General features: G+C 36.4%; 115 protein-coding genes, 1 pseudogene and 1 riboswitch (1 of these 117 running past the window's edge). Of the genes and pseudogenes, 40 read left to right on the plus strand and 76 right to left on the minus strand.

The window, feature by feature from the left end; genetic code table 11:
• Positions 1 to 307 precede the first annotated feature (307 nt).
• Positions 308 to 1639, minus strand: coding sequence for a dihydroorotase (locus N0B16_RS06590; protein WP_262989987.1), 1332 nt, complete (start codon positions 1637 to 1639; stop codon positions 308 to 310).
• A 150-nt stretch (positions 1640 to 1789) separates the two neighbouring features.
• Between N0B16_RS06590 and N0B16_RS06595 the strand changes: the two genes are divergently transcribed.
• The 8 genes from N0B16_RS06595 to ribA all read left to right on the plus strand — a co-directional run bounded on the left by N0B16_RS06595 (position 1790) and on the right by ribA (position 8754).
• Positions 1790 to 3208, plus strand: coding sequence for a lipopolysaccharide biosynthesis protein (locus N0B16_RS06595; RefSeq protein ID WP_262989988.1), 1419 nt, complete (start codon positions 1790 to 1792; stop codon positions 3206 to 3208).
• 116 nt (positions 3209 to 3324) lie between these two features.
• Positions 3325 to 4341, plus strand: a complete 1017-nt coding sequence (locus N0B16_RS06600; RefSeq protein ID WP_262989989.1) for a sugar phosphate nucleotidyltransferase — start codon at positions 3325 to 3327, stop codon at positions 4339 to 4341.
• A gap of 87 nt (positions 4342 to 4428) precedes the next feature.
• Positions 4429 to 5271 (plus strand): lipoprotein insertase outer membrane protein LolB1, encoded by an 843-nt coding sequence (gene lolB1 / locus N0B16_RS06605; RefSeq protein WP_262989990.1) that lies wholly within the window; start codon positions 4429 to 4431, stop codon positions 5269 to 5271.
• Entirely contained in the window at positions 5268 to 6821 is a 1554-nt protein-coding gene (locus tag N0B16_RS06610) for a murein hydrolase activator EnvC family protein (protein ID WP_262989991.1), read from the plus strand. Before lolB1 ends, N0B16_RS06610 begins: the two co-directional genes overlap by 4 nt.
• Before the next feature lie 30 nt (positions 6822 to 6851).
• Positions 6852 to 7064 carry a twin-arginine translocase TatA/TatE family subunit gene (locus tag N0B16_RS06615; protein ID WP_262989992.1) on the plus strand — a complete coding sequence of 71 codons (213 nt, stop codon included), beginning with the start codon at positions 6852 to 6854 and terminating at the stop codon, positions 7062 to 7064.
• A gap of 15 nt (positions 7065 to 7079) precedes the next feature.
• Entirely contained in the window at positions 7080 to 7691 is a 612-nt protein-coding gene (locus tag N0B16_RS06620; RefSeq protein ID WP_262989993.1) for a DUF4254 domain-containing protein, read from the plus strand.
• On the plus strand, positions 7688 to 8146 hold the full coding sequence (locus N0B16_RS06625) for a hypothetical protein (RefSeq protein WP_262989994.1): 459 nt from the start codon (positions 7688 to 7690) through the stop codon (positions 8144 to 8146). The genes N0B16_RS06620 and N0B16_RS06625 overlap by 4 nt, the downstream gene beginning before the upstream one ends.
• A 14-nt stretch (positions 8147 to 8160) precedes the next feature.
• Positions 8161 to 8754 carry a GTP cyclohydrolase II gene (gene ribA, locus N0B16_RS06630; RefSeq protein ID WP_262989995.1) on the plus strand — a complete coding sequence of 198 codons (594 nt, stop codon included), beginning with the start codon at positions 8161 to 8163 and terminating at the stop codon, positions 8752 to 8754.
• A 79-nt stretch (positions 8755 to 8833) separates the two neighbouring features.
• On the opposite strand, the gene N0B16_RS06635 is transcribed toward ribA, so the two are convergent.
• Entirely contained in the window at positions 8834 to 9379 is a 546-nt protein-coding gene (locus N0B16_RS06635; RefSeq protein ID WP_262989996.1) for a hypothetical protein, read from the minus strand.
• Positions 9380 to 9496: 117 nt separating this feature from the next.
• Here N0B16_RS06635 and N0B16_RS06640 point away from each other — a divergent pair, with 117 nt between their 5' ends.
• The 3 genes from N0B16_RS06640 (at position 9497) to N0B16_RS06650 (ending at position 12965) form a co-directional block, all read left to right on the plus strand.
• A complete protein-coding gene (locus tag N0B16_RS06640; RefSeq protein WP_262989997.1) occupies positions 9497 to 11230 on the plus strand; it encodes a glycoside hydrolase family 3 protein in 1734 nt (577 codons plus the stop codon).
• A gap of 61 nt (positions 11231 to 11291) precedes the next feature.
• The gene (gene bshA, locus N0B16_RS06645) at positions 11292 to 12440 is read left to right on the plus strand and encodes an N-acetyl-alpha-D-glucosaminyl L-malate synthase BshA (protein WP_262989998.1); all 1149 of its coding nucleotides are present in this window, start codon (positions 11292 to 11294) and stop codon (positions 12438 to 12440) included.
• 42 nt (positions 12441 to 12482) lie between these two features.
• Positions 12483 to 12965: a hypothetical protein gene (locus N0B16_RS06650; protein ID WP_262989999.1), complete on the plus strand. Its 483-nt coding sequence runs from the start codon at positions 12483 to 12485 to the stop codon at positions 12963 to 12965.
• 201 nt (positions 12966 to 13166) lie between these two features.
• Here the strand turns inward: N0B16_RS06650 and N0B16_RS06655 are convergent, their stop codons facing one another.
• Together N0B16_RS06655 and N0B16_RS14155 are read right to left on the minus strand one after the other, a co-directional pair.
• Complete coding sequence (locus tag N0B16_RS06655; protein WP_262990000.1) at positions 13167 to 13334, minus strand: hypothetical protein; 168 nt, start codon at positions 13332 to 13334, stop codon at positions 13167 to 13169.
• 54 nt (positions 13335 to 13388) lie between these two features.
• On the minus strand, positions 13389 to 13562 hold the full coding sequence (locus tag N0B16_RS14155; RefSeq protein ID WP_368407549.1) for a helix-turn-helix transcriptional regulator: 174 nt from the start codon (positions 13560 to 13562) through the stop codon (positions 13389 to 13391).
• 147 nt (positions 13563 to 13709) lie between these two features.
• Here N0B16_RS14155 and N0B16_RS06665 point away from each other — a divergent pair, with 147 nt between their 5' ends.
• The 5 genes from N0B16_RS06665 (at position 13710) to N0B16_RS06685 (ending at position 18788) form a co-directional block, all read left to right on the plus strand.
• Positions 13710 to 15209 (plus strand): hypothetical protein, encoded by a 1500-nt coding sequence (locus tag N0B16_RS06665; protein WP_262990002.1) that lies wholly within the window; start codon positions 13710 to 13712, stop codon positions 15207 to 15209.
• 197 nt (positions 15210 to 15406) lie between these two features.
• The gene (locus N0B16_RS06670) at positions 15407 to 15844 is read left to right on the plus strand and encodes a hypothetical protein (RefSeq protein WP_262990003.1); all 438 of its coding nucleotides are present in this window, start codon (positions 15407 to 15409) and stop codon (positions 15842 to 15844) included.
• A 935-nt stretch (positions 15845 to 16779) separates the two neighbouring features.
• Entirely contained in the window at positions 16780 to 18045 is a 1266-nt protein-coding gene (locus N0B16_RS06675; RefSeq protein ID WP_262990005.1) for a DUF2851 family protein, read from the plus strand.
• Between the two features lie 2 nt (positions 18046 to 18047).
• Complete coding sequence (locus tag N0B16_RS06680; protein WP_262990771.1) at positions 18048 to 18269, plus strand: PspC family transcriptional regulator; 222 nt, start codon at positions 18048 to 18050, stop codon at positions 18267 to 18269.
• Positions 18270 to 18275: 6 nt separating this feature from the next.
• On the plus strand, positions 18276 to 18788 hold the full coding sequence (locus N0B16_RS06685) for a GNAT family N-acetyltransferase (protein WP_262990006.1): 513 nt from the start codon (positions 18276 to 18278) through the stop codon (positions 18786 to 18788).
• Positions 18789 to 18804: 16 nt separating this feature from the next.
• Here N0B16_RS06685 and N0B16_RS06690 read toward each other — a convergent pair whose 3' ends face one another.
• Entirely contained in the window at positions 18805 to 19551 is a 747-nt protein-coding gene (locus N0B16_RS06690; RefSeq protein WP_262990008.1) for a hypothetical protein, read from the minus strand.
• A 183-nt stretch (positions 19552 to 19734) separates the two neighbouring features.
• Here N0B16_RS06690 and N0B16_RS06695 point away from each other — a divergent pair, with 183 nt between their 5' ends.
• Positions 19735 to 22875, plus strand: a complete 3141-nt coding sequence (locus N0B16_RS06695; protein ID WP_262990009.1) for a UvrD-helicase domain-containing protein — start codon at positions 19735 to 19737, stop codon at positions 22873 to 22875.
• Between the two features lie 52 nt (positions 22876 to 22927).
• Here N0B16_RS06695 and N0B16_RS06700 read toward each other — a convergent pair whose 3' ends face one another.
• From N0B16_RS06700 to cysS, 6 genes are all read right to left on the minus strand, one after another.
• Positions 22928 to 23437: a ferritin gene (locus N0B16_RS06700; protein ID WP_262990010.1), complete on the minus strand. Its 510-nt coding sequence runs from the start codon at positions 23435 to 23437 to the stop codon at positions 22928 to 22930.
• Between the two features lie 126 nt (positions 23438 to 23563).
• Entirely contained in the window at positions 23564 to 24019 is a 456-nt protein-coding gene (locus tag N0B16_RS06705; RefSeq protein WP_262990012.1) for a DUF4890 domain-containing protein, read from the minus strand.
• A 181-nt stretch (positions 24020 to 24200) separates the two neighbouring features.
• A complete protein-coding gene (locus N0B16_RS06710) occupies positions 24201 to 25181 on the minus strand; it encodes a hypothetical protein (RefSeq protein ID WP_262990013.1) in 981 nt (326 codons plus the stop codon).
• Positions 25182 to 25321: 140 nt separating this feature from the next.
• Positions 25322 to 27970: a 4-alpha-glucanotransferase gene (locus N0B16_RS06715; protein WP_262990014.1), complete on the minus strand. Its 2649-nt coding sequence runs from the start codon at positions 27968 to 27970 to the stop codon at positions 25322 to 25324.
• 128 nt (positions 27971 to 28098) lie between these two features.
• Positions 28099 to 29262, minus strand: a complete 1164-nt coding sequence (locus N0B16_RS06720) for a T9SS type A sorting domain-containing protein (RefSeq protein ID WP_262990016.1) — start codon at positions 29260 to 29262, stop codon at positions 28099 to 28101.
• 234 nt (positions 29263 to 29496) lie between these two features.
• Entirely contained in the window at positions 29497 to 30975 is a 1479-nt protein-coding gene (cysS, locus tag N0B16_RS06725) for a cysteine--tRNA ligase (RefSeq protein ID WP_262990017.1), read from the minus strand.
• A gap of 540 nt (positions 30976 to 31515) precedes the next feature.
• On the opposite strand from cysS, the gene N0B16_RS06730 reads away from it, so the two are divergent.
• The 4 genes and pseudogenes from N0B16_RS06730 to N0B16_RS06740 all read left to right on the plus strand — a co-directional run.
• Positions 31516 to 33114, plus strand: a complete 1599-nt coding sequence (locus N0B16_RS06730) for a hypothetical protein (protein WP_262990018.1) — start codon at positions 31516 to 31518, stop codon at positions 33112 to 33114.
• A 190-nt stretch (positions 33115 to 33304) separates the two neighbouring features.
• Positions 33305 to 35503, plus strand: coding sequence for a tail fiber domain-containing protein (locus N0B16_RS06735; protein WP_262990019.1), 2199 nt, complete (start codon positions 33305 to 33307; stop codon positions 35501 to 35503).
• Positions 35504 to 35626: 123 nt separating this feature from the next.
• Positions 35627 to 35713, plus strand: coding sequence for a TMEM175 family protein (locus N0B16_RS14160; protein WP_368407550.1), 87 nt, complete (start codon positions 35627 to 35629; stop codon positions 35711 to 35713).
• A 10-nt stretch (positions 35714 to 35723) separates the two neighbouring features.
• Positions 35724 to 36212, plus strand: a pseudogene (locus tag N0B16_RS06740) (TMEM175 family protein); the annotation flags it as partial.
• Between the two features lie 129 nt (positions 36213 to 36341).
• On the opposite strand, the gene folE reads toward N0B16_RS06740, so the two are convergent.
• Positions 36342 to 37007, minus strand: a complete 666-nt coding sequence (gene folE, locus N0B16_RS06745; protein ID WP_262990020.1) for a GTP cyclohydrolase I FolE — start codon at positions 37005 to 37007, stop codon at positions 36342 to 36344.
• A gap of 93 nt (positions 37008 to 37100) precedes the next feature.
• Here folE and N0B16_RS06750 point away from each other — a divergent pair, with 93 nt between their 5' ends.
• Together N0B16_RS06750 and N0B16_RS06755 are read left to right on the plus strand one after the other, a co-directional pair.
• Positions 37101 to 38255, plus strand: coding sequence for a hypothetical protein (locus N0B16_RS06750; protein WP_262990021.1), 1155 nt, complete (start codon positions 37101 to 37103; stop codon positions 38253 to 38255).
• A 16-nt stretch (positions 38256 to 38271) separates the two neighbouring features.
• Positions 38272 to 38757, plus strand: coding sequence for a hypothetical protein (locus N0B16_RS06755; protein WP_262990022.1), 486 nt, complete (start codon positions 38272 to 38274; stop codon positions 38755 to 38757).
• A 39-nt stretch (positions 38758 to 38796) separates the two neighbouring features.
• Here N0B16_RS06755 and metF read toward each other — a convergent pair whose 3' ends face one another.
• From metF to N0B16_RS06790, 7 genes are all read right to left on the minus strand, one after another.
• Positions 38797 to 39756, minus strand: coding sequence for a methylenetetrahydrofolate reductase [NAD(P)H] (metF, locus tag N0B16_RS06760; RefSeq protein ID WP_262990023.1), 960 nt, complete (start codon positions 39754 to 39756; stop codon positions 38797 to 38799).
• Positions 39757 to 39835: 79 nt separating this feature from the next.
• Entirely contained in the window at positions 39836 to 42496 is a 2661-nt protein-coding gene (metH, locus tag N0B16_RS06765) for a methionine synthase (protein ID WP_262990024.1), read from the minus strand.
• Positions 42497 to 42502: 6 nt separating this feature from the next.
• Positions 42503 to 43594: a fatty acid desaturase family protein gene (locus tag N0B16_RS06770; protein WP_262990025.1), complete on the minus strand. Its 1092-nt coding sequence runs from the start codon at positions 43592 to 43594 to the stop codon at positions 42503 to 42505.
• 64 nt (positions 43595 to 43658) lie between these two features.
• Positions 43659 to 44669 (minus strand): homocysteine S-methyltransferase family protein, encoded by a 1011-nt coding sequence (locus N0B16_RS06775; protein ID WP_262990027.1) that lies wholly within the window; start codon positions 44667 to 44669, stop codon positions 43659 to 43661.
• 180 nt (positions 44670 to 44849) lie between these two features.
• A complete protein-coding gene (locus tag N0B16_RS06780; protein WP_262990029.1) occupies positions 44850 to 46016 on the minus strand; it encodes an O-succinylhomoserine sulfhydrylase in 1167 nt (388 codons plus the stop codon).
• A 73-nt stretch (positions 46017 to 46089) separates the two neighbouring features.
• Positions 46090 to 47631, minus strand: coding sequence for an ACT domain-containing protein (locus tag N0B16_RS06785; protein WP_262990031.1), 1542 nt, complete (start codon positions 47629 to 47631; stop codon positions 46090 to 46092).
• Positions 47621 to 48628 carry an alpha/beta fold hydrolase gene (locus N0B16_RS06790; protein ID WP_262990033.1) on the minus strand — a complete coding sequence of 336 codons (1008 nt, stop codon included), beginning with the start codon at positions 48626 to 48628 and terminating at the stop codon, positions 47621 to 47623. The genes N0B16_RS06785 and N0B16_RS06790 overlap by 11 nt, the downstream gene beginning before the upstream one ends.
• Positions 48629 to 48692: 64 nt before the next feature.
• Positions 48693 to 48799: riboswitch (SAM riboswitch) on the minus strand.
• 177 nt (positions 48800 to 48976) lie between these two features.
• Between N0B16_RS06790 and N0B16_RS06795 the strand changes: the two genes are divergently transcribed.
• The gene (locus tag N0B16_RS06795) at positions 48977 to 51592 is read left to right on the plus strand and encodes an MGH1-like glycoside hydrolase domain-containing protein (RefSeq protein ID WP_262990034.1); all 2616 of its coding nucleotides are present in this window, start codon (positions 48977 to 48979) and stop codon (positions 51590 to 51592) included.
• 211 nt (positions 51593 to 51803) lie between these two features.
• Positions 51804 to 53483, plus strand: coding sequence for a T9SS type A sorting domain-containing protein (locus N0B16_RS06800; protein ID WP_262990035.1), 1680 nt, complete (start codon positions 51804 to 51806; stop codon positions 53481 to 53483).
• A gap of 64 nt (positions 53484 to 53547) precedes the next feature.
• Here the strand turns inward: N0B16_RS06800 and N0B16_RS06805 are convergent, their stop codons facing one another.
• The 7 genes from N0B16_RS06805 to N0B16_RS06835 all read right to left on the minus strand — a co-directional run bounded on the left by N0B16_RS06805 (position 53548) and on the right by N0B16_RS06835 (position 60463).
• The gene (locus N0B16_RS06805) at positions 53548 to 53967 is read right to left on the minus strand and encodes an OsmC family protein (RefSeq protein ID WP_262990036.1); all 420 of its coding nucleotides are present in this window, start codon (positions 53965 to 53967) and stop codon (positions 53548 to 53550) included.
• 13 nt (positions 53968 to 53980) lie between these two features.
• The gene (locus tag N0B16_RS06810; RefSeq protein ID WP_262990037.1) at positions 53981 to 55303 is read right to left on the minus strand and encodes a DUF58 domain-containing protein; all 1323 of its coding nucleotides are present in this window, start codon (positions 55301 to 55303) and stop codon (positions 53981 to 53983) included.
• A 148-nt stretch (positions 55304 to 55451) separates the two neighbouring features.
• On the minus strand, positions 55452 to 56483 hold the full coding sequence (locus N0B16_RS06815; RefSeq protein WP_262990038.1) for an AAA family ATPase: 1032 nt from the start codon (positions 56481 to 56483) through the stop codon (positions 55452 to 55454).
• 87 nt (positions 56484 to 56570) lie between these two features.
• Positions 56571 to 57728 carry a DUF4350 family protein gene (locus tag N0B16_RS06820; RefSeq protein WP_262990039.1) on the minus strand — a complete coding sequence of 386 codons (1158 nt, stop codon included), beginning with the start codon at positions 57726 to 57728 and terminating at the stop codon, positions 56571 to 56573.
• Between the two features lie 15 nt (positions 57729 to 57743).
• Positions 57744 to 58541: a DUF4129 domain-containing protein gene (locus tag N0B16_RS06825; RefSeq protein ID WP_262990040.1), complete on the minus strand. Its 798-nt coding sequence runs from the start codon at positions 58539 to 58541 to the stop codon at positions 57744 to 57746.
• Positions 58534 to 59496 (minus strand): DUF4013 domain-containing protein, encoded by a 963-nt coding sequence (locus N0B16_RS06830; protein WP_262990041.1) that lies wholly within the window; start codon positions 59494 to 59496, stop codon positions 58534 to 58536. The genes N0B16_RS06825 and N0B16_RS06830 overlap by 8 nt, the downstream gene beginning before the upstream one ends.
• The gene (locus tag N0B16_RS06835; RefSeq protein ID WP_262990042.1) at positions 59480 to 60463 is read right to left on the minus strand and encodes a stage II sporulation protein M; all 984 of its coding nucleotides are present in this window, start codon (positions 60461 to 60463) and stop codon (positions 59480 to 59482) included. The genes N0B16_RS06830 and N0B16_RS06835 overlap by 17 nt, the downstream gene beginning before the upstream one ends.
• A 27-nt stretch (positions 60464 to 60490) precedes the next feature.
• Here N0B16_RS06835 and N0B16_RS06840 point away from each other — a divergent pair, with 27 nt between their 5' ends.
• Both N0B16_RS06840 and N0B16_RS06845 read left to right on the plus strand, forming a co-directional pair.
• Positions 60491 to 61234, plus strand: coding sequence for an RDD family protein (locus N0B16_RS06840; RefSeq protein ID WP_262990043.1), 744 nt, complete (start codon positions 60491 to 60493; stop codon positions 61232 to 61234).
• 53 nt (positions 61235 to 61287) lie between these two features.
• A complete protein-coding gene (locus N0B16_RS06845) occupies positions 61288 to 61578 on the plus strand; it encodes a GNAT family N-acetyltransferase (protein WP_262990044.1) in 291 nt (96 codons plus the stop codon).
• Here N0B16_RS06845 and N0B16_RS06850 read toward each other — a convergent pair.
• From N0B16_RS06850 to smpB, 5 genes are all read right to left on the minus strand, one after another.
• On the minus strand, positions 61567 to 62538 hold the full coding sequence (locus N0B16_RS06850) for a glycosyltransferase family protein (RefSeq protein WP_262990045.1): 972 nt from the start codon (positions 62536 to 62538) through the stop codon (positions 61567 to 61569). The genes N0B16_RS06845 and N0B16_RS06850 overlap by 12 nt on opposite strands.
• Before the next feature lies 1 nt (position 62539).
• Positions 62540 to 63364 (minus strand): UDP-2,3-diacylglucosamine diphosphatase, encoded by an 825-nt coding sequence (locus N0B16_RS06855; protein WP_262990046.1) that lies wholly within the window; start codon positions 63362 to 63364, stop codon positions 62540 to 62542.
• Between the two features lie 73 nt (positions 63365 to 63437).
• Positions 63438 to 64178, minus strand: a complete 741-nt coding sequence (locus tag N0B16_RS06860) for a YebC/PmpR family DNA-binding transcriptional regulator (RefSeq protein WP_262990047.1) — start codon at positions 64176 to 64178, stop codon at positions 63438 to 63440.
• Between the two features lie 93 nt (positions 64179 to 64271).
• On the minus strand, positions 64272 to 65768 hold the full coding sequence (locus tag N0B16_RS06865) for an OmpA family protein (RefSeq protein WP_262990048.1): 1497 nt from the start codon (positions 65766 to 65768) through the stop codon (positions 64272 to 64274).
• A gap of 77 nt (positions 65769 to 65845) precedes the next feature.
• Positions 65846 to 66304, minus strand: coding sequence for an SsrA-binding protein SmpB (gene smpB, locus N0B16_RS06870; protein WP_262990050.1), 459 nt, complete (start codon positions 66302 to 66304; stop codon positions 65846 to 65848).
• A 116-nt stretch (positions 66305 to 66420) separates the two neighbouring features.
• On the opposite strand from smpB, the gene N0B16_RS06875 reads away from it, so the two are divergent.
• Entirely contained in the window at positions 66421 to 68043 is a 1623-nt protein-coding gene (locus N0B16_RS06875; RefSeq protein ID WP_262990051.1) for an ABC-F family ATP-binding cassette domain-containing protein, read from the plus strand.
• Between the two features lie 118 nt (positions 68044 to 68161).
• Here N0B16_RS06875 and N0B16_RS06880 read toward each other — a convergent pair whose 3' ends face one another.
• The 3 genes from N0B16_RS06880 to N0B16_RS06890 all read right to left on the minus strand — a co-directional run bounded on the left by N0B16_RS06880 (position 68162) and on the right by N0B16_RS06890 (position 70629).
• Positions 68162 to 68977, minus strand: a complete 816-nt coding sequence (locus N0B16_RS06880; RefSeq protein ID WP_262990052.1) for a M48 family metalloprotease — start codon at positions 68975 to 68977, stop codon at positions 68162 to 68164.
• 98 nt (positions 68978 to 69075) lie between these two features.
• Positions 69076 to 69891, minus strand: a complete 816-nt coding sequence (locus N0B16_RS06885; RefSeq protein ID WP_262990054.1) for a ferritin-like domain-containing protein — start codon at positions 69889 to 69891, stop codon at positions 69076 to 69078.
• A 33-nt stretch (positions 69892 to 69924) separates the two neighbouring features.
• Positions 69925 to 70629 carry a ferritin-like domain-containing protein gene (locus N0B16_RS06890; RefSeq protein WP_262990055.1) on the minus strand — a complete coding sequence of 235 codons (705 nt, stop codon included), beginning with the start codon at positions 70627 to 70629 and terminating at the stop codon, positions 69925 to 69927.
• Positions 70630 to 70852: 223 nt separating this feature from the next.
• Between N0B16_RS06890 and recJ the strand changes: the two genes are divergently transcribed.
• From recJ to N0B16_RS06910, 4 genes are all read left to right on the plus strand, one after another.
• Positions 70853 to 72565 (plus strand): single-stranded-DNA-specific exonuclease RecJ, encoded by a 1713-nt coding sequence (gene recJ / locus N0B16_RS06895; RefSeq protein WP_262990056.1) that lies wholly within the window; start codon positions 70853 to 70855, stop codon positions 72563 to 72565.
• A gap of 13 nt (positions 72566 to 72578) precedes the next feature.
• On the plus strand, positions 72579 to 73163 hold the full coding sequence (gene nadD, locus N0B16_RS06900; protein ID WP_262990057.1) for a nicotinate (nicotinamide) nucleotide adenylyltransferase: 585 nt from the start codon (positions 72579 to 72581) through the stop codon (positions 73161 to 73163).
• A 34-nt stretch (positions 73164 to 73197) separates the two neighbouring features.
• Positions 73198 to 73536 (plus strand): DUF3817 domain-containing protein, encoded by a 339-nt coding sequence (locus N0B16_RS06905; protein WP_262990058.1) that lies wholly within the window; start codon positions 73198 to 73200, stop codon positions 73534 to 73536.
• Between the two features lie 228 nt (positions 73537 to 73764).
• The gene (locus N0B16_RS06910; protein WP_262990060.1) at positions 73765 to 76008 is read left to right on the plus strand and encodes a TonB-dependent receptor domain-containing protein; all 2244 of its coding nucleotides are present in this window, start codon (positions 73765 to 73767) and stop codon (positions 76006 to 76008) included.
• Positions 76009 to 76124: 116 nt separating this feature from the next.
• Here N0B16_RS06910 and N0B16_RS06915 read toward each other — a convergent pair whose 3' ends face one another.
• The 5 genes from N0B16_RS06915 to eno form a co-directional block, all read right to left on the minus strand.
• Positions 76125 to 77882: a discoidin domain-containing protein gene (locus N0B16_RS06915; RefSeq protein ID WP_262990061.1), complete on the minus strand. Its 1758-nt coding sequence runs from the start codon at positions 77880 to 77882 to the stop codon at positions 76125 to 76127.
• A gap of 111 nt (positions 77883 to 77993) precedes the next feature.
• Entirely contained in the window at positions 77994 to 78917 is a 924-nt protein-coding gene (ctlX, locus tag N0B16_RS06920; protein ID WP_262990062.1) for a citrulline utilization hydrolase CtlX, read from the minus strand.
• A 39-nt stretch (positions 78918 to 78956) separates the two neighbouring features.
• Positions 78957 to 79871, minus strand: coding sequence for a dimethylarginine dimethylaminohydrolase family protein (locus tag N0B16_RS06925; protein ID WP_262990063.1), 915 nt, complete (start codon positions 79869 to 79871; stop codon positions 78957 to 78959).
• Between the two features lie 243 nt (positions 79872 to 80114).
• Positions 80115 to 81401, minus strand: a complete 1287-nt coding sequence (locus N0B16_RS06930; RefSeq protein WP_262990064.1) for a citrate synthase — start codon at positions 81399 to 81401, stop codon at positions 80115 to 80117.
• An 83-nt stretch (positions 81402 to 81484) separates the two neighbouring features.
• Positions 81485 to 82777 carry a phosphopyruvate hydratase gene (gene eno, locus N0B16_RS06935; RefSeq protein ID WP_262990067.1) on the minus strand — a complete coding sequence of 431 codons (1293 nt, stop codon included), beginning with the start codon at positions 82775 to 82777 and terminating at the stop codon, positions 81485 to 81487.
• Positions 82778 to 82920: 143 nt separating this feature from the next.
• On the opposite strand from eno, the gene N0B16_RS06940 reads away from it, so the two are divergent.
• A complete protein-coding gene (locus N0B16_RS06940; protein WP_262990068.1) occupies positions 82921 to 83340 on the plus strand; it encodes a hypothetical protein in 420 nt (139 codons plus the stop codon).
• Between the two features lie 53 nt (positions 83341 to 83393).
• Here the strand turns inward: N0B16_RS06940 and rplQ are convergent, their stop codons facing one another.
• The 28 genes from rplQ to rplC all read right to left on the minus strand — a co-directional run bounded on the left by rplQ (position 83394) and on the right by rplC (position 97224).
• Positions 83394 to 83915 carry a 50S ribosomal protein L17 gene (gene rplQ, locus N0B16_RS06945; RefSeq protein WP_262990069.1) on the minus strand — a complete coding sequence of 174 codons (522 nt, stop codon included), beginning with the start codon at positions 83913 to 83915 and terminating at the stop codon, positions 83394 to 83396.
• Positions 83916 to 83921: 6 nt separating this feature from the next.
• Positions 83922 to 84917: a DNA-directed RNA polymerase subunit alpha gene (locus N0B16_RS06950; protein WP_262990071.1), complete on the minus strand. Its 996-nt coding sequence runs from the start codon at positions 84915 to 84917 to the stop codon at positions 83922 to 83924.
• Between the two features lie 33 nt (positions 84918 to 84950).
• Positions 84951 to 85559 (minus strand): 30S ribosomal protein S4, encoded by a 609-nt coding sequence (rpsD, locus tag N0B16_RS06955; protein WP_262990072.1) that lies wholly within the window; start codon positions 85557 to 85559, stop codon positions 84951 to 84953.
• A 19-nt stretch (positions 85560 to 85578) separates the two neighbouring features.
• Positions 85579 to 85968: a 30S ribosomal protein S11 gene (gene rpsK / locus N0B16_RS06960; RefSeq protein WP_027387198.1), complete on the minus strand. Its 390-nt coding sequence runs from the start codon at positions 85966 to 85968 to the stop codon at positions 85579 to 85581.
• A gap of 12 nt (positions 85969 to 85980) precedes the next feature.
• Entirely contained in the window at positions 85981 to 86358 is a 378-nt protein-coding gene (rpsM, locus tag N0B16_RS06965) for a 30S ribosomal protein S13 (RefSeq protein WP_219971507.1), read from the minus strand.
• Between the two features lie 9 nt (positions 86359 to 86367).
• Complete coding sequence (gene rpmJ / locus N0B16_RS06970; protein ID WP_007839480.1) at positions 86368 to 86484, minus strand: 50S ribosomal protein L36; 117 nt, start codon at positions 86482 to 86484, stop codon at positions 86368 to 86370.
• A 114-nt stretch (positions 86485 to 86598) separates the two neighbouring features.
• Positions 86599 to 86814: a translation initiation factor IF-1 gene (infA, locus tag N0B16_RS06975; RefSeq protein WP_034684855.1), complete on the minus strand. Its 216-nt coding sequence runs from the start codon at positions 86812 to 86814 to the stop codon at positions 86599 to 86601.
• A 3-nt stretch (positions 86815 to 86817) separates the two neighbouring features.
• Positions 86818 to 88197 (minus strand): preprotein translocase subunit SecY, encoded by a 1380-nt coding sequence (secY, locus tag N0B16_RS06980; RefSeq protein WP_262990073.1) that lies wholly within the window; start codon positions 88195 to 88197, stop codon positions 86818 to 86820.
• A gap of 9 nt (positions 88198 to 88206) precedes the next feature.
• Positions 88207 to 88656 (minus strand): 50S ribosomal protein L15, encoded by a 450-nt coding sequence (rplO, locus tag N0B16_RS06985; RefSeq protein WP_262990074.1) that lies wholly within the window; start codon positions 88654 to 88656, stop codon positions 88207 to 88209.
• A gap of 19 nt (positions 88657 to 88675) precedes the next feature.
• On the minus strand, positions 88676 to 88852 hold the full coding sequence (gene rpmD / locus N0B16_RS06990) for a 50S ribosomal protein L30 (RefSeq protein WP_007839493.1): 177 nt from the start codon (positions 88850 to 88852) through the stop codon (positions 88676 to 88678).
• A 10-nt stretch (positions 88853 to 88862) separates the two neighbouring features.
• Complete coding sequence (rpsE, locus tag N0B16_RS06995) at positions 88863 to 89384, minus strand: 30S ribosomal protein S5 (protein ID WP_262990075.1); 522 nt, start codon at positions 89382 to 89384, stop codon at positions 88863 to 88865.
• Between the two features lie 18 nt (positions 89385 to 89402).
• Positions 89403 to 89756, minus strand: a complete 354-nt coding sequence (gene rplR, locus N0B16_RS07000) for a 50S ribosomal protein L18 (protein WP_262990076.1) — start codon at positions 89754 to 89756, stop codon at positions 89403 to 89405.
• Positions 89757 to 89770: 14 nt separating this feature from the next.
• Complete coding sequence (gene rplF / locus N0B16_RS07005; protein WP_262990077.1) at positions 89771 to 90316, minus strand: 50S ribosomal protein L6; 546 nt, start codon at positions 90314 to 90316, stop codon at positions 89771 to 89773.
• A gap of 17 nt (positions 90317 to 90333) precedes the next feature.
• On the minus strand, positions 90334 to 90732 hold the full coding sequence (rpsH, locus tag N0B16_RS07010; protein ID WP_262990078.1) for a 30S ribosomal protein S8: 399 nt from the start codon (positions 90730 to 90732) through the stop codon (positions 90334 to 90336).
• Between the two features lie 143 nt (positions 90733 to 90875).
• Positions 90876 to 91145, minus strand: coding sequence for a 30S ribosomal protein S14 (gene rpsN / locus N0B16_RS07015; protein WP_034712998.1), 270 nt, complete (start codon positions 91143 to 91145; stop codon positions 90876 to 90878).
• Between the two features lie 3 nt (positions 91146 to 91148).
• Entirely contained in the window at positions 91149 to 91700 is a 552-nt protein-coding gene (gene rplE / locus N0B16_RS07020; RefSeq protein WP_129535107.1) for a 50S ribosomal protein L5, read from the minus strand.
• Positions 91701 to 91713: 13 nt separating this feature from the next.
• Complete coding sequence (rplX, locus tag N0B16_RS07025) at positions 91714 to 92040, minus strand: 50S ribosomal protein L24 (protein WP_262990079.1); 327 nt, start codon at positions 92038 to 92040, stop codon at positions 91714 to 91716.
• A 22-nt stretch (positions 92041 to 92062) separates the two neighbouring features.
• Positions 92063 to 92431: a 50S ribosomal protein L14 gene (gene rplN, locus N0B16_RS07030; protein WP_034684837.1), complete on the minus strand. Its 369-nt coding sequence runs from the start codon at positions 92429 to 92431 to the stop codon at positions 92063 to 92065.
• The gene (gene rpsQ / locus N0B16_RS07035; RefSeq protein ID WP_053073319.1) at positions 92431 to 92688 is read right to left on the minus strand and encodes a 30S ribosomal protein S17; all 258 of its coding nucleotides are present in this window, start codon (positions 92686 to 92688) and stop codon (positions 92431 to 92433) included. The genes rplN and rpsQ overlap by 1 nt, the downstream gene beginning before the upstream one ends.
• Positions 92689 to 92699: 11 nt before the next feature.
• A complete protein-coding gene (rpmC, locus tag N0B16_RS07040) occupies positions 92700 to 92888 on the minus strand; it encodes a 50S ribosomal protein L29 (protein WP_262990080.1) in 189 nt (62 codons plus the stop codon).
• Between the two features lie 11 nt (positions 92889 to 92899).
• Positions 92900 to 93325, minus strand: a complete 426-nt coding sequence (rplP, locus tag N0B16_RS07045) for a 50S ribosomal protein L16 (protein WP_050378488.1) — start codon at positions 93323 to 93325, stop codon at positions 92900 to 92902.
• Positions 93326 to 93403: 78 nt separating this feature from the next.
• A complete protein-coding gene (rpsC, locus tag N0B16_RS07050; protein WP_262990081.1) occupies positions 93404 to 94150 on the minus strand; it encodes a 30S ribosomal protein S3 in 747 nt (248 codons plus the stop codon).
• Between the two features lie 7 nt (positions 94151 to 94157).
• Positions 94158 to 94556, minus strand: coding sequence for a 50S ribosomal protein L22 (gene rplV, locus N0B16_RS07055; protein WP_050378486.1), 399 nt, complete (start codon positions 94554 to 94556; stop codon positions 94158 to 94160).
• Positions 94557 to 94558: 2 nt separating this feature from the next.
• Positions 94559 to 94837 carry a 30S ribosomal protein S19 gene (gene rpsS / locus N0B16_RS07060; protein WP_034702850.1) on the minus strand — a complete coding sequence of 93 codons (279 nt, stop codon included), beginning with the start codon at positions 94835 to 94837 and terminating at the stop codon, positions 94559 to 94561.
• Positions 94838 to 94839: 2 nt separating this feature from the next.
• On the minus strand, positions 94840 to 95661 hold the full coding sequence (rplB, locus tag N0B16_RS07065; RefSeq protein ID WP_262990084.1) for a 50S ribosomal protein L2: 822 nt from the start codon (positions 95659 to 95661) through the stop codon (positions 94840 to 94842).
• Between the two features lie 22 nt (positions 95662 to 95683).
• Positions 95684 to 95974: a 50S ribosomal protein L23 gene (gene rplW / locus N0B16_RS07070; protein ID WP_047442263.1), complete on the minus strand. Its 291-nt coding sequence runs from the start codon at positions 95972 to 95974 to the stop codon at positions 95684 to 95686.
• Positions 95975 to 95977: 3 nt separating this feature from the next.
• Entirely contained in the window at positions 95978 to 96607 is a 630-nt protein-coding gene (gene rplD / locus N0B16_RS07075; protein ID WP_262990086.1) for a 50S ribosomal protein L4, read from the minus strand.
• On the minus strand, positions 96598 to 97224 hold the full coding sequence (gene rplC, locus N0B16_RS07080) for a 50S ribosomal protein L3 (RefSeq protein ID WP_262990088.1): 627 nt from the start codon (positions 97222 to 97224) through the stop codon (positions 96598 to 96600). The genes rplD and rplC overlap by 10 nt, the downstream gene beginning before the upstream one ends.
• 298 nt (positions 97225 to 97522) lie before the next feature.
• On the opposite strand from rplC, the gene N0B16_RS07085 reads away from it, so the two are divergent.
• Together N0B16_RS07085 and N0B16_RS07090 are read left to right on the plus strand one after the other, a co-directional pair.
• Positions 97523 to 98533 (plus strand): hypothetical protein, encoded by a 1011-nt coding sequence (locus N0B16_RS07085; protein WP_438265269.1) that lies wholly within the window; start codon positions 97523 to 97525, stop codon positions 98531 to 98533.
• A 38-nt stretch (positions 98534 to 98571) separates the two neighbouring features.
• Entirely contained in the window at positions 98572 to 101274 is a 2703-nt protein-coding gene (locus N0B16_RS07090) for a hypothetical protein (protein WP_262990090.1), read from the plus strand.
• A 65-nt stretch (positions 101275 to 101339) separates the two neighbouring features.
• On the opposite strand, the gene N0B16_RS07095 is transcribed toward N0B16_RS07090, so the two are convergent.
• From N0B16_RS07095 to N0B16_RS07130, 8 genes are all read right to left on the minus strand, one after another.
• Positions 101340 to 103571 (minus strand): zinc-dependent metalloprotease, encoded by a 2232-nt coding sequence (locus tag N0B16_RS07095; protein WP_262990092.1) that lies wholly within the window; start codon positions 103569 to 103571, stop codon positions 101340 to 101342.
• 192 nt (positions 103572 to 103763) lie between these two features.
• Positions 103764 to 104261: a low affinity iron permease family protein gene (locus N0B16_RS07100; RefSeq protein WP_262990093.1), complete on the minus strand. Its 498-nt coding sequence runs from the start codon at positions 104259 to 104261 to the stop codon at positions 103764 to 103766.
• 52 nt (positions 104262 to 104313) lie between these two features.
• Complete coding sequence (locus tag N0B16_RS07105; RefSeq protein WP_262990094.1) at positions 104314 to 105144, minus strand: GLPGLI family protein; 831 nt, start codon at positions 105142 to 105144, stop codon at positions 104314 to 104316.
• Between the two features lie 134 nt (positions 105145 to 105278).
• Complete coding sequence (gene rpsJ / locus N0B16_RS07110) at positions 105279 to 105584, minus strand: 30S ribosomal protein S10 (protein ID WP_002661363.1); 306 nt, start codon at positions 105582 to 105584, stop codon at positions 105279 to 105281.
• 16 nt (positions 105585 to 105600) lie between these two features.
• Positions 105601 to 107718 carry an elongation factor G gene (fusA, locus tag N0B16_RS07115; RefSeq protein ID WP_262990095.1) on the minus strand — a complete coding sequence of 706 codons (2118 nt, stop codon included), beginning with the start codon at positions 107716 to 107718 and terminating at the stop codon, positions 105601 to 105603.
• Between the two features lie 6 nt (positions 107719 to 107724).
• Positions 107725 to 108201: a 30S ribosomal protein S7 gene (rpsG, locus tag N0B16_RS07120; RefSeq protein ID WP_034738844.1), complete on the minus strand. Its 477-nt coding sequence runs from the start codon at positions 108199 to 108201 to the stop codon at positions 107725 to 107727.
• A 23-nt stretch (positions 108202 to 108224) separates the two neighbouring features.
• Positions 108225 to 108638 carry a 30S ribosomal protein S12 gene (gene rpsL, locus N0B16_RS07125; RefSeq protein ID WP_027383325.1) on the minus strand — a complete coding sequence of 138 codons (414 nt, stop codon included), beginning with the start codon at positions 108636 to 108638 and terminating at the stop codon, positions 108225 to 108227.
• Between the two features lie 105 nt (positions 108639 to 108743).
• Positions 108744 to 110339 carry a DUF8728 domain-containing protein gene (locus N0B16_RS07130; protein ID WP_262990096.1) on the minus strand — a complete coding sequence of 532 codons (1596 nt, stop codon included), beginning with the start codon at positions 110337 to 110339 and terminating at the stop codon, positions 108744 to 108746.
• Positions 110340 to 110443: 104 nt separating this feature from the next.
• On the opposite strand from N0B16_RS07130, the gene N0B16_RS07135 reads away from it, so the two are divergent.
• From N0B16_RS07135 to N0B16_RS07150, 4 genes are all read left to right on the plus strand, one after another.
• Positions 110444 to 110920: a Dps family protein gene (locus tag N0B16_RS07135; RefSeq protein WP_262990097.1), complete on the plus strand. Its 477-nt coding sequence runs from the start codon at positions 110444 to 110446 to the stop codon at positions 110918 to 110920.
• 80 nt (positions 110921 to 111000) lie between these two features.
• The gene (gene pncB, locus N0B16_RS07140; RefSeq protein ID WP_262990098.1) at positions 111001 to 112179 is read left to right on the plus strand and encodes a nicotinate phosphoribosyltransferase; all 1179 of its coding nucleotides are present in this window, start codon (positions 111001 to 111003) and stop codon (positions 112177 to 112179) included.
• Positions 112180 to 112426: 247 nt separating this feature from the next.
• Complete coding sequence (locus N0B16_RS07145) at positions 112427 to 113932, plus strand: DNA recombination protein RmuC (RefSeq protein WP_262990099.1); 1506 nt, start codon at positions 112427 to 112429, stop codon at positions 113930 to 113932.
• Between the two features lie 33 nt (positions 113933 to 113965).
• Complete coding sequence (locus N0B16_RS07150) at positions 113966 to 114730, plus strand: TrmH family RNA methyltransferase (RefSeq protein WP_262990100.1); 765 nt, start codon at positions 113966 to 113968, stop codon at positions 114728 to 114730.
• A gap of 69 nt (positions 114731 to 114799) precedes the next feature.
• Here the strand turns inward: N0B16_RS07150 and N0B16_RS07155 are convergent, their stop codons facing one another.
• Positions 114800 to 115039, minus strand: coding sequence for a hypothetical protein (locus tag N0B16_RS07155; protein ID WP_262990101.1), 240 nt, complete (start codon positions 115037 to 115039; stop codon positions 114800 to 114802).
• A gap of 180 nt (positions 115040 to 115219) precedes the next feature.
• On the opposite strand from N0B16_RS07155, the gene N0B16_RS07160 reads away from it, so the two are divergent.
• On the plus strand, positions 115220 to 115343 hold the beginning of the coding sequence (locus N0B16_RS07160) for a hypothetical protein (RefSeq protein WP_262990102.1). It continues 1043 nt past the right edge of the window; the window shows 124 of its 1167 coding nt (coding positions 1-124); its start codon is at positions 115220 to 115222; its stop codon lies beyond the right edge, outside the window.

The following is a 115343-nucleotide window of genomic DNA, read 5'->3' on the forward strand; positions in this document are numbered from 1 at the left end:
TAATCCTTACCACCCCGAAAGGCCTCTCCTTCGCTACTCTAAACTTATCAGTTTTTCAGTGCGGCAAAAGTAGCACCTTATCCCTTTACAATCCAAATTTATGTAACATTAAATTCATCTTTAGTTCATTCAAAACCATAAGTCCCTGAATAACTGATACAAAATTTAAACTGACGTTTGATTTTTTAACTCAATATACCCTAAAATAAGAGTCCAAACAATGATGATAGAATAATAACAAGAAAAGATACCTATTAAAACGACCGGCTTCATACATTATATATATGTCAAAGTCACATTGTTATTCCTAAACTTCGAAAAGCAAACGCTCTCCTGCTTTTTTATCAGATACTTTCCCATTTTCGTATACTAAATTTCCATTGACGAAAGTATGGGTGACTTTCGTATGAAAATTCATTCCTTCTAAAGGGCTCCAACCGCATTTGTACAGAATATTTTCTTTAGAAACTGTCCAACTTTCATTAAGATCTATCAAAACCAAGTCTGCTTTATATCCTACTCTAACAAAACCTCTTTTTTCAACTCTGAAAAGAATTGCAGGATTATGTGCCATTTTTTCGACGATTTTTTCCAGAGAAATTTTTTCATTGATGAAGTTTTCAAGCATTACGGTTAAAGAATGCTGAACCAATGGCGCACCAGAAGGGCACTTCGTATAAACATTTTGTTTTTCTTCCCATGTATGAGGTGCGTGATCTGTGGCAATCACATCAATTCTATCATCTAAAAGCGCTTTCCAAAGCCCATCTTTATCTGTTTGTGTTTTTACGGCTGGGTTCCATTTGATCAATCCGCCTTTGGTATCATAATCTTCATTGGTAAAGGTTAAATGATGAACGCAAACTTCTGCTGTTATTTTTTTATCTTTTAAAGGGATATCATTTCTGAAAAGCTCCATTTCTTTAGCCGTCGAAAGGTGGAACACATGCAGTCTTGCCCCTGTTTTTTCGGCCAATTCAATGGCTTTTGATGAAGATTTATAACAAGCTTCTTCACTTCTTATTAAATGATGAAATTTTACAGGGATATCTTCGCCATATTCATCCATGTATTTCTGAGTATTGGCTTTGATAGTTGCTTCATCTTCACAATGAACGGCAATGAGCATTTTTGTACTGCTGAAAATATTTTCCAGCGTTTCAGGGTTGTCGACAAGCATATTTCCCGTAGAAGAACCTAAAAATAGTTTAATTCCGGGAACATTTCTCGGGTTGGTTTTTAATATTTCTTCCAGATTATCATTGGTGCCTCCCATCATGAAACCATAATTTGCATATGCTTTTTGTGATGCGATTTTATATTTATCTGCTAACAATTCCTGGGTTACAGCATTCGGAACTGTATTCGGCTGATCGATAAAACTGGTAATTCCTCCTGCAATTGCAGCACGTGACTCACTTTCAATATCTCCTTTATGGGTTAATCCCGGATCGCGGAAATGTACCTGGTCATCAATAATACCGGGCAAAAGATATTTTCCGGAACCTTCAATAATTTGATCTGCTTCCTCAGAGATGGGAAAACCTATTTTGGAAATCAGGTCATTTTCAATTAAGATATCGCTTTCAAAAATTCGTCCTTCGTTGACGATTTTCACGTTTTTGATTAAGGTTTTCATTTACTTTAGATATTAGATTCAGGTACCAGATTCAGCGTGAGCGTTCTGATATTTTTCATTTAAGCAAAATTAAGGTTTATGTATGAATTTTTACCCTGCCGATAAAAAATCAATTTCTAAATATTTACATTTGCATAAAAATTTCACATTTTGAAGAAGCTTCTCAACGAGACTATTATTTACGGGATTGGTGCTATCATGCCCAGAATCATTGTGGTATTGCTTAATTATCTTTTCATCAAAAATATCAGTAATAACGATTTTGCTATTTTCACCAATTTATATGCTTTAATATCATTTGTAAACATCGTCCTTTCATTTGGTTTTGAGACTGCTTATTTCAGGTTTTCTTCTGATAAAAATAATGAACAGAAGGTTTTTAACACTTCATTTTGGTTTTTGACAGGGTTATCCACTGCTTTTTTACTTGTCGTTTTATTATTTAATCAACCTATTGCTGATGTTTTCGGGTATGAAAAGACACCGGAATTTATCAAATGGTTTGCGTGGATCGCTTTTTTTGACAATCTTCTTGTCATTCCTTTAGCATGGTTAAGATTTAATAATAAGCCCATTAAATATACTGCTGTTCGGGTAGTACAGGCCGTTTTTCAGAGTGTCTTTGCCATTGCACTATTTCTTTACATTCCGCACGAATTTTCACTTCAGCTGGGATTGAAAGAAAAAGTATCTTATCCTTTTTACAGTAATTTAGCCGCCAGTTTTTTAGGGATACTTTTAGTGTCGCCTATCATTTTGAAGGTAAGGTTTCAGTTTTCAAAAGAACTTTTTCTGCAGATGATCAAATATTCATGGCCGATTATGATTGCTGGTTTGGCGTTTATGGTAAATGAAAATTTTGACAAGTTCATCCAAAAATTCATCATTAATGACGGAGATGCGGGTGCATATGGAGGATGTTATAAAATGGCTGTTTTGATGACGCTTTTCGTAACCGCTTACAGAATGGGAATTGAGCCTTTTTTCTTCAAACAGATGCAAAACGAGAATGCAAAGCTTACATATGCTAAAGTAACGGAGTATTTTTCTTTTTTCGCATCCATCGTAGCATTAGGAATCATCGCCAATGTTTCCTGGCTAAAGCATTTATTGATTCCTAACAGTTCGTACTGGATCGCATTAAATATTATTCCCATTATTGTGATCGCCAATTTATTTTTCGGAATCTACTACAATCTTTCAACATGGTATAAAGTGACCGACAGAACGAGAGTAGGAACCTATATTTCGTGGGCGGGAGCCATCATTACCATCGCTTTAAATCTTCTGTTTCTAAGAACCTATGGTTTTATGATTTCTGCCTGGGTAACTTTAGCGGCTTATTTTATCATGATGGTGCTTTCATATTTCTTAGGTCAGAAATATTACCCTATCCCATACAGAATGAAAAAAATTGTGTTTTTTGTTGTTCTATTATCAGTATTGAGTTTTATAATTGTTGATCTGTTTGATTATAATTTCTGGATCGGGAATCTTCTTTTTGCTTTATATACAATTATTTTGCTGTACAGCGAGAAAAAAACACTCCTTTCCAGAATTAAAAAATAATTCATACGCTGTTATATTATCTGATAAAATATTCCTTAAATAAGTAAATGCATTTCAAAGGTTTTAATTATTATCTTTGAATCCAAATAAAAATTATAAAAAATACTCTATAATTTATGAAAATTATTGTTCCAATGGCCGGTAAAGGCTCACGATTGAGACCTCACACTTTAACGGTTCCAAAACCACTGATTCCGATTGCCGGAAAACCTATCGTTCAGAGACTGGTAGAAGATATCGCTAAAGTTGCGGGTGAAGAAATCGATGAAATAGCCTTCATTATCGGTGATTTTGGAGCAGTAGTAGAAGAATCCCTCATTAAAATAGCAGATAAGCTGGGTGCTAAAGCAAGTATTTATGTACAGGATGAAGCTTTAGGAACCGCTCATGCCATCAAATGTGCGGAAGCGTCTATGCAGGGCAATGTGGTTGTAGCGTTTGCCGATACGCTGTTCAGGGCAGATTTTACACTAGATACTAATTCTGATGGTGTAATATGGGTAAAAAAAGTAGAAGATCCGTCTGCTTTCGGAGTGGTAAAACTTGATGATTATGGCTTTATTACCGATTTTGTAGAAAAACCTCAGACTTTTGTATCAGATCTTGCGATTATAGGTATTTATTATTTCAATTCTGCTGAAAAGCTGATGGATGAGATTAACTATATTATGGATCATGATATTAAAGTAGGAAATGAATATCAATTAACCACCGCATTAGAAAACCTTCGACAGAAAGGAGCCAAATTTTCTTTAGGAAAGGTAGACGACTGGATGGATTGCGGAAATAAAAACGCAACCGTGGAAACCAACGGAAAAATCCTAGATTACGAAAAGGATGAATTTGAAGGATATCCAGAGTCGGCAAACATTCAGAATTCATTGATTATACCACCATGTTATATCGGAGAAAACGTAGAAATACTAAACTCTAAAATTGGGCCTTATGTGTCATTGGGAAGGGGAACAAAAATAATCAATTCTAATATTGATAATTCTTTAATTCAGGAGCAAACCCTTATTGATCATGGAAACCTTTCCAATTCAATGATCGGAAGTTCTGCTCATTATTTTGGAGTTGCACGAGAAATTTCGTTGGGAGATTTCTCTGTTTTAGACTTTTTATCGAAGTAATTTTACAAAAAATACTGACTGCAGGCCACACAAAATGTTTTGTGTGGTTTGGCGTTAATATTGTAAAGTATTAATTTAAAAGAGAATATGAAAAAATGGATCCCGATATTGTTGGTTTTTATCACTGTACTTTCATGCAAAACAAGAAAACCTGCTGATCAGAATACTGCTCAAAATGACAGCATTACAGTACAGACTTCTGACAGTATACAATCGGAAACCGGAAAAAATATTTCCGACAGACTCTCCTTTTATGAACATATTTATATTCATCCTAAATTTGAATCTGTTAAAATCAACAGTAAAATCACTGCAGATAATATAAAAGTAAGTCCGCTCGACGCAACCATCTATATAGAAACCGATAAGAAAATCTGGTCAAATATCAGCTTTCTTTTTTACAACGCCGCAAGAGCAATCATCACTCCGGAAGGAATCAAGGCATTTGACCGATACAATAAAAACTATATTGATTCTGATTTTGAATATTTGAATAATTTACTGAATATCAATTTTATAGACTATAAAACACTCGAAAAAATTTTATTGGGAAGGACGTTTTTACAGGTAAGTGACCGGAATTCGAGTATTACCAAAAATGCAGACGGATATCAATTGGCATCTATAGTCAATCAGAAAATCATTACCAATGAGCAGGTGAGAGAATATAAAGTGAATATGCAGTATTCTAATGATTATGATTTAACTTTGGTAAAATTACAGGATGTGAAATCCAATGATGCTATAGAAATCGTATATTCAGATTGGGTAACCTTTGATGATAATATCAGAATGCCACAAAATGTTAAAATAATTATAAAAGGCTCAAAAATAAGTCAGATTGTATTAGAAAATACGAAATTTGGCTTCACTAAAATGGAAACTCCCTATTCAGTTCCAGCCAATTATAAGAAAATTGAGATTAAATGATTAAAAAACTTAGCTTTTTAATAGGAATTTTACTTTTTTCATTGCATTTTGGGCAAAAAAAAGAGCAGTTACAAAAACAAAACGCCGAACTTAAAAAACAAATTGCACAGATCAATTCTGAGCTGGCTAAAACCAGAAACGAATCAAAACTTTCAATCTCTTATCTCACAAGTGTAAACCAAAAGCTGGCTTTGAGAGAAAAAGTGTATAACAATACTCAGAAAGAAAAAAGATTTATTGAAGACGAAATTTATCTGCGTCAATTAGAAATCAACAGGCAAAATAGTGAACTTGCCGTATTAAGAAAAAATTATGCAAAAGTTCTGATCAATGCTTATAAAAATAAAGGGGTACAAAACAAGGTAACTTTTATACTGTCTTCTAAAAATCTGGGAGAAGGATTGAGAAGAATACAATATTTAAGACAATATGCACAGTATCAGGACAAAAAGGCTGCAGAAATTACCAATGCAGCCGTAGAGCTCAAAAAATCGGTAGACCAGAAAAAAAGATCTGCCGCCGAAAAAGAAAATCTTTTGGCAAACCAACAGAAAGATCTTACCACTATGAATGCTGAACGCTCCCAAAAAGAACAGTTGGTATCAGAATTCAAAAAAAATGAATCTAAGCTCACAGCAGAATTAAGACAAAAACAAACTCAATCTAAGGCACTTGAAGGACAAATAAGATCTATCATTTCAGAAGAAATAAGAATTGCAAAGGCAGAAGAAGAATCTCGAAAAAAAGCGGAAGCAGAAAAAATCCGTTTGGCAAAAATTGCCGCAGATAGAGAAAAAGCCAGAATAGAAGCAGAGTCTAAAGCACGAGCGGAAGCTTTGGAAAGAGAGAGAAAATTAGCAGAGGCAGAAGCTAAAAAAGCTGCCGATTTTGCTGCCAAGCGAGCGGAAGAAGAAAGAAAACGCACCGAAGACGCTGCAAAAAGCGAAGCCAGTGCAAAAGATGAAGCAAGAAAAGTTGCTGCCAAAAAAGCTTCCGATGATGCCGCCTTAAAATCAAAAGAAGCTGCCAATAAACTTGCTGCCGCAAAAGCGGCGGAAGCGGCACTGGAAAAGAAAACCAATGATGATAAAAAAGCAGCAGAAACGAAAGCAATGACCAATTACGGGGTTACCGTAGCAGCTGGAAGTAATTTTTCAGCGAATAGAGGAAAACTGGCGATGCCTGCTTACGGAACAATTACCCACCGGTTTGGAAGACAGCCACACCCTGTTTTTAAAAATATAATGGAAGAGAATAACGGAATTAAAATCGCTGTGGCTAAAGGAACAAATGCAAAAGCCGTTTTTCCTGGAACAGTATCATCCGTAATCCCTTCTTCGGACGGTACAAAAACAGTAATGATCAAACATGGAGATTACTTTACCATTTATTCCAACCTGAGTAATAACTCCGTGTCTAAGAATCAGCAGGTTTCAGCAGGAACGTCTGTAGGAACCGTAGCACAGGATTTTGACGGATCTTATACGCTTGATTTTCAGATCTGGAACGGCGCGACACCAGTAGATCCTTCGGGATGGCTTTCGTATTAAAAAAAGATTAACTTTGTAAAAATTATAGTAATGCAAACAATAACAATATTATCATTATCATGGCAGCACATCCTGATCGTAGCGATCATACTTTTATTACTTTTCGGAGGTAAAAAAATCCCGGAATTGATGAGAGGAATGGGATCAGGAATCAAAGAATTTAAAGATGCTATAAAAGAAGAAGACAAAAAACCGGAACCGGAAACAAAAAACCCCTCTTCTACAAACAATACAGGCAACTAAAAATTTTCTGAATTCATGAATTTTACTGAAACCGCATGGCAAATCTTCAATCAATCAATTGAAGATTACCACGTTTTTGACCACCCAGATACGCTGATTAACAACCCCTATCCAAAAGACAGTTTGGAACGGATTTTGTATGCAAAGAACTGGATTGATACCGTTCAATGGCATTTGGAAGATATTATTAGAGATGAGAATATAAACCCGGCCGATGCACTTCAGCTAAAAAGGAGAATAGATGTTTCCAATCAGCAGAGAACTGATTTAGTAGAATTTATAGACAGCTGGTTTTTAGATAAATATAAAAATATAACTCCTAAATCTAACGCAAGAATAAACTCTGAAACAATAGCCTGGGCTGTTGACAGATTTTCAATACTCGCTTTAAAGATATATCATATGTCTCTGGAAGCGCATCGTGATTCTGCTTCTGAAGAACATCGTTTAAACTGCCAGCAAAAACTAAATGTACTTCTTGATCAGAAAGAAGATCTGTCGACTTCAATTAGTCAATTGCTTACTGATATTGAAAACGGTGATGTTAAGATGAAAGTGTACAAACAGATGAAAATGTACAATGATGAAAGTCTTAACCCAATCCTTTATCAAAAGGAGCAAAAATGAAAAAAATATTTTTTACCGGGATACTACTTATAACAATCGCCTCATCCTGTGCCAGTGAAAAGCCAAACGTATCGCCTTTATCAAATATATTTTCAGGGGATAAAAAAGCAGACGATTCTGATTCTAAAAAAAATGCTACCATTAATATTACCGAAAACGTTAATGCTTCGGAAATCACCAATTTAATAGCGAGCTTTCCAAAATTTAAAAATTCGGCGGTGAACGATGAGGTTACGGTACTGAAATATTCTCTTCAGAATTACTTATATGCAATTGATTCCGGAAATATTCCCGGTAAAGATAAAACCATCAAAGACATGGAGAAGTCTTATAAAAATATCCAGAAACTTAGAAAATACCTCACTAAAGATGATGATGAAGTTCTCAACCGGTATTTGGTAAGATTAAAAACCAATATTACCGTTATTGAAGATTCTATCAACGGAAAAAAATAAACACATACAAATTAATGATCAAAATTCAGGCGGAAGCCAATGTTCCTACAGAACACGGTAATTTCCGGATGATCGCATTCTCAGAAAACATCAATGACTGGATGCCTCACATGGCAATAATTGCTGAAAATACAGATTTTTCAAAGCCCATCAATGTGCGTTTTCATTCTGAATGCATTACCGGAGAAGTTTTTCACTCAAAAAAATGCGAATGCGGACAGCAACTGGATGCTGCGATGAAATACATTCACGAAAACGGAGGTATTATTATTTATCTTCGTCAGGAAGGAAGAAATATAGGAATTATCAATAAACTAAAAGCATATTCACTTCAGGAAAAAGGCTTTGATACTGTTGCAGCCAATCTTGAACTGGGGCTTCCTGCAGATGACCGGAACTTCGGGGTTGCAATCGACATTCTAAATATTCTAAACGTAAAAAGTGTCAATTTGCTTACCAACAATCCTGAGAAAGTAAAGTTTGTGGAGCAGAGCAATATCAAGCTGAATTCAAGAATACCATTACAGATTGCAGCCAACGAGATGAGTAAAGGATATCTGCAGACCAAGAAAGATTATTTCGGGCATTTGCTGGATGATCAGGTTTAATAGTACTAATATTTACAGACAAAAAATAAAAGCTCCGGAAAATTTCCGGAGCTTTTTAATTATAAAAATTGAAAGGATTTTAATTTACAGTTGTCTTAATGACCTTAGACTCATCAATATTGTAATATTTGATAACGGCATTATAATCATTGTAATTCAACGTAGAATTTTTGTTCGGATCAGCGGGTAAAATTATAATTCTGAAAGTCTGATTGGTAAGATACTGAGCGATTTCACCGGTAGTAATCTGGCTGCTTTGATTAAAATTAGCCTCTGTTCTGATCTGGACATCCTGCGAAGTAAAATCAAAGTTATAGTCTAATTCTCTTCCTACAGGAAGATTATTAACATCATCTAAATAATACGTCTTAGGAATAAGCTGCCATACTGCACCATTGGAAGTATTAGAGTTTGTATTTCTGTATACTAATATTGCATCTGTATTGGCAATGGCCAATCCCTGAGAAATTTTAAAACCATTATTAGCTGTAAAAGTTCCTGTAACGTCTCTCATCTGAAGTACAATATCATTTGCAGGTACTTCTACCACATCATCGCTGTTATCACAACTATATATAAACATGCTTGCAAAGGCCAGCATAAAAAAAGGAATAATTCTTTTCATTATAAAAAATTTAATATTATTAATAGATTAGGCTTATTCAAAAGATATACCAAAAAACTCAGAAACTTTATTAATCCTGATTTTTTTAATTGTATTTTTGTTCTTATTCAAAAAAATATGAACAGAATAGTTTTTAGTGTCTTGTGTATATTGATTCTGATAAGCTCAAAAATTTCAGCACAATATCAGCCGAAAGACATTTCACGTTCAGACCTTAAAAAAGCCCAGGAATGGGTTGATAAAACATACGGCTCACTTACTCAGGACGAAAAGCTGGGCCAGCTTTTTATCGTTGCTTTATATACGAATAAAGACGAAAATCACATCAATCAGGTAAGAAATATTGTGATCAACGATAAGATCGGAGGATTGATTCTGATGCAGGACGATGCAGCGAGAGAAATTACTCTTGTGAATGAATTTCAGCAAAAATCTAAAGTTCCGCTCATGATCGGAATGGATGCAGAATGGGGGCTTTATCAGAGAATTGCCGCCGCACATAAATTTCCCTGGGCTATGACTTTAGGCGCGATTCAGGATAAAAATCTCATTTACCAGATGGCTTCAAAAATTGCGGAAGACAGCAAAATAATGGGAATCAACTGGGATTTTGCGCCCGTTGTAGATGTGAATACCAATCCGAATAACCCGATAATCGGAAACAGAAGCTTTGGTTCAGAAGTAAGCAACGTTACTGAATCTGCCCTCTCCTATTCCAATGGTTTACAGGACAATAATATTCTAGCCGCCATCAAACATTTTCCGGGACATGGAGATACAAGCACAGATTCTCATCTGGATCTTCCGGTGGTTTCTCATAATCTGGAAAGATTAAACACGATAGAACTCGCTCCTTTTAAAGCTTTAATGAATAAAGGAATCGGCGGCGTGATGGTTGCCCATTTATACGTTCCCAGCTTAGAACCGGAAAAAGGAATCCCGGCTTCGGTTTCTAAAAAAATTATCACCGGCCTCTTAAAAGAAAAATTAGGATTTAAAGGCCTGATTATTACAGACGCACTCAATATGGGAGCCGTAGCCAATAAATACAAACCGGGTGAACTGGATGCCATGGCTTTCAAAGCAGGAAACGACATCATGCTTTTCTCTCAGGGAGTGTCCGAAGGGAAAAAACTGATTCAGAAAGCCATTGATAACGGAGAGATTTCTCAGGCCAGAGTAGATGAAAGCGTGAAGAAAATTCTCTTAACAAAATATTATTTAGGCTTAAAAGAATACACACCCAAGAATCCTGAAAATATTAAGGAAGACCTTAATAATGATTCCCATAAAAAACTCGTTCAGAACCTTTATTCGAATGCTTTAACATTGATAAAGGACGAAAAAAAACTGCTTCCTTTGAACTGTAAAACCACTTGCTATTATGTTCCCTTGGAAGAAGCGCCTTATCAGACTTTTGCAGATCAGCTTAATTTAAATGCAACAGTCATTATCAAAAAAGCTTCGGAAATCAATAAAATTCCCGCCCATTCTACGGTAATTGTAGGTATTCATAAAGATAATTCTACCGCATACAAACCCTATAAAATTTCTGAAGAATCAAAAAAAATACTTACAGATTTAGCTAAAAACCAAAATGTGATTTTAAATATTTTCGGAAGCGCATATGCTTTAAAAGATATTGATGTATCTAAAATTTCAACCGTTTTGGTTTCTTACGAAAACAATGATGACGCAATGACTGCAACCGCAAATGCCATCAATGGCAAAACTAAAATCTGGGGCAGGCTTCCGGTTTTAGTAAATGACCAACTAAAAGCTGGAATGGGAATGACTTTAGAAGCTACTCAATTTTCAGCCTCTAAAAAATTCACTACTGCAAATAATTGAAACAATAAAAATGAAACGCTTTAACGGGCGTTTTATCTATTTTAACAATAAAATGAAACACATGAAAATAGGCATACTTTGCTATCCAACCTACGGAGGAAGCGGAATCGTGGCAACAGAACTCGGGATGTCACTCGCCAATAAAGGCTATGAAGTGCACTTTATTAGTTCTGCACTTCCGGCAAGACTGGATATTACCAATCCTAATATTTTCTTTCATAAAGTGAATGTTCAGACCTACCCGCTTTTTCAGTACCAACCGTATGATATTGCACTAAGCTCCATGATTTACCGGGTCGTGAACCTCTACAAGCTGGATCTGCTTCATGCCCATTATGCGATTCCTTATGCCTATGCGGCTTTTACCGCAAAACAGATGCTGAAGGAAGACAACAACGATATTCCTTTGGTAACGACCCTTCACGGAACCGATATTACTTTGGTAGGACAACATCCGAGTTATAAACATGCGGTAGAATTTTCCATCAATCAGTCAGATGCGATTACTTCCGTTTCCGAAAGCTTAAAAAAAGATACCCTTCAGTTTTTCAATATCAAAAAAGAAATCCAGGTTATTACCAATTTTATTGACAATTCAGAATTTAATGACCTCAACGAATGCCAGAGAACGCAGTTTGCCAATGCTGATGAAAAAATCCTGATTCATGTCTCCAACTTACGCCCGGTAAAACGGGTGGATGAAGTGCTTCAGATTTTCAAGAGTGTTCAGAAAAAAGTAAAATCAAAACTGATCATCATCGGAGAAGGCCCCGATATGGAAAAAGTAAACCAGTTTCTGGAAGAAAACCCCGAACTGATCTCAAAAATACGTCTTCTGGGTAAAGTAAATGACCTGTACAGGATTTTACGGCTTTCAGACGTGTTTTTGCTGCCTTCCGAACAGGAAAGCTTCGGTCTTGCCGCATTGGAAGCAATGGCTGCCAATACTCCGGTAATCAGCTCCAATGCGGGCGGGATTCCTGAAGTAAACATTCAGGGTGAAACCGGTTTTCTGGCCGAAATCGGAAATGTGGAAGCCATGAGCAATTATACCATCAAGCTGCTTAGCAATGAAGAACTTCTGACCCAGATGAAAATCAACGCCAAACAGCAGGCGATTAAATTTGACCTACAAAATGTGCTTCCGATCTACGAAGAAATGTATAAAACGACGATCGAGAATTTTAAAGGCGTACCTGCTAAGATTTAAAATATTTTATTATTTTTGAATTTTAACAAATTAAATTCATAAATGATGAGTACAAACAATCAGATCAGTGTAGAAATCCCCCAAACCGTATTAGACGAGGTCAGCCAGAAATTACAGGACTGTAAAACCTTACTTGCCCCTTACCTGAAAGCCCTTACTGCAGACCAGCGAAAATCGCTGTTCAAGATGGGTGACAAAACAGTCGCTACGGTGCAGAAAGTAAAAAGTTACCTGGAAACCAATCCGGAATTTGCACCTGCGTATATGGATAAAGCCGAGTTTCTAAAAGATGAAGCTGTGGTGACGGGACTAAGCCCGCTTTCTAATCTTACCGAACAATTGTCTTCTGATATAGATGATACCGTTATGCTTGCAGGCAGTGAAGCATTAATGGCATCCATGCTGTACTACGGAACGGCGAAAGAAGCCGCTTCCAAAGGGGTTGCCACCGCAAAACCTGTGTATGAAGATCTCAGCCAAAGATTCAGCAAGAAGGGAAATAAAAACTTTCCTGCCAAAGACTAAATAATTAACCATCAGATTCTTCTGTGTATTGTATAATAGCTGGAAGAATCTTTTTTATTTACAATAGTTTTGATGGAATGATTAAAAGCATCTTGCAAGACTCTTTTTGCATCTCCGGAGAGCTTAAAAGAATCTATTTTAATTCTTTTTTGCATTACCGCACACAAAAAAAGCATCTCGTGAGATGCTTTTTTTATATTGTTAGTTATTCTGAGACTTTAGCGCCTTATTTTCTTCCCGCAACCGCTGGTTTTCTTCTTTCAGGAGTGCAATATGCTCCTGAAGGCTTTCTATAAGTTTATCTGAGGTGTGATAGTTGATCGTCTGGTTTTGAATTACCCCCACTTCCATTATCGTTAGTCGATTCATTATTATTATTCACTTGTACATACCCTTCTTCCGGTTTAAGAATATCGTCAATTTTCACCTCAAGCGAATCGCAGATTTTTTCGATATGGTTGATCCACGAGTTGGTTTCACCGTTTTCGATCCGCTGGTAGGTGAGCGTGAGATGTGCAGCTTCTCGGCAAGTTCTTCCTGTGAAAACCCTTTTTCTTCGCGGTATTTTCTTATTCTTTTTCCTATGGTTGCATTCATGGCTGAAAATCTGTTTTAGCGTAGCACAAATATAATTTTTTTCCGAACATAATCATGCATCAAAAACAGGGCATTGCCTCTGTGAAAAATTTTCGCATCTTTGTCAGATTAAAAAATTTATATTTAGCCCCTAAAACAACATAAATAATGAAAAAAATTAATGTTTTAATGCTTATTGCATTGTTATTCTTAGCATTCAGCTGTAGAACTGGAATAGAAGCTGACTCTATTTCAGATTCTGCCATTCCTCACAAGAATTCTTCCAAAATAAAATTCCAGCAGTTTCAATCGGAAACCCAGATAAAAGATTTCAGTACATTTCTGGACCTGAGTTCTGAAAAGAGAAAAACAGCAGCTCATAAAAATGGAAATATCTTAGCGGCATATAATATAGATACTGAAAACATCAACAAGCTTGATTTCAGTAACCACCAAACCTATACGTTCCGTGCTTATAATATTTTTGAAAGCCCTGAAAATATTTATAATGTACTGTACTATAAAGGGAAAACCAAATGGGAATTCAGCCTTTTTAAAATCATCAGAAACCCTCAAAATAAAACTGAAAGAATCATTCCCATCTATGATTCTTCTGTAGGTGAGATTACAACAACAGAAAACCCTGTTTCAGGAAAAACTTCCTGCATGGCCGATATTTACTTTACAGAATTTCATTGTACTTGCCCTCCAAGTTGGGGATCGTGCGACCTGTGCGGTGAGTGTGTATCAGAAACTCATTCTACTGTGCTGTATGACTGTGGCGGTGGTGCAGGAAACCCTGTTTTTAATACTTCTCCTTCGGGACTTCCTATCATTTATCCGGGAACAGTGCACGATACCAATAATCCTCCGGCATATACTCCAATACCTCAAAATCCAAGCCCATATTATTTTGATCCCAACATTCCGCCTTCGATCGATGCAGGGTATGTAAGAGCAGTAAGATCAGATAATTTCTGGTCTCAGCTTGATAATAATGGAAAGAACTGGGAACAGCAAAATCCGGAAACATATAATGCTTTGTTAGAAAACTATCTTACTCATTATACTATTCCCAATAATACTGCTAATCTGCAATTTCATAATTGGGCAATTTCTTTTTTGAATGAAAATCCTACGACAACTTGGGAGCAGTTTCAAAATTGGTTTATAAAAGCTGATGGAAGTCCAAAAATTATTATCAATACTAATAGCAATAGCAATGCGTTGACATTTAACAATATGGAAGAATTTAAAAACTATATTGTAAGTTTTAAAGATTCTTTCATACCTGATAGTTCAAGTTTAGAGTCTATTAATAATACAAATATCACCAAGTTTAAAGCTAAATTTGATATATTAGTTCCAGTTTATTTAAATATTCATGCAAAATCAATACTTGAAAATCCAAATACCTATGCAACTGAATTTGATTTATTAGAAGTCAATTCTTTCAAATCAGGAATTTCAACATTTTTAACATGGAATCAGGACTCGTATAGTCACAATGTAGATGGACATGTAGTTGAAATAAATTTGAATGGACATTTTGATATCGGTGTGAAAATAGGAGATTTAGATTTTACATACGCAGATAGTTACATCATAAAGGCAAAATATAATAATATTACAGGAAATGCAATGAGCATCAGCGGAACACCAGATTAATAATTATAATTATGAAAAAAGATATAATACATAGTGGGACTGGATTAATTATATGGCAGAGTTTTTTAATACTTTGCTTCGTATTGTTCATATTTTTAATTTTTAGACTTTATAAATATTTTAAAAGAAATAGATGATCAATAAAAAGATGCAGAAGATTTCTGCATCTTTTTAATATTAATTATCGGAAATTTAATATGAATAAATTAAAATATATTTTTTCATTCTTTTTTTTAGTTTTTTTCATAATTGGTTACGCTCAATCAAAAGATACCGTTTTCATAAAAAAAAACAAAAATCAAAGAATTTATTTTTTACAAAATAAAAATTTGAATTATTATAATACATTAATTGATTTTTCAGATTTTAACATAAATGAGCATACACAAAAAATTAAATCATTAGGAATAAATTCAAAATGGATACGTATTTATAAGTATAAAAATGAATATTATCTGTATATCCCTTGTGATGACATGAATAATACAAAATATCTAATTGATGATTCTAGTTTACAAATAAAATCATCAGAAATATTAAGTTATAGAGTGTGCTCAGTAAAAAGAAAAAAAGAAAAAAAGAAAATAAAATTATTCAATATAAAAACACTAACACCAACAAAAAAATTGTATTAACAATTATACCTATTAATAAAGAGAAGGGGATTTATAAATTTATAACTGATGAAGAAAGCCTTCATTATGAATTTTTAATGCTTGAAATGAATCAATACAAAAACTATAAGGTTATTGTAAATGAATGTATTAATTCTAAGGTTAGCGAATTTGAGTTTGATAAATAAAATAGCTTTACTAGAAGTCTTTAAATTTGGATTTCATTTAAAATTCAAATTTATTTAAATTCAAACAAGAGTATACTGACATTATTTGTTGGGAATAGATGGATTTAATTTACTCGAAAGATGAAATTAGATTACAAATAAGTTACCTTCAAAAAAATGAAGATATGTGTAAGTTCCTAATTTCCAAATCTCCTGTGAAAATTTAAAATAATATAAACTGCAGAATGACCTGCAGTTTATATTTATAACATAATTAAAATGAAAAAAATATCTTTTTTTTTAATATCTATTTTTTTTATCTTTCTTTTATCCATAAAAGGTAAAAATTCTATTATTTCTACTTGCTTAAGTTACTATGAAAGTAAAGAATTAGCTTCAATTGCTCAAAAGCTTTATAAGCAAAAAGTTAAAGAAGATAAGAAAATTTGGAGGAAATGATTAAAACGTCAACTATAAATTTAAAGGAATAAATAAAATACAAGTTATCCATTAATATGAAAGCATTTAAATTATTAGTATTATTCCTGATAAGCCAAGATGAACAGATGTGCATTTAGGCAGAACAACAGGCGATTAAATTTGACATGAAAAATGTGCTTCCGATCTACGAAGAAATGTATAAAACGACGATCGAGAATTTCACATCGGTCTCAGAAAAATCGCTCACTCGATAATTTTAAGTTCCCATACAATAAGCCGTTTTAAATGTAATATTTAAGACGGTTTTTATTTTTATTTCATAAATTAGTAGTTACACAAACACAACTCATGAACGAAAAATTATTACAATACCTCTGGAATTACAAGGTTTTCAAGCAGTTTAATTTTAAAGATACTGAAGGAAACGAGATTGAGATCCTTGATTTCGGACAATGGAATACCAACGCCGGACCGGATTTTCTGATGGCGAAAATTAAAGTAAAAGACGTCATTTTTGCTGGAAATATTGAACTTCATGTAAAATCTTCAGACTGGATTTTTCATAATCACGCACAGGATCCCAACTATCACCATATTATTCTTCATGTCGTTTATCAAAATGATGCAGACATTCCTGAATTAAAGGAAAGAAATATTCCCACTCTGGAATTGAAGGAATATATCGACGAAAAAATTTTCGTTAAGTACCAAAATTTGCTGAAAGACAACCCGTTCATAGCCTGCGAAGAAATTTTTAAGCCTGAAAATATCCCAATTGATTTTTATGATGAAGCGGTATTGAACAAACTGGAAGAAAAGTCTCTGGAACTGGAAGAAAGCCTGCGAAAATATAAAAACAATTACGAAGCAGTGTTATTCCACAGCCTTGCCTACTCGTTCGGTTTAACCGTCAATGCGCAGATTTTCAGGCAGATTGCAGAAATCATCGATTTCAGCATTATTTATAAAATCCGTCAGAATAAAAATCAGCTGGAAGCATTATTGTTCGGAATTTCCGGGTGGCTGGAAAATCCTCAGGACCAGCAAATGCAACTGTGGAAAAGAGAATTTGATTTCCTGAAAGCTAAATTTAATATTTCAGATCTGAAAATTTCCCCCAAATTTTTAAGATTGCGCCCTCCGAATTTCCCAACGATCCGTCTTTCACAGTTGGCAGATCTTTATCATCAACACCAGAATTTATTTTCAAAAGTAATTCATGCAAAAAACACGGATGAACTCACAGCGGTTTTTAAAGATGTAAAGGCATCCTCTTATTGGGATGATCATTTTAATTTCGGTAAAATATCTCCCGTTAATCAATCCAAAATGCTGAGTAAAGATTTTATTGAGCTGATTATTCTCAATACCATTTTGCCTTTGAAGTATGCGTACGAAAAATATCAGAAGGAAGAAATCACCGATGAAATTCTTACGTTTTATAAAAGCCTCTCACCGGAAAAAAACTCAGTCACGGAAAACTGGAAAAAATTAAACCTCAAAATACACAACGCATTAGAAAGCCAGGCGCTGATTTATCATTACAAAAATTTCTGTTCAGCAAAAAATTGCTTACATTGCAGTATCGGATTTAAAATTTTAAAAGAGGCTTAATGATGCTTAACAACATTCGCCATAAGATGGAAAGAGAATGGTTTGGGGTGCTTACAAGAATGGGCGCCAAACTGGGGATTCCCGTTTCTAAATTAAGGGTTTTCTTCATCTACTCTACCTTTGCAACGGCAGGTTTCTTCTTTTTAATTTATCTTGGTTTAGCGTTTACGCTCTGGATCAAAGATATTTTTATTACCAGAAGACCCAGCGTTTTTGATTTATAATGAAATATGGAATTTATACACATCACTTCACCGGAAGATTACCGAGTTCAGGAAATCTTCGATTCATATTCAGTTACTTTTCCCGAAGATGAACGGAGGGAATGGAACCAATTTATGGCTTTATTTAAAAATCCCAAGGTCAAGGTAATTTCGGTATTGCATGATGCTCAAAACATTGGGTATCTCATTCTGTGGGAATTATGTACGGCTGTATTTGTAGAACATTTTGAAGTTTTTGAAGCCTTTCGGGGTCAGAAATTAGGTTCACAGGTGACCGATTATTTATCTGCAAATCATCCGAGAATCGTTCTTGAAGTAGAATATGAAAATGTAAATGAAGCTGCAAAAAGAAGGTTCTCATTTTACCAGAAAAACGGTTTTCAGCGTATTGATGAAATGTATATACAACCTTGCTACGGAGAAGGCAAAAAACCATTATCATTATGGCTTTTAGCCAATTACCCGCCTGAAAACCTTCAGGAACTGAAAGATGAAATCTATGATATTGTGTATCATTAATTGAACTTAAATCCTATTATTTTTGAGTTTGTGGTGCTCTGTATGAGGAAATCCTCACTAAAACCGCCCGTTGGAATCTCATAAGATCAGGATCGCTTACATATCCGTATTTGAGAATATTTTGCCGTTCATAACCGCCTGCAAATACATAGTAAATAAAATGCTGAATCTGGGATTTTTCAATTTTAAGATCGGTGAAATACTGTTCTCCCAAAGCAGACCGCAGATAGCTCATCAGATCCAGGTCATCCCATTTGTTTTTAACTTTACCGATGGAAAAGCCCTGTCCTTTCGGCTGTACAAATTCTCCCGGCCTGGCTGCCAAAATCCTGGGATCAGATTTTTGAGCTATATAGATATCCAGATCTTTCTTCAGCTTTTCTACTTTACGCGGAGGATTTAAGTTTTTTGTATCTACTTTCAAATCTCCGGTCAGCGCTTTTTTAATTTCTACCTCATCAATCAAAGTGGCCATTCTGATCAGTTTGACATTCAAAGGTGATTCTATATTTTCTGCGGTCACCATTGTGTTGAATCTTTCATAGCCATTTTTAATGAAACGAAGGTTATCACCTGCTCTTCCGGAAATCATGAAATGGCCATCCCTGTTGGTAGAAATTCTTTCATCAGTGCGGATATTGATTACGGTGACATCCGTCATTTCAATATTTTCTTCGGAAACGACTTTTCCGAAAATATAATTCTGGGCATTGATTTTAAGAAAGAAAAAGACTGAAATAATAAAGAGTAATTTTAATTTCACAGACTATAGTTTTATACAGCAAAACTAAAGTTATTTTCACATGAAACCAGAAGTTTAACCACCATTAACGGTTTTAAGGTATTTTTTAGAACTTTAGCCTGTAAAACTGTTAAATACAGAAAGCCAATTGTTAATTTTTGAACTAAATTTTAGCTAAATTGCAGTCTAAAATCCTTTTGAAAAATGCAGAATTCTTATACCGTAATCAACGCCTCGGCAGGTTCAGGGAAAACGTATGCACTTGTACAGAGGCTTTTGATGATTTGTCTGCGATATCCCAATCAGCAACACGCTATCCGGAATATTCTTGCCCTTACTTTTACCAATAAGGCCGCCAATGAAATGAAGGAAAGAATCCTTTCCTGGCTTGGAAATTTCACTAAAGAAGATTTCGCTGAAAATACAGATCTTAAAAATATTCAGGCTGCACTAGAAACTGAAGGAATCAGAATTACGATTGATGAGCTTCATCACCGCTCAAAAAAACTTTTAGATTACGTTCTTCATAATTATTCTACTTTAAATATCGGAACCATTGACCGTTTTAATGCTCGACTGGTCCGAAGTTTTTCTTACGAACTCGGTTTGGCTAAAAATTTCAATCTGGAAATTGAAGCAGAGCCTTTTCTTATAGAAGCCGTTGATAAAATGCTTGATCAGATCGGGGAAAACGACAGCATTTCACATTCTTTTATGGATTATGTAGATTACAGCCTTGAAAATAACGAAAGAATCAATCTGAATAAAAACCTGTATGATTCTGCCAAAGAATTCGTGAAAGACATTCATTATGAACATCTTAAAAATAATAAAAGTTTTGATGATGATAAATATGAAGACATTAAAAACACACTTCGTAAAGAGATTGCTTTCAATAAAAAACGATCGGTAGAATTGGCATTACGCTCTATTGAGATATTTAAAGCGAAAAATATTGATATTGAAGATTTTGCGCAGGGAAAAAATGGCATCGGAGGTTTTTTTACCAAGATTTTAGAATTTTATGATAAAAAAAGACCTGCATTTCCGTTCCCGACAACGCAGGAAGAATCTGTTGTCAACAATTACCGGAAAGGAGCTGCTACAAAATCTAAACATAAAGAACCTGAAATTCTGAAAATCCTAGATCAGCTTCTAGACAACAGAATGCAGCTGATCTTGCTGTTTATAGAAACCCAGAAAAAGGAGAAAATATTATCTGCTTTACTGCCTTTAAAAGTCAATAAAGATATTCAGGATGAGTTAAGGAAAATTGAAGAGAGCAATGATCTTGTTCTACTTTCAAAATTTAATATCCTGATCAATGAAAATCTGAAAAATGAACCCTCTTCTTTTATTTATGAAAAAGTGGGATCTCAGTTTCAGCATTATTTTTTTGATGAATTTCAGGATACTTCACAACTGCAATGGCAGAATTTTATCCCGTTGCGGGATCACAGTGTTTCTACAGAGAATACATCGTTTACCTTAGTCGGAGATCCGAAGCAAAGTATATACAGGTTTCGCGGCGGTGAAAGCAAACTGATGCTCGATATTATCAATAAAAAAGAAATATCACCCAAAGAAGCTGAATTATTAATTTTAAAAGACAACTGGAGAAGTGCTAAAAATATTGTTCAGTTTAATAATGATCTGTACCGTTATCATTCTGCTGTTCTGGAAGAAGAGCATCAGAATATTTTTGGGACTGATGCCGAACAGAGCTCAAAATCATCTATTGAAGGCCGGGTAAAAGTAAATCTGATTGAAAATCTCACCAAAGAAGATTTTTATAATGATGTGTCCGAAAAAATGAAAAAAGATATTCAGGAATGTCTGGATAACGGTTTTAGATTTTCTGACATCACCATTCTCTGTCGTGGAAATTTTGATATTTTCAGCTATTCACAAAAGCTGGGAAATCTAAAAGTACATTATAAAGGCGAAGAAACCAATATTAAAACCATTTCTGACAAGGGCCTTACTTTAGAATTATCTGATACGCTTCAGGCAGTTATAGCCTTTCTCCGGTGGGAAACGAATCCAAAAGATAAAACCCATCTCATTATGCTGATGTTTTACCTCAACAGATTGGGGAAAATCGCTATGCAGGATTTCACTCTGGAGATGAAAACCATTCTGGCTTTCAGTACTCATGAAGAGATACAGGAATTTCTTCAGTTACGGTATAATGTAAAGCTTAAACAGGATCATTTTCCAAAGTTTAACCTGTATAATTTTGTTGAATATTACATCAATGAATTTGCATCGGAAGGAAAAGAAACCGATTTCCTTTTAAATTTTCTGGAAATGCTGTTTAATTTTACCCAGAATGCAGGTGCAAGTACGAAAGAATTTTTAAAATACTGGGACGAGGAAGCTTCAAAATATACCATTCAGGCTTCTGAAAACATTGACGCGATTCAGATCATGACCATTCATAAAGCAAAAGGATTGGAGTTTCCAATCGTTTTTATTCCGCTGGAAAACAAAAATTCTGACAGTCAATTCAACAACTGGTTCGAGACGGATGGTGATGAAGCTTTAAAATCGGTGAATATCAATCAGTTTAATAAAAATCTTGAAGTGTATGATCCTGAAATCGAGAAGTTTAACAAAGTCAATTCCTACAAAAATTTTGTAGACCGGCTCTGTCTGCAATATGTAGCTACAACACGACCGGTTGAACAGCTGTTCTTTTATCTTCAAAAACCAAATAAAACGTCAAATAATCTTGAAATTTTAGATTTTCTTCAGTCTAAAAACCCTGAGAATCTTGATGATTTTGATCTGTATGCAACGCATCCTGAAATGCTGAAAAAGCATATGAAATATAAAGCTTCATCGTATCAGACGAAAAACATTAAAACCCTGAATAATCAACACGAGAAAAGCACTTCCATAAAAATCGCAACTCCCTCGAAAACTTATCAGGAACGGAATCAAAAAGTAAGGACGGGAATTTTTGTACATGAGCTGCTTTCCAAAATAAATACGGAAAAGGATATTGAAAAAGTATTGACAGGATATGCCCTGGAAGGACAAATCACCCTAGATGAACAATCAGAAATCCATCAGGATCTGAAAGAAATTATCAATACTTATTCTGAATTTTTTGATGAAAAATGGGAAGTTATTAATGAAAGGGATATTATGATTTCTGAAAATGGAGAGAGTAAGGTCTACAGACCCGACCGTATTCTGAAATGTAATGACGGGTATATTATTCTGGATTTTAAAACCGGACAGGAAACCGAAAAAGACCTTAGGCAAATTGAGTTTTATAAAAATGTAATGGAAAACCTGGGAATGAAAGTGCTTAAAACTCAGCTGATTTATCTGTAAATGATTTCGGCGGCACCTTTGGTGCCGCCGAAATCATGACTATATTCAAAAATTATGCGTTTGCATCTGCTACAAATACTCTTTTTGCCAGTTCCTGATCAAAAAGATATAGTGCAGAAGGGTTATCAGAAACCATTTTGATTTTCGTAACATATTGAGAAGCATTTGCTTCTTCTTCTACCTGCTCATTAATAAACCACTGTAAAAAAGAAGTAGTGGCAAAATCGCCTTCATCATTGGCATTTTTTACAATATTGAAAATACTTTTCGTCACTTTTTTCTCGTGCTCTAATGCTTTTATAAAAATGTCTACCGCATTTTCAAAAAGATGAGGAGGTTTAGGGATCTCTCCAATAATAATCTCTGCACCCACGTCATTCAGATAATCAAACATTTTATCTGCATGCATTAATTCTTCCTTGCTCTGCACACGGAAATAATTCGCAATTCCGTCAAGATCTTTCGCAGAAAACCATGCAGACATTGAAAGATAATATTGTGCAGCATACTGTTCGTTTGCTATTTGTTCATTAATTAATGTTGCAATTTTTTCGCTTACCATAATAAAAAGATTATTTTCAAAAGTACAGAAATTACCATCCAATTCAAAAAAATTAATACAATTTAATATAAAAAAGGATGGAATTGCTTCCACCCTCTCACATTAAAAAATCAAAACTATAAACTATCAATTGACTTGGGATGACGGAGCCGTCTTCATCATTTTTCTTTCTCCTTTTGCTCTTTTATCCTTCATCATTGCTTTTCTTTGTTCCATTTTAGCTTTTTTACCGGCCTGCCATTTATCGTATTGTTCAGGGGATAAAATTTTCTTCATATCATTATCCATTTCCTGTCTCTTGGCTTTCATTTCCTGCATTTTAGCCTGTCTCTGTTCCTTATTTTTTTCGAAGTTCTGCTTCATTTCAGATTGTCTTCTCTCATGCATCGCTTTAATCTGAGCCATTTGAGACTGAGAAAGATTCAGTTCTTTCTGCATTTCTGCCATTCTCTCCTGCTGCTTTTCCTGCATTTTCTGCTTCATCTCTTCTCTGTTTACTTTTCTGTCTTGCGGAGGTAATTGTTGTGCCATTGCAAAACTTCCCATACCGATAAATGCCGCCGCTAATACTAATTTTTTCATTTTTTAAATAATTAATTGGTTTGTTATATCTCTTTGATATTGATTTTTAATGAAAGTTAAAAATTAAAATCATAAAAAAAGTTAAATTATATCATTAATAATTAAATTTTATTGAAATAAATAAAAAAAAGAGAGCAGATTAAAAACCTGCTCTCACACCACTCAAAATAATATATGAAATCTAATTTTTTACTAATCCGTTTCTGAATCCACCGGAACTTCTTCCACCACTTTCGTTTTGTCTCGGCGTACTGTTCTGAATTCTTGGTGCTGAACTTTCGGTTCTTGGGCTTGATCTGAAACCTCCGTTTCCACGGGTTCCGCTATTTTCTGTTCTTGGAGCAGAATCTCTGTTGCCACTGTCTTGTCTGAATCCACCGTTTCCACGAGTACCATTATTATTTTCTGCTCTGGGAGCTGTATCTCTTGTTCCGCTGTTTTGAGATCTGAAACCTCCGGAATTATTTCTTACTCCATGATCAGAATTTCTGAAACCTCCTCCATATGAATCCCCGTTATTATTTCTGAATCCCGAAGATCTTACCACTCTCAACGTTGGATTATCCTGTCCGCGGAATCTGCTTCTGTCTACTCTGTAAATATTGATATTCACATTTCTGTATCGAGGCATTACCCTGAATCTCGGAGTATAATAGGATCTTCTGTAGTTCTGGAAATATACAACCGGGCTGTATCCCTGATAATAATTATTCTGAAAAACAACAAATAATCTCGGTCCTAAAATTCTTTCCATCGCGTAAAACCTGTCATAATACCATCTATCTGGATTGTATCTGTAAAAGCTGTTCCAGGAAGAAAAGCTGGAGTACAGGTTATTCAGGTACAGAATCTGATCTATTTGCCAACGGTTGAGCCTGTATTGCGAAAAGAAGCCGTTCCAGTTGATATTTACGACACTGTTTCTATAATCGTTGTAATAACTCTGATAATATTCTGATGGGTAATAATCCTGAGGATAATCATAATAGTAGTCATCCGGAAAATAATTTTGATCATCCTGATCAGAATAATAGCCGTCATTATTTCCGTACCCATTATTATTTCCGTATCCGTTGTTTCCGTACCCGTTATTGTTTGGATATTGCTGTGCAAACGAAAAAACCGTCATGCTTAAAGCAAATCCCAAAAGTATTTTTTTCATTTCTATAATCATTACTTGTTTAATATAGCAGAACTCTCATTCTTATCTTTTTGATACCAATACAAAAAAGAAGTTAAATCCTAAGATCAAACTTCTTCTTTAAATATTTTAATGAATTGATAATCAAATCAATAATTTTTCTAATTTCTGCCGCTATCTTTTATCCAATCCGAAATTTTGTGGTTAAATGATGTATTTTCCATTAAATTTTCGATATTTAGATGCATTCTGTACCGCCAATAGTGGGGAAATACTGCGGGATTGTTAATTCTTTCATTTTCAACATTGGGGTTAGCGAGATTTTCATCTGTTGAAAGGAATTCCTGCAACGGAAAAACAGCAAGCATAGCATCATTATACAGATGCTGCTTCATAATGATTTCAGCTAAAAAGGGATTTAAGTCCTGAGGAGCATTTCCATATTGCGTGAGCTGATGATTATAATATTTTTGAATTAAAGTATGATCTTCTTTCCACCATTGTCTCAGTGTAGAGCTGTCATGGGAAGAAGCCGTTACTACATTAAGATATGCCGCATTTTTAGGATTGTAAAACGGAATATTTTCTGAGGGCATCCGCTGAACTTTCAGAGCAATAATCGCCAATTCATCCATAACACTTGGGACGCAGTCCGGAACCAGGCCTAAATCTTCACCGCAGATCAGCATTTTGGTAGAATTCAAGATCACCGGAAGCTTTTCCATTGCTTTCTGACGCCAGAGATGATCCTGTCTTTTAAAGAAATAATCATGATATAACTCGTAAATCGCTTTTTTCTCCCAATCTGATAAATGTTTGTAAGAATCTGTCTTAAACACATTGAATCTTGGATGATATACCGTTTCATTGTTCTTTTTTTCCGGTAAAAAGAGTACGTTGGCACAAAGCGAAATGAGTTTTTCTTCTATATTGCCTAAAGGCTTTTTCTTAAAATGGTCTGCCAATTTTCTCTGGGTATCAAATTCTTCTTTGAAAGTGTACGTTCCGTCAAAATTATTATTGATAAATTCGAGTGCTTTATCGGCATCATGTCCGAAATAATTCCAGAGGATAAGATCATTGATGAATGGCTTACAGTACCGGTCAAAGCTGAACGGAATATTTCTCGCTTTAAATTCTTCTAAAACTACAGGTACCGCCGGATAGAAATATCCTAAAATCCCCTGAGTGGCAGAAACCGGCATTCTCCAGATTCTGAAAAAACCAAGAATATGATCAATTCTCATGGCATCAAAATACTGCTCTAATGCTTTGAATCTGTTTTTCCACCATTGATAATGGTCTGCTTTCATGGCCTCCCAATTGTAGGTAGGAAATTCCCAGTTCTGCCCCAGTTCTGTAAACTGATCCGGTGGTGCTCCTGCCTGAAAATCCATCCCGAAGAGTTCCGGCTCTGTCCAGGCTTCTACAGAATATCTGTAAATACCGATCGGCAGATCACCTTTTATCGAAACTCCCAAACCGTGCATATAATCAATGGCCTCTTTTAACTGAAGATGCAACTGATACTGAACCCATGCATGAAGCATTGAGGCATCATAATCTTTGTTTTTCCCTGAAAAGAAAGGAGAAATTTTGCCTGCAATATATTTTTTATGCGTTTTCCAGTCGTTGAAATTTGGCGTTTTATATTTATCCCTCAATACGCAGAATGCAGAATATGGGATGAGCCAGTTTTCATTATCATTGATAAACTTTTTAAAATTTCTGTTTTTATAAATTTTATCTTTTTCTATATTGAATATGGCTTTCAGATATTTCCATTTTGAGGAAATCATTTTTTCGTAATCGATCAATTCCAATGCATTGAGTTCTGCTTTTTCAGTATTATATTCTGCCAAAAGTTCTTCAGGCAGGCTGAATTCAAGCCGTTCAAGCGAAATGTACTGTGGATGCAATGCGTAAACCGAAACTGCTGCATAAGGATAAGAGTCTGTCCACGAATAATTTGCAGTGGTGTCATTGATCGGAAGAATCTGAATAATTCCCAAAGAGGTTTCTCTGGCCCAGTCTGCGAGCTTTTTAAGATCAGAAAATTCTCCAACACCAAAACCTTCCTCGCTTCTCAAAGAGAAAACCGGAACGGCAACTCCCGCTGCATGGTACATTTGATACGATCTGAATTTAAAATAATGATTGGCAACGATCTGTAAAACATCTTTCTGAAGGTTTGGGACTGCAGATCTGTTATCGCCCGTTTCTACATCTATTACTCTGCCATCTTTTTTATCGTAAATAGCATATTTATAGTAAATCAACTGATTTTCAGGAATTTCAACTGACGTTTCCCATATTCCAAAATTGGTCTGGGTTAAATAAATTACCTTATTATAATCCCAGTTTCCTAAGGATTCTGTACTTCCGAACAGTACAATTTCCCAGTCAGGGTTATAAATAGGGGCTTCTATTCTGAATAAATGGGTATGCTTTTTTAAAACTGATAATTTTTTAGCAGAAAATGTGTTCAGCTTATTATACAGAATTTTATTATTGAGATAATTCTCCGGGAAATTTTTATTATTCCATTCATCAAAAATGAGGAATTCTTTATAATTATGAGGGAAATTCAGGTGGTGGGACACAAATTCTTCCCGTAGAATTTTGCCTTTATCATCTACAAGCCGGTATTGGTAGGATATTGATTTTGAGAAATAATCTACTTCACACTTCCAGCCTTCATCGGTGTAAAACATATTATGAATCTTAGTGGGAACATCATCTTCACAGATCTGCAACTGCAGATTTTCACCGGCTTTTGTGTGGTAGCCTACATTAAAATATAATTTCATCTATACATATTTTTGATAAAAATACAGTTTTAAAATTGAAAAACAAATGGTGAGAAAATGAATATTCATTAAAAAACCCCTCACTAAAGATCAGTGAAAGGTTTTTGAAGAAAATAATTCAGAATTTTTTATTTTGTTACAAGAATTTTTTTAGTCAGCAGATTTTTTCCCGATTCTTCGGCAATCGTAACGATATAAGCTCCGCTTACCAGATTTTTAAGATATACCTGTTGCTGCAGATTTCCGTTTTTCACCGATAGATTCTGATTCATTACATTTTTGCCTGAAATGTCAAAAACAGTAAGCTTCAGATTTCCTTTTACAGATTTGTCGTTGATGCTGATGTTGATCAACTGCTCGTCTACTTTTGTAGGGTAAATATCCAGATTGGCAAATACATTCGCAGAAGCATTTTTATCATTGATGAAATATTTGCTTGCCAAATCATAAATATGCATATTCTGATCTCCCGGAAGAGGTTTTGCCTGTAAATCTTCCAAATTTAATTCATATAAAGCCGCTCCTTTTGCACTGGCGATGATCACTTTGCCTTTAGCATTTACCGCGGCGCCGTTCACAGAATAGTTTTCAGGAAGCCCCGAAATTTTACCAATAAATTTTGCCTGCAATTCTTTGGTTGATACTTTAAATACATTTCCTGAAGTGGAAAATACATAAAAATTATTTTGGGCGTCGGCAACCATATCACCCCCGAAACCTGTTTCTATTGAGGTAAAGGAGTTTTTACCATTCAGCGCATCGTCCTGAATAATCCCTAAGTCATCAACGGTATATTGATTGTTTTTTTTGCTGATCCTGATAAATTGCGTTCCTGAATTGTTAATCGCATAGATGTTTCCGTCATATCCGGAAGCCATTCTCGTCATATGAGAATTGATATCGCACGACGTAACTCTTGTAACATTGTTTTCTACCAGAGTAATGTCGTGTGTCTTTTGATTCAGAACATAAATATTGGATGAAAACATGGGCATGTAGACAAGATTATTGTTTGATGAATCGTATGCGAGTGTTGCCAGATTTGTTGCCTGAGAATTGTTGTACGCAGCTTTGTCTTCGGATACTGATGAATTTCTCGTCTGGGAAAATACCTTTGCCTGAGAATCAACCGTGAAAATCTTTTCTCCGGAAGTGCCGTCAGAATTCATAGCTCTAAAATCGCTGAACTCGATTCTTGGAGAATCTTTTCCGGCAAGGGCAAAAAAATCCTGCTGCGCACTGATGGTATTTCCAACCAATAATAAAATAATAGGGAATAAATGTTTTTTCATAGTATTAAATTTAGATTTGTAATTGTTTTACTATGACTAAGTTAAACAATTTTTGAATTGATTACTGAAAAATTTTTAAGGTTTTTAAGAATTTTAGATGTGCGGAATTTTGTCATTCTGAAGAAGGAAAATTTCTTTCAGAATAGATTCATTACACATTTCTTGATGGGAATGATGCATAAAAAACTCCTGCAAAAAATGCAGGAGTCTATATAAAATTATTTTGAATTTTTTTTAATTCAGCACGTAGGTCGTACCGTCGCGCCCGTCTTTCAATTCTATTCCTTCGGCTAAAAGCTTGTCTCTGATCTGGTCTGAAAGGTCAAAGTTTTTCGATTTTCTTGCCTGATTTCTTAATTCAATTAAAACCTGTAGCGTTTGGTCTAATTTCTCATTATTGTTTTCTTCAACAGGCTTCAATCCTAAAACATCAAAAACCAAAGCATTCAAGATATTTTTTAAATCTTCCAGATCTTCATTGGAAATATTTTCTTTGTGATCATTTAAGGCAAAGATAAATTTTACGGCTTCGAAAAGATGTGCAATAAGAACTGGCGAATTAAAATCGTCTGTTAATGCGTCGTATGCTTTATTTTTCCATTCTGTAAGATTGAAAGCAGAGTCTTTATTTTGTATTACGTTTTCTTCAGGTTTATAATTATTGATTACTTTTAAAGCTTCCATAAGCCTGATAAAACCTTTTTCACTGGCCATCATCGCATCATTAGAAATGTCTAATACGCTTCTGTAATGCGCCTGTAAAAAGCAAAAACGCACAATAGAGGGATGAAATGCCTTTTCGAAAAAATCATTTTCTCCCGAAACAAGCTGCATCGGCAAAATATAATTACCTGTAGATTTACTCATACGTTGGGAATTCATCGTGAGCATATTTGCATGCATCCAGTAATTGACAGGCGCCACATCATTGCAGGCTTTTCCTTGGGCAATTTCACATTCATGATGCGGGAATTTCAGATCCATTCCGCCACCATGAATATCAAACTTTTCACCTAAATATTTGGTGCTCATTGCGGTACATTCCAGATGCCATCCGGGAAATCCTTCTCCCCACGGGGAATTCCATCTCATGATATGTGCCGGTGACGCTTTTTTCCAGAGGGCAAAATCAGGGGCATTTTTCTTTTCTCCCTGTCCGTCCAGATCTCGGGTATTGGCAAAAAGCTCGTCAATATTTCTTTTTGAAAGCTCACCATACTGTAAACCTCTTCTATTATATTCCAGAACGTCGAAATACACAGATCCGTTGCTTTCATATGCGAAACCTTTCTCTACCAACTTCTGGGTGAGCTCGATCTGCTCCACAATATGTCCGGTTGCAGTAGGCTCGATATTGGGAGGTAAAAAATTAAACATATCCAGAACTTTATGAAAATCTACCGTGTATTTCTGTACAATTTCCATGGGTTCCAGTTTCTCGAGGCGGGTCTGCTTTACAAATCTGTCGTTATTAACATCTCCATCGTCGGTAAGGTGACCTGCATCGGTAATATTTCTTACATACCGCACTTTGTACCCCAAATGCATCAGGCTCCTGTAAATAAAATCAAAAGAAAGAAATGTACGGACATTTCCTAGGTGAACATTGCTGTAAACGGTGGGTCCGCAAACGTACATCCCTACATTTCCTTCTAAGATTGGTTTAAATATTTCTTTTTCCGCGGTAAGCGAGTTGTATATTTTTAATTGCATTTTTATTTCGTTTAAAAATCTAATTCAGTATCATTCTGCAATTTTAAAATCGAAAGATGTACAATATAATTGATCATAACGATAAGCGATATCTACTGTAGCATTTTAAATTTGAGTAAATATACAAATTACTCTATGATACACAAAAAACAGACTCTAAAATGAGGGTTATAACGTATTATCTACGCTCATTTTCAACAATAGCAAATAAATTTATATTGATAAATAATCTAATTATGATGCCGATAAAATATTCATATTGTTTTTTCAATATCATTAATTCAATAAATTTTAATTATAAATCATAATTGTAAAAAATTATATAAATGATTACATTTTGTTAATAAATACAATATAAAAAATCATATCAATTAAAAACAAATCATCGAATACAGAAACTATTATTTTTATCTAAATATATATATACAAGCTATTTAGTGTAAATTTATTTTACTATTTATGTATATAATTAAATATTTTATTATAAATTTGTAATTGATAGCACAATATTGATATATTAATTCCCTAAAATACAATCAGATGAAAAGAAATTTATTTTTACTGGCACTATGTGCTTCGTATACTATTTACGCACAAACAGGCAACGTAGGTATCAATACCTTTACTCCCGGAAGCACCCTTACCTTGAACGGATCTTTTGCCGCAACTTATAAAAAAGTAACGGCTAATTATACCATGACTTCTACAGACTATTATCTTACGGTGGAAAATGCAGCCAACACCACTATTACTTTACCTGTGGTAGCAACCGCTAATCCAACTATTCAAGGTAGGGATTATCACATTAAAAATACAGGCTCAGGTACGGTTACCATTGTTGCAAACGGCACGGAACGCTTTGACAATCAGAGCGGAAGCAGTATCACCAGTATTACATTGGCAAGCGGAGAATATGTGCACCTCATCTCCACCGGTATTGCTGCAATCAGCACTACTACTGCACAATGGGAGGTAGCGGTGGTAGGAAGCGGCCAAAATGTAGAACCATGGAATAACGTAGCAACAGGAACTGCAGCAACTAATAATACGCAGAATATCTATCAGATGGGCAATGTATATGTAGGGACAGCAACAGTACCCGTTGGTCTCAGCGGCAATACGAAGTTTAATCTCACCACCACTGCTAATCCTGCTTCTTTTGACCGATATACTACAGGTGCAGGAAACTTCAGTACACTTTTTCTTCGAAAAAGCAATAATACAACACTAGGAACCAACACTTTTGTTCCGGACGGTGAAGGAACCGGCAGAATTGTATTTCAGGGTGCTAACGGAACTGATTTTGGAAATCTTAGCGGCGGATCTGAAGTACGGGGTATAGCAGCAGGAAATCAAAGCGCGACCAATAGTGGAAGTAAGCTGACATTCCATACAACTGCACTTAATAATCTCACAAGTAATGAAAGAATGCGTATTGATGAAAATGGCTTTGCCGGAATCAATACCACCAGTCCTAATAACAATCTTGTTGTACGTGCATCTGCTGCTAGCAACGGTATAGCTATAGATTACAATGCTAACAACATAAACTCCCAGATCTTAAATTTCCGCAGAGGTCGTGGTACCGAGGCTGTACCCACAGGTTCTGGATTTGGTGATGCTTTGGGTGCTGTCAACTTCTCTCCTTACGATGGAACCACCTATACTCCATCGGCAAGTTTCAGAGCACAGGCATCTGAAAACCAAGGCACTGGAGAATTAGGCACCGAATTACAATGGTGGACTACACCAGTAAATTCTGCTACAATGATAAAAAGAGCGACACTTACCGAAGCTGGAAATTTAGGCATAGGCACAGCTACTCCAACTGCCACTGTTGATGTTGTTGGCTCATTTTCGGCTAATATTCGGACCCTTACTACAGGCACCGTTGCAGACAATGATTATACTGTTCTGGTAGGAGGTAATATAAGCTTACCTGCACCTAGTGCAACCAATACCCGACGTATTTATTATCTGGTTAATAATTCTGCTACATCGCGCACGATTACCGGAACATTTAAAGATGCAGGTAATGGTGCAGCTGCAGGTTCATTTATACTTACAAACACAGCAGAGGGCAAAGCCATCACTGTACAAAGCGACGGTACCGCATGGTGGATTATTTCAAGGAATTAATTGAGTATTCCGAAGAATGTAATAAAGAAATATTTCTTCTGATAGGGCGTTTTTCACTCAACCATATCAAAGTAGATCAATAGACAAGTGCTTTTTTAGAATGTTTAACAATATTAAGAATTGATCTATTTACACTGAGCTTTCTTGCTAACAAAACAATATAGATTTATAACTCTTAAATATATTTGACATGAAAAAAAAATTATTACTCATAGCAATGTGTACTTCACTTTACACATATGCGCAAACCGGCAATGTAGGTATCAATACCTCTACTCCGGGAAGCACACTTACCTTAAACGGATCTTTTGCAGCAACTTACAAAAAAGTAACGGCTAACTATACCATGACTGCTACCGATTATTATCTCGCGGTAGAAAATGCAACCGCTGCGACCATTACTTTACCAGTAGTGGCTACGGCGAGCCCATCCATACAAGGAAGAGATTATAACATTAAAAATACAGGTGCAGGCACGGTAACCATCCAGGCAAGCGGAACAGAACGGTTCGACAACCAAAGCGGAAACAGTGTAACAAGCATTACGCTTGCTACAGGCGAGTATGCCCGCATCGTAGCAACAGGAAATACCATTATAAGTACAACCACAGCACAGTGGGAAGTGGCGGTAGTGGGGAATGGCCAAAACGTTGAACCTTGGAATAACCAGGCTACGCTTGCTCCCGCTACAGCTAATACGCAGAACATTTACCAGATTGGTCGAGTAGCTATTGGTGCGAATACCTCCAATGGCGCCCTTTCGAACAACCCCACATTGCGGGTGGTTGCACCGCCCACCACTGACGGCATACGCTTAGAATCTACGCTGACGCCGGGCAGCTATATGCAGCAATCCATTGTGGGCGATAGCAATTTCCTTACTTTTGGGGTGAGAGACCAAACCAGTCAGGCAGCCCAAACTTTTATTGGCTCTAATTCTAACACCGATTTTGCACTGCGCACCAATTCTCTGGACCGGGTCACTGTAAAAGCTGGTACAGGCTGGGTTGGGATAAGCACCGACACACCTAACACCCGTCTCACTATAGAGAGTGATAACTTAGGTGGTGGCGGTACCGATGATATTGGTATTCGTTCATTTGGAACGGGCACATCTCCTGGCTTAATTATGTACTCCGGTGGAAACAATGCAACTGCTCCTGCAAATCTTCTTACAAACTCACTTGTTGGTAGTTGGCAAATGAGGGGTCATATCAACGGCGTACAAGCCCTCACTTCACAAATTCAAAGCATTTATACAGGTAATGGTATTACCAACCTAAGTACCATGAGCTTCCTTACCAGTGGTGGCGGCATACCAGATATGTTCATTGATGACAATGGCTATATAGGCGTGGGTACTACAACCCCGCAAAGCCATCTTACTGTAGTTGGCGCAGCAGGCAATGACGATGACATTCGTATTCAGTCCTATAACGCAGCCTCACCTTTTTTGGTAATGGAAAACAATGGCGGTTCTGTAGCTACACCATCCAATGTTGGAAACGGTGATAATTTGGGCGGAATATTATGGCAGGCACGCATCAACGGCACCGTAGCAAGTACTGCACGCATCCAAAGCACCTATCAAGGTACCGGAACTAATAACCTCAGCGATATGTTGTTTCAAACATCCGGCGCCAACCGTATATATATAAATGAGCAAGGCGCTGTGGGCATCAATACTGTTGACCCAAGTTCAAAGCTTTCGGTAGTGGGCGATATTACCACCTATGCTTCGGCTGCTGCTATTGCACCTATCAATTCAGGTTCTACCACTGCCACTATAAGCCATAGCTGGCTGCAAAGTGATGGCCGCATCAGCAGCTATATGACCGGTGCCGGATGTAACCTCAATCTGCAAAGAGATGCTGCACCCGTAAATACGCCTTATGCTCGTTTTTATGACGGCACCAGCATTGTAGGTTCTGTTATTCGCTCAGCTACCGGGGTTACGTATGCTACTACTTCCGACATACGGTTGAAAACAGACATCCGCCCTACAGTCCTTGGCCTTAGCGATTTGATGAAGATACAGGTAAGCGATTATACATTTAAAAAGACCGGTTACAAAGACCAAGCAGGCTTTATTGCGCAGCAGCTGTATAAAGTATTTCCTATTGCGGTAAATCCCGGTGGCGACGATGAAAATTCAGCACCATGGATGGTGGATTATGGCCGCATCACGCCGCTGTTGGTAAAAGCCATTCAAGAGCAGCAGGCTGAGATTGAAACGCTAAAAGCGGAAAATGCAAAGCTCGCAGCCACTGCTGCTGATGTAAAGGCCAATGCTGATGCTTACGCACAATTGGCAGCACAGGTAAAAGAAATGCAGCAAATGCTGAGCGGATCTAAAAAAGCAGTGGGCGACAAACTTGGCAAAAACTAATCATCTAAAAATAAAAACATTGTACAACAAAAAACAATATTATTCTGATACTTCATAATAAAAATTGTTAATGAAGACATACGATACTGCAAATAAAATGAACAGACATTCTAAAAACTGAATATGACAAAAAGCAGATTAGAAGCATTTAGTGATGGGGTTTTGGCTATCATCATTACCATTATGGTATTGGATATAAACCCCCCCTGAAGGTTCAACCTGGAAAGATCTGATTGCGCTATGGCCTAAATACCTAAGTTACACCCTCAGTTTTATTTATGTAGGAGCCTTCTGGAGTGTACAGCATCACCTGATGCAGTCTGTAAGCAAGGTAAGTTTCTGGGCACTTTGGGCTAATCTTGCTTTTTTACTCTGGCTTTCCTTTATCCCTTTTGCTGCGGGGTGGATGAGCCTACATCATTTTGGTTCTAAGCCTGTTATGCTTTACGGAGTCCTGATGTTTTTATGCACTTTAACATTTACATTATTGTTCTTATCATTACGCAGCATTCAGGAAGTCGACGGCCTTCTTCATCTGGCTATCCGCTCTCCGGCAAAGCATATTGCTACCTTTACAATGGAAATAGCAGGAATTGCATTGGCAGAATATAATACAACCATAAGTTTGATACTGTATACAGGAGTAGTCATCATTTTACTGCTTCCTACAAAAAAGATAGAAAAGGCATTACAAGACCAGTCTAAATAAGGCAATAGCTTGTCATTAGTAAAAGTAAGATCCCTTCAATGTCAGCAACGAATACTAGCAAGGAAGGGATTTTATTAATGATTAATTATGATTAGCAGAATCTCCATTTGTAAATGTTCTTTCTGTTTTTTAATCTAATTTTGCATGGCTTCCTACATAGTGCAGAAATTCTTGTCTTGTGATGGGATTGGTTCTAAAAATTCCGCTTAATTCTGCAGTAATGGTTGAGCTTGCTGTATCTTTTATCCCTCTGCAATTTACACAAAGGTGTTTCGCATCAATAATGCAGGCTACATCTTTTGTTCCCAGAGCTTCTTTCAGCGCATTCACGATTTGCATCGTCAATCTCTCCTGTACCTGCGGCCTTTTAGCATAATAATCTACAATCCTGTTGATCTTTGACAGGCCGATTACATCTCCGTTTGAGATATATGCAACATGAGCTCTTCCGATAATCGGCAGAAAATGATGCTCGCAGAAAGAGTATACCGTGATATCTTTTTCCACCAGCATCTGACGGTATTTATATTTATTTGAAAAAGTGGAAATCCCGGGTTTGTTTTCCGGAAGAAGGCCTCCGAAAATTTCATTCACATACATTTTTGCAACCCGTTTTGGGGAATCTTTAAGGGAATCATCTGTCATATCAAGCCCTAAAGTTTCCATAATTTCTCCAAAAAGCGCTGTTATTTTTTCTATTTTTTCCTGTGGCGATTTCTCAAAAGCATCTTCGCGGATCGGCGTATGTTCTGTACCCGTGAAAATATCATCATCGTTATCGGTAAAATCAACCATTTTTATTTATTTTGCAACAAAAATACGGATAAAATTAATTCTTATATTTTTAATTTAATTGATTTACCTTTCAACCTCATTTATCCTAAGAATATGATTATTGCTGAAGAAGTACAAAATGAAATACAAAAAAAGGAGTTTTTAGAATTTCCTGCAAGACTTTACAAAGATGATAAAGACTATATCCGTCCGCTGGATCAGGATATTGAATCTGTTTTTGATGAAAGGAAAAACAGATTTTTCCAGGATGGTGAATGCGCCCGGTATTTATTTAAAAACGATCAAAAAGAAACGGTAGGAAAAGTAGCGGTATTTGTTAATCGTAGATATATTCAAGATCAGCCAACAGGCGGAATAGGTTTTTTTGACTGTATCAATGATCAGAAAACAGCCAATGAAATTTTCGATTTCGCAAAAAACTGGCTCCAACAAAAAGGTATGGAAGCGATGGACGGCCCAATTAATTTCGGGGAGCGCGATAAATTTTGGGGCCTTCTTGTAGAAAGTAATGCCTCACCGCTTTATGCAATGAATTACAATCCATATTACTACAAAGCATTATTTGAAAATTACGGGTTTCAGGAGTATTTTAATCAATTGTGCTTCAGCAGAAAAGCGCATGCGCCGGTTTCAAAGATTTTTAATCTGATGCATCAGAAACACAGTCGAAACCCGGTTATTTCGGCGCAGCGAATTACCAAAAACAAGCTGAATAAATTTGCCGAAGATTTTGAAAAAGTATATAATATCTCATGGGAAAGTCATGGTGAAGGGAAAGTGATGAGCTGCAATCAGATCAAAAAAATGTTTAAAATGATGAAACCTGTGATGAATGAGCATATTGCATGGTTTGCTTACGAAAATGAAAAACCTATTGCGATGTGGATCAATATCCCCGATCTTAACCAATGGTTTAAATATCTCAATGGAAAATTCGGTTTATGGGAAAAATTAAAATTTTTATGCTATAAGACTTTTAAACACAATACAAAATTTGTGGGTTTGATTTTCGGAGTCGTTCCGGAGTGGCAAAACAAAGGCATAGAAGGATATTTAATCGTGGAAGCAGCTAATCATTTTCAAAAAGCTACAAAATTTGAAGACTTTGAAATGCAATGGATTGGAGACTTTAATCCTAAAATGCTCGGTTTGGCAAAGCATTTGGACACAGAGCTAACAAGAAAATTCACCACGTACAGATATTTATTTGACAGAAATAAACCTTTTGTGCGGCATCCTAATCTATAAACCAAAAAAATATTATATGAACTCATTCTTTATTCTTATTATCTTTTTTGTCCTTTTAATATTTTCGATCCCTGCAATCATTTTAATTATTGCCTATTTTGCCGCCCGAAGCCGAAAAAAGAAACAGACTGCTTTACTTGTAACAATCGAAACTCCCGAATACTATGCTTTTGTAAGATACAATATGGGAAATACGCAAAATCAATTTTTAAAGGTTAAAGCTTTTCAGGGAAGCGGGATCATCTATGTGGAAGATCGCAAAATTCATTTTGTAGATACACTGCACCAGAATCCTTATGTTTTTTCCTTAGATGAAAGCTCCATAAAATGGGAAGATGTGAATATTGTAAATGGCCTTTTAAAATGGTTTTCAGTAGATGACGGAAATAAAAAATATTACTTCAACATTGAAAGTGGTATGTTTATCTTCAATACCGACTCTTCAAAACCAACTACAAAAAGTGTTTTTGACCGGTTGGTACAGTACCAGATTTCAATGTAAAGATAAAGCCTTGTTTGACACAAGGCTTTTATATCATCTTCAGAAAAGTGCTCCGGCGATTTTTTTGATGTTATCGCTTTTCCCCATTGAGTAAAAATGTAACACAGGAACACCGAAATCAATCAGCTCTCTGCATTGATGAATAGCCCATTCTACTCCAATTTGTTTTACGGCTTCATTATTTTTTGCATTTTCTACCTCATTAATTAAATCTTCCGGCAAATCTATTTTAAAGACCTGCGGTAAAAGTTTCAGATGCTTTTTAGTGGCAATAGGTTTAATTCCCGGAATAATAGGAACTGTGATTCCCATTTCACGGGCTTTCTCTACAAATTCAATAAATTTTTTGTTATCAAAAAACATCTGCGTGACAATGTAATCAGCACCTGCATCTACTTTCTGTTTCAGCCATTTTAAATCATAATTCATAGAAGGCGCTTCCATATGCTTTTCGGGATAACCGGCAACTCCGATGCAGAATTTATTCAATTCATCACAAATCTGGTCTTCATCATGAAGATATTTTCCACGGCCCAGATTATTGATCTGATGCACCAAATCCATTGCGCTTGAATGGCCTCCCGGAGTGGCTTCAAAATATTGCAGCCCTTTCATCGCATCGCCACGCAATGCCATAATGTTGTCGATTCCAAGATACATACAGTCTACCAGAAGATATTCTGTTTCTTCTTTGGTAAATCCTCCGCAAAGCAAATGCGGAACCGTGTCTACATTGTATTTATGCTGAATGGCTGCACAAATCCCTAATGTTCCGGGGCGCATTCTGGTGATTCTTCGTTCCATCAATCCATTTCCTTTATCAATATAAATATATTCTTCCCGTGATGTCGTCACATCGATAAATGGGGGTTTAAATTCCATCAGCGGGTCTATATTTTTGTATAAATCTTCAATTCCGATTCCTTTTTGTGGCGGAACCACTTCGAGGGAGAATAAAGTTTTTCCGTTTGCATTTTTTATATGGTCTGTGATTTTCATTATATGTTTTTGTTGATTGTTAATAGTTCTTATTGGTTTAGTATTGTCTATAAATATCTATAAACCATACACTATTTTATTAATCTGCTAAATTAGGCGACAGCCATTTTCTGGCTTCCTGTAAAGGGATTTCTTTTCTTTTTGAATATTCTTTCAACTGATCTTCTGCAATCTTTCCCAATCCAAAATATTTGGCGTGCGGACTTCCGAAATAATATCCTGAAACTGAGGCCGTCGGGAACATCGCTAAACTTTCCGTGAGATAGACCCCGATATTTTCTTCTACATGTAAAAGATTCCAAATCGCATGTTTTTCCAAATGGTCGGGACACGCCGGATAACCCGGAGCGGGACGGATCCCTTTATATTTTTCGGCAATTAAATCTTCATTGCTTAAGTTTTCCTGATTGGCATATCCCCAATATTCGGTTCGGACTTTTTTATGTAAAAATTCGGCGTACGCTTCTGCAAAACGGTCGGCAAGCGCTTTCACCATAATTGCGTTGTAATCATCATTTGCTTTTTCGTATTCTTCTGATAATTCATCGGTCCCGAAACCTGTCGTCACACAAAAAGCACCTACATAATCGGTTTTCCCTGAACGTTGAGGAGCAATAAAATCACTTAACGCCAAATATTCTTTGCCTTTCGATTTTTGCAATTGTTGTCTTAAGGTGATAAATTTTGCCTGTTGCTGATTGTTTTCATCAAAAATGAGGATATCATCACATTCCGTTGAGTTGGCTTTAAAAATTCCAAAAACTGCTTTTGCAGTGAGTGATTTTTCGTCTAAAATTCTTTTTAAAATAACCTGGGCATCTTTAAACAGTTCTCTCGCCTGAGTACCGACAACCTCATCATCAAAAATATTCGGATATTTCCCGTGAAGATCCCAACTTCTGAAAAATGGTGACCAGTCGATGAATGGAACCAACTCATTCAAATCCTGATTTTCAAATACCTGTATTCCCAATTGATTGGGCGTGAAAATTTCTTCGTTTTCCCAATTAATTTTAAATTGATCTCTTCTCGCATCTTCAATCGAGACATATTCTTTATCAATCTGCCTGTTTAAAAACTTTTCACGGAAATCTGAATATTCACTTTTTAAATCATCAACATATTCTTTATTTCTGTCACCCAATAAAGAACTCACCACATTCACCGCTCTGGAAGCATCGTTCACATGAACAACCGCATTTTTATACTTTAAATCAATTTTTACGGCAGTATGCGCTTTTGAAGTTGTTGCCCCCCCAATTAATAAAGGGAAATTTAAATTTTGTCTTTCCAATTCCTGAGCGATGTAGACCATTTCATCCAGACTTGGTGTGATCAATCCGCTTAACCCGATTACATCAACTTGATGATCAATTGCCGCCTGAATAATTTTTTCTGCAGGAACCATTACACCCAGATCAACGATTTCATAATTGTTACATCCCAAAACAACGCTCACAATATTTTTACCAATATCATGAACATCGCCTTTAACCGTTGCCATTAAAATTTTTCCGTTTGCTGGTCTTGAACCGTCTTTTTCCGCCTCAATGAAAGGCTGTAAATACGCAACGGCCTTTTTCATCACCCTTGCTGATTTTACCACTTGTGGCAAAAACATTTTTCCACTCCCGAATAAATCACCGACAACGCCCATTCCGGTCATTAAATTAACTTCGATCACGTGTAAAGGTTTTGCAGACTGTAGTCTCGCTTCTTCCACATCTTCTTCGATAAAACGGTCGATCCCTTTTACCAAAGCGTGTGTAATTCTTTCCTGTAAAGGTCTTGTGCGCCATTCGAGCTCTTCAACAACTTCTTTTTTTACCGATTTATGTTTTTCGGAATACTCCAAAAGCCGTTCTGTAGCATCTTCTCTTTTATCGAGAATAACGTCTTCTACGAGTTTTAATAATTCTTTATTAATTTCATCATATACCTCAAGCATCGCCGGGTTTACGATCCCGATATTCATTCCTGCCTGAATGGCGTGATACAGGAAAACCGAGTGCATCGCTTCTCGCACCGTGTCATTTCCGCGGAAAGAGAACGAAACATTGCTTACACCGCCGCTTACAGAAACATACGGAAGATTTTGACGGACCCATCTTGTGGCTTCAATAAAGTCGATTGCATTTCTTCTGTGCTCGTCCATTCCGGTGGCCACCGGGAAAATATTCAAATCAAAAATGATATCTTCTGCCGGAAACCCAACCTGATTCACCAAAATATCATAAGACCGTTTTGAGATCTCAAGCCTGCGATCGTAATTATCGGCTTGTCCGTCTTCATCAAAAGCCATGACAATTACCGCTGCACCGTATCTTTTAATCGCTTTTGCCTGTTTAATGAATTCTTCCTCACCTCCTTTTAAGCTGATAGAATTCACGACAGATTTCCCCTGAACCACTTGCAGCCCTGCTTCCAGAATTTCCCATTTTGAAGAGTCGATCATAATCGGAATCTTGGAAATGTCGGGTTCTGAAGCAATTAAATTCAGGAATTTTATCATGGAAGCTTTTCCGTCTATCAATCCGTCATCAAAATTAACATCCAGAATCTGTGCACCGCCTTCAACCTGATGACGGGCAATATCCAATGCTTCAGAAAATTTTTCTTCTTTAATTAATCTTAAAAATTTTTTGGAACCGGCAACGTTTGTTCTTTCACCAACGTTGATGAAGTTACTTTCCGGCGTAATAATCAGAGGCTCAAGCCCCGATAATTTTAAATATTTCATCAATTTTTATTCTTCTAAAATGTAATATGCATTATTTGCATTTTGCCTGAGTAAATCGACATGTTTGCCCAAAGCAGTAAATATGGGGAACCTTTTGTAGGATAAATTGTGTTCTTGTGCGAATTTTTCTATTTCATCAGTAATTTCATTATAATAGAGATAGCTGTAATTTGGGAATAAATGATGGGCAACATGAAAATTGAAATTTCCCAACAGATTTCTTACAAACCAATTGTTTTCTTTTAAATCATTGGTCACTTCAAACTGGTGATTCAGCCAGCTGAACGGCAAATCGTTTTTCTCATTCAGTTTCGGAAAAGCATTATCAGGAAGCGGATGTAAAGGCAATAGCACAAATAGCGCAAAAATACTTGCCGTGATAACTTGCAAAAACCAGGCTCCCAAAGCCAGACCAACCGAAACCTTAAAAAATACAATCGGAATTATAATCTGATAAAAGAAATAGAACAATTTGAAAGCAATCATTTTCACTTTTTCAATGGCCGGAATCGCTCCCTGCGTTTTTAGAATTACTCTCTCTTTATCAAAAAAGTCCCTGAAATCTCTGATAAACATCCAATTGAAAAGATATAACGGATAGACCAGAAAGAAAAACAAATGCTGATATTTCTGAATCCCTTTTGCTTTAATCCAGGGAATAATTAGAAGCAAACCGCTCTGTTCAATATCTGTATCCCAACCGTCAACATTGGGGTACGCATGATGACTTGCGATGTGGCGTTTTTTCCAGATGTAAGAATTGGCTCCTACGAAATCGAAAATCTTTAAAACCAACCCATTTAATCTTTTACTTTTAAAAATATTATTGTGTGCCGCTTCATGAATTAAATTCAGATAAATCAAAACAAGCGCAATTCCCATCAAGACAAAACTCATTACATATATTCCTGATCTTTCTGCATTAAAAAGAGCAAAAACATACAGCCCAATATAAATAAGAGGCAGTACAACAGCTTTCAGCTGAATGTAAATATCTCTGTTTTCCTGAATGTTTTCTACTCGCTGGTTCACTTTTTTTCTGAGTTCATTAAATAGTTTTGCATCGTCTGGATTTTTTAAGTAAATAGGCTTTTCCATAGAATGAGTTTTGATGTGATTATTAATAAATTTTACGTAAATCTTTAATTTCCATCAACAAAAATCATACAAAAAGCTTCACTTTTCTGGGCTTATAATTTTTTACCAGTGCAGCAATTGCGCTAATGTGATCGGGTGTCGTCCCACAGCAGCCACCGATAATATTGATCAATCCTTTTTCTGCATATTCTTTGATCTGCACAGCCATATCTTCCGGTGTTTCGTCATATTTCCCAAAAGCGTTGGGAAGTCCTGCATTCGGGTACGCTGAAACATAAAATTCTGAATTGTGCGCCAAAGTTTCCAAATAGGGTGTGAGCTGATTGGCTCCCAATGCACAATTAAAACCTACACTCAGCAAATTCAGATGAGAAACTGAAATTAAGAACGCTTCTGCGGTTTGCCCGCTCAGTGTTCTTCCGGACGCATCTGTAATGGTTCCGGAAACCATAATTGGTATTTTAATGTCTCTTTCATCCTGAATTTCATCAATCGCAAACAAAGCTGCTTTTGCATTTAAGGTATCGAAAACCGTCTCTACGAGTAAAACATCCGCACCACCGTCTAACAAAGCTTCAGACTGTTGTTTGTACGCCAATCTCAATTCATCAAAAGTAATCGCACGATAACCGGGATCGTTGACATCCGGACTTAAACTTGCCGTTCTGTTTGTAGGACCGATAGAACCGGCAACAAATCTTGGTTTATCAGGATTTTTAGTAGTGTATTCGTCACAGGCTTTTCTTGCTATTTTGGCAGATTCATAATTTAGCTCATAAACCAGCTCTTCCATGTGGTAATCGGCCATCGCAATGGTCGTTCCTGAGAACGTATTGGTTTCGATGATGTCTGCTCCGGCTTCGAGATATTTGTTATGAACTTCTTCGATCGCCTGAGGCTGCGTCAGAGAAAGCAGATCGTTATTTCCTTTCACAGAAGATTTCCATTCTTTAAAACGTGCGCCACGATAGTCTTCTTCTTCAAATTTGTACCGCTGAAGCATCGTTCCCATCGCTCCGTCAAGAACTAAAATTCTTTCGGATAGGGCTTTGTATAATTGTTCTGAATTTTTCATTTTATATTTTCGTCATTAAACAAATCGTTAATTGATATTTTACCATACTTTTCACATATGCTATTACTGTTGAACCTTTCGGTTTTTTTTGCAGCCCGACTTGAGCGGAGCTCTTTTTTGTGCAGCAAAGCGGAACAAAAAAAGCGGGAGCGGAAGGCGGAAACAGCTGCCCAAATTATTTTAATCCAATGCCTGTTTTAAATCTGCAATAATATCCTCTACATTCTCTAAACCTACAGAACAACGAACCAAACCTGCTGTAATTCCTACTTCATTTCTTTCTTCGTCCGCTAATTTTGAGTGTGTTGTGGAAGCCGGATGCGTAACAATCGTTCTGGTATCCCCTAAATTTGCAGAAAGGGAGCACATTTTTATGTTGTCTAAAAACGTTCTCCCGCCTTCAATGCCGCCTTTGATCTCGAAAGCGACGATGTTTCCTCCCAATTTCATTTGTTTTTTGGCAATCGCGTAGCTTGGATGAGAAGGTAGGAATGGATATTTGGTACGTTCAACATTTGGATGGCTTTCTAAAAACCGGGCAACTTTCAAAGCATTTTCGCAATGTTTTTCTACACGGATTGCTAATGTTTCCAAGCTTTTTGATAATACCCATGCATTGAAAGGTGACATTGCGGGTCCTGTATTTCTTGCGAAAAGATAAATTTCGCGAATTAAATCTTCTTTGCCGACCGCTACTCCACCCAAAACCCGCCCCTGTCCGTCAATTAACTTTGTAGCAGAATGCACGACAATATCCGCTCCGTATTTGATCGGCTGCTGAAGGTAAGGTGTTGCAAAACAATTGTCTACTATGAAGATCAGGTCATGCTTTTTTGCAATTTGCCCGAAAAACTCTAAATCTAAAATTTCAATGGCCGGGTTTGTCGGCGTTTCCAGATATAGGATTTTCGTGTTTGGCTGGATATACGTTTCAATATTTTCTGCATCTTCGGCTTTGAAGTAGGTTGTTTCAATATTCCATTTCGGGAAATATTTTGTAAACAGGGTATGCGTAGAACCAAACACTGACTGACAGCTTACCATATGATCTCCTGAATTTAACAAAGCGGCAAATGTAGAATAAATGGCGGCCATTCCTGTTGCAAAAGCGTAGCCTGCTTCTGCGCCTTCCATTTTTGTGATTTTATCTGTAAATTCTGTAACATTCGGGTTTGAAAACCGGCTGTATAGATTCTTTGATTTCTCTTCCGCAAAACTTGCCCTCATGTCTTCCGCATCCTGAAAAACAAAGCTTGAGGTAAGATATAACGGTGTAGAATGCTCGTCAAATTGCGAACGTTCGGTTTGGGTGCGTATGGCTAATGTTTCAAAATTTTCTTCTTTCATTTTTGATTTTGTTTTCCATAAGTTGGACCTTTAGCTATTCGATATTGAATCCGTAAGGTTTGTAAATGGCTTGTTATTTTGTTTCACTTACTCTTAAAATATCTCCGAAAACGCCTCTTGCGGTAACCTGAGCTCCGGCTCCGGCTCCCATAATGACGATTGGATGTTCACCGTAGCTTTCGGTATAAATTTCAAAAAATGAATCTGAACCTTTTAGCTGTCCCAGAGCGGAAGTTGCAGGGACTGAAATAAGTTTTACATCAAGCTCACCCCGCTCTTTTTGCAGATCGCCATGCAAATCTCCAACATATCTCAATACATGACCCGGTTTTTGATTTTCTTTGATCTTCTGATATTCTTGATCTAATTCTCCCAGTCTGGATTGAAATTCCTGTTTAGAAACAGAAATCAAATTTTGAGGAACCAGGTTTTGAATATGAATATCATTAAACTCGTTAATCAGATCTAATTCTCTTGCTAAAATCAGTAGCTTTCTGGCGACATCATTTCCGGAAAGATCTTCACGTGGATCCGGTTCTGTGTACCCTTTTTCCAAAGCTTCGGTGATAATGGTTGAAAATGTATCTTCTCGTAAAGAAAAATTATTGAAAACATAGCTTAATGTACCCGAAAAAACTCCTTTAATTCTTGTAATGTTTTCTCCTGACAGGTGCAGAAGCTTAATCGTATCAATTAATGGCAAACCTGCACCAACATTGGTTTCGTATAAATAACGCCTGTTATTTTTATTTAGCGTATATCTTAACTGACGGTATTCTTCGATTGGAAGTGTGTTGAAAATTTTATTGGAAGACACCAAATCGAAACCGTTTTCTGCCAAAGTGTGATAATTGTGAACGAAGTCTTTGCTTGCCGTATTATCGACAATGATCAGGTTTTCCAGTTGGTTTTCTTTTGAAAACTTGATTAATTCTTGCACATCGGACGGAATTTCTGCCGTTAAAACCTCATCATTCCAATGATGATCAAAACCTTGTTTATTAAATGCGATTTTCCTTGAATTGGCGACTGCTACTACTTTCAGATCAATCTTTTTACGTTGTCTGATTTCTTCTGATGATTGTAAAACCTGATTGATAAGCGCTTTGCCCACATTTCCGTGACCGATGATTGCTAAATGAACCGTTTTTGGTTTTTTGGAAATCTCAGATTCTATGATGTTTTTGGCTTTTTCGTCCTGTGAAGAAGTTACGACAATATTGACTCGTTTTTCGCTTAAATTTTGATTCAACAGCAATGGGAACACATTATTTCTTGCCAGTTCTGCCAATACTTTATTGAAATCTTCTGTTACAAAACCGATTACGGAAACATTGTTGATGCTGTAAATCTGAGAAACTTTCCCTGATTTTCTTTCGGCTTCAAACTCATCTATCAGACAATTGACCGCTTTTTCGGAATCATTTTCGTGTACCAAAATTGACAGTCCGTTTTCGATGGCCTGTTGAGAAATTACTCCCACACTGATTCGCGCCAAAGTAAGCGCCTTAAAAATTCGCCCGTCAATCCCGATTTCACCTAAGAAATCTTTTCCTTCAAATTTGATGATGGATCTGTTTTTTAAAAACCGTATTTCTTTTGCATTATTTTTCATCTGTTATTGATTGATTTTTTATTTTGTCAGACGGAATTTCGCAAAGCTCCATTTCATCTTCTACAATATTTTTAATGATGTTATTTAATTGTCCGTATTCCATTAAGAAAGCATCGTGGCCATGTATTGATTTGATCTCGTGATAGAATACATCTTTCTTTTTTGCATTCAGCTTGTCAAAGCACATCCGGATTTCGGAAGCAGGAAAGAATAAATCTGTATCAACGGAGATCATGTGCATTCGGGCCTGGATTTTTTCTAGCCGATTTTCCATTGCATTGATGTTCATCAGTAAATGATTCATCAACTTATAAGATTTTAAACTAAATCTTTCGTTTAATTCGTTACCGTGATAATTGAGCCAATCTTCAGATTCTAAGATGTGCTTCTCATGACTATATTTATTTTGAAATCTTTCGTTTAAAGATTGAGGCGTTCTGTAACATAACATCGCATGAATTCTGGCTTTCTGTAAGGGCTGATCATTTTGATGTAATAAAAATTTCTGAACCATACACTGTGCGTGAAGCCAGTCATGAGTTTTAAAACTGCAGGCAACAGGAATGAAAATTTCCGCAAGATTGAGATGTTGAACCAGCATTTCCCAGCCAATCCCGCCTCCCAGAGAACCTCCGATGAGAGCGTATAGTTTTGCTATATTTAAAATCTCAAGTCCTTTTAAAAAAATACCGGCAATATCTGAAGGTTGGAAATCTTCATATTCTTCAATTAAAAAATCATCAAATCCATTTCCGGGAATATTGAAACACAAGATGGTATATTTTCTGGTATCAATTGCTTTATTTTCACCAATTAATTTTTTCCACCATCCTTGTTCTCCCGAAACATTTGAATTTCCGGTTAGAGCATGATTGACCAAAATAATAGGCGCAGAAAAAAGTTCTTTCCCGAAAAGCTGGTAGCTTAACGGGATATAGTATTCCTTTTTGGAACAGGTTTGATATGATATATTAATATAGTTTAGTTCTGTTTTCAATTCTATTATACTTTTTGATAATACAATTGAAAATGCCACGAGAAATGGCTGAAAAGAACTTCAGTAGTTATCTGTCCAAATAATCTTGGTAGAACGTAGCACCTTCTTTACTTTCATAAAGGGTTGCTAAGGTTTCACAGGGTCTAATCCCTCAACCTTTCTTGATAACATTTTCAATATGTGAATGAACGAATTGCAAATATACTCATTTATTTAGAAGTTCAAAAAAAAATTATTATCGCCCAAAAACCATTCACGTGCATCCCAAAAGAATATTACGAATTCTTCAGATCAAAAAATTGGTTTTTTTTGTTAAAAAATATACCTTAGCATTGAAAAATGATGTTTATGAGTGTTGAAAAAAAACGATTACAAAATAAAGAATGGCTGAACTGGGGACCTTATGTCAGTAACAGGCAATGGGGAAATGTACGTGAAGATTATAGCCCAAACGGAAATGCGTGGCATTTTGCAAACCATGATATCGCCGAAAGCTATACTTATCGATGGGGTGAAGAAGGTATTGCTGGAATTTCCGACACCAAACAGCTGTTGTGCTTTGCGCTTTCCTTCTGGAACAAAAATGATGAAAGAATAAAGGAACGTTTTTTCGGGCTGAGCAATCCGCAGGGAAATCACGGGGAAGATATTAAAGAACTCTTTTATTATCTTGATAATACTCCAACGCACAGCTACATGAAGATGGTATACAAATACCCGATTAATTCATTTCCCTATGAAGATCTTGTTGCTGAAAACGCCAGACGCACCAAAAAGGAATCTGAATATGAAATCATCGATACCGGAATTTTTGATCGTGACGAATATTTTGACATCTTTATAGAATACTGCAAAAATGATATCAACGATATTTTGGTACGGGTAAAAGTCTGCAACAGAAGTACGCAAGATGCACCAATCGTCGTTTTGCCCACTTTATGGTTCAGAAATAACTGGAAATGGGGATATAACGAATATAAAGGCGGACTGGAAGCTGCGTCGGATCATTCAATCAGCATTCATCACAACAGTATTCCGATTAAAAAGCTGTATTCTAAAAATAAAAATGCACTGCGTGTATTTTGTGATAACGAAACCAATACTCAAAAGCTTTACGGAATTCCTGAGACAGAAAATACTTTTTATAAAGACGGAATCAATGATTTTATTATTCATCAAAAAAACACCGTAAATCCCGAAAATAAAGGAACAAAAGCCGCATTTATCATTGATGAAACGGTAAAAGCAGGACAGTCTGAAACTTTTGAATTCCGTCTATCTCCGCATGATCTGGATGATGCATTTTATCAGTTTGATGAAATATTCAATGCTAAAATTGCTGAGGCTGATGAATTTTATAAAGAAATACAGCAAGATGTAACCAGTGATGATGAAAAAAATGTTCAGAGACAGGCATTTGCGGGGCTTTTATGGAACAAGCAATTCTATCATTACAATGTAGGAAAATGGCTGAAAGGTGATCCGAATTTTGAAGCGCCAAGAGATTTTAATAACTATGTAAGAAATGCTGAATGGGAACATCTTCACAATAAAGACATCATTTCGATGCCTGATAAATGGGAATATCCTTGGTATGCAACCTGGGATTTGGCATTCCACTGTGTTCCTTTTGCGATTATTGACGGTGATTTTGCCAAAGACCAGCTGCTGTTGCTTACCAAAGAATGGTACATGCATCCTAACGGACAGATGCCGGCTTACGAATGGAATTTAAGTGATGTCAATCCGCCGGTTCATGCATGGTCCTGTTTCAGGGTTTTTAAAATAGATGAAAAAAATAACGGCAAGCCTGATTTACTATTTTTAGAAAAAGTCTTTCAAAAGCTGCTTCTCAATTTCACTTGGTGGGTTAACAGAAAGGATAAAAACGGTAAAAATATTTTCGGCGGAGGTTTCCTCGGACTGGATAATATCGGAGCTTTCGACCGGAATATGACGCTGAAAGACGGTGAACATCTTGAGCAAGCCGATGGAACGAGCTGGATGGCGATGTATGCGCTGAATATGATGCGTATCGCCATGGAACTGGCTCAGTATTATCAGGTGTATGAAGATATGGCCATCAAATTTTTTGAGCATTATCTTTATATTGCCGAAGCCATGGAAAACATGGGTGAAGACAGAGAAGGACTCTGGAACGAAGAAGATGGCTTCTTTTATGATGTATTACAGCTTGGAAACGGAGAAAGTGTAACCCTTCGATTGAGAAGCATTGTAGGTTTGATCCCTATGTTTGCCGTAGAAATCATTGATCATCAATTGCTTGAAAAAATGCCTAATTTCCGTCAGAGAATGGAATGGGTCCTGAAAAACAAGCCGGAACTCACCTCACTGGTTTCGCATTGGGAGGAAGAAGGCAGCGGAAGAAAACACCTGATGAGTATTTTACGTAAAACAAGGCTGACAAAGGTTTTAAGAAGAATGCTGGATGAAAAAGAGTTTCTGAGCGATTACGGGATTCGTGCGATGTCTAAAGTATATGAAGAAAATCCTTTTGTGTTTTCCGTACACGGCAATAAGAATGTTGTATACTATACTCCCGCAGAGAGTGACAGCAGAATGTTTGGGGGCAACAGCAACTGGAGAGGGCCGATCTGGTTTCCGATCAATTTCCTGATTGTAGAAAGCCTGCAGCGTTTCCATTTTTATTACGGGAACAGCCTGAAAGTAGAATTCCCGACCGGAAGCGGCGAAAATAAAAATCTGGATGAAGTTGCGCAAAATATCAGCAACAGGCTCTGCTCCATATTCTTGAAAGACGAAAGCGGACAAAGGGCTTTTAATGGCGGACATTACAAATTTAATTATGATCCGCACTTTAAAAATTATATTACATTCTTTGAATATTTCCATGGAGATAACGGCCGTGGTGTAGGAGCTTCCCACCAAACCGGATGGACGGCAACCGTCGCCAAACTGATGAAACCAAGGATGACTATATAACCTATAGAAATACTTAAAGTTCCAATTTTCAGAAAAATAATTAAGAATTCATTTTAAAGTCACAAACCGTTCGACAACCGAACGGTTTTTTATTTATTAATTAAAGCCCTTTTGTAGAAATTTTATGCAAAATTCATAAAATAAGCAAAATAAGTCTATATTATTTGCACTCATTTATTTATATTAGCATTGCTAAATTAAAATATTTCTAATGAAAACAAAACTACTACATGTTGCATGTCTGGTATTTTCTGGCATGCTGTTTAATCAAATTGATGCCCAGGAATATCAACCTATTACCATTCAAAGCGGATTCAACGCCGATGTTATTGCTAACGGAACCGGCCCTTCAATATCATCTACAAATAACGACGTAGATGGTGTAAGCTATGCATTTGTCTCAAAAGATTTTTTACTGAATACATCAAGCAGCTCCCTTACTTATGGATTACCAATCAATAGAATCATTAATTCGGCCGTCGGTACAACTTCCGGATTAAGCTATCAACTGGCTCCTTACACCTCAAATAATACGTTACGGTTACAAAATACAAATGATTCCGGAACGCTCACCTTCTCAACCCCTATTGCCGCAGTAAGTTTATACATGTTGGCAACAGGCGGAAGCGGTGACTGTACAGTAGATGTTACCGTTAACTTTTCTGATGCGACTACACAAACGTTTACCGGAATTACAATTTCTGACTGGTATTACGGATCAAATTTTGCCATTCAGGGGATCGGAAGAATAAATATTAATAATGACAATCTGGAGTCCGGCAACGGAACTGACCCGAGATTATACCAGATTCCTTTGGCCATTAACACAGCGAATCAATCTAAGAATATTCAGAGCGTAACGGTTACAAAATCCGGAGCGGGCGGAATTCCGAATATTTTTGCTTTTTCCGCTGATGCATACAGCTCCTGTCCTGCTCCTTCCAATATTACCTATACTTCAGGAATGACGAATGCGACTCTCAGCTGGACAGCTTCTGCAAGTGCACCTTCGTCAGGATATCAGTATTATTACAGCACATCTTCTACACCTCCTACAGCAACAACTACTCCTTCAGGAAGCGTATCTGCAGGAACCACCTCTGTTACCCTAAACAGTTTGATAACCGGGCAAACCTACTATTTCTGGGTGCGGTCTAACTGCGGTTCTTCACAGGGTTTCTGGAAGATGAAAGAATTTACGACAGGCCAGGTTTCTGCAACATATTCATTAGGAGACATTAATACGTTGTATGATAACGGAGTACCGACTGTAACATCTACAACCACCTGTCCGGGAAATCTTTCCGTGACTGTTCCGGCGGGATATAAAATAAAATCTACCGATGTTTCCTATACCATGACTACCGCCGGAAACGGATGGATGGCCGAACAGAAAAGCTTATTGGTATGCCTTACGAATAATACTACAGAAGCAGCAGTAACGTCAGGTTCGGGCTCCAGTACAGGAACATATTCTTACAACAGAACCGGTTTGGCGATCGCAAACAATCTCACAGGAAATGTAAATTTCGAGCTTCGAGCTTGGAGAACGTATGGCGGATCCGACTGTAATGCAGATTACAATAAAGTTGATAATAATACCTGGAGAGTAACCGTAACTTTAGAGCCGATTGCTTTGGCCACCAACGAAATCAGTGCTTCGGCAAAAGAAAGGATGGCATATCCTAATCCATTTACCGACGATCTGTACATTGACCATGCAGAAAACGTAAAACGAATTTCTGTTAGCGATTTTTCAGGGAAGACGTTGAAAGTAGTTGAGAATCCTTCTTCCACATTACATCTTAACGAATTGAGATCAGGAAATTATATTCTTACTTTTACCATGAAAGACGGCACTTCGAAAAGCATGAAGATTATTAAAAAATAAGTAAACAAATTAAACAAGAAAAGCCGGACTCATGATCCGGTTTTTTTTTTGTTAGAATTGAAAATTAAACCTTATCTCCGTTTACAAAAACCTGATGATTGATTTCTACATTCGGCTCTAAGGTTTTAGATACAGAGCAGTATTTTTCAAAAGATAATTCACACGCTTTCAATGCTTTTTTAGGATCAATATTCCCTTCCAGAAAAAATGTGACCATCATCGATTTAAAAGGTTTTGCATCATCCACCGATATTCTTTCTCCCTCCGCTTCTGCTTTGAAGCTCAGGATTTCCTGTCTCTGCTTTTTTAGAATTGAAACGATGTCTATACCGCTGCATCCTGCTACAGCCATCAATACGCTTTCCATAGGCGAAACACCTTTGGATCCCGGTTGAGAAGTGTTGTCTAGAAGAATAGAATTTCCATGAGCATTGGTGCATTCAAATAGAAAATCATCGTTGATTCTGTTTAATATAATTTTCATAGGCGTTTAAATTTTACAAAATCCCTCTGGCTTTGATTTCCAGATATTTATTAATCACTTCAATATTCAGGTTTTCCGGAAGGGTATATACGGAATAGATACCGTATTTTCTGAGTTCCTGGATGATCAGTTTCTTTTCAAACTCAAATTTTTCTGCGATAATTTCGTCATATATTTCCTGCATATTCTCCGGATTTTTATCAAGAAGAGTATGAAGTTCTGCATTTTTAAAGAAAACAACGACCAGCAGATGGTTTTTAGCAATTCCTCGGAGATATTTCAGCTGACGGTTTAATCCGTCTAAGGTCTCAAAATTCGTAAACAGTAAAATCAGGCTTCTTTGATTGACCGAGTATTTTACATCCTGATACAATCTGTTGAAATCACTTTCAAAAAAATCAGTTTTAATGTTATAAAGAGATTCGGAAATTTTTCTAAGCTGTCCGGATTTATTATCTGCCGCTACCTTATTCTCTGTTTTTTTGGAAAAGGTCATCATTCCGGCGCGATCTCCTTTTTTAAGGATGATATGTGACAGAGCCATGGCTGCATTAATGGAATAATCGAGAAGGCTTAATCCGTTGAAAGGCATTTTCATGGTTCTTCCTTTATCGATAAGCATATAGATACGCTGCGATTTTTCATCCTGGAACTGATTCACCATCAGTCGGTTGGTTTTAGAAGTCGCTTTCCAGTTGATGGTTCTTATATCATCTCCGGGAACGTATTCTTTGATTTGCTCGAACTCCATGGTATGGCCGAGTTTCCTGATTTTTTTAATTCCGCCTAATAAAAATTCATTCTGAAGAGCCATCAATTCATATTTTCTTAAATGAATAAATGACGGATACGCCGGAAGCATCGCATCTTTCTGAAAAGTAAACCTTTTTGCAATGAATCCTAACGGTGATGAGGCATAGATATTCAGGGCACCAAAACTGTATTCTCCCCGTTCTTTCGGCTCGAGAATATACTGAAACAGAATGTTCTTACCCGGATCAAGCTGCTTGATAATGAAAAAATCTCTTTTCTGAAACTGAAACGGAATTTCATCGATTACTTTCACCACGGTTTTGAAACGGTAGTTATTTTTAACATCGATTTTAACCGGATTCTCATCCCCGTTTGATAATTTTTCGGGTAAAATCCTTTGGGCAAGAATGGCATCTTTCTGCATAAACAAAAAGAGATAATCTACCATCGTCGCAAGAAATGTCAAAAGTAAAAGAAGATGTGCAAACACCATTAAGAAAGGAAAGAAAAACGCAAATACATACAGGATTCCCACTGCGATGAGTGTGAAAAAAAAGCGGTTGTTGATGTATAGGTTTTTCATATAAGTTGCAAGGTTTTAGATTTTGGGAAGCAGGTTTGTCGACTGTTTTAAAGAATTAATAAGACCGTTCAGCATTTTTGAAATTTCTATGATGTCATTATTTAATTTTAAAATTAGAACTATAAGCTGCTAACTAATAGCTATAAAATTACCTCGGTATCTCTATTCCCTCCAAAATCTGGCGGATAATTTCATCAGCAGTAAGACCTTCCATTTCCCGTTCCGGAGAAACAATGACTCTGTGTCTCAGGACCGCATAGCTTGCTTCTTTAATATCTTCCGGCGTCACAAAATCTCTTCCTCTTAAAGCGGCAAACGCTTTGGATGCGGTAAGCAAGGCTAAACTCGCTCTCGGAGAAGCACCTAAATATAAAAACTGGTTTTCTCTTGTATTAATGATAATTTTAGCGATGTATTCGATCAACTGGGATTCTACGATGATTTCTTTGACCAGCTTCTGATAATTATTGAGCTGCTGAGCGGTAATTACACGATTCACCACATCAGTTTTATCTTCCTGCCTGTTTTCATGCTGATTTTTAATAATGGAAACTTCCTGCTCGAGGTTAGGATAGCCCACGTTTATTTTGAATAAAAAACGGTCAAGCTGCGCTTCCGGAAGACGGTACGTTCCTTCGTGCTCAATAGGATTCTGTGTAGCCACTACTAAAAATGGAGCTTCCATGGTGTACTGTATTCCATCCATCGTGATCTGGCGTTCTTCCATTACTTCAAATAATGCAGACTGCGTTTTAGCAGGAGAACGGTTGATCTCATCAATCAAGATAAAATTGGAAAAGATGGGCCCTTTTTTAAATTCAAATTCAGAATTTCTGACATTAAAAACGGAGGTTCCCAAAATATCGGAAGGCATAAGATCCGGTGTAAACTGTATCCTGCTGAAATCTACATCAATGGTTTTGGAAAGCAATTTTGCGGTAATGGTTTTGGCAACTCCCGGAACGCCTTCTATTAAAACGTGCCCGTTTGACAATAAAGCAGCCAAAAGATGCTCAATCATATCCTGTTGGCCTACAATCACTTTCGCAAGTTCTGCTTTTACTTTTTCCAAGCTTTCACGAAGTTCAATCATATCAATTCTTGCGTGAAAATTGTTTTCTTTTTTATCAAGCTCTATTGAATTCTGCTCCTCTATATTCTGGTTTTCAAAGTTTTCCATAAATTTTATGTTTTTTGCTGTCACAAAGCAAATGATAATTTTATTTAATTAATGATTTCAACCTTTTCGAAATCAAAAAGATGTATATTATTTTAAAATGTCATCCAAAAGCCGGTTCATTCTTGCCAGATCTTCTTTCATTACTGATGCATAAGGATCTAACCCTTTTTTCATGAGTTCTACTGCTTCAGAGATTACTTCCGTTGTTTTTCCGGTTTTCAGATGAAGCTTTTTAATAAATTCTTCATCCATATTCTGAGTATCAATCAGCAGGTCAATCCGTATTCTATTTAAAAAATAATGCGCTTTTTTTGCCATCATATCGTGAAAATCACCTTCCTGAAGATACAGATTCCCGATGCTTTTTACAAAATCTACCGACGTATTTCTTAGAGGTTCTACGATCGGTACAATACGCTGCTTCCTTTTTGCATTAAAGAAAATGAATAATATTAAACCTCCCAACAAAAGCCACCAAGCATATTTAAGCGCCGGTTTTGATAAAATGAACCTCATAAATGAGCCCGATTCTTTGGTATTGCTTTCTACAAACCAAAGCGTTTCCCTATCTGGAAGATAAGAAAAAACATTTTGTGCGTATTTTATATTTCCGGGTTTCAGCAGATAATAATTGGTCAGAAAAAGCGGTTCACAATGAACGTAAATATTGCCTTTCCCGTATTTTGCTTTGATAAAATTTGCATGGTCAGGATTTTCTTCATCCATGGTTTTGCCTAATATTTCAACATCCGTTTTCACGTAAGAAAAACCTATTCCTGAAGGGAATTTATCCAATTTGATAAAATCATTCTGATATTTTTTATCGGTAAGTTTAAGCACGCTGCTCTCTGCAAATGAAGCCTGCGAACTGTAATATCCTATTTTATCTGAGATATTGTTTGGCACTTTGCTTACAATCAGCATCGCGTCTGAACCTTTGGAGACCTCATCCATAATATTGTTCCAGGACTCTTGATCTATTTCGTTTTCTACTACGACAATATTATGTGGCTTTTTCTTATTCTTACCGTAGTAATCATACGGAGCAATATCTATTTTTTTGAGATTATCTTTAAAAAGGCCTTTTACTTCGCGATTGAAAACAAATAATCCGAACGGTGATTTTTCATTGACGTCAAAATTTTTCCGCCAGTCTGTGACCTCAGTCTTATTAACTTCAAACAATGCCAAAATCACCATGATGATGATGAAAATGAAAGCATATATTTTGAATGTTTTATTCATGTATCGAAAGATTAATTACGGCTTGAAGGCCTGAAACTGGTTTTTAAATTTTGTATAATTCTGCTCATCAATACTGAACTCGCCATACCAAACATAATCAAATATGTAGACCAGGTTTGAAAAGTCAGTCCTATAATATGCATCTTTCAGCTCGGCGGTATAATCTTTATTGGTTTTTTCAGGATTCCAGAGAATCTGTTTTTTATCACTCAGTTTTTTAAGGATAAATAAAAACTGATACCGTATTGCAGAACGGTAATCACCTGATCTCTCAAAACCGGCTATACTTTCCGGGAAATTGATCTCGTGAATGTTCTCCTGAAGCTCTTCATCCTTGATCAGGACTTTTTTATTTCGTTTTCCAAAAATAAAATTCCCGTTTTTACCGATTAAATATCTGATGATAAAATAGAGTAAAAACCCCACCAGAACAATGGCAAAAAGGCGGATAATGATATTGGCAACACTGGCTGAAGTTTCTAAACTGGTCTCTCCGAAAATACTCTGAATGAGCCTGAAAAATTTTCTGCGAAGCTTTTCCAGAAATGATTCTCTGGGTTTTGACGTAGAATAATCGAACTCTTTCCCCCGATATCTTGACTGAATATTTTCCTTAAACTTTTTGGGATAAACTGTATTTTCGGAAATATTATTTCTGCGCAGAACAGAATCTGCCGGAAGCATATTTTTATAATTACCTTCTTCTAAGGAATCCTGAAAATAATCTTCACCGACAGACACGCTATCATACACCTGAGCTTTCGAAGACCCAAATGTAAAAAACAGCAGAACAAAAAGCAGAATTTTATTCATTATTGCCAATAGTATCTATTTCTGCCAATTCTACCTGCTGATGAAGATCTGTACGGCTGTCGTAATACATAAGTCCGGAATTGATGTATAACAGATTCATAAACAGCATCATAATGAGTGAAGAAATTCCGTAAATTACAAATATAATCACTCCGAAGGAACCTTCCATCGGGTTGTGTTCAAAGCCGGCATCGGGTGTAGAAGTGGTAATAGTTCCGAGATACATAAACATCGGAACCATGGTAAATACCATACTGATAACATAGTACATGATTACAAAAATAATTGATGCTCCCCAGTATTTCCAGTACGGTGAAGATTCTCTTCCGTTTTTGTAAGAAAACTGTGATCTTATAGAGTAACTTAAACTTTCAAAGAATCCGCGATTACTATTGAAATAATCGTACGTAAGAAAGGTGATGACATTGAATAATGTAGGTGCCACAAAGAGAATCACAACCAACCCTATTAAAATAAAGATCAAAATATAGGAGATCCCGAAAATAATAACTGAAGCTGGAATGACAAGGAAAGTAAGCCCAAGATAAAGTTTGAAAATTTTTCCGGCATTTTTTTTAAAATCACCAAGAATATCATCTGTTTTTATTTTGAAATTTCCTTCAGAAACCCTTTTGGCATAAAAGACCGGAAAGAGAAAATTGACGATCATCAATGCAGAGTACAGTAAAAATACCAAAATAACCGTTACGATAAATATCGCCATATTATCCTCAAAATACTGTTCAAAATAAGAGCTTTGCCCATCAAGATTAGACCCCATCATCTGACCGAAGAGATTTCTAAATCCGAAAACGGTCACCACGACGATTAATGTCAACAAAAGCCCATTGATCAGAAGGTAATTTTTAAAATAATTTTTACCGTATAATTTAAAAAAATTAAAAGTATCGCTTATAAAACTTCCAAAGTCTCTTTTTTTATAAAACTGCATCATGGGTATTTTTTAAAGTTTTTCCGGCAACAATTGAAGGATACACAAAATAGTAAAATCCTATGATAAACAAACATCCGAAGATGATGAGAAGATTTAAGAATAAAGGCATTTTCAAGGCGTGTCTTGTAACATAGCCTTCAATAATCCCTGCACAGACCGTAAAAGGTATGGTGCTTAAAAATATTTTAAATGAATCTTTTAAACCTCTTTTCAAAGAATTAAACCTGGAATAGGTCCCCGGAAACAGAATTGATGTTCCCAGGATTAATCCGCACATCGCTTCTACCACCATTGAGAAGATCTCGAACACGCCGTGAAGCCATATTCCTCTCGCGCTGTCTTTTAAAGCTCCATAATCATAGAAAAAGTACTGGAACGAACCCAACATCACAGAATTGGAAAGCAGCAGATACAGTGAGCCAATACCTCCAAAAATACCGTAAATATAAAGTTTGGCTCCGACCCCGATATTATTAAAAACAATGCCTATGGTACTTCCCCATGTAGAGCCACTTTGATAAACCCCAACTGCATTTCCGGCTTTGATATTTTCTATGGTGGTATTGACATAGCTTTCGCCCAGAATAACATTGGCAAAATCTTTATCATAAATTGCCGAAAGCACTCCCATTGCCGTAAATAATATAAAAAACACAAAAGCATACATTAAATATCGCTTGTAGTGATGTACCAGCAGAGGAACTTCAGTAGAAAAGAAATACAGCAGCCTTTTTTTTTCTACTCTTTTGGTTTTGTAGATTTTCTGAAAGATCTGTGAAGACAGGTGATTAAGATAAACCGTGGTATTGCTTTTCGGGTAATAGGTCTGCGCAAAAGAAAGGTCGTTGATGAGATTAATATACAGTGAAGACAGGTCATCAGGATTTTTTTTGATTTTCCCTTGAATAACCTGTTCGATTCCCAACCATTTTTCTTTATTTTGTTTAATAAAATAAACTTCTCTCATAATTGTAAGGCTAAAATAATAAAAAATATGTCTCAAATTGCGATTAATACTTCACAAAATGTAAATATTAATTTTAACATATCCAGTATTGGTGAAAGAATACTTGCTTTCATCATCGACAGCGCCATTAAAATTGCGTATGGAATTTTTATTATTTATTTATTTTTCAAAATTTTTAATTTAGGCTATATCTTAAATGGTTTGGATGATTGGTCTGTAGGAGCTGTTTACATCATCCTTTTATTCCCTGCATTCATTTATCCTGTGGTTTTGGAAAGCTTAATGGAAGGCCAGACTCCAGGAAAAAAAATCATGAAAATTAAAGTCGTAAAAATCGACGGTTATCAGGCGAGTTTTGGAGATTACCTCATTCGCTGGGTTTTCAGAACAATTGATATTTCGATTGCATTTATAGGATTAATTTCCATGATTATCTCTAAAAATAACCAACGGCTAGGTGACATTGCTTCTGGAACAGCTGTGATCTCTTTGAAGAATAATGTAAATATCTCACATACGATCTTAGAAAATATTAATGCTGATTACGTTCCTACATTTCCTCAGGTAATCGGGCTGAGTGATAATGATATGAGAATCATCAAAGACAATTACCTGAAAGCGTTAAAAATAGATGACCGACAGGTTATTCATAAACTTTCGGAGAAAATAAAAGGCATTCTGAAGCTGGAAGTAGACCCTACAAAGATGACAGAACGGCAATTTATCGGGGTGATCATCAAAGATTATAATTATTATACAGGGAAAGAGTAAACTTAGATGCGTGGTTCGGTGCAGATTTTGCATCTTTTAGTGAAATCTTACTTATGAAATTCGAAAACAATAAATCCGGCAATGGCGGGGTCATTACGCTTCATAACGAAATTAAAGAAGTCGGAAGACTTACCTATACCATATTTCCGCAAGAGAATAAACTTATTATTTCTTTTGTACTTGTACATCCTGAATTTGAAGGCCGGGGAATGGGAAAATACCTTGTAGAGGAAGCCATAAAATTTTCAAGAGAAAACAAGTGGAACGTTTACCCGCACTGTTCTTATGCGAGAGCCGTGATGTCTAGAATGAATGACGTGGATGATATTTTTCTAAAACGTTAAAACGTCATTTACAATAATATCCTCAATATCGTCGGGATATTGTACCTGCAAATGCTGATCTGTAACCACCCAGTTTCTGATCTCGTGTACTTCAAGAATTTTAGAATTCATAATTCCCATGTTATCGAGCGCACAAGCATTGCATTCCTGCTCATACTGATTATGGATAGGGATCACAAAGAGTTTTTTGTCCATAAAAAGAGCTTCAGCCGGCCCTTCAAAACCTGCATTGCACAATATACCTTCACAGTTTTGAAAGCATTCTAAAAAATGCAGCTCATCAATCGGGAAAATCTCTACATTCCCTGTTCTGTCATGCAATTTGGTGTATTTTGAAAAAACCTTCCACTCTACCGGGATTTGTTTCAGGACTTTTGTAATATTTTCATCTGAAAAACTGGGAAGATAAACGATATAAAATCCTTTTTTATCGGGATGTAAATTCCTGATCTTTCTTCTAATTACGGGTTTTTTGATCTGAGGATGATAGCTTTCGAAATGAAATCCTATTCTATACCTGCTCGGAACATAATATTTTAAGACCAGCTCTCCCAGAAAATCTTTTTTTGCGGGTTTCGGGGTTTCCTTAAAACTCATGGAAGCCTGATGACTCAGCTCAAGCATTTTCAGTTTCCGAAGTTTACAGGCCCACCCTGTCAAAGGTTCGTAATCATTAATAATTAAATCATACTGTTTCAGTTCTATTTCTCTTATTGTTTTGAGTGCTTCAAGAAAATTATTGTCAGTAATGATCTTTTTATAGGAAATCCCACCCGTCTTATTGTAAAGAAGAGAGATGCCTTTATGATAAAAATCTATAGGAGAATCTATTGTGAGCTGAGACTGATGACCGCTGATTAAGGTATCAACAGATGCATATTTCTTTAGTATCGGAATAATTTCCTGAGCTCTTGCGATGTGCCCGTTTCCGGTTCCCTGAAATGCATAAAGTATTTTCATATCAGGAAAATTGGGTAACTATTTTCATCAGTTCTGAACTGTTCATTTCCTGGAATTCTTCAGACTCATCATCTTTAAGCAGATGCTTATGATCTTCGTAGTGAAAAATTTTCCACTCTTTGTTGTCATACTCCAGAGCAGATAAATTTTCGATCCAGTCTCCTGAATTCAGGTATGTACAGGAACCTTTTTTATTTTTGACTTCGCGAATCTGAGGCTGATGAATATGTCCGCAGATGACGTAATCGTATCCGTTATCAATAGCCAGTTCGGAAGCTGTCAACTCAAAATCCCCAATATATTTTACGGCTTTTTTGACGTTATTTTTAATTTTTTTTGAAAATGAATACTTTTCTTTACCCATCTTGTCCAAAAACCAATTGACTACGTTATTGATGACAATTAAGGTATCGTATCCTTTTCCACCCAACTTGGCAATCCATTTAGAATGCTGTACAGAAGCATCAAAAACGTCACCGTGAAAGATCCACGTTTTCTTGCCATCTTTTTCAAGACATAACTTATTACATACTTTTAGCTTCCCAAGCTCAAAATCCGTAAATTTTCTGAACATCTCATCGTGGTTGCCGGTGATGTAATAAACATCAGTCATTTTTGTGGCCAATGAAATAATTTTCTTAATGACTTTCAAATGGGGTTTTGGGAAGTAAGACTTTTTAAACTGCCAAATATCAATGATATCCCCGTTTAAAACCAATGTTTCCGGTTGAATAGAATTTAGATACCGCAACAGCTCTTTAGCCTTACATCCGTATGTTCCCAAATGTACATCCGAAATCACAACCAAATCAACGTTTCTTTTCATCTGCAAAATTTTACCTGATTTATTGCAAAGAAACCATTTGAAAATGAATTGTATATGAATGCTATATTATGTTTTATAACGCGTCCAGCAACTCGTCTGTAATTTCCATGTTATGATAAACGTTCTGCACGTCATCATCTTCTTCAAAGCGGTCAAGCATTTTCATATTAGCTTTAAACTGTTCTTCCGTAACTTCTTTGGTATTGTTAGGAATTCTCTGAAGTTCTGCGCTTTTCACCTCAATGCCCAGTTCGTCCAGCTTGTGTGACAAAGACCCGAAATCTTCAAAAGCGGTAGTTACCATTACTTCCTGTTCATCCTGATCAATATCTTCTGCGCCACCGTCGATCATTTCCATCTCAAAATCATCCCAGTCCATTTTGATCTGTGCCTTATCAATACTGAAAATACCCTTTCTGTCGAAAATGAATGCCAGTTCTCCGTTCTTTCCTAAGTTACCATCAAATTTATTGAAAATAGCCCTCACATTGGCCACGGTTCTGGTGGTATTGTTTGTTGTACATTCTACAAAAAAAGCGACACCGCCCTGTCCGTATCCTTCATATGTAATTTCTTCATAGTTTTCGGCATCCGCGCCGCTTGCCTTTTTAATTGCTCTTTCTACATTATCTTTCGGCATATTGGCACCTTTTGCATTCTGGATGCATCTTCTCAGCGCCGGGTTAGCTTCCACATCCGGACCGCCCGCTTTTACAGCCAAAGCGATATCCTTACCTATCTTTGAGAAAGTCTTGGCCATTTTGTCCCAACGGGCCATTTTAGAAGCTTTTCTATATTCAAACGCTCTTCCCATTTTATAATTTAAATTTTAACAAAAATAATTAAAAACATCAACAAAAAAAATACCCCCAGAACACTGGAGGTATTTATTATGTAGAAAAATTAATTATTTTTTCTTTTTAACTACTTTTTTCTTAGTAGTTTTTTTAGCTGGAGCTTTTTTCACTGGAGCATCTTCATAATCTCTTTTAGAGATTGCATTCCACTCAGCGTCATTTTCAACAGCCGTTACGACTACTTTTCTGTCTACTTGTCTTTCAGCATCAGAAGCTTTTTCAGAAACTGTAGCTTTAGATTCACCAACACCGATAGATTTCAGAGAATTAGCATCTACACCTCTTGCATCTAAAGCAGCAACTACCGCAGCAGCTCTTCTTCTTGATAAATCTAGGTTATATGCTTCAGATCCTTTAGCATCAGTTTGACCTTCTAATAAGAAGTTACCTTTATCTGTTTTAATGATATTTGCAGCTCTATCTAAAGCAGAAGAAGATTCAGCTTTGATTGTAGCTTTGTTAAAATCAAAATAAACGTTTTTAACTTCAATTGCTATTTCTTCTGCAGTTTTAGTTTTAGGCTTAGGACATCCGTTGTATTCTGGAAGACCTGGAACAGTAGGACAAGCATCATCTTTGTCTAAGATACCGTCACCGTCTGTATCTGGCCAAGGACAACCGTTGTTTTCTGCAGGACCTGCAACTGTAGGACAAGCATCATCTTTATCGATTACACCGTCACCGTCTGTATCTGGCCAAGGACAACCGTTGTTTTCAACCGGACCAGCAACATCTGGACACTGATCGTCTTTATCTGGAACTCCGTCTCCGTCTGTATCAGGACATCCTTGGAATTCTGGTAAACCTGGAGTATCAGGACATAAATCGTCTTTATCTAAGATACCATCCTTATCTCTGTCTCTGTTTCCAAATCTAAAGTTTAAAGATGCAGAAGCCTGCCAAAAGTTTGCAACAGTAGATTTATCTCCAGGAGTTGTAACATAATCACCCTGAACACCAAGACCGAAGTTCTTAGTTAACCAAAGATTTACACCGGCACCCGCAGCAACTGTAAAGTGATTTGCTTTACCCATTTCATTACCATTGTCACCGTTTACAATTACCTCTGCAGGATTTCCATTGATAAAACTTTGTCTTGGAAATGAAAGCGATGTATAATCGTGTCTTAAATAGTTTGCACCTACTCTTAAATATGGGTCGAACCAAGATTCTTCATTCCAAATTAGACCTGCTGCTTTTGCTTGAAAACCTAAACCTGTCATCAACATAAACTCTTTGCCCATGTTGAATCTTTTGTTTTCAACATTTCCAACAGTAGTCTGCCAGTCGATTACTAAACCTTTACCGATGTTTCTTGCAACCGTTAGCTTAGATAAAGGGGGTGTGATTGAGAAGTTGTCTACGTTGAACATATTCTTCGTCAAATTTTTAGCAGAAAACGTATTGCTAAAATTAGCACGTTGTGCTGTATGATTTTCCGCATGAGCACCAACCCCGATCATCCACGGATTGTTGGTAGTCTGAGCGAAAACAGTAGAGGCAACAGTAAGTGCCAATGCTGAAATTCCTAATTTTAGATTTTTCATAGAATTAAATGATTAAATAATTGATATTGCAAAATAAATATAATTTTTCTTTATAAACAAAGTTTTAAGGATGATTTTTAACTTTTCTTTAATATTCTGTCGAGGTTCCGTTTATTTTCTCTATCTTTTATGGACTCCCTTTTATCGAAAAGCTTTTTCCCTCTACCCAACGCAATTAAAACCTTTGCTTTTCCCTTATCGTTGATGTAGAGCTTTAAAGGGACAATTGTATTACCTGCATCTTTCAGTTTCCTTTCAAATTTTGCCAATTCTCTTTTGTGCAACAGCAATTTTCGTTCCCTTTTAGTCTTGTGATTATAAAATGTGCCCAGCTTATATTCGTCGATCATCATATTGATAATATACAGTTCACCATCAATAAACTGGCAAAAAGACTCTGTAATAGATGCTTTTGAAGAGCGTAAAGATTTAATCTCTGTACCGGTGAGCACCATTCCTGCCTCGATCTCATCCATGATCTCATATTCAAACCTGGCTCTTTTATTAAATATATTAACTGTTTTTTCGATCTTCATAACTCTAAATTTCATTGATGAAATATACAAAAATACCACTCATGATAACTTGAGTATTACATTATTATAATATCCCCGAATCTTTTCGTATTTTTGCGCCAAATTTACAAAACAATATGTTAACAGTATCTAACTTATCTTTACAATTCGGGAAAAGAATTCTTTTTGACGAGGTAAATATTATGTTTACCAAAGGGAATTGCTACGGGATTATCGGAGCAAATGGTGCAGGAAAGTCTACATTCCTTAAAATATTAACAGGAAAGCAGGATCCAACGACAGGAAACGTGTCCCTTGAGCCGGGAAAAAGAATGTCTGTGTTGGAACAGGATCACTTTGCATATGATCAGTTCACCGTTCTTGAAGCGGTGTTAAGAGGTAACAAAAAATTATTTGAGATAAAAGAGGAGATGGACGCTTTATACGCTAAAGAAGATTTCTCTGACGAAGACGGAATCAAAGCCGGCGAATTAGGCGTTGTGTACGACGAAATGGGCGGCTGGAATTCAGAATCTGATGCACAGACCATGCTTTCCAATGTAGGCATTAAAGACGACATGCACTATCAGATGATGAGCGAACTTGAAAATAAGGACAAAGTAAAGGTCCTTTTGGCTCAGGCGCTTTTCGGAAATCCTGATGTATTGATTCTGGATGAACCTACCAATGACCTTGATATTGATACTATCGCATGGTTAGAAGATTTTCTTGCTGATTATGAAAATACAGTAATCGTCGTTTCTCACGACCGTCACTTCCTGGACACCGTGTGTACCCACATTGGTGATTTAGATTACGCAAAACTGAATCTTTACACCGGGAACTACTCTTTCTGGTACCAAGCTTCACAATTAGCGACAAGACAGAGAGCGCAGGCAAATAAAAAAGCGGAAGAAAAGAAGAAAGAACTTCAGGATTTTATCGCACGATTCAGCTCAAACGTAGCGAAAGCGAAACAGGCAACCGCAAGAAAAAAAATGATCGACAAATTAAATATTGACGATATCAAACCTTCTTCAAGAAGATATCCTGCCATTATTTTTGAAATGGAAAGAGAGGTGGGAGATCAGATTCTGGATGTAAAAGGGCTGGAGAAAACCAAAGACGGAGAGTTATTATTTTCGAATATTGATCTGAACCTGAAAAAAGGGGATAAAGTAGCGGTTATTTCTAAAAACTCGTTAGCAATTACAGAATTTTTTGAAATTTTAGCCGGGAACACACAGCCAGATAAAGGAAATGTTGCTTGGGGTGTTACTACCAACCAATCTCACATGCCTTTGGACAACACCAGTTTCTTCCAGGAAGATATTAATCTGGTAGACTGGTTGAGACAGTTCACAAAAAATGATGAAGAGCGTCACGAAGAATTCATGAGAGGATTTTTAGGAAGGATGCTATTTTCGGGAGATGAAGCGCTAAAATCTTGTAAAGTACTTTCTGGAGGAGAAAAAATGAGATGTATGTTCAGCAGGATGATGCTTCAGAAAGCCAACGTTTTACTTTTGGACGAGCCTACCAATCACCTGGATCTGGAAAGCATTACCACACTGAATAACTCGCTGTCTAACTTCAAAGGAAATCTATTGCTGTCTTCTCATGACCACGAAATGCTTCAAACAGTCTGTAACAGAATTGTAGAGCTGACTCCAAAAGGAATCATCGACAGAGAAACCACCTATGACGAATATCTTGCCGATAAAAAGATCAAAGAATTAAGAGAGAAAATGTATTCTTAAATACAAATCCCCGAAGCTAATTCGGGGATTTGTATTTTAATAATGATACAGCTTTAATAAAATATAAAATAGCCCTTCAAATATATTTGAGGGGCTATTTTTATAAGATGATAATTAATTATTTTGTCAATTTCGTTTTAGGTAAGGTAACTGTTCCGGGATCTTTCCACAAACCGTCTTTTTCAGCACGCTTCTTTATGGCTTCCGCTCTTTTGTTGCTATCTGGATGTGAATTGAACATTTTTTGTAATCCTGACTGTGCACTTCCGCCTTCAGATAAAAGCGCCAATTTTTTAAATGCAGTGTACGCTCCGACAACATTGTAGTGGTTTGCTTTCATAAAATCATAAGAATAAACATCTGCTTCAGATTCCTGCTTTTTGCTGTGGGAAGCATCTAAAAACGCGTTGGCCATTTTCCCGACCTGGCTATCATTTAGTGTAGCAACTTTCGAAGAAGCTGAAGAAGCCGCATCCAATGCAGCTGCTTTTAAATACGCAGATTTAATGGCATCTTTGGTATCTTCATTTTTTACGTGCCCTATTTCATGCCCGATTACTGCTAACAATTCATCATCAGTCATCATATCCATTAATGAAGAAAAAACGCGCACGCTTCCGTCTGCGCAAGCAAAAGCATTGATATCTTTTACTTTATACACTTTATAATTAAGAATAAGGCCGTCCTGAGATTTGTGCTTTGCAAAAAGCTTGTTGAGTCTTATGGTGTAAGGATCTTTGGATCCTGCAAGCTGGTTGTTTTTATCCATATACGCTACAGATTCCTGAGAAAGCTTCACGGCTTCGGCATTGGTAAACGTAAATGCTTTAGCTCCTTTGGAAATAATGTCTGTAGCTTTTCCTAAGTTAATTTTTTGAGCTTCAACGTGGTACATTGCACTTAAAAATGTAATCCCGATAAAATTTTTTTTCATAAAATATGTATTTATTTTCCTGTGAAGATAATACTTTCTATCAAAAAAAAACCTTTTCTGCCATAGCAGAAAAGGCTAAAATATATATAAATTGTGTTCTAATCAATAAATAATGCTGCGATAGCTGCCGCATCGGTGCCTGTTAAAATTTCGTCATAAGCTGCCGAACCTGCTTCCGGACCAAATGCAGTTGCTGTATTGAATCCTGCCTGTACGGTTACACCTTCACCTGCGTAAACAGGGTTTGTTGGAGCAGGCATATTTCCACCGTTTGCCAATTCTATCCAGCCTTTTTGGCCTCTCATTCTTCTTACCTGAGAAGCATGTCTTGCCTCAACCGAGTGAATCTGTAATGCAGCCTGTAAAACTGCTTTATTAGACATCACATTTCCGGCCTGTCCTTTATAAGCTCTTACCCCTGTATCTTCAAATGCCTGAGCAACAGCAAGAAACTGCTGATAATCTGAAAAAGGCATAAAATTACCGTTTGCGGTAAAGTCAAAGGTAGGTTTTGCTCCCGGTGTAACTCCTAAAGATGTCAAAGTAGATTTAAGGAATACAACGTGAGCCGCTTCATGCTTTGAGATTTGCATAAAAACAGGACGGTCTGAGGAAGGAATCAAATTGGAAGTTAAAAGACCAATACGGTAATATTCATCTTCAAGATATTCTAATGTAAGGGCCAATTGAAGCGCATCAGTAAGCGCTGTTTTCATTAAAGTAGGATCTGTAACTGTTTTTGTGGTCTCAGCTTTGGCTGAAGTTGCCATAAAGCTTCCCAATCCTAAAGGCAATGCTGCAATAGCTGCTTTTTTACCTAATGAAGAAATATCGGTTAATGTTTCTGATCTTGAAAGTTCTCTTGTAAAGAATGAATCGTCAGAAAGTTTATCTAAAAGTTTAAGAATGTTCATAATAGTAGGTTTTGATGTGAATAATAATTAAAATTAAATACCTCTTTCTTTCCAGGTAAATGGAGTTTTAATAAATCCTCCGGCTGCCATAACAACATCTTTCGGCTCTTTTGCTACGTCTAGTCCGTTTGCGTCAATCACATCATCGCCTGAAAAAGCTGCTGTTCCAGGACTAATCAGATTTCTGATCGCAGAAGCATGTCTTGCTTCTACAGAAACAATTTTTCCGGCAAGTACAAGATAATCAGGATTGGTAATATATTTTCCTGCTCCGTTATACGCTGCAACACCTGTATCTTCCAAAGCTTTTGCTGTTGCAAGAACAGAATTCCGGTCATTGAAATTTACATTGGGATACTGAAATTCCAATTTAGGCAATACATTGGACGTGGCTCCAGTAAGTGCTGCCTTGAAAAAATCTCTGTGGATCACCTCGTGATGGTACAAGTCGGTAAATAATTGTTGTTCGATACTGGAAATTCCTGAATAAAAATTGTTGACAACTTTTGTATAGAAATCTGCTTCTAACTGTTCAAGAGCATATGCATAGTTCAACACACCTACATCACCCATTCCCAGATCAAATACTTTATTATCGTTATATTCAAAATTGTCATCGTCACATCCTACAAGGGTAAGACCTGCTGCGACAATACCGATACCGCTTAGTTTTAAAAAGTTTCTTCTGCCGGTATCCAGAGTGGCTCCCTGGTTAGAAACATTAATCGTTTTTTTCATAATATTATTTTTTAAAAAGGTTCGCTATTGAAGAATATAATAGCATCTACGAGATGCATTACTGTTTGGATTTATTATTTAACAAAAAATTGTAATTATTTTTGATTTTTATTAACACTTGAACATAAATAATTGACGATAAATCAATTAGCGTTCCGATTTAATTATTCGCACTGATATATTTTCAAAGAGATTTAAAATAAATTTTCCTTATTTTTGTGAAATGAGTCAAAAATGGATTTTCAAACCCGAACCTGATGAAGAAATTGTTGATGGCTTGAGTTCATCTCTTGGCTTTGGAACCTTTGAATCCAAACTGTTGGTTCTCAGAGGTATCGACAACTATCAGAAAGCCAGAGAATTTTTCAAACCCAACCTTACCGATATTCACAGCCCTTTCCTGATGGCCGATATGCAGAAAGCGGTAGAACGTATTGCCACGGCGATTGAAAACGGTGAAAAAATAATGGTATACGGAGATTATGATGTAGACGGTACAACGGCGGTTGCACTTACTTATCTTTATCTCAGAAAAATTGTACACAAAAAATATCTTGATTATTACATCCCCGACAGAAATTCTGAAGGATACGGTATTTCTACCGAAGGAATCGATTTTGCCAAAGAAAACGGATTTTCTCTCATCATTGCCCTGGATTGCGGCATCAAAGCAATTGATATGATCAACTATGCAAAAAGCAAGAATATTGATTTTATCATCTGCGATCACCATTTACCCGGTGAAGAAATCCCGGACGCGGTTGCCGTATTAGATCCGAAAAGAAGCGACTGCAGATATCCCTTTAAAGAACTTTCCGGATGCGGTGTAGGTTTTAAACTTTGTCAGGGACTTAATACAATATATAAAATCCCGGAAACGGAATTATTCGAACTTACTGATCTTTTGGCGATATCCATTGCCGCAGACATTGTTTCGATGACCGGTGAAAACAGGGTTCTTGCTAAAATGGGACTGAAAGTATTACGTAAAACCAGAAATCTTGGATTAAGATTGCTGATTCCTGAAGATAAACTTTCCCATTTTGAAATTTCAAATATTGTTTTTGAAATTGCCCCGAAAATCAACGCTGCCGGAAGAATTTCTCATGGTAGAGCCGCAGTGGAACTGATGGTTTCCGACAATCTGAAACACGCCCATCAAATCGTAGGAGATATCATGAATCTGAATGATGAAAGGCGCGAACTTGATATGAATTCTACCCTTTCGGCTTTGAATCAGGTCATTGAATCTCAACAGGTCACAAAATTCTCAACCATTGTGTACCATCCCGACTGGAATAAGGGAGTGATCGGCATTGTTGCATCACGTCTTACCGAAACGTATTATAAACCTACACTGGTTTTCACTGACGGAAATAATGGCGAAATGGTCGCTTCTGCAAGGTCTGTTTCCGATTTTGACGTGCATGAAGCTTTAGACATCTGTTCAGAATATTTCCTGAAATTTGGCGGACACCATGCTGCAGCAGGACTTTCGATGGAAAAAGACAAGTTTGAGGATTTTAAGATTAAATTTGAAAAAACGGTTGCCGAGAAAATCAAAGACCATCAAAAAGAGCCTTCTATTACCGTAGATTCTGAAGTATCTATTGATGAAATAAACAGGGAGTTTATCAATTTCCATAGAAAATTAGCCCCATTTGGTCCGCAGAATATGAAACCCAATCTCGTTCTCCGCAATCAAAAAATTGCAGGCTATGTAAAAACAATGGGGAAAGATAATAATCACCTCAAATTCTATATCAAGCAGGAATCAACCGGCAGAAATATTGAATGTGTAGGCTTTAAGCTGGGTCAGTTTGCCGATGATTTCAGGACAAAAACATTTGATCTAGCTTTCACTTTGGAAGAAAACCACTGGAAAGGCAATGTAACGCATTACCTCAACATAAAAGATGTAAAGTTTAAAGATTAAATTTTTCAGAAAAATGAAAAAAATCGGTTTGTTTTTCGGATCATTTAATCCCATTCACATTGGGCATTTGATTTTGGCTAATTATATTCTGGAAAATTCTGATATGGATGAACTTTGGTTTGTAGTAAGCCCACAAAATCCTTTTAAAGAAAAAAAATCATTGCTGAAAGATCATAATAGGCTGGATATGGTGCAGCTTGCCGTAAAAAGCTACCCCAATATGAGAGCTTCCAATGTAGAATTTTCTCTTCCGAGACCCAGCTATACGATTGATACCTTAACCTATCTGCACGAGAAATATCCTGATTATTCTTTCAGCCTTATCATGGGAGAAGATAATCTCAGCAGCTTGAGCAAATGGAAAAATTCTGAAACTTTAATAAAAAATCATCACATTATTGTTTATCCAAGAGTTTTTGATGGTGAAAAAAAAGATTCCGAATATCTTCAGCACGATAACATTTCAATGATTAAGGCACCTGTTATAGAACTTTCTGCTACCGAGATCCGAAATATGATCAAAGACGGCAAAAATGTGCGTCCGATGCTTCCGCCGGAGGTTTTCGAATATTTAGATGGGAGTAGTTTTTATAAATAAATCAGACAAAAATTGATCATTAATTCAAAGGTACATGAACTTCATCGAAAAATTTTTCTCAAAATATCCTCAGGAAAAAATCATCAAATGGTTTAAGCAGATCTGTTTGGCGGAAGCAATTTCCTGGTTTTTCCTTTTTACTGCAATGACCTGGATACGCGTTGACCCTGTAGGAGTTATACCGATCGTGTACATCAGTACCGTTGGCAGTATTCATGGTTTGTTTTTTACACTGTATCTGCTGTTTCTGCCTTCTGTAAGAAAGATCTATTCATGGGACGACGAAGACAGCGTTTTTGCATTGATTTCTGCTTTTTTTCCTTTTGCCACGATCTGGATCGATAAAAAGCTGGCGCGTTTCGACAGAGAATAAATAATTTCAGAAAATTCTACCATCGCTGTAACAAAATACATGTTACAGTTGTCTTATTGTGTAGAAGTTCAAATTTAAATATAAAAAATTTAACTGATTATCAATACATTACAGATTAAAACAAACATATTTACTACTTTGTATTGCATGATACTAAATTTATAATATATCTTTGCAATGTAAAATAATAACAAATACAAGCATCTATAAAACTATAAATCTAAAATCATGAAAACGCCACTGCTCATCGCCGCCCTATTTTTTACCGGATTTACATTCGCCCAGGAAAAAAAATCAGATTCTGTAAAAACAAAAAATATTGAAGGAGTCACTTTAACAAAACAGGTTTTTAAAAAGCAAAGCGACCGTTTTGTATATGATGTTGCAGCTTCCCCTGTCGCAAAAGGAAATACAACATTTGATATCCTGAAGCAAACTCCATTGCTGTCAAGTACTGATGATAAAACATTGAAAATTGCAGGGAAAAACAATGCACTGATTTATATCAACGGCAGAAAATCTAATATGGATGCAGAATCGCTGGTTCAGTTCCTGAAAAATACACCTGCAGAAAACATCCAGAAGATAGAAGTGATTACCGTTCCGGGAAGTGAATTTCAGGTAGAATCTTCTGACGGGATCATCAATATCGTTTTAAAGAAAAAGATGAGCGATGGGACAAGCGGCAACATGAGAATGTCTAACAGCCAGTATAAATTCAATTCTAGCCAGGCCAGTTTCTCTGTGAATTACAGAAAAGATAAATTGGGCGTCAATGCGAACCTGAGTGGCGGAGAGAATATCGAAGCTCAGGAATTTATGTTAAAAAATGGCGATTCCGGAGTACGAAACGAATCTATAGGACCTGTACGCGATCCTAATAAAAATTTAGGCGGTTACTTGAATATTGATTATCAGCTCAATGATAACAGCAATCTTGCACTTTCGTGGAATACCTGGGCCAATAAAAGTTACGGATCGACCATTGAACTGTTTAACACCCTTCATTTATATAACAATGACGGCTCACTGAACAAGACGGAATATTCTCTGTCTAAGAATCTGGAAAATGCCCGATCTTATAACAATTCGGTCAATCTTAACTATGAATTAAAAACCGATACTTTGGGAAGCAAACTGAATGTAAATGCTGCATATCTCAATTATAAGCGCTTCCAGAATTCTGCGAACAATACGTTTCTTTCTGATATCAATCAAAGCAATCTCGGAGTTATCAAAAATATCATGCAGGAAACTCCACAGATCATTAATAATTTTTCCGGAACGGCAGACTACATTCAGAAATATAAAAATGATTTTACCGTCTCAGTAGGAGGAAACTACAACAAAACCAAAACGGATAACAATACTCAATATGAAAGTATAGATTACACCACCAATCCTGACTTTACGGAAAGCAAACCCAACCATTTCGTCTACGATGAAAACATCTTCGGCTTTTACCTTACTCTGGAAAAAAAGTTCTCTGATAAATTTTCCGGGAAAATAGGCTCCAGATATGAGATTACGAAAAGCATAGGAACATCAGACAATGCTTTGACACCGGAATTGCAAAGAATAGAAAGAAATTATAATAACGTCTTACCCTATTTAAGCCTTAATTATGCGATCAATGAAAATCATAATATTTCTTACGCTTTTTCCAGCAGAATGAGAAGACCCAGCTTTTGGGAGCTTAACCCGGTGAAAAATATCATTACTCAAGATAATTATACCCAAAATAACCCTTTTGTGAAAGCCTCTTCCACCTATAACCAGGAATTGACGTATATGTTTAAAAGCTCTTATTTTGTCATCCTTAATCATTCGTATTTTAAAGATGTCATTACACAAATACCATTACAGAGAGAAATCGTAAGAAATGGGGTGACCTACAAACAACTTGCTTACATCAGAACCAATTTTGGTGATAAACAGGAAATGTCGGCCATGTTGGGAATCAATAAATCATTCTTCAAGCAATATCTTACGACCAATTTCAATATTGGTGTTCAGCACAATGTCAACAATGGTACTTTAAATACCGATCCTACTACAGGTCAGATATTTGACACCTACAATAATCAGTCAAAATCTACAAGTCTGGTTATTCAGACCAATAATACGTTACGATTAGACAAAAATAAAAGCTGGTTTTTAGGAGTTAATTATTTCTACGTAGACCAACAGCAAATCGAATTAGGATTATTGAAAAATCTGATGAGCTTAGATCTGAGTATAAAAAAAGTATGGAATGAATGGACATTTGCCCTTAACGTAACCGATGTTTTAAGAACCAATGTGGTAGAAATTGAAGATTATCAGGACAACGGAAATTACAACTATGTTAAAAATGATCAATTCAGACGAGGGGGAACTTTCAGTATTACCTATAATTTCGGAAATCAAAAGGTGAAAAAAGTAAGAGATATTGAAAGCGCTTCAGATGCTATTAAAAGCAGAACCAGATAAACATTTCATTCTTCATATATATTATTTTGTATTGAACCTGCTGATTGATCAGCAGGTTTTTATATTTGATTAAACAAAAAAACCCATCCAAGTCAGGATGAGTTTGTAGTAACTATTTATTCTGATTTCACAATCTCCGTGCGCTCAGAAATTCCATTTGCATTAAAAGCTTCAATCTGAAAATAATACGCATCTGTTCTATCGGCTCCGGTAAAAAAATATTCGTTTTTACCGTACACCATTATACTTCCGTACATTTTATCAGGAGATTTCCCCCAATAGATTACATATCCGTCTGCTTCAGAATTCTGCTGCCATTTCATCCAGATGCTTCTTCGTTCCCCGTATTTTTTAGGATCAGAACGTAAAGGCACAAAATTTTCTACTTTTGACGGTTTTGTACCTTTTCCTTTTCCGAAAACCCTGAAACCGCTTAACGCAAATTTTCCGGTGGGCATTTTTAAGTTTTCCATTTTAAGGAATCTGGCTTCAGCTGGTTTTTCCAGCTCAATATAATCGTGCGGAACGTCTTTTGTATTTTTACTTTTGTCAATAATGACCTTCCATTTTTTACCGTCATCGGAACCATATATTTTATACTGGTGCATTTTATCGAAGGTTTTGCCCATAAATTCCGCATCCTGATCAGCATAATTAATTTGAATAGCATGAATGGCAGAAACTTCGCCTAAATCGGTTTGAAACCATTCTCCGGAATTTCCTGTTTTTGCACTCCAATAGGTTTTAATATCTTCGTCAACCGCCAAGTTTGGCTGATAACCGCCCAAAGTAGAAGAAACCTGAACGGGTTTGTTGTAATTCAGCAACATCCAGCCCGCAAAAAGGCCTTTAGAAAAATCTTTCCCCTGTGCAAACTGAGGCAAAAATGTCGGATAATCTCCATAAGCCGTATTCGTATACATCACATCATCTTTGTCAAACCCTGCAGGCCAGATTCCTAATCTTCTCTCAAAATTGTTTTTAGTCGAAATAAAAATCGTAGAAACGTGCCACCAGTTTTTATAATTATCTTCAAAAGTAGCCCCATGTCCCGCTCCTCTCGCAAAACCTCCCGGCTTGTAGGAAAACGGATTGTGTTGTTGATATTCAAATCCTTCTAACGGATTATTACTTACATACACTCCGTCTGAATATCCGCTGAATTCGGTTGCAGGTGCGCCGTACTGCATATAATATTTTCCGTTATGCTTCGTCATCCAGGCTCCTTCCACGAAAGGCTGTAAGAAGACGTTGTCATTGTACTCCCCGAATCTTTCCCAGCCGTGGTCTTCCGGTTTTAGCTTAACAATCGGCTTTACAAACCCTTCTGACTGCAATGTTTTCACTTTTACTTCAGTTCCTAATAATGGCCATTCATTGCTTGAGCCCCAATATAAATACAGTTTATTTTTATCTTCATCGTAATGAAAAGCAGGATCCCATGCGCCAACTTTTAAAGTGTCGACTGCGATTTTCCATTCGTCTTTCGTAGGATTCGTGCTCTTCCAGATCGGGAAATCCTGTTCCCAGGTCGATCCGAAAACATACAAAGTATCTTTCATCGCCCAGACTGCAGGTGCATTCAGGTCATGAATATATTTATTATCCCGCAAAAATTTCCGGTGGATAAACTTCCAGTCGAGCATATTATCGCTGTACCAATAACCCTCCTGATTGGTAGAAAAAAGAAAGAGTTTTTTCTGAAAATTAACAATTACAGGATCCGCGGTTGCACGATGTTTCCCCTGTTTTGAAAATACTTCAAATGGCGTATATCCATAATCAATATTTATGGGGTTGCAATAGGTTTTTTGCTGTGCATATGAAAAATAACAGAGTAGAATGGTAACGAATACATATATTTTTTTTATCATAATCAAATTATCTCCTACAAATTTAATTATTTTTAAGAGGGTCTTTAAATTTTATAAAAAAAATCTGACCCTGTTTTCACAAAGTCAGAAGTTTATTTAAGGGATGACCACTTATTTTTTAGGTAAGAAAACTTCAGCCAACATGCATCGTGCGCTTCCGCCTCCGTTTACTTCGATTGTATTGAGATCTGAATAAATGATTTCACAATATTTTTCAATCGCAGAAATTTGATTTTCATGTAAAGATCTGTAAGCCGTCTCGCTCATCACTAAAAACTGTTTACCATCTTTATTCTGCACCTGAAGCATATTGCCGGCGAACTGCTGCATTTGTTCTTCAGAAATTTCGATGATTTCTTTCCCGGAATTTTTAATGGTTTCGATGACTTTGCTTCTTTCAAGCTCATCATCTATGCAATCCAGACAAATCACCACAAACTGATCGGCAACACACATCATCACATTGGTATGATATATTGGGAGCCTTTCTGAACCTACTGTCTGAAAAGAATGGAAAACAACCGGTGTAAAACCATATTTTTTACAAAATTCTTTAAATAAATTTTCATCTAACCTTAAGGAAACGGAGCCATATGCTATTTTGTGATCATGATCAAAGATCATACTTCCTGTTCCCTCTAAAAAATGCCCCTGGATTTCCGGTAAAGACCAGTCGTCAATTTCTGAAACTTCAAACCCTTGGTTTTTAATGGTTTCTATAATATCCTCTCTTCTTTCCACTCTCCTGTTGGATGCAAACATGGGATATAGCACCACCTTTCCGTCATTGTGGAAACTTACCCAGTTATTAGGAAAAATTGAATCCGGAGTATGAGGATCTATTGTATCTTTTATGGTAATGACATTAATGCCTTTGCTTTTCAGTTTTTCAACAAAAGTATTGAATTCTTTCAAAGCTTGCGACTGAATATCCGCACCTTTCTGCTCTACCTGAAAGTAGTTGTTTTCGGCTGTTTCAGCGTTGTAACCGAATGCGATCGGCTCTATCATTAATACCGTATCTGTTGTCTGCATCTGCTTATTTTTTTATTATATTTTTAAAACTTTGTGCATTTATTCTCTCACCAAAGGCATGGTAGAGCATCTTAGCAAACCGCCCATTTTTGAGATTTCACGGTATGGAATCTCTTCCACAGTCATTCCCCACTCATTTCTGAGGTGATTGTTCATTCTGGTAAATGCTTTGTCTGAAACTACTACTTCCGGAGAAATCGAGAAAATATTGGGATACATTTCAAACATTTCTTCATCGTTTACATGAAAACAATTTTCCTCTCCAAAAATATCCAGAATCAGCTGATAATCACTTTCATCTACAAAACCGTTTTTATAAATGATACATTTGTCTGTACCGACAGGATTAAAGGTACAGTCTAAATGCAGAATTCCCTGATAAGGTTCCCGATCATTTTTTTTCAGTTCAAAATCGAGAATCCTCTTTTTAGGGAAATATTCTTTCAGGATTTCGATGGCGTATTCGTTGGTTCTCGCTGTTTTATAGTTGCGGTAATCCTGTGAAAAACAGGTGCCGATAAATATGAAATCATTCCAGACAATAACATCTCCGCCTTCGATGTGTGCGGTATCCGGAAGATTAATAATATCACGCCATTTTACTTTTTCAAAAATACTTCTGTATGCATCCTGCTCATCGGCACGATCTGCGATGACATTAGAAATGATCATTTTATCTTCAATAACGAAAGAAACATCTCTTGCAAAAACCTGATTATAGTTTTCTATAATGCTTGGGCGTAAAACTTCCACATCATATTTTCTGAGTACTTTCTCGAAAGTTTCCATTTCAGCAATGATATCTTTTTCTTTGGGATAGATATTATGTTGAATAGAGTGATACGATTTTGCATCATAGCTTTCTTCCAAAGTAGGATCCGGACCCATAGAATTGGGCTGACCCAGAACTACCGATTTCAGTTTGCCGGTTTCGTTTTTGATATTTAGTTTCATAAAAATTTTCTAATATAGAGGCTTTTAAGTAAAGCTTTTTTCACCCAGCGTGAATCACAAATATAATGAAACCCTCTTGAAGTCAAAAATTTAATTACTATATGAAATATCCGTTGAAAATAAGCAGTTTTTTTAAGCTGTACTCCAACTTTTAATATTAATTACTGCTTTTTAATTTCCCCAATACTAAAAAAATCCCGAAGTAAAACTTCAGGATTTTATTTATATAATAGGCAACGGATGTTATCTGCTTGCAATATCGATGTAATCTCTTTGCTGAGCCCCCTGATAAACCTGTCTTGGTCTTCCGATCGGGTCTCCTTTCAGTCTCATTTCTTTCCACTGTGCAATCCATCCCGGAAGTCTTCCTAATGCAAACATTACGGTAAACATTTCTGTAGGAATTCCTAATGCTCTGTAGATAATTCCTGAATAGAAATCTACGTTTGGATATAATTTTCTTTCGATGAAATACTCGTCTTCAAGTGCTACTTTTTCTAACTGCATTGCAATATCCAGCGCTTTGTCTTCAATTCCTAATGCGCTTAATAAGTCGTCTGCAGCTTTTTTGATGATTTTTGCTCTTGGATCGAAGTTTTTGTACACTCTGTGTCCGAATCCCATAAGACGGAAACTGTCGTTTTTGTCTTTGGCTTTTTCAACCCATTTGTTGACATCACCGCCATCTTTTTCGATCAATTCAAGCATTTCAATTACTGCCTGGTTTGCACCTCCGTGAAGCGGGCCCCAAAGTGCAGAAATACCTGCAGAAACTGATGCAAAAAGACCCGTATGCGCAGAACCTACCATTCTCACTGTAGAAGTAGAACAGTTTTGCTCATGATCTGCATGAAGGATTAATAATTTATCTAAAGCATCTACTACAACCGGATTAATTTCGAAATCTGCATTTGGTAGTCTGAAAGCCATTTTGTAGAAATTTTCTACATAATTCAGGTTGTTATCTCCGTGGTTAAGCGGTAAACCCTGGCTTTTTCTGTACGTCCATGCACAAAGATGAGAAAATTTAGCAATCAGCAACTCTGCAGCCAAATCCATTTCTTCTTTTGAATTTACGTTTACCGCTTTCGGGTTGAAAGCAGTCAATGCAGACGTCAAAGATGACAAAACTCCCATTGGATGGGCAGAACGTGGGAAGGCGTCGATGATTTTTTTCATCTCTTCTGCCACGAAATTATATTTTTTGATATTCCCGTTGAAGGTATTGAACTGGTCATTGTTTGGCAAATCACCGTGTAAAAGAAGATACATTACTTCTGTGAAGTTTGATTTTTCAGCAATTTGCTCGATAGGATATCCTCTGTAGAACAATTCACCTTTATCCCCATCCAGATACGTGATGTCGCTTAAGGTGGCGCCAGTATTTTTGTAGCCTAAATCCAGGGTGATAAGACCGGTCTGATCTCTTAATTTTGAAATATCTATTCCTCTGTCTCCGATTGTACTATCAACGATAGGATATTCATACGAATGACCATCGTAATTCAATATAACTTTGTTGTCTGACATTATTTAATATTTTATTTTAAATTTCTTAAAAATACACAAAAAAACAGCAACCCAAAAATTAGTTTGCTGTTTTTTTTATTTTATTATCTGTTAATCTTAAATGCTTCTAAACCAGGGAAAATAGCGGTTTCTCCTAAAGCTTCTTCTATTCTCAAGAGCTGATTATATTTTGCCATTCGGTCTGATCTTGATGCAGAACCGGTCTTGATTTGTCCGCAATTCATCGCTACGGCAAGATCTGCAATGGTAGAATCTTCAGTTTCACCTGAGCGGTGAGACATTACCGTGGTAAATTTATTGTGTTGTGCCATCTGTACAGCAGCCATTGTTTCGGAAAGAGAACCGATCTGGTTTACCTTCACTAAGATTGAATTGGCAATTCCTTCTTTTACTCCTCTTGATAATCTTTCAACATTGGTTACGAACAAATCATCTCCCACCAACTGTACTCTGTCTCCTATTTTATCGGTAAGCATTTTCCAGCCTACCCAGTCGTCCTCATGCATTCCGTCTTCGATAGAAATAATTGGATATTTATTCGCCAATTCCGCTAAATAAGAAACCTGCTCACTGCTTGAAAACTGTGCTGAATCCTGTGTCTGGAATTTCCTGTAATCATACACTCCGTCTTTATAAAATTCTGAAGCGGCACAATCTAAAGCGATCATCACATCATCACCCGGTTTGTAACCCGCTTTTTCGATGGCCTGAAGTAAGGTATCCAAAGCATCTTCCGTACCTGTGAAAGTAGGTGCAAAACCTCCTTCATCTCCTACTGCTGTTGACAAACCTCTTGAATGTAAAATCGCTTTCAGGTTATGAAAAATTTCAGTTCCTTTTCTGAGTGCATGAGAGAAAGAATCTGCTTTTACCGGCATCACCATAAATTCCTGGAATGCTATCGGAGCATCTGAGTGAGATCCGCCGTTAATCACGTTCATCATGGGAACCGGAAGTGTATTTGCATTTACGCCCCCGATATATTTGTATAATGGCATTTTTAATTCTGCTGCCGCCGCTTTTGCTGCCGCTAATGATACTCCAAGAATAGCATTGGCGCCTAAACTTCCTTTATTATTGGTTCCGTCAAGATCAATCATAATCTGATCAATAAGATTCTGATCAAAAACAGGAAGACCTACCAATTCCGCAGCAATTACTTCTCTTACATTTTCTACTGCTTTAGACACTCCTTTCCCCATCCATTCTGAACCTCCGTCACGCAATTCTACGGCTTCATGTTCTCCTGTAGATGCTCCCGAAGGTACTGCAGCACGACCCATGGCGCCGCTTTCTGTAAATACATCTACTTCAACGGTAGGATTACCTCTGGAATCCAAAATCTGTCTTGCTTCTATGTAAGAAATATAACTCATTATCTGATTTTTTTAAGTTTAGACAAATTTAATGAAAATTTAACTTTTTTCGTTATTCTCTATCTTTCAATTGCATATTTGTGAGTTAAATTTTAGTTAATTTTACATAGATAATTAAAGCATTCATTTTTAAAATAAATTGTATGATAAAAAAAGGGATTTCATTGCTACTCTTAATGTTTTTAATGGTCGCATGTAAAAAAGAAGGAAATAAAGGAATTGTAAAAGCAGAACCTGAAAGCCAGGTAATTCTTGCAGATAATGGTAAAGTAGATTCAACGGTAGGCTACAATGTAGATGTTAACGGAAAGAAAACCATTAAAACGGATTATGTGTACAAAGCTACCGACGGAACCTTGGTAAAGGTGGTTTTTAATTATGATCCTAACAACCGTACTGTGGCTATCACCAATAATAAAAAGACCTTTACAATGGAGAAAAAGCAGTCTACAGAAAGTGAAACAACGTATGAAAAAGATGAGATGAAAGCAACTGTAAAAGGCGACAGCCTTATTTTGCATCAAGGGGATACCATTATCGAGCTGGTAAAAACTAAAATATAATCAAAAAAGCCGTTCAGAAATTCTGAACGGCTTTTTTATATCTCTGGAAAATATTATTCTCCAGCTTTCTCTTCTGTAGAGTCTGTTGCTTCTGCCTTAGGCTCTTCAACTTTTTCTTCTGCCGCAGCAGGAGCTTCAACAGCTACCTTTGCAGTAGAAGCAGATCTTCTACTTCTTCTTGTTGTCTTCTTCTCCTCAGCATTAGGATTATAAAGCTCATTGAAATCTACCAACTCGATCAAAGCAGTATCTGCAGCATCTCCAGGTCTGAAACCTGTTTTGATGATTCTCGTATAACCGCCGTTTCTTTCAGCGATTTTAGGAGCTACAGTTCTGAACAATTCAGCAACCGCTTCTTTACTTTGAAGATATGAAAAGACAGTTCTTCTGTTGTGTGTAGTATCTTCTTTTGCTTTTGTTAATAGGGGCTCAACATATACTCTTAAAGCTTTCGCTTTAGCTACAGTAGTGTTGATTCTTTTATGCTCAATTAGAGAACAAGCCATATTAGAAAGTAACGCACTTCTGTGAGAAGTTGTTCTTCCTAAGTGATTGAATTTTTTACCGTGTCTCATTATTATTTATTTATCAGCGTCTAACTTATATTTTGCAACGTCGAAACCGAAGTTAAGACCTTTTGAATGCACTAATTCTTCTAGTTCTGTCAAAGATTTTTTACCAAAATTTCTGAATTTCATCAAATCAGACTTACTGTAAGAAACCAATTCTCCAAGCGTTTCTACTTCAGCTGCTTTCAGACAGTTTAGGGCTCTTACGGAAAGATCCATATCTGCTAATTTAGACTTAAGAAGTTGTCTTGTGTGAAGAGTTTCTTCATCGTATTGGATAGATGCTTTTACCGCTTCTGTTTCTAAAGTGATTCTCTCATCAGAGAACAACATGAAATGATAAATCAATATCTTAGAAGCTTCCGTTAAAGCATTCTGAGGGCTTATAGAACCGTCAGTTTCAATATCTAATACTAATTTTTCGTAGTCTGTTTTTTGCTCTACACGATAATTTTCAATACTATACTGTACTTTTTTGATTGGCGTAAAAATAGAATCAATGGCAATGGTACCGATCGGTGCATTGTTTGATTTGTTTTGTTCAGAAGGTACATACCCTCTTCCCTTTTCTACATTAAACGTAATTTCAAAAGTAACATCACTGTTTAGGTTACAAATCATCAATTCAGGATTCAAGATCTCAAATCCGTTGATAGATTTTCCTAAATCACCAGCAGTAATTACAGTCTGACCGGAAACTTTAGCGACAACCTGCTCATTCGTCTGGTTTTCTGCTGTAGCTTTTAATCTTACCTGTTTAAGGTTAAGAATAATTTCGGTAACGTCTTCTATTACTCCTGGAATCGTTGAAAATTCGTGCTCTACACCTTCTATTTTGATAGATGAAATAGCGTATCCTTCCAGAGAAGAAAGCAATACTCTTCTCAAAGCATTACCGATTGTAAGCCCGAAACCTGGTTCTAAAGGTCTGAATTCGAATTGACCTTTAAATTCATCAGAGTTAAGTAGAATTACTTTATCGGGTTTTATGAATTGTAAAATTGCCATATTATTGGGTTGAGCAAAAATTTGATTAAAAAATTATTTAGAGTAAAGTTCGACGATAAGCTGTTCCTTGATGTCTTCCGGGATTTGGATTCTTTCAGGAGCAGATACGAAAGTACCTTGCTTTTTCTCATCGTTGAATTGTAACCACTCATAGTTTGCTTTAGAAGCTAAAGAATCAGTAATTACTTCAAGAGATTTTGATTTTTCTCTTACTGCGATTACATCTCCTGCTTTTACCAAATAAGAAGGAATGTTAAGGATCTCACCATTCACTGTGATGTGTCTGTGAGAAACCAATTGTCTTGCACCGGCTCTGGTTTTAGAAAAACCTAATCTGTACACTACATTATCCAATCTTGATTCGCAAAGCTGTAATAAAACTTCACCTGTTACACCTTTACTTCTGTGTGCTTTTTCAAATAAGTTCGCAAACTGTCTTTCTAATATACCGTAAGTATATTTAGCTTTTTGCTTTTCAGCCAGCTGCACTGCATATTCTGATTTTTTAGCACCTCTTCTTTTGTTAGGACCATGTTGTCCTGGTGGTTGGTTTTTTCTTCTTTCGAAGTTTTTGTCGTCTCCGTAGATTGCAGCACCAAACTTTCTCGCAATCTTAGTTTTAGGACCAATATATCTTGCCATAATGGATAAATTCTAAAAATTAAACTCTTCTTCTTTTTGGTGGTCTACATCCATTATGTGGCATAGGAGTCACATCAATGATTTCGCTAACTTCGATACCTGAATTGTGAATGGTTCTGATGGCAGATTCTCTACCTGCACCCGGACCTTTCACATACACCTTTACTCTTCTAAGACCCGCTTCGTGAGCTACATTAGAGCAATTTTCAGCTGCCATCTGAGCAGCAAAAGGAGTGTTCTTTTTAGAACCTCTGAAACCCATTTTACCGGCAGAAGCCCAAGAGATAACTTCTCCGCTTTTATTTGTTAAAGAAATGATGATGTTATTGAAAGAAGCCTGAATATGCGCTTCTCCAATAGCTTCAACTTTTACTTTTCTTTTTTTAACTACTTTAGTTTGTTTTGCCATAATTCCTAACGATTATTTACTTGCTTTTTTCTTGTTAGCAACTGTTTTTCTCTTTCCTTTACGGGTTCTAGAGTTGTTTTTCGTTCTCTGGCCTCTTAAAGGTAGTCCTAGTCTGTGACGTATTCCTCGTTGGCATCCTATGTCCATCAATCGCTTGATGTTCAATTGCACTTCAGATCTAAGCTCACCTTCCACTTTAATGTTTTCGGTGATGTAATTTCTGATTGCAGCCAATTCATCGTCATTCCATTCGTTGACTTTCTTATCTTCGCTGATACCGGCATTTTTCAGGATTTCAGAAGAAGTACTTCTTCCAACACCATAAATATAAGTTAAACCGATAACGCCTCTTTTGTTTTTTGGTAAATCAATACCTGCAATTCTCGCCATAATTTAATATTAGCCTTGTCTTTGTTTAAATTTTGGGTTTTTCTTGTTGATTACGAAAAGCACACCCTTTCTGCGTACAATTTTGCAATCAGCACTTCTTTTTTTAATTGATGCTCTAACTTTCATTTGATATATTATAATCTTTTAATAAGTACAAATGGAATCTTCGATTTCATTTGAATATGTTTATTTTTTTAACAACAGCCAAATGGAGATCCTGAGATTCCATCTGGCGTTTGTTTAATATCTAAATGTAATTCTCCCTTTTGTCAAATCGTAGGGAGACATTTCAAGTTTTACCTTATCACCGGGTAAAAGTTTAATATAATGCATTCTCATTTTACCGGAGATATGAGCGATAAGGATATGCCCATTCTCAAGTTCTACACGGAACTGCGCATTCGAAAGTGCTTCCGTAATAACGCCATCCTGTTCAATATGTTTCTGTTTTGCCATAAATTAATATCCAGTCGATCTTGATAACTTAGACTGCATTAAGCCATCATAATGATGATTCAGCAGATAAGTGTTAATCTGTTGAACAGTATCTAATACCACCCCAACCATAATTAGCAACGAAGTTCCCCCGAAAAATAAGGCGAACGCATCTGTCTGAACAAGGCTTCCATGCACTATTGCCGGAAGGACTGCAAAGATAGACAAAAATATTGCACCTGGCAAGGTAATTTTTGATAAAATATCATCTAAGTAATCTGCTGTTTCTTTACCGGGTCTTACCTTCGGTACCAAACCTCCGTTTCTCTTTAAATCATCAGCCATTTGGTTTACCGGGATGGTAATTGCAGTATAGAAGAATGAAAAGATAATAATTAACAGTGCAAACAGTACGTTGTACTGCCAGCTGAAAACATTTTTGAAACCGGCAAGAAAAGTATTAGACTCGTCTACTTTGGTCAACAAACCGGGTACAAACATCAATGCCTGAGCAAAAATGATTGGCATAACCCCAGCTGCATTCACTTTTAACGGAATCCACTGTCTTGCTCCCTGCATAAGATTTTTGTTTACACCTCCTCTTGCCTGAGCTCTGCTTACATACTGAATAGGGATTTTTCTCACCGCAACAGATAATACTACTGCCAAGAGAACAACCAGCATCCAGAATATGACTTCTATAAGGATCATGATAGAACCCATTCCGCCTTTTCCGTTTTGTACTGCAATTTCCTGTACAAATGCTTCCGGTAATCTTGATAAAATCCCTACCATAATAAGGATGGAAATACCATTTCCAATTCCTTTATCGGTAATTTTTTCACCTAGCCACATGGCAAATACAGAACCTGCTACCAAGATTACAATACTTGGAAGCCAGAACATAATAGAATTAGGGTCTACAAAATATGCAGACTGGAACTGAGCGTACGGTAAGAATAATTGAGTAATAGAGGTTAAATAAGAAGGCGCCTGTACAAGACAAACCCCTATGGTTAACCATCTGGTAATCTGATTCAATGTATTTCTACCTGATTCTCCGTCTTTCTGAAGTTTCTGAAGATAAGGAATAGCCATCCCCATCAACTGAACAATAATAGAAGCAGAAATATAAGGCATGATTCCTAACGCCATCACGGAAGCATGGCTGAAAGCCCCACCCGTAAATGACGAAAGCAAGCCAAGGAGACCAGCTCCCTGCTTGTTACCGCCTTGACTTTTATAATGCTCTAAGAGATCTCCCACCTGCGCAAGGTTAATTGCCGGCAGAGAGATATAAGATGCGAATCTATACACAAGAATAATCCCTAAAGTGAAGATAATTTTATCTCTTAATTCTTTAAGGCTCCAAATATTTTTGAGGGTTTGTATAAATTCTTTCATTCGTAATTATTATAAAGTAATTGCTTTACCACCTGCTTTAGAAATAAGTTCTTCAGCAGATTTAGTGAATTTGTCGGCAGAGATTGAAACCGCAGATTTCAATTCTCCTCTACCCATAATTTTCACTAATTCGTTTTTAGTCGCTAAACCGTTTTGTACCAAAACTTCTTTGGTGATATCTCCTGTAACTGATTTGTTATCAATCATGATCTGAATATCATCAAGGTTTATTGCTCTAAATTCTTTTCTGTTTACGTTTTTGAAACCAAATTTAGGAAGTCTTCTCTGTAAAGGCATCTGACCTCCTTCAAAACCGATCTTCTGAGAATAACCCGCTCTTGCTTTCTGACCTTTATGTCCTTTGGTTGCAGTACCTCCTCTTCCACTACCTTGTCCTCTACCAATTCTTTTTGAACTAAATGTAGAACCTGCAGCAGGTCTTATGTTGTTTAAATTCATTTTAAAATTATTTTAAAAATTATTTTTGAACTTCAAGTAAATGACTAACTGCAGCTATCATTCCTAAAATAGAAGGAGTAGCTTCGTGCTCTACAACTTGGTGAAGTTTCTTAAATCCTAATGCTTCAAGCGTTCTCTTTTGGGTTTTTGTTCTACCAATAGCGCTTCTTACTTGTTTTACTTTAATTGTTGCCATTGTTTATGTATTAACCGTTAAACACTTTACTTAGAGAAACTCCTCTCATTCTTGCAATCTCTTCCGGTCTTCTGATGTCTAACAATGCTTTGAAAGTTGCCTTTACCACATTGTGAGGGTTTGAAGATCCTTTAGATTTTGAAAGGATATCGTGAATACCAGCTGATTCCAATACCGCTCTTACCGCACCACCGGCGATAAGACCCGTACCGTGAGAAGCAGGTCTCAAGAAGATATCTGCACCACCGTATCTAGCAGCAGTCTGGTGAGGAATTGTGTGATTCATTACAGGAACTTTCACAAGGTTTTTCTTAGCATCTTCAACTGCTTTGGCAATTGCAGAAGCTACCTCTTTTGATTTTCCTAAACCAAAACCGATGGTTCCGTTTTCGTCTCCTACAACAACAATTGCAGAAAATCCGAACGCTCTACCTCCTTTGGTTACTTTTGTTACCCTGTTTACGGATACGAGACGATCTTTAAGTTCTAATCCTCCCGGTTTTACTCTTTCTATATTATCTAGTCCTAACATATTTCCGAAATTTAATGATTAGAATTTAAGTCCTCCTTCTCTCGCACCATCCGCAAGAGCTTTTACTCTTCCGTGGTATACGAATCCGTTTCTATCAAATACAATAGCTTCGATTCCTGCAGCGATTGCTTTGGCAGCGATTGCTTTACCAACAGCGGCAGAAACTTCAATCTTGGTTCCGTTAGCATCAACTCCTTTCTCTCTGGAAGAAGCCGCTACTAAAGTTTTACCATCTTTATCGTCGATTAACTGAGCGTAAATTTCCTTATTACTCTTGTATACAGATAATCTTGGCAATTCAGAAGATCCGGAGATTTTTCCTCTTACTCTTCTTTTTATTCTTATTCTTTTTTCTAATTTACTTAGTGCCATTTTCTTAAAATTTATTAAGCAGATTTACCAGCTTTACGTCTAACATTTTCACCAACGAATCTCACACCTTTTCCTTTGTACGGCTCAGGCTTTCTGAATGAACGGATCTTTGCCGCTACCATTCCAAGAAGTTGCTTGTCGTAAGACGTTAAAGTAATAATTGGGTTTTTACCTTTTTCAGTCAATGTGTCGATTGTCACTTCTTTTGGAAGTTCTAATACGATACCGTGAGAGAATCCTAAAGCCAATTCAAGTTTTTGACCTGAATGTGAAGCTCTGTATCCTACCCCTACCAGTTCTAATTGTTTTGTGAACCCTTCAGTAGTTCCTACAATCATGTTATTGATCAACGCTCGGTATAAACCGTGAAGCGCTCTGTGTTGTTTAGAATCAGATGGTCTGTTGAATGTAAGCACACCGTCTTGTTGTTCTAAAGTAATTCCTTCTGTAAGCTCCTGCGTAAGTTGTCCTTTCGGGCCTTTCACAGTTACGACCCCTTCATTTTGGGTGATCGTAATTCCAGCGGGAACTGTTATAATTGCTTTACCAATTCTTGACATTTTCCTTTGATTAAAAATTAATAAACATAGCAGATTACTTCACCGCCTACTTTTTCCTCTCTAGCTTTCTTGTCAGTCATTACTCCTTTAGAAGTAGAGATGATAGAAATACCCAAACCGTTTAGTACTCTTGGAAGTTCTGTAGAACCTTTGTACTGTCTCAAACCTGGTCTTGAAGCTCTTTGAATAGACTTAATAGCCGGTTTGCTGGTTTGTTTGTCGTACTTTAAAGCGATTTTGATCAAACCCTGAACAGCGTTATCTTCAAACTTGTAGTTTAAGATATACCCCTGATCGAATAAGATCTTAGTAATCTCCTTTTTGATTTTTGATGCAGGAATTTCCACCACTTTGTGGCCTGCGCTTTGTGCGTTCCTTACTCTAGTTAGGAAATCTGAAATTGGATCTGTTACCATTTTTCTTTATAAATTATTGGTTAAAGACAATCAGTATTGAAAGGACTTGAAGATTAAAATATCAGACTTCAGAAAACTTCGGTCTGATATTTTTTTCTTTAGTTTCCAGACAACTTAATTGTCCTGTGTTCTAATTGTAGTGATTACCAACTGGCTTTTTTCACTCCCGGGATAAGACCGTTGTTGGCCATTTCTCTGAAAGTTACTCTTGAAAGACCGAAAGTTCTCATGTACCCTCTTGGTCTTCCTGTCAGTTTACATCTGTTGTGTAATCTTACAGGAGAAGCATTTTTTGGTAATTTCTGAAGTCCTTCGTAATCACCAGCTTCTTTCAACGCTTTTCTTTTTTCAGCGTATTTAGCTACAGTAGCTTCTCTTTTGCGCTCACGCGCTTTCATTGATTCTTTAGCCATTTCTTAGTTCTTTTTGAAAGGTAAACCGAAGTGAGTTAATAATGCTTTAGCTTCTTTATCTGTTTTTGCAGTCGTTACAAAAGTAATGTCCATCCCTTGGATTTTCTTTACTTTATCGATTACGATTTCCGGGAAGATAATTTGCTCAGTAATACCTAAGTTATAATTACCTCTTCCGTCGAAACCATCTGCCTTGATTCCAGAAAAATCTCTAATACGTGGCAAAGCAGAAGAAGTCAATCTATCTAAGAATTCGTACATTTTCTGAGCTCTAAGCGTTACTTTAGCACCTACAGGCATCCCTTTTCTTAATTTGAAAGCAGCTTCATCCTTTTTTGAAATAGTACCTACGGCTTTTTGCCCGGTAATATTTGTAAGTTCTTCAACAGCATAATCAATGATTTTTTTATCAGCAGTAGCGTCTCCTAAACCTTGAGATAAGATAATTTTCTCAAGTCTTGGTACCTGCATTACTGATTTGTATCCGAATTCTTCCATCATTGCTGGAACAATGGTTTCGTGATATGCTTTTTTGGGTCTTGCGATATATTCCATGTGTTGTTTAAAATTATAAAGTTTCACCCGTTTTTTTGTCGATTCTTACTTTCTTATCTCCGTCGATTTTATAACCGATTTTGATAGCTTTTCCGTCTTTACCAACTAAAGCTATATTTGAGATATGAATAGAAGCTTCCTTTTCTGTAATTCCTCCTTGAGGATTTGAAGCTGAAGGTTTAACGTGTTTTTTAACGATGTTAAGTCCTGCAACGATTACTCTAGGGTCTTTTCCTTCTTTTTTGATCACCTCAATAACTTCACCGGTTTTACCTTTGATTTCTTTTTTACCAGTGGTAATGATGACGTTATCTCCTCTTTTTATTTTTAACTTTGACATTTTCTTATAAAAATTTTAAAAATTAAAGTACTTCAGGAGCTAATGAAATGATTTTCATATATTCTTTGTCTCTCAACTCACGAGCAACCGGTCCGAAAACACGGGTTCCTCTCATTTCTCCTCCAGCGTTTAGAAGAACACAAGCATTGTCTTCGAATTTGATGTATGAACCATCTTTTCTTCTTACTGCTTTTTTAGTTCTTACCACTACCGCTTTAGATACCTGACCTTTTTTTGCGTTTCCTGATGGTGTAGAATCTTTAATAGTAACTACGATTTTATCACCCACTGAAGCATATCTTCTTCTGGTACCACCCAGAACTCTGATTACCAGTACTTCTTTAGCACCTGTGTTATCAGCAACTTTTAATCTTGATTCTGTTTGTAACATTACTTAGCTTTTTCAATGATTCTTACTAATCTCCATCTTTTACTCTTGCTTAAAGGTCTCGTTTCTTGGATAAGAACTGTATCACCTTCCGTGCATTCGTTGTTTTCGTCGTGTGCGGTATATTTTTTCGTTTTTAATACGAATTTACCGTACATCGGGTGTTTCACTCTGGTCGTCTCACTTACAACAATGGTCTTTTCCATTTTATTGCTGGAAACTATTCCGATTCTTTCTTTTCTTAAGTTTCTTTCCATAATGTATGAAAATCTTATTGTTGTTTAGTGGTTAACTCTGTGTGTAGTCTTGCGATTGTCTTTCTCAAATCTCTGATTTGGATTGGATTTTCAAGCGGACTGATTTTGTGAGCCAATTTCATTTTGGTGAATTCAGCTTTAGCCTCAGCCAATTTTGCCTGAATATCTTCAGCGCTTAGATTTTTAATTTCAGCTTTTTTCATTGTTTCAGAGATTAAAGAGGTTTAACAAAATCGTTTGCGACTACAAATTTGGTCACTACCGGTAATTTCTGTGCAGCAAGTCTTAAAGCTTCTTTAGCGATCTCGTAAGATACTCCTCCGACTTCGAACATAATTTTACCTGGTTTTACTACAGCTACCCAATATTCTACAGCACCTTTACCTTTACCCATCCTTACTTCGGCTGGTTTTTTGGTAATCGGCTTATCCGGGAATATTTTGATCCATAGCTGACCTTCTCTTTTCATATATCTTGTCGCAGCGATACGAGCAGCTTCGATCTGTCTAGCAGTAATCCAAGCACCTTCTGTAGCTTTGATTCCGAAAGTTCCGTAAGCGAGTTGATTACCTCTCTGAGCAATCCCCTTCATCTTCATCTTATGAACTCTACGGAATTTGGTTCTTTTTGGTTGTAACATAATTTCTTAAATTTTAGATTTTAGAATTTAGATTTTAAAAAAGTAACGGTCATTTAAAAACTATCCTCTAAAATTTTATTAATTATTTTTTTTATCTCTTGAAGGTCTTCTGTTATCTCTGTCTCCTCCTCTGTTATTGTTTCCACCACCTGAAGGACCACCTTTCTTCTGCTGTCCTACCAATGGAGAAAGATCTCTTCTACCGTATACTTCTCCTTTCATGATCCAAACTTTAACTCCTAACTTACCGTATTGAGTTAATGCTTCACCGATATGATAATCGATATCTGCTCTGAAAGTTGACAATGGAATTCTTCCGTCTTTGAAAGACTCAGATCTTGCCATTTCAGCACCGTTTAATCTACCGGAGATCTGAACTTTGATCCCTTCTGCACCCATTCTCATGGTAGAAGCGATCGCCATTTTTACAGCTCTTCTGTAAGAAATACGGTTTTCGATCTGCTTTGCAATGCTGTCTGCAACTAATACGGCGTCAAGCTCAGGTCTTTTGATTTCGAAAATATTGATTTGAATATCCTTTTTTGTAAGTTTCTTCAATTCTTCTTTTAACTTGTCAACTTCCTGACCTCCTTTACCGATGATTAATCCCGGTCTAGCGGTCGTAATAGTTACTGTAACTAATTTTAAAGTTCTTTCAATATAAATTTTTGAAATACCTCCTTTAGATAGTCTTGCTTCAAGGTATCTTCTGATTTTGTAGTCTTCAGCGATTCTGTCTCCATAATCGTTTCCGCCAAACCAGTTAGAATCCCATCCTCTGATGATTCCTAATCTGTTACCAATTGGATTTGTCTTCTGTCCCATACCTTGATTAATTTTCTTTTGTACCTAAGATGAGTGTAATGTGGTTTGATCTTTTTCTGATTCTGTACCCTCTACCTTGCGGAGCCGGTCTCAGTCTCTTCAATTGTCTTGCACTGTCTACAAAAATTTCTTTAACGATAAGATTCGCTTCTTCGATATCAGCACCTTCGTTCTTTGACTGCCAGTTGGCCATCGCAGAAAGCAATACTTTCTCTAATTTGTTTGAAGCGTCTTTCTTTGAATATTTAAGGATGCTTAAAGCTTTGTCAACTTCTACCCCTCTGATGATATCAGCAACTAATCTCATCTTTCTCGGAGAAGAAGGGCAATCGTTATGTAATGCTTTTACTACATCTTGATTTGTTAATTTACGTGCTAATGCACTTTCTCTTTTTCTTGATCCCATGATTATCTACTTCCTTTGTTTTTATTACCACCATGACCTCTGAAAGATCTTGTTGGAGAAAATTCGCCTAACTTGTGACCTACCATGTTTTCTGTAACGTAAACCGGGATAAATGATTTCCCGTTGTGTACAGCGATAGTTTGTCCTACGAAGTCCGGAGAGATCATCGATGCTCTAGACCAAGTTTTGATAACTGTCTTCTTACCAGACTCTATGTTTGTCTGAACCTTCTTATCTAAAGTATGATGAATGAATGGTCCTTTTTTAAGTGATCTTGCCATAATTATTTTCTTTTAGATATGATATGACGGTTAGACGCTTTATTTTTCTTTCTGGTTTTGTATCCTTTAGCCGGCATACCGTTTCTAGATCTTGGGTGACCTCCAGAAGAACGACCTTCACCACCTCCCATTGGGTGATCTACAGGGTTCATTACTACTGGTCTTGTTCTAGGTCTTCTTCCTAACCATCTGCTTCTACCTGCTTTACCAGATACTGTTAATTGGTGATCTGAGTTGGAAACCGATCCGATCATTGCATAACATTCAGTAAGGATCATTCTGGATTCTCCTGAAGGCAATTTGATGATCGCATATTTTCCGTCTCTTGACGTTAACTGCGCTGAAGAACCTGCGCTTCTTGCTAAAATCGCCCCTTGACCAGGTTTCATTTCAACACAAGAAATTACAGTACCCAATGGAATGTTTTTCAATTTCATTGCGTTTCCTACGTTCGGCTCTACGCTTTCACCAGAAATAATTTTTTGATCAACTTTGATTCCGTTTGGAGCGATGATGTATCTCTTCTCTCCGTCTGCATACTCTACTAAAGCGATGAAAGCAGTTCTGTTCGGATCATATTCTACAGTTTTTACCGTTGCTTCAACATCATGTTTGTTTCTTTTGAAGTCGATAATTCTGTATTTCTTTTTGTGTCCACCTCCGGTGTAACGCATGGTCATTTTACCAGTTTGGTTACGTCCACCTGACTTACTAATACCAACGGTTAGAGATTTCTCTGGTTTGTTGGTAGTAATTTCCTCAAAATTGTTTACAATTCTGAATCTCTGTCCTGGGGTGATAGGTTTTAATTTTCTAACAGACATTACTATTATTTATAATTAATAATTAATTTACAGCAAAAATGTCGATTACTTCTCCTTCAGCAAGAGTGATAACCGCCTTTTTCAATTTGTTTGTCTTTCCTACTTGAAGACCTTTTTTAGTGTATTTTGAAGAAACTTTAGGCGCATAAATCATGGTTCTAACGTCTGCTACTTTCACACCATAAGCCTGCTCTATCGCATTTTTAATCTGGATTTTATTCGCCTTAGGTTGTACTAAGAAAGAATAAGCCCCTCTTAAATCTGTAAGATAGTTTGCTTTTTCTGAAATAACGGGTTTAATAATTAGTGACATGATTTATTTCTTTAAATTTTCCTGGAATTTTTCTACGGCACCTTCTAAGAAAACGATCTCACCTGCGTTGATTAAGTCATAAGAAGAAATTTCGTTGAATTTCATCACTTTAGTCTTCGGTAAGTTTCTTGAAGATAAATATACATTCTTGTTTGTATCAGGAAGGATGAATAAAGACTTCTTATCGTTCAATGCCAATGCATTTAAGATCGTGATGAAATCTTTAGTTTTAGGAGCAGCAATGCTCAAACCTTCTACAATTCTAATGCTGTTGTCTTTCATTTTCTGAGAAAGAACAGATTTTTTTGCTAATCTCTTAAGCGCTTTGTTCAATTTGAACCTGTAGTCTCTTGGTTTCGGACCGAATACTCTACCTCCACCTCTGAACGTTGGAGATTTAATATCACCGTATCTTGCAGATCCAGATCCTTTTTGCTTCTTAAGTTTTTTCGTAGAAGCGGTAATTTCGCTTCTTTCTTTTGATTTATGAGTTCCTTGTCTCTGAGCGGCAAGGTACTGTTTTACTTCTAAGTAAACCGCGTGCTTATTTGGCTCAATACCGAATACAGATTCGTCTAGAGTTACTTTTTTTCCGGTTTCTTTTCCTGATGTATTTAATACTACTAGTTCCATTTTCTGATAATTACATAAGAATTTTTAGCTCCCGGAACAGCACCTTTTACTACTAAAAGATTTTGTTCTTGATCCACTTTTAATACCTGAAGGTTTTGTACAGTTACCTGCTTACCTCCCATTCTACCCGCCATTCTCATTCCTTTGAATACTCTTGAAGGATCCGATCCCGCACCGATAGAACCTGGAGCTCTTAATCTGTTGTGCTGACCGTGAGTGGCTTGCATTACACCTCCAAAGCCGTGTCTTTTAACAACACCCTGGAAACCTTTACCTTTAGAAGTCCCTGTTACGTCAACAAATTCACCTTCAGCAAATAAGTTTACTTTTACTTCATCTCCTACGCTTACCGTATCAACGAATTCTCTGTAGAATTCTACCAACTTAGCTTTAGGAGCAGAACCAGCCTTTTTGAAATGGCCGGCTAACGCTTTACCAACGTTCTTTTCACTCTTGTCATCGAAACCTAACTGAACAGATTTGTATCCGTCGTTTTCAATGGTTCTGACCTGTAAAACCGAGCAAGGACCTGCTTGAATAACTGTACAAGGAATGTTTTTCCCGTCTTCGTTAAACAAAGATGTCATACCGATTTTTTTACCAATAATACCTGACATTATTTATATAATATGTTATAAAATTTTCTTGTATTGAATTTCATTTTAAAATATCATGAGTAATTTCTAAGTTTGAATTAGGCATACTTCTTTCCTAAAATGAGTGTGCAAATGTATGAATAATTTTCAAAATGACAAATGTTTACTGCAAAATATTTTGATTTTTAACCGTTTAGCAGATTCGGTAAAATTTCGGAAGCCGTTTCGTCATATTATTTCTATTTTTGATAATAAGAAAAACAACCCTACTTGTCATCGTATGTAAAATTTGATTGAACGAAAATCAATTTAAACAGAAATGAAATCTACCTCTGAAAACAATTTATCAATGAAAATCTTTCCGTTCTTCATTTTTCTGTTGCTCCTCATCTCTTGCAAAAAACAGGAAAAACATCCGTATACTTTTTATTATTGGAAAACCAATCTCCGCCTTGACGAAACCGAAAGAAAAACGCTTTCCCGATCTACCTCACCGTATTTATATATCCGCTTTTTCGATATCGATAAAGTAGGCGGAAAATTTCAGCCGGTTGCGGTACTTACCAAAGACAAAAATTTCACCACACAAAAACAGATCGTTCCAACCGTTTTTGTCACCAACCAGACTTTTCTTCACATCAAAGCAAACGAAATTGATTTTCTTGCCAAAAGCATTTATAAACTCATCAGTAAAAAAACTAATGAGTATCATCTCAAAACTAATAATGAAATACAAATTGACTGTGATTGGAATTCTGGGACGAAAGACGATTACTTTGCATTTTTAAAAAAGCTGCAGAAAATATCCGGAAAGGAGGTCTCCTGTACCTTGCGGCTTCATCAGGTAAAAGATAAAAACCTCATGGGAATTCCACCGGTAAAAAAAGTATATCTTATGTGCTATTCTACTTCTTCGCCTCTGGAAAATTCAGGTCATAATTCTATTCTTGATCTTAATGTTATGAAAAGTTATTTGTCCGGATTAGAAACCTATCCTATCCAAAATATAGAAGTTGCATTGCCCATTTATTCCTGGGGAATCGTCACCAACCATCTGGGAAAGCATAAACTGATCAATGCATTATCTGAAAAAGATCTCAAAAATCCTGATTTCAGGAAAATCTCAGACCATGAAATTCTCATTCTTAAAGATGGCTTTTATTTTGGGAACTTTCTAAATAAAGGTTTTAAAATAAAGATTGAAGAAATATCTGCAGAGCAGCTGCGGGAAGCACTACAATTCTTAGACACAAAAATGGATCATTACAGCATTATATATTATCAATTAGACCATAAATTTGTGGAAGGACGAAATTTTAATTATTTTTAATACCGCTATCCCGACACCATTATCCAAAACTAAACAATATGAAAAAGTATATTCTTTCAATTGCCGCTGCTGCGCTTTTGTACACCAATGCAGAAGCTTGCGCATGGGCAGATCCTGATTATGATTACTTTAATCTTTTTACACAAAGCATCATTAAAGATAAATCTTACCTGCCGTTTCTTCATAATTACGGTTCAAGATTTTATACTGACTATAAAACATTTCAGATTCCCGACGAGAATATCGATTCGTGGAGAAAATTTTTTAACAATAAGCTGAATTATTCTGAGACTTACTTTTTGGTCAATAAATTATCAATCAATGATCTCAATGATTTTAAAAAGGGAAACGGCAATACATCCCTATTAAAAAAATTAGGTTCTGGATCTTACCAAAAATACCGTGAGGGGATCGATTATCTCATTGAGGCAAAATATCTTGAGCCTTACATGAAAATCAATTATGTGGAAACGGCCGATTCTTTTTATTACAGGGAAAACGAAAATGACAAAAATGCGACACAATTAGATTACAATAAAACAGTTTCTGCATTAACGTCCTTATACAACGCCGCCAAAAACCCGGAAATCAAACAACGCTATGGTTTCCAGCTGGTGCGTTTCAATCATTATACCAGAAACTATGATGCCGCGCTTCAGGCTTTTAAAACGTATGTTCAGCCTATTTCCCTGAAAGGCGCTGCATATTATATGGCACTGGATCAATTGGCGGGCGCGCAACGAGGTTTGGATATGAGCAGCGAAGCCAACTGGAACTTTTTTCAGGTATTTAAAAACAGCAAAAGCAGAAAAGAGTCTGCTTTTGTATCTATGAAACTTTCGGATAGTGCTTCTTTCAACAATATTCTGAAACGATCAGCCACGAATGATGAAAAGAATATGGCTTATTTTCTTCTTGGATATGAAGATTTCACAAATCCGATTCCCATGATGGAAAAAATGTATGACATTGATCCTAAATCGGAAATCCTGAAAGTCATGGCAGCAAGAAGCATCAATGAGCTGGAAAGAAGCTATCTTCCTACTTATTATTATGAGTCAAAAGATGCGGATAATACGATAAAAGAAAAATCTGAAACCACTTCTGTAGCTCCCGAAGCCAAGCCGAAAGAACTCAGTTTCTGGCAAAAAATTGTGCGGTTTTTTAAAAACCTTTTCAGTTCAAAATCAGACAAAGCTAAGCAAGGAGATCAAAGCAGCCAGAGCGATGATGAGTTGCTGGAAAACCCAAACAGAATCCCTTTTTACACAAAAAATCCAAACTATTATTCAGATAATGAAAATCAAAAAGACTTTCTAAACGATCTGGAGCAATTTACTGAAAAAACCAAAGAAAAATCTGACGATGAATATTGGCAGATTGCAGATGCGTACTTAAAATTTTTAAAGAAAGATTATGATGCAAGTACTGAAATTTTAGAAGACATCAAAACTACTAATCCCGAATATCTTGAAGAAATAAAAAGGATGAAAGTGCTAAATGATATTGTTTCGCAACCTAAAATTACTGCAGAATATGAAGATCATCTGATAAAAGACTACGCTGATTATTTTATCGAAAAGAAAATAGAGAAAGATAGTACCAACCAAGAAGAATATGATGAATATGGAACTCCGCCATCTACCGCATCATTTTTGAAGGATGTCTTGGCAAACCGTTATTTTTTACAGGGAGAAGACGGAAAATCTTTCTTAATGAATAATAAACTTTCTGATCTGCAGTACAATCCTAACTCTACCTTGGTAAAAAGCGTTGAAGATTTTTACAGAAAGCCCGATAAAACACAATTTGAGCAGCAGATCATTGCCAAAAACATGGATAATGTAGGAAATATTGATGCGTTTTTCAATGTCATCTACGGCGACCGCGCCATGAGACTGGCAGATTTTGAAAAGGCTAAATCTTATTATCAAAAAGCACAGAATTTCTCCGGAATTCCGCGTGATAATTATGAAACCTATAATCCAACAACAGGACAGTATGAAAAACTGGTCTATACCGGGCAAAACTATGATGGATATCACAATATTCCGGATCTGGTTTTCGGGCATAATGTCTGGGAAAGTTTTGGCAGTGCAGATAATGAAAGCATGAAAGCTGAAGGTTATTCAGCGTTTCCTTTCATTAAAGCGACTATGAACAAACTTGAACTGGCAGATGCGCTCATCCAGCTGAAAAAAACAGGATACGGAAAGGATCAGAAAGCAGCCGAAGCCAATCAGCTCATCGGAAATGTATTGTACAACACTTCAATTTTAGGCTATTACCGACAGCTTTTTGTGATGGATGTTGACAACAGCAACGGCGGAAAATATGACTTCTGGAGTACCGACAGGAAGACTCCTTATCAGTATTATTATAAAAACTTTACATACACCACCTATATTGAACCTGATAATTTTGATCTCGCTTTACAGTATTATAAAAAGTCGCTTGATTTTTCTACTGACAGAGAACAAAAAGCCAGGGTACTTTTTCAGATGGCAAGCGCCGAACAGGGAAAATATTATCAATACGAAGCTAAAAACCAGCCGCAAACCAATTATGATGATCCTCAATGGTCTGAAAAGAATGATGCTTATCAGAAAAAGTTATCCGATCTTAAAAATCAAAAATACAGAATATATTTTACGCAGCTAAAATCTCAATATTCTGATACTGAAACGGCGAGAACTCTTTTGGGAAGCTGTTCGTATTTTGATTATTTTATGAAAAGATAATCCAGTTTTATACAAAAAACCCTCTGACAAGTCAGAGGGTTTTTTGTAAGTATATATTAAAAATATTATTTCTTAACAAACTTGGTTTTAATATTTGTTCCGTCGTTATCAATGTTGATAAAGTAAACCCCTTTGATCAAATCTTTAACAATGATTTTTCCGTTATTTAAAGTTCCTTTAGAAATCAGTTGTCCTGCAGCACTGAAGATTTCGTAAGAAGCAGATGTTGAAACATTGGTAACATTAATAATGTCATCTGCAGGATTTGGATAAATCTGTACTCCTGCTTTGATACCCCCTGATTCCGAAACGGCCAAAGCACTTACGGTTGCCTGTTTTACAGCATAAAACACATTCCCGATGGATGAAACTCTCAAATGTCCGTTTTTACCTGCCAAAGCTGCCGGAATAAAGACACTCGCAGTACCGCTATTGGAAACTGAAGCTGCTAAAACCGTCCAGGTTGCACCACCGTCAAAAGTATAATCAATTTTTACATTGGCAACATTGTATGGTGAAGCCGTTGTTCCGGAAACCGTCCATGCAACGGTAGAATTCGTATTGGGAGTAAGCGATGTTGTGTTTACGGTAAATGCTGCCGCTGCACCTACCACAATGGTCTGTGTTGCATATGCAGTCTGAGCCTGACCTGCAGGTTTATTGTCTCTTACGGTAACTCTGAAAGTGGTAGTTCTTGCTACAGTGGATGCTGCTTCAAAATCAGCAACATTTTTTACCGTACCTCCTAAAACAGTAGATAACTTAGGGAAATATCTTGTCGGGCTTGTTGTTGCCGGCCAAGATCTGAAACTTGCTCCTGAAGTGGTATTCCCAATAGCAGAAGCTCCGTCACCTGTTCCTGCCGCCTTACCGATACCGTTTGCAATGGTACTGGAATTTACCTGTTCCCAATTGTATGTCAGTGCATCTCCATCCGGATCAGTAGCAGAAGCAGTCAACACAAAAGCAGTTGATTTCGGAATGGTATACGTAGTCGTCATTGGTGCGACAACCGGAGTGTTATTTGCGATTGGAGTTTCAACATCTACCGTTACAGCGTCAAGATTTGTCTGAACCTGATCGATGCTTACACTGTGGAAGTAGGCATCTGAATGTTGCTGTACATCTGTATTAGCACCTGTAATTCCTGCATAACCCATGATTGTAGATCCTGATCCCGGCTCTACGCAAACTCCTGTGCCTTCGTTATAGCTATAGGTATGGTTATCGCCTAATTGATGCCCTATTTCGTGAGCGACATAATCAATATCAAAATTATCGCCCATCGGCACATTATCTGACGGTGAAGTGATTCCGCTTCCTTTGTAATTATCCGGAGAATTGTATGTATATCCACAATCATTATAGGTCGAGAAAGCAGTATCATCACTTCCGATACATCCTATACATCCTGCATTACCGCCTCCTCCTGTAGCACCAAATAAATGTCCTATATCAAAAGTCGCATCGGTAACCCCAAAAGTTCCTCCGTGTAATGCATTCATCAATTCATAATTCCATTTACACATTTGGGCAGAACTGCTGTAAGGATCTGAAGTTGCATCTGTAAAAATAAGGTTCGGAGCATTTACCATATTAAGGTGCAGATTAAACTCCTGCTCAAAAACTCCGTTTACTCTTGTTAAAGTGGCATTCACCTGAGCAAGCGCATTGGCCATTCCCCCAAAATAAGCAGTATATTCTCCTGTAACAGACATTGCCAGTCTGAGTGTATGGTATTTTTTATCACTTGATTTAGCGGCTGAACCTTCTGCCATCAGCTTTTGCATTTTAGCAATAGATTCAGAACTCTCTTTTGTACTGCAAGTAAATGCATGACCGTTTTTAGCGGTTTTCCCGTGAATGGAATAAATTGATTTGTCTGCTGTAGCAGGCTCAATAAATTCATATTTACCATTATTGATGACCATAGATTGGAAATCATTCGGTGCAACACTGAATCTGATATATTTTGTAGGATCATCAATTCCTACGCCTACATACGACCCTAAACTGTACTGATTGGCCAAAGCCTCATCAATTACCGGAAAACTGTTTACGGCAAATTTTTCGATTTTTCCATTTAAAGTAGGAACTTTAATGGTAACGGTTGCCGCATTATTTCCGAATTTCTGGGTATTTACAAGCTGTGTTCTGATCTGATTGATATCGAGTTTATAATATACTGCATCATCACTCTTTCTGATCATTTTTTTCGTATTATTTGTCTGGCTCCATTGTGCATTAACTGTTGAGGCTGCAAGAGCAAATAATAAATAAGGTAACTTTCTTTTCATGTTAAAAATTAATTGCTCAAAATTAGTAATTAATTGAATATAATTTACACTAAATTCATATTTATTAAAATTTTAACAATTAAATACAATTTGTACATGGATATATTTAATTATAGCCTTTGAAATAGTCAAATTTTAATTTTATTTTAATATTTTACCCATAGAAATTTCATGATTACAAGCAAAAAAAATTTAAGAATTGCTGTTTTTGTTCTGTTCGTTAAGCCATTCATTGTGTTTTTGCTGAAACAGCTGTTGCTTACGATCCTGGTTATGGTGCGCCGCATCAATGGAATGTGAAGTATGAATATCGGTGTCTTCTTCAGCAAAATCGGATAACTTTTCATAGTAACAGTGAAGCTGATCCAGTTCTTTTTCCGTAAGATCTTCAATATCTACAATCCTGTTGCTTGCTTTTTCGTTGGCTGCAATCAATTCATTTAGTTTGATATGAATGGCCTTAGAGTCTTTATTCTGTGCTTTCTGAATCAGGAAAACCATTAGAAACGTAATAATAGTCGTTCCTGTGTTGATAACCAGCTGCCAAGTTTCCGAATAGTTAAAAACCGGTCCCGATGCGGCCCATAAGATTACAATTAATGCTGCTCCTATAAATGCTTTGGAACTTCCTGTGAATTTTGCAGCCCAATTCGAAAACCAGTCGAAAAAGCTGTTTTCTGACTTTGACATTTTACTAATTTTATAAATCTGATCAAAAATTCAGCCGAATACAGCTTCGGTCTTATTTTGCGGGATACTTTACAGCCTTGTTGAGCTCGATAGGATTGTTATTTTTCCGGATATTATTCTGCATCATATCAGAAAGTTCTTTTAGCTGGTCCGGACTTTTTACCTCGATTCCCATGACCATAAAATGTGCTGACGGATCGGTATTATTTTTATAATGTTCTTTAAAATCATGGAGCGGATCATTAAAATTATCAAGTAGCATTTTTGCGAGTTGATCTTCTTTGATTTTAATAGGTTTCTGTCCGCCAAAATTTTCAATAATGCTTCGGGTCTCATAGGTTTTGGCTAGTTTGTAGCTTTTTACTAAGGAAAATTTAAAATTATTTTTATCATCATAAATTTCAAATATTAATCCTGGCAAGCCTTTAAATTTATAAGGACCTTCATTTAAATTAATATCTTTTGTAAACCATGCCGTCCAATTTCTCGCCCCAAATTTTGCCGTTGCTTTCTGAAGTTTATATCCTCCAACACTTTTAGTTTCATCTGAAAGTTTCCAATTTATTTTATCTTCAGTATCTATTATAAACATATTCTGGACATGTATATAATTAGAATTGAGGTTCGAATTTTTCTTCCTGATTATTACAGGAGTATCATCCCAGATAATATTATTCTGACCCTTTGTGATATTAGTAGAATCGGTAAGCACAAAATCATAATTATAAAATTTTGTATCAGTAGGATTTATGTCGAGTACCATATTCACTTTTCTGTGTTCAACAGATGTAGAATCCATCTTAAATTGATATTCATAAATAAAACGATGTGTCTGAGCAGATAATGATATACTGATCATGATGAGTAAAAATATTGTTTTCATTACAATTTTTTACAAATATACAAATTAAAAAGAACCTTGCAATACATATTAGTGTTAAAAATAAACTGATATCTTTTAAACAAAAAATCCCTCTTCTTTCGAAAAGGGATGGTATAATGATGATAAATAAATTATCACACTTTAATTTCCACATCTACACCACTTGGCAATTCAAGTTTCATAAGAGCATCCACTGTTTTAGAAGAAGAAGAATAGATATCCATCAATCTCTTGTGAGCAGAAAGTTGGAACTGTTCTCTAGCTTTTTTGTTAACGTGCGGAGATCTCAATACGGTGAAGATTCTCTTGTTTGTAGGCAATGGGATCGGTCCGTTTACAACAGCACCGGTAGCCTTTACCGTTTTTACGATTTTCTCAGCAGACTTGTCTACCAAGTTGTAATCGTAAGATTTTAATTTTATTCTGATTCTTTGTGACATTTCTTTACTTTAAAAATTAACCTTTTGCTTTAGCAATGATTTCTTCCGCAACGTTTTGAGGAGTCGCTTGGTATTTCTCTAATTCCATAGAAGAAGTTGCTCTTCCTGAAGAAAGTGTTCTCAGAGTCGTTACATATCCGAACATTTCAGAAAGTGGAACTGAACCTTTGATTACAACGGCACCGTTCTTTTCTTCTTGTCCACTGATAGTCCCTCTTCTCTTGTTAAGGTCACCAATGATGTTACCCATGTATTCTTCCGGAGTTACTACTTCCAGTTTCATAATAGGCTCCATAATTACTGGCTTAGCAGCACGTCCCGCTTCTTTAAATCCTAATTTTGCAGCCATTTCAAAAGAAAGTGCATCAGAATCCACCGCGTGGAAAGATCCGTCTTTAAGAGTAACTTTAATCCCTTCCACTTCGAAACCAGCCAAAGGACCGTTTTTCATTGCAGCTTTAAATCCTTTTTCAATAGCAGGAACAAATTCTCTAGGAACGTTACCACCTTTGATCTCATTAACGAATTCCAAACCGATTTTACCTTCGTCAGCAGGTCCTAATTCAAATACGATATCTGCAAATTTACCCTTACCACCAGATTGTTTTTTGTAAACTTCTCTGTGCTGAGCAACTCTTGTAAGATTTTCTTTGTATTCTACCTGTGGCTGACCTTGGTTTACTTCTACTTTGAATTCTCTTCTCATACGGTCAACAATGATATCCAAGTGAAGCTCACCCATACCAGAGATAATCGTTTGTCCTGAAGCCTCATCAGTTCTAACTGTGAACGTAGGATCTTCTTCAGCTAGTTTAGCCAAAGCGTTACCCATTTTATCCTGGTCAGCTTTTGTTTTAGGCTCAACTGCGATACCAATAACCGGATCAGGGAAAACCATCGATTCTAGAACGATTGGGTTTTTCTCATCACACATGGTATCACCAGTTTTGATAGATTTGAATCCTACCGCTGCACCAATATCTCCTGCTTCAATATATTCTACAGGATTTTGCTTGTTTGCGTGCATCTGATAGATTCTAGAGATTCTTTCTTTATCACCAGAACGAGTGTTCAAAATGTAAGAACCTGCATCTAATCTTCCAGAGTATGCTCTGAAGAACGCCAATCTTCCTACAAAAGGATCGGTAGCAATCTTAAATGCCAAAGCCGCGAAAGGCTCTTTTACGTCTGGTTTTCTTGTAATTTCAGCATCCGTTCTTGGATCTGTACCTTTGATATCATCTTTATCCAATGGTGAAGGCAAATATTTACATACTGCATCCAACATAAACTGTACTCCTTTATTTTTAAATGAAGAACCACAAGTCATTGGGATAATAGAAAGATCGATAGTTGCTTTTCTAAGTGCTGCATTGATTTCTTCTTCAGAAATAGAATCCGGATCTTCGAAGAATTTCTCCATCAAAGTCTCATCGTAATCTGCAACTGCTTCTACTAATTTTTCTCTGTATTCTAGAACTTCGTCTTTCATGTCTTCAGGAATTGGCACTACTTCGAAAGTAGCTCCTTGCCCTGCTTCATCCCAGATGATCGCTCTGTTTTTAATTAAGTCTACAACTCCTTTGAAATCTTCTTCAGCACCGATTGGCAAAACGATTGGAACTGCGTTTGATCCTAACATCGTCTTAACCTGGTTTACCACGTTAAGGAAGTCAGCACCTTGACGGTCCATTTTGTTTACGAATCCCATTCTCGCTACTTTGTAGTTATCAGCAAGTCTCCAGTTGGTTTCAGACTGAGGCTCTACTCCGTCTACTGCAGAGAAAAGGAATACCAAACCATCCAATACTCTCAAAGATCTGTTTACTTCTACAGTGAAGTCAACGTGTCCCGGTGTATCGATGATGTTGAAGTGATAAGGTTTCGTTTCAGGAAGAGCTTTTCCTTGATCTGTTGGAAAGTTCCAAGAACAAGTGGTTGCAGCAGAAGTAATGGTAATTCCTCTTTCTGCTTCCTGCTCCATCCAGTCCATCGTAGAAGCACCATCGTGAACTTCTCCGATTTTATGGTTTACTCCAGTATAGAATAAAATTCTTTCTGTAGTGGTTGTTTTACCGGCATCAATGTGCGCAGCAATACCAATATTTCTTGTAAATTTAAGATCTCTACTCATTTCAGATTAGAATTTAAAGTGTGAGAAAGCCTTGTTCGCTTCCGCCATTTTGTGAGTATCAGATTTTTTCTTGTACGCAGCACCTTCTTCTCTTGAAGCCGCTACTACTTCATTAGCCAATTTCAAAGCCATAGACTTATCATTTCTGGCTTTTGAATATTTGATTAACCATTTCATCGCCATAGAAATTTTTCTATCTGCTCTGATTGGCATCGGGATCTGGAAGTTGGCTCCACCTACTCTTCTGGAACGTACTTCTACGTGAGGCATAACGTTTGTTAATGCATCTTTCCAGATTTCAAGGGCTGTTTTCTCAGTTTCACCTTTTTTAGCTTCTACAAGCTCTAAAGCATCATAGAATATTTTAAATGCGATAGACTTTTTACCGTCCAGCATTAAGTTGTTTACAAATCTAGTTACCAATTGATCATTAAATTTCGGATCTGGTAACAACGGTCTTTTTTTCGCTTTTGTCTTTCTCATTGTTTCTGTACCTTATTTAATGATTATTTTTTCTTTCCTTTAGCTGGTGCAGCAGCTGCCTGACCTGGTTTTGGTCTTTTAGCTCCGTACTTAGATCTTCTCTGTGTTCTTCCACTAACACCTGCCGTGTCTAGTGCTCCTCTTACAATATGATAACGTACTCCCGGTAGGTCTTTCACCCTTCCGCCGCGTACCAATACTATCGAGTGCTCTTGAAGATTATGTCCTTCGCCCGGGATGTAGGCGTTGACTTCTTTACCGTTTGAAAGTCTTACCCTTGCTACTTTTCTAAGTGCAGAGTTAGGTTTCTTAGGAGTGGTAGTATATACTCTCGTACATACACCTCGTCTTTGTGGACAAGAATCAAGGGCAGCCGATTTACTCTTCTTGGTGAGTGCGACTCTTCCTTTTCTTACTAATTGTTGAATAGTAGGCATTTAATTGCTTTTTATTTTAGGGTGCAAAAATATGAATAATTTTTTAATTGACAACAAGTTATAGATAAATATTAATCTTTAAAATAATTTTCAGACCTGTTATATTTAAGGAATGATGGTGACTTCTACGTTTTTATTCCAATTGAATTGTTTAATATTTTGTTTCAACTGCTCTATATTTTTTCCATTGACCGAATAAATTGAAACTTCAGGATTTGCAACAGTTATTGTATGGCTGATTTTTAAAACAGCCGCTTTTTTCCAGCTTTCAGGAACCTGGCCCTGCATCCAAGTTTCGTACACGATTGCCAATTCATACGTGTTTGCTTCACAGTAGTCTGTAAGAAAAGTTTTAAAGCGGAAATCAAAAAGGTTATGATTTTCATTAAAAACAATAGTTTCTGTTGACGCCAAACCGGCAATATCCAGCAAATGAATATCTGTATAATAGGTAATAGCACCAATGTCATTCGCAACCACTTTTGATGCATTATAATAGGTATGTAAAAATTTTGCAGATTGTACCTGTTGCTCATATATGTTTTTACTTCCGTTATTTAGCATTTGATGGGCTACTCCTGTTTTATATAGCATCAATAAAATATTTATGAATAATAAAATACTCAAAACCAATTCTTTTTTAATATACTTTTTTGGGTCTGAGAAAATAGTTTTGATTTTTGGAAAGACAGCCATTGAAAATCCGACAAGCATGTAAGCTTCGTACCTGAAAGCTCCTTTTAAATCTGCAAACATACTATGACAAATCATTACCAGAGAAAATACAATCAGAAAAAAATGAGATTGTATTAATTCAGGAAAACTTTTGCATCTGAGATCTCTGTAAATAAAAATCCCGGAAATTACTATGGGAAGAAAACCGACTTTATAAAAACTTATGTTTAGTAACAGCTTATCGAATAGCAGATATTTAATCTGAGAAGACATATCTGATGTTAAACTGAGCTTTGTCCCTTTGACGATAACCGAATTGGGAAATAGATAGCCTGAATAGGTATAATTAAAATAACAGAATATTATAATAGGTATAAATCCTAAAAGCAATACTAAAACACCGCTTTTCCATCTTTTAATTAAAAATAAAACGAAGGCTAAAATAACAAAATAAAACATACTTTCAAACCGAACAAGCCCCATTAACAAGATCGTAGCATAGAATCCGAATCTGGCAAGCCGATGCTCTTTTTTCAGTTCAAAACAAAAAATATTCAGTACAAAAAGGAAAATCTGGAGCAGATGTTCCATCCCGGAAAGCATCTGCAAATGCATCACGGCAAAAAAAACAGTACATAAAGTACAGATTACAATATGTTTTGTTTCTCTGAAAATTTCCGAGTAATATTTATTCAGAATAAAAATAACTGCACTACACAAAATAACATTAAAATACAAAGGCAAAACCTCCTGATTACCAAATATATTCATCAAAAGACTTACAATAAAAGTAAATAAAGGTGACGAAGATGATGATGAAAATGTATAAGGCGTAACTCCCCAAACTTTATGCAAAGAAAAATTTTTAGCCATTGACAAATGAATATATGCATCATCTATCGGGTAAACATAATGTCCTTCCGTACTATAAACAGCTTTGATATAGTAAAAAATACAAACCGCAAAAAATAATGATAAGGAAATCCAAAAACTTTTCAGAGAATGATTTTTTTGGGAATGATCCATTTTTTAAGATTATTATTAAGAATATCAAAGATAAGTATCATCAATGATCTGCCGGTAATTTCGGCACAATATTTATTTAACTTTGAATTACAAAAAATAAACATATGAAAAATGCAAACATTATTGGCTTAGAAGAATCAGACTGTAGTACTATTTCGCAGAAACTGAATATCCTTTTGGCCAACTATTCGGTTTTTTATCAAAACACGCGTGGCTCTCACTGGAACATCAAAGGAGAACAGTTTTTTACCCTTCATCCCAAATTCGAAGAACTTTACAATAGTCTGGTGTTAAAAATTGATGAAATTGCCGAGAGAATTCTGACCTTAGGCGCAACTCCCGCCCATAATTATTCTGAATATTTAACGGTTTCCACCATTAAGGAAAGCCGTGAAGTAAGCGACGGAAACAAAAGCGTCGAGATTATTCTGGAATCTTTTAAGATCGTGATCGACCTTCAGAGAGAGCTTTTGGATATTACAGAAAAAGCAGGCGACGAAGGTACCAACTCTCAGATGAGCGACTATATTACAGAACAGGAAAAAGAAGTCTGGATGTACAATTCTTATTTAGGAAAATAAAAACTTCGATCACAATATTTAAAAATCGCCTTACATTCAGGCGATTTATTTTATGATTAAATTTGCATTAAAATCAAAATATGCACGACATCAGGCTGAATTCAATTCTCGATAACGATTTCTATAAAATTACCATGCAAAATGCGGTAGTGCAGTTATTCCCCAGTCAAACCGTAAAATATGAATTTATCAACAGAGGAAAACATCACTTTCCGGAAGGTTTTGATGTGGCATTGAGAGCCTTGGTTTCACAAATGGCCGAGCTCAAACTCACTAAAGATGAAAAAAGATTTCTGGCAAAAACCTGTCCTTATTTAAATTTACCGTATTTGGACTTTCTGGAAGGCTATCATTACGATCCTTCTGAAGTAAAAATTTTGCAGACGGGAAATGATCTTTCTGTCACTGTAGAAGGTCTTTGGTATAGAACGATTTTATGGGAAGTCCCTTTATTATCCCTGATCAGCGAGCTGCACTACGAAATGAATCACATGGAAAGAGATTCTAATGAGATCATCATGAACAAAACATTGGAGAAGGCAGAGACGCTTAATCAGTTAGGGGTAAATTTTGCAGAATTCGGGACCCGGAGAAGACATTCCTATCACGTTCAAAATCTGGTTATGGAAGCCTTGACACAGAAAAAAGATTCTACGTTTATCGGAAGCTCAAATGTGCATTTTGCCATGAAATACAATGTAAAACCTATTGGAACACACGCTCACGAATGGTTTATGTTTCACGGAGCAGAGTTCGGATTTAAAATGGCCAACGAATTGGCTCTGGAACATTGGGTCGATGTCTATCGCGGTGATTTGGGAGTTGCGCTTTCAGATACTTATACGACCGATGTTTTTTTTCAGCAGTTTGATAAGAAATTTGCAAAACTTTTCGACGGAGTGCGTCATGACAGCGGAGATCCGTTCGAATTCGCCGATAAAACCGTAGCGCATTATAAAAACAACGGGATCAATCCTTTATTTAAATATATCATTTTTTCAGATAATTTAAATCTTGAAAAAGTAGAAGAAATTACGCGTTACTGCAAAGGAAAAATTGGGGTTTCTTTCGGAATCGGCACCAATCTTACCAATGATGTAGGCTTAAAACCTATGAATATCGTCATGAAATTAATCGGTGTACAGTCTCTGAATAAAGAATGGATTCCTACCGTAAAGCTTTCTGATGAGCACGGAAAATACACAGGAGATTCTAAAATGATCGAATTGGCTAAAGAATTTTTAAGAATAAAAGATTAATACTTATTAATGTAAATAATTTAATTAGTTAAACTAGTAACCTCGCAAATCGTGGCGTTATCCAAACTAAGAACCATCTATAAAAAAACCTCGAGGAAAAGCTAAAAAAAATTAGCAGAAATCATCACCTGGATAAGAATATAGAAACCCAATAGGATTTTTGGCTGCACATACAGAATAATAACCACTCAGCTTTTACAAGGTTTCCCGTAAACAAATGATACCTATCTTTTTGTAATTTTGAAAAATGGAAACTACATATTTAATCATCGGGTTTATTTCCGGAGGGATTCTCGGCGCTGTTATTTTATACTTTATCTTAAAGTCATCGATGGTTTCAAGGAATACATATGATAGCCTGAATCATTTACTTATTAAGAATAATTCGGATCTGGAAAACGCTAACCGTAAAATTGCAGAGCTGGATCAACTCAATCTGGCGGAGAAAGAAAATTTTCTTCAGCAGTCAGATCTTTTTAACGATTTGAAAAATGAATTTGCAAAAATTTCTGCCGAATATTTTTCATTACAACTACAATTTAATGAACAAAAAGAAATTCACAGCAAACAAAATACTCAGATAGATGCTCTTGTAAATGAAAAGCAACAGCTTTTTGCTAAAAATTCTGAGCTTTCCGCCATTAATAATCAATTTAAAAAATCTCTTGAAACGCAAAAAGAAGAAATCTCAAAAATACAGGAAGAGGGCAAATTGCATTTCGAAAATTTAGCCAATAAAATTTTAGAGGAGAAAGCTGAAAAATTTACAACGCTGAACCAAAATAATCTAAAAAATATCCTCGATCCGTTTCAGGAAAAAATCACTGATCTGAAGAATAAAGTCAATGAGGTGTATGAAAAAGAAAATAAAGAGCGTTTCTCTCTCGGCGAAAAAGTAAAAGAACTGGCAATGCTTAATCAGCAGATTTCCGAAGACGCCAAAAAACTGACACGCGCGCTAAAAGGTGAAAGTAAGACGCAGGGAAACTGGGGCGAAATGATTTTGGAAAGTATTCTGGAAAAATCAGGCTTAGTGAAGGGAAGAGAATATTTTCTTGAACATGAACTTAAAGATGAAGACAATAAGGCATTGTTTTCAGAATTTTCTGGTAAAAAAATGCGTCCCGATGCCGTTGTAAAATATCCCGATGAGCGAAATGTGATTATTGATTCTAAAGTTTCGTTGACAGCTTTTACAGAATTGGTTGACGAAAATGATCCTGATATCTATCAGATCAAACTCAAGCAACATTTGTCTTCCGTCAAAAATCACATCAGTCAGCTGAGTCAAAAAGCGTACGACGATTACGGGAAATCGCTAGATTTTGTAATGATGTTTCTCCCAAGTGAGCCTGCGTATATTGCTGCAATGCAAACAGATCAAAACCTGTGGAATTTTGCTTATGAAAAAAGGATCTTACTTTTAAATCCCAGCAATCTGATTACTTCTCTCAAACTGATCGCAGATCTTTGGAAAAGAGAATACCAGAACAGAAATTCTATGGAAATTGCAGAACGTGGCGCAAAATTATATGATAAATTTGCTGGTTTCATAGAAAATCTGGAGAAAGTAGGGAGAAATATTGATCAGGCAAAAAATGTCTATAACGATGCATTCAAACAATTGTATACAGGAAATGACAACCTGATTGCACAGACCCAAAAACTAAAATCCTTAGGAATTAAAAATAAAAAGGAGCTTCCACAAAGCCTGATCGATACTTCTGAAAACCAAATTGATCTACACCAATAAAACTTTCTGCCAAATTTTCCATAATTTTGCGGCATGTTAATCGAAAGTTTTCAAAACGAAAAAATTAAAAATGTTACACGGCTGTTAACCGATAACCGATTCAGAAAAAAATCGGGTGTTTTTGTGGTGGAAGGACAACAGGAAAATGACAGAGCGCAGAAATATCACTTTGAAGCGACTGAATATTTCGTTTGTGAAAGTATTTTTAAAGGTGAGATCCCGAAAGGAAAAATTCATTATGTCTCTGAAAAAGTGTACGAAAAAACTGCCTACAGAGGAACTTCTGAAGGAATAATCGGCATCTATAAAGCAAAAGAGTCTCAACTGAACACTTTCAAGCCTAAAGACAGCTCCACCGTAATTGTCGTAGAAGGTATTGAAAAACCCGGAAATCTGGGAGCGATCCTGAGAAGTTGCGAAGCTTTTGGGATTGATGCATTAATCGTGACTGACGCGAAAGCAGATTTTTATAATCCCAATGTAATCCGGTCTAGTGTAGGATGTTTATTCGGAATGGATGTTTTTCAGGCAGAAAATCCTGAAGTGTTGGAATTTTTAAACGAAAACCACTTCAATATATACACAACCATTATGGATAAAACTTCAGAAGATCTTTACAAAAGAGATTTTACTGAGAAGTCTGCAGTAGTATTCGGGACAGAGCATTCCGGGCTAAGTGATTTTTGGAATGGAAAAGGAAAGAATACTTTAATTCCCATGGTTGGAAGCATTGATTCTTTAAATCTCAGCAATGCGGTAGCAATTACCTGTTACGAATCTCTAAGACAGAAAAAATAATATTATGATAAAGCATAAAAAAACCGCTTCGATAACGAAACGGTTCTTTTATTGTAGCAGTAGCTAGAATTATTTCTTAACAGCAGTTTTAGCTGAATCAGACTTAACTTCAACGCTATCTTTCTTCATGTCAGTTTTAGTGTCCATAGAATCTTTCTTAGCAGTGTTAGCAGAATCCATGTTGTTTTGAACTGAATCAGCGTTGTTCTCGATTGAATCAGCAGAACCTTCAGTAGTAGTAGCATCAGTTTTCTTACAAGCAACTAGAGAGATTGCAGCGATAGCAGCTACGAATAATGACTTTTTCATAATAAATTAAATTTAATTTTGTTAATATTGTTTTTGAATCTTTTCTCGTTCGGTTATTTGAACAGGACAAAGGTAGAGCAGATAAAAAATTTGTTTATGAAAAATAATTGTAATACCTTTGTAAAACAGTTTTACAAATAATTATAACTGATAATCAATAATTTAAGTAATTTTTTAAAATTGACAGATTTAGATTTATTACATTTTGAGCAGCTGAAAAAGGACGTTCAGGCTCAATATCTGAAAGAACACTCGCCTTCTTATGATGATATTTCTAAGTGGAAAGGTATTGATATCATTTATT

The organism is Chryseobacterium gilvum (assembly GCF_025628965.1).
Taxonomy (GTDB): domain Bacteria; phylum Bacteroidota; class Bacteroidia; order Flavobacteriales; family Weeksellaceae; genus Chryseobacterium; species Chryseobacterium gilvum.

Coding starts and splice junctions, on each gene's coding strand:
- N0B16_RS07150 (WP_262990100.1), top strand. CDS start 113,966: ATGTTAATCGAAAGTTTTCAAAACGAAAAAATTAAAAATGTTACACGG.
- N0B16_RS06875 (WP_262990051.1), top strand. CDS start 66,421: ATGTTAACAGTATCTAACTTATCTTTACAATTCGGGAAAAGAATTCTT.
- N0B16_RS06720 (WP_262990016.1), bottom strand. CDS start 29,262: ATGAAAAAACATTTATTCCCTATTATTTTATTATTGGTTGGAAATACC.
- rpsJ (WP_002661363.1), bottom strand. CDS start 105,584: ATGTCACAAAGAATCAGAATAAAATTAAAATCTTACGATTACAACTTG.
- rplW (WP_047442263.1), bottom strand. CDS start 95,974: ATGTCACTAATTATTAAACCCGTTATTTCAGAAAAAGCAAACTATCTT.
- N0B16_RS06905 (WP_262990058.1), top strand. CDS start 73,198: ATGAACTTCATCGAAAAATTTTTCTCAAAATATCCTCAGGAAAAAATC.
- N0B16_RS06840 (WP_262990043.1), top strand. CDS start 60,491: ATGTCTCAAATTGCGATTAATACTTCACAAAATGTAAATATTAATTTT.
- rplF (WP_262990077.1), bottom strand. CDS start 90,316: ATGTCAAGAATTGGTAAAGCAATTATAACAGTTCCCGCTGGAATTACG.
- N0B16_RS07095 (WP_262990092.1), bottom strand. CDS start 103,571: ATGAAAAGAAAGTTACCTTATTTATTATTTGCTCTTGCAGCCTCAACA.
- N0B16_RS06850 (WP_262990045.1), bottom strand. CDS start 62,538: ATGAAAATACTTTATGCATTTCAGGGAACCGGAAACGGGCACATCGCA.
- rplQ (WP_262990069.1), bottom strand. CDS start 83,915: ATGAGACACGGTAAAAAATTCAATCACTTAGGAAGAACAACTTCTCAC.
- N0B16_RS06695 (WP_262990009.1), top strand. CDS start 19,735: ATGCAGAATTCTTATACCGTAATCAACGCCTCGGCAGGTTCAGGGAAA.
- N0B16_RS07105 (WP_262990094.1), bottom strand. CDS start 105,144: ATGAAAACAATATTTTTACTCATCATGATCAGTATATCATTATCTGCT.
- N0B16_RS06650 (WP_262989999.1), top strand. CDS start 12,483: ATGATGAGTACAAACAATCAGATCAGTGTAGAAATCCCCCAAACCGTA.
- N0B16_RS06620 (WP_262989993.1), top strand. CDS start 7,080: ATGAATTTTACTGAAACCGCATGGCAAATCTTCAATCAATCAATTGAA.
- rpsS (WP_034702850.1), bottom strand. CDS start 94,837: ATGGCAAGATCACTTAAAAAAGGACCATTCATTCATCATACTTTAGAT.
- rplC (WP_262990088.1), bottom strand. CDS start 97,224: ATGTCAGGTATTATTGGTAAAAAAATCGGTATGACATCTTTGTTTAAC.
- N0B16_RS06880 (WP_262990052.1), bottom strand. CDS start 68,977: ATGAAAAAAAATTTTATCGGGATTACATTTTTAAGTGCAATGTACCAC.
- N0B16_RS06700 (WP_262990010.1), bottom strand. CDS start 23,437: ATGGTAAGCGAAAAAATTGCAACATTAATTAATGAACAAATAGCAAAC.
- rpsN (WP_034712998.1), bottom strand. CDS start 91,145: ATGGCTAAAGAATCAATGAAAGCGCGTGAGCGCAAAAGAGAAGCTACT.
- N0B16_RS06915 (WP_262990061.1), bottom strand. CDS start 77,882: ATGATAAAAAAAATATATGTATTCGTTACCATTCTACTCTGTTATTTT.
- N0B16_RS06810 (WP_262990037.1), bottom strand. CDS start 55,303: ATGAAAAACCTATACATCAACAACCGCTTTTTTTTCACACTCATCGCA.
- N0B16_RS07090 (WP_262990090.1), top strand. CDS start 98,572: ATGAAAAAGTATATTCTTTCAATTGCCGCTGCTGCGCTTTTGTACACC.
- N0B16_RS07130 (WP_262990096.1), bottom strand. CDS start 110,339: ATGGATCATTCCCAAAAAAATCATTCTCTGAAAAGTTTTTGGATTTCC.
- ctlX (WP_262990062.1), bottom strand. CDS start 78,917: ATGCAGACAACAGATACGGTATTAATGATAGAGCCGATCGCATTCGGT.
- N0B16_RS06925 (WP_262990063.1), bottom strand. CDS start 79,871: ATGAAACTAAATATCAAAAACGAAACCGGCAAACTGAAATCGGTAGTT.
- pncB (WP_262990098.1), top strand. CDS start 111,001: ATGCACGACATCAGGCTGAATTCAATTCTCGATAACGATTTCTATAAA.
- metH (WP_262990024.1), bottom strand. CDS start 42,496: ATGAAATATTTAAAATTATCGGGGCTTGAGCCTCTGATTATTACGCCG.
- rplN (WP_034684837.1), bottom strand. CDS start 92,431: ATGTTACAAACAGAATCAAGATTAAAAGTTGCTGATAACACAGGTGCT.
- fusA (WP_262990095.1), bottom strand. CDS start 107,718: ATGAGTAGAGATCTTAAATTTACAAGAAATATTGGTATTGCTGCGCAC.
- N0B16_RS06800 (WP_262990035.1), top strand. CDS start 51,804: ATGAAAACAAAACTACTACATGTTGCATGTCTGGTATTTTCTGGCATG.
- N0B16_RS06820 (WP_262990039.1), bottom strand. CDS start 57,728: ATGAATAAAACATTCAAAATATATGCTTTCATTTTCATCATCATCATG.
- rpsH (WP_262990078.1), bottom strand. CDS start 90,732: ATGGTAACAGATCCAATTTCAGATTTCCTAACTAGAGTAAGGAACGCA.
- N0B16_RS06950 (WP_262990071.1), bottom strand. CDS start 84,917: ATGGCAATTTTACAATTCATAAAACCCGATAAAGTAATTCTACTTAAC.
- N0B16_RS06610 (WP_262989991.1), top strand. CDS start 5,268: ATGATTAAAAAACTTAGCTTTTTAATAGGAATTTTACTTTTTTCATTG.
- N0B16_RS07155 (WP_262990101.1), bottom strand. CDS start 115,039: ATGAAAAAGTCATTATTCGTAGCTGCTATCGCTGCAATCTCTCTAGTT.
- N0B16_RS06710 (WP_262990013.1), bottom strand. CDS start 25,181: ATGAAAAAAATACTTTTGGGATTTGCTTTAAGCATGACGGTTTTTTCG.
- N0B16_RS06770 (WP_262990025.1), bottom strand. CDS start 43,594: ATGGAAAAGCCTATTTACTTAAAAAATCCAGACGATGCAAAACTATTT.
- N0B16_RS06685 (WP_262990006.1), top strand. CDS start 18,276: ATGGAATTTATACACATCACTTCACCGGAAGATTACCGAGTTCAGGAA.
- lolB1 (WP_262989990.1), top strand. CDS start 4,429: ATGAAAAAATGGATCCCGATATTGTTGGTTTTTATCACTGTACTTTCA.
- N0B16_RS06655 (WP_262990000.1), bottom strand. CDS start 13,334: ATGAATCGACTAACGATAATGGAAGTGGGGGTAATTCAAAACCAGACG.
- N0B16_RS06590 (WP_262989987.1), bottom strand. CDS start 1,639: ATGAAAACCTTAATCAAAAACGTGAAAATCGTCAACGAAGGACGAATT.
- rpsK (WP_027387198.1), bottom strand. CDS start 85,968: ATGGCAAAACAAACTAAAGTAGTTAAAAAAAGAAAAGTAAAAGTTGAA.
- recJ (WP_262990056.1), top strand. CDS start 70,853: ATGAGTCAAAAATGGATTTTCAAACCCGAACCTGATGAAGAAATTGTT.
- rpsM (WP_219971507.1), bottom strand. CDS start 86,358: ATGGCGAGAATTGCAGGTATTGATTTACCAAAAAACAAAAGAGGCGTT.
- rplB (WP_262990084.1), bottom strand. CDS start 95,661: ATGTCTGTTAGAAAATTAAAACCTATCACCCCAGGACAGAGATTCAGA.
- rplX (WP_262990079.1), bottom strand. CDS start 92,040: ATGTCAAAGTTAAAAATAAAAAGAGGAGATAACGTCATCATTACCACT.
- N0B16_RS06885 (WP_262990054.1), bottom strand. CDS start 69,891: ATGAACATTCTTAAACTTTTAGATAAACTTTCTGACGATTCATTCTTT.
- N0B16_RS14160 (WP_368407550.1), top strand. CDS start 35,627: ATGACAAAAAGCAGATTAGAAGCATTTAGTGATGGGGTTTTGGCTATC.
- N0B16_RS06615 (WP_262989992.1), top strand. CDS start 6,852: ATGCAAACAATAACAATATTATCATTATCATGGCAGCACATCCTGATC.
- N0B16_RS06665 (WP_262990002.1), top strand. CDS start 13,710: ATGAAAAAAATTAATGTTTTAATGCTTATTGCATTGTTATTCTTAGCA.
- N0B16_RS06750 (WP_262990021.1), top strand. CDS start 37,101: ATGATTATTGCTGAAGAAGTACAAAATGAAATACAAAAAAAGGAGTTT.
- rpsD (WP_262990072.1), bottom strand. CDS start 85,559: ATGGCAAGATATATTGGTCCTAAAACTAAGATTGCGAGAAAGTTTGGT.
- N0B16_RS07135 (WP_262990097.1), top strand. CDS start 110,444: ATGAAAAATGCAAACATTATTGGCTTAGAAGAATCAGACTGTAGTACT.
- N0B16_RS06735 (WP_262990019.1), top strand. CDS start 33,305: ATGAAAAAAAAATTATTACTCATAGCAATGTGTACTTCACTTTACACA.
- rpmC (WP_262990080.1), bottom strand. CDS start 92,888: ATGAAAAAAGCTGAAATTAAAAATCTAAGCGCTGAAGATATTCAGGCA.
- rplV (WP_050378486.1), bottom strand. CDS start 94,556: ATGGGATCAAGAAAAAGAGAAAGTGCATTAGCACGTAAATTAACAAAT.
- rpsL (WP_027383325.1), bottom strand. CDS start 108,638: ATGCCTACTATTCAACAATTAGTAAGAAAAGGAAGAGTCGCACTCACC.
- N0B16_RS06625 (WP_262989994.1), top strand. CDS start 7,688: ATGAAAAAAATATTTTTTACCGGGATACTACTTATAACAATCGCCTCA.
- folE (WP_262990020.1), bottom strand. CDS start 37,007: ATGGTTGATTTTACCGATAACGATGATGATATTTTCACGGGTACAGAA.
- N0B16_RS14155 (WP_368407549.1), bottom strand. CDS start 13,562: ATGAATGCAACCATAGGAAAAAGAATAAGAAAATACCGCGAAGAAAAA.
- N0B16_RS06890 (WP_262990055.1), bottom strand. CDS start 70,629: ATGAAAAAAACGATTAATGTTTCTAACCAGGGAGCCACTCTGGATACC.
- rpsE (WP_262990075.1), bottom strand. CDS start 89,384: ATGTTAGGACTAGATAATATAGAAAGAGTAAAACCGGGAGGATTAGAA.
- rpmD (WP_007839493.1), bottom strand. CDS start 88,852: ATGGCAACAATTAAAGTAAAACAAGTAAGAAGCGCTATTGGTAGAACA.
- N0B16_RS06835 (WP_262990042.1), bottom strand. CDS start 60,463: ATGAGAGAAGTTTATTTTATTAAACAAAATAAAGAAAAATGGTTGGGA.
- N0B16_RS06865 (WP_262990048.1), bottom strand. CDS start 65,768: ATGAAAAATCTAAAATTAGGAATTTCAGCATTGGCACTTACTGTTGCC.
- N0B16_RS06940 (WP_262990068.1), top strand. CDS start 82,921: ATGATAAAAAAAGGGATTTCATTGCTACTCTTAATGTTTTTAATGGTC.
- rplP (WP_050378488.1), bottom strand. CDS start 93,325: ATGTTACAACCAAAAAGAACCAAATTCCGTAGAGTTCATAAGATGAAG.
- eno (WP_262990067.1), bottom strand. CDS start 82,777: ATGAGTTATATTTCTTACATAGAAGCAAGACAGATTTTGGATTCCAGA.
- N0B16_RS06680 (WP_262990771.1), top strand. CDS start 18,048: ATGCTTAACAACATTCGCCATAAGATGGAAAGAGAATGGTTTGGGGTG.
- metF (WP_262990023.1), bottom strand. CDS start 39,756: ATGAAAATCACAGACCATATAAAAAATGCAAACGGAAAAACTTTATTC.
- bshA (WP_262989998.1), top strand. CDS start 11,292: ATGAAAATAGGCATACTTTGCTATCCAACCTACGGAGGAAGCGGAATC.
- nadD (WP_262990057.1), top strand. CDS start 72,579: ATGAAAAAAATCGGTTTGTTTTTCGGATCATTTAATCCCATTCACATT.
- cysS (WP_262990017.1), bottom strand. CDS start 30,975: ATGCAATTAAAAATATACAACTCGCTTACCGCGGAAAAAGAAATATTT.
- rpsG (WP_034738844.1), bottom strand. CDS start 108,201: ATGAGAAAGACAAAAGCGAAAAAAAGACCGTTGTTACCAGATCCGAAA.
- secY (WP_262990073.1), bottom strand. CDS start 88,197: ATGAAAGAATTTATACAAACCCTCAAAAATATTTGGAGCCTTAAAGAA.
- infA (WP_034684855.1), bottom strand. CDS start 86,814: ATGGCAAAACAGAAACATATTGAACAGGATGGCGTTATTACGGAAGCA.
- N0B16_RS06775 (WP_262990027.1), bottom strand. CDS start 44,669: ATGAAAAATTCAGAACAATTATACAAAGCCCTATCCGAAAGAATTTTA.
- N0B16_RS06635 (WP_262989996.1), bottom strand. CDS start 9,379: ATGAAAAGAATTATTCCTTTTTTTATGCTGGCCTTTGCAAGCATGTTT.
- N0B16_RS06825 (WP_262990040.1), bottom strand. CDS start 58,541: ATGAATAAAATTCTGCTTTTTGTTCTGCTGTTTTTTACATTTGGGTCT.
- N0B16_RS06855 (WP_262990046.1), bottom strand. CDS start 63,364: ATGAAAAGAAACGTTGATTTGGTTGTGATTTCGGATGTACATTTGGGA.
- N0B16_RS06715 (WP_262990014.1), bottom strand. CDS start 27,970: ATGAAATTATATTTTAATGTAGGCTACCACACAAAAGCCGGTGAAAAT.
- N0B16_RS06675 (WP_262990005.1), top strand. CDS start 16,780: ATGAACGAAAAATTATTACAATACCTCTGGAATTACAAGGTTTTCAAG.
- rplR (WP_262990076.1), bottom strand. CDS start 89,756: ATGGCACTAAGTAAATTAGAAAAAAGAATAAGAATAAAAAGAAGAGTA.
- N0B16_RS06860 (WP_262990047.1), bottom strand. CDS start 64,178: ATGGGAAGAGCGTTTGAATATAGAAAAGCTTCTAAAATGGCCCGTTGG.
- rplE (WP_129535107.1), bottom strand. CDS start 91,700: ATGGAATATATCGCAAGACCCAAAAAAGCATATCACGAAACCATTGTT.
- N0B16_RS06730 (WP_262990018.1), top strand. CDS start 31,516: ATGAAAAGAAATTTATTTTTACTGGCACTATGTGCTTCGTATACTATT.
- rpmJ (WP_007839480.1), bottom strand. CDS start 86,484: ATGAAAGTTAGAGCATCAATTAAAAAAAGAAGTGCTGATTGCAAAATT.
- N0B16_RS06755 (WP_262990022.1), top strand. CDS start 38,272: ATGAACTCATTCTTTATTCTTATTATCTTTTTTGTCCTTTTAATATTT.
- N0B16_RS06785 (WP_262990031.1), bottom strand. CDS start 47,631: ATGAAAAATAATGCAAAAGAAATACGGTTTTTAAAAAACAGATCCATC.
- N0B16_RS07145 (WP_262990099.1), top strand. CDS start 112,427: ATGGAAACTACATATTTAATCATCGGGTTTATTTCCGGAGGGATTCTC.
- rpsC (WP_262990081.1), bottom strand. CDS start 94,150: ATGGGACAGAAGACAAATCCAATTGGTAACAGATTAGGAATCATCAGA.
- N0B16_RS06600 (WP_262989989.1), top strand. CDS start 3,325: ATGAAAATTATTGTTCCAATGGCCGGTAAAGGCTCACGATTGAGACCT.
- ribA (WP_262989995.1), top strand. CDS start 8,161: ATGATCAAAATTCAGGCGGAAGCCAATGTTCCTACAGAACACGGTAAT.
- N0B16_RS06780 (WP_262990029.1), bottom strand. CDS start 46,016: ATGAAAGAAGAAAATTTTGAAACATTAGCCATACGCACCCAAACCGAA.
- rplD (WP_262990086.1), bottom strand. CDS start 96,607: ATGGAACTAGTAGTATTAAATACATCAGGAAAAGAAACCGGAAAAAAA.
- N0B16_RS07085 (WP_438265269.1), top strand. CDS start 97,523: ATGAAATCTACCTCTGAAAACAATTTATCAATGAAAATCTTTCCGTTC.
- rplO (WP_262990074.1), bottom strand. CDS start 88,656: ATGAATTTAAACAACATAAGACCTGCTGCAGGTTCTACATTTAGTTCA.
- N0B16_RS06930 (WP_262990064.1), bottom strand. CDS start 81,401: ATGTCAGACAACAAAGTTATATTGAATTACGATGGTCATTCGTATGAA.
- N0B16_RS06640 (WP_262989997.1), top strand. CDS start 9,497: ATGAACAGAATAGTTTTTAGTGTCTTGTGTATATTGATTCTGATAAGC.
- N0B16_RS06845 (WP_262990044.1), top strand. CDS start 61,288: ATGAAATTCGAAAACAATAAATCCGGCAATGGCGGGGTCATTACGCTT.
- N0B16_RS06795 (WP_262990034.1), top strand. CDS start 48,977: ATGAGTGTTGAAAAAAAACGATTACAAAATAAAGAATGGCTGAACTGG.
- N0B16_RS06670 (WP_262990003.1), top strand. CDS start 15,407: ATGAATAAATTAAAATATATTTTTTCATTCTTTTTTTTAGTTTTTTTC.
- smpB (WP_262990050.1), bottom strand. CDS start 66,304: ATGAAGATCGAAAAAACAGTTAATATATTTAATAAAAGAGCCAGGTTT.
- N0B16_RS07100 (WP_262990093.1), bottom strand. CDS start 104,261: ATGTCAAAGTCAGAAAACAGCTTTTTCGACTGGTTTTCGAATTGGGCT.
- N0B16_RS06815 (WP_262990038.1), bottom strand. CDS start 56,483: ATGGAAAACTTTGAAAACCAGAATATAGAGGAGCAGAATTCAATAGAG.
- N0B16_RS06910 (WP_262990060.1), top strand. CDS start 73,765: ATGAAAACGCCACTGCTCATCGCCGCCCTATTTTTTACCGGATTTACA.
- N0B16_RS06705 (WP_262990012.1), bottom strand. CDS start 24,019: ATGAAAAAATTAGTATTAGCGGCGGCATTTATCGGTATGGGAAGTTTT.
- N0B16_RS06830 (WP_262990041.1), bottom strand. CDS start 59,496: ATGATGCAGTTTTATAAAAAAAGAGACTTTGGAAGTTTTATAAGCGAT.
- N0B16_RS06805 (WP_262990036.1), bottom strand. CDS start 53,967: ATGAAAATTATATTAAACAGAATCAACGATGATTTTCTATTTGAATGC.